Raw genomic sequence first — 114,851 nt, forward strand, 5'->3', positions numbered from 1 at the left:
CAGATCAGGGATGGCAGTATCAACATACTTACTATAGAACTGCTTTAAAGGAGCATGGTATTATCCAATCCATGTCTCGTAAAGGTAACTGCTATGATAATTGTATTATGGAGACATTCTTTGGAAGATTAAAAAATGAGATGTATTATGGCTATGAGAAAGATTATTCTTCTTTTGAAGAATTCTCAAAAGCAGTTGAAGAATATATAGATTACTATAATAACAAAAGAATTCAGGCAAAAACAAAATGGATGCCACCTGTACAATACAGGGTAGCATCCATGTGTTTAGCCTAGTTCATAAATATGTGTCCAGGATTCTGGGTACATATCATTTTGACCAGCCTTGATTTATTTAGTTTTAAGATGGCTTTAGGTCTCTATATATGTAGATGAGCTTACAGTGGAAATGTTTTCCATATATGTGATGGATGTTCCACCGGTTGCACCTGCATTATTTGCTGAGTTAGATCCAGAACTGTAAGAGCCATTCTTCCACTGCTCAAATTTATCTAATACAGCATCGTAAGTCTTTGAAGAAATGTCTGGCAAATCCTTGCCCCAAGTTCCTGTAGCCTGCTCGTAGCCTTTCTTGAATGCATCTAAAAGCATGTCTGCCTTTGAGGTATCGCCGCCAGAAAGTGCGATAGCAAAATCTACAATTCTATCAGATGTCTGGTTAACTCCCCAGTATCCATCTTCGGAAATATCTTCCTTTGCTTTTGCAATTGTTTCCTCGTCTGCAGTGAATTTACCTTCTGCAAGGAATTTCCACATATCATCCTGAGTAGCAATAGCAAATGTGCTTCCCTGACCATTAATTGTCTTCATAACAATATCTAAAAGATTGTTAATCATCTTTTCCTGGTCAGCTTTCAACTGCTGAATAAGAGCAGTTCTATCTGTCTTTTTGTAGTTGTCTGTTGTTAGTGATTGTTCATCAGATTTTTCATAAACAGCAGCTTCATCAGAAAACTTTGATGCGCTGACTTCCTGTTTTGATGCATTGAATTCAAGTGTTTCTGTAACCGAACCATCAGAATTTGTAGTCTTAGAATAGGTACCTGCTATATTAGAAGATACGCTGCTTAATGTGCTTAACTCCATAATAATAACCTCCTTGTTACTGTGGCCATGAATAAAAAACCATATGGAAATCCTTTTCCTATTCTTATTATCGGATGCTAATTGAGAAATATTTATTATTAGATTGTATTTATTTTAATACAAAATTCTTGTAAAAGTGTGGTATCTTTGTTAAAATTTATTAAGATTGAATACAAAGAACAATCAAGTACAAAATACACACAAGTACAAATTTTAATGGAGTAGTAATTTCTTTTCAATGGATAATATAGATCTTAAAGCATTAGCAAAAATAAATATCGGACTTGATGTTACAGGAATCAGGGACGATGGATATCATGAAGTAAGAATGATTATGCAGACAGTCAATCTTTTTGACAAGGTCAGCATTAAGAAGCAGGAGGGGGATGCTGTTACCATGAGCACAAACCTTCGCTTCCTTCCTGTTAACGATGACAATCTTTGCATTAAGGCGGCAAAGCTTCTAATGGAAGAGTTTGATATACACACTGGTGTGCATATCAGCCTGGAAAAGCATATCCCTGTTGCAGCAGGCATGGCAGGCGGTTCTACAGATGCAGCTGCTGTAATGTTTGGAATAAATAAACTTTTTGATTTGAATCTCAGCAGAAAAGATTTGATGGAGCGAGGCGTTAAAATCGGAGCCGATGTACCATACTGTGTAATGCGCGGTACAGCTTTGGCAGAGGGAATTGGCGAGGTGCTCACACCACTTTCACCAATGGTGAAGTGCCCAGTGCTTATTGCAAAGCCAGGTATTTCAGTTTCTACAAAGCAGGTATATGAATCTTTGGATTCATGCTTTGACAATGTTAAGCATCCAGACATCGATCAGCTGATTTCAGATATTAAAAATCAGGATTTACATGCCATTTGCAACCACATGGGAAATGTACTTGAAGAGGTTACAATTCCACTACATCCAGTTATTGCTGATATAAAGAAAATCATGCTGGATAATGGAGCAGTTGGCGCAATGATGAGTGGTAGTGGTCCTACTGTATTTGGCTTTTTTGAAGACAACAAAACAGCAAAGGCAGCCAAGGAAGCACTTACAGAGAGCAAGCTTGTAAAGCAGCTTTATCTCACTACACTTTTTAACAACAAGTATTAATTAGTTTCACACATGAAATAAGGAGATTTAAACAGAATGACTGAAAATCTTACACTTCAAATGGATGATTATTTACCACTTCGCGATGTGGTGTTTAACACCCTGCGCGAAGCTATTCTTAAGGGCGAACTCAAGCCAGGTGAGAGGCTAATGGAAATGCATTTAGCTACAAAGCTTGGAGTTAGCCGTACACCTATCAGAGAAGCAATCAGAATGCTTGAGCACGAGGGACTTGCTGTTACTATTCCTCGTAAGGGCGCCCAGGTTGCTAAAATGACAGAAAAAGATTTACAGGATGTACTTGAAGTAAGAGATGCACTCGATGCTCTTGCGGTGGTATGTGCCTGCGAAAGAATGACTGATGCTCAGTTTGTAGAGCTCAAGGAAGCTATGAAGGCATTTGAGTCAGCTACTAGAACTGACGATGTTCGCAAGATTGTGGAGGCTGATGAGGCATTCCACGATGTGATTTATGCAGCAGCTGCAAATCCTAAGCTTGAAAACATAATCAATTCTGCAAGAGAGCAGATGTATAGATATCGTTACGAGTATGTAAAGAATCCATCTGTTTACACGCAGCTTATAGCAGAACATAAGTCTATCATTGATGGTTTCGACAGAAGAGATGTAGATTTCCTAAAGGATATAATGCATGTTCATTTGTCAAATCAGATAAATGCTGTTCGTGAAGTAATTAGAGAACAAAAATAGATTGGAAATAAATAATGACAGGAACAAAATGTAATATTAAACTTTGCTCCAAGCAAAAGATGGGCCACGAATCAGAAACTACTAATGAGGAGTATGTGGGTTCATTTATTGATAGAGGTAGTAAGCGATACCTTTCCTATAATCGAGTTATGCCGGAGGGACAAAAGGTAGATTGTCTTATAAGCTTTGAGCACAATAAGCTTACATTGACTCAAAAAGGAGATATTCAATCAAAGCTTGAGTTTGCCCCAGGGGCTCGAACCAGAAATGCTTACAATACACCAATGGGCATGATGACTATTGTGGTTCACACAAAGCGTCTTGTAATCGAGCAAAAGGATACCGAAATCAATCTTTTAATTGATTACGATTTGGAAGCCGGTGGAGAACCTATCAATACAGTAATAGAAATTAAAGCAACATTAAAATAAGAAAACGCCAGAGATTGCCTCTGGCGTTTTTATTATTAAAAATTATTCAGTAGCCATATTTTTAAGTCTGTTCATGACATCTCTTACTGGTGGAATGAAAAGAATGATAAGTGTTACAGCAGCCTCAGCAAAGATGTAGATTGCGTTGTAAGCAAGTGAGTAAGCAAGTGGATTCCAACCTTCCCAAGCCCATTCGCCAAAGAAAATCCAACCTGAGATTACCGCAAATACGTAGCGTCCTAAAACAGCTGCAATGTAACCTTTGATAAGACCATATTTAGAATCCTTGAAGAATCCAGATAATCCAAGAGCACCAAAGGCGAGGATGTAATCAACAATAACCTGTGCTGGGAAAAGAATATAAGGATCAACAATGAGATTTAATAATCCATAGGCAACACCTGTGATAATTCCAACAATAGGACCAAACCAAAAACCAGGAAGGCATGCAACGAGCATTGAAAGCAATGTAATTGAGCCACCGGTTGGGAATTTAAATACCTTAATATTAGACAAAACAAAAGCAAGTGCCATAGAAGCTGCACAAAAAGCTAGTTGCTTTGCAGAAAATGTGATTTTAGTTTTTTCGTTAGACATGTGATTAATCATTAAAAAAATCTCCCTTCATACATCAATGCTAGGAGATTCGTCTATCGCTTCCTTACGCTGGTATTATCCAGTTCAAGTATTAAGGGTCGGTGCAAGCACCTCTCAGCATATGCGCCCCTAGCAAAATATTTAATTTCGATATAAAAATATCACTTGTAGGAAATATAGTCAATGAGAAAATAACAATTAAATTGCAGTAAATAAAACAACATTGTAGAATGTAACTATAAGAGATTTTGAAAAGATAGGATATTAAATGGTAAATACAGAAAAGATTATAGAAAGAGTAATACTTGTATCAGTTAATGAAGGGGACGAGGTTGAGGCCAAGGATTCCCTTCATGAGCTTGCAGAGCTTTGTGAAACTGCCGGTGCTAAGGTTGTGGGAGAAATCATGCAAAATCTGGAGCGCAGAAACCCAGGCACATATGTGGGCTCTGGCAAGGTGGAAGAAATCGCAGATTTAATCTGGGAGACAGAGGCTACAGGTATTGTTTGCGATGATGAATTAACACCAGCACAGATGCGCAATCTTGCTGATGCATTAGATACAAAAGTCATGGATAGAACCCTTATTATCCTTGATATTTTTGCTGCCCGTGCTGGCACAGCAGAGGGAAAGATTCAGGTTGAGCTGGCACAGCTTAGATACGAGATGACTCGATTGACTGGCTTTGGTAAAAACATGTCTCGTGTGGGTGGTACTGCAGCAGGTGGCGGAGGAGCTATCGGAACACGTGGCCCTGGTGAGAAAAAGCTGGAGATGGATAAGCGTCTTATTGCAGGTCGTATTACTCAGCTGAAGAAAGAGTTAAATGATGTGGTAAATCATCGTGAGCTTACACGTTCAAAGCGACAGCGAAACGGCGTACCTGTAGCAGCTATTGTTGGTTACACAAATGCAGGCAAATCATCACTTTTAAATAAACTTACAGATGCAAACATCCTTGAGTGGGATGCTCTTTTTGCGACCCTTGATCCAACCACTCGTGAGCTCCTCTTGGATAATGATCAAAAGATTCTGCTCACAGACACAGTAGGATTCATCAGAAAGCTTCCTCATCATTTGGTTGATGCTTTCAAGAGTACATTGGAAGAAGCTAAGTATGCAGATTTTATCATTCATGTGGTGGATGTAAGCAATCCGCAGATGGACCGTCAGATGGAAATCGTATACGAGACTTTGGACAAATTAGGAGTTAGCGACAAACCTGTTCTTACTATTTTTAATAAAGTAGATAAGCTTGAAGATGAGTTGGATTATCACGATTTAAGAGCTGATTATACAGTACACACTTCCATTAAGACAGGAAAAGGCCTGGATAAAGTAAGAGAAATTCTGGCTACTTTGATGCGTGGAAATAAGGAATATATTGAGCGATTAGTTCCTTACACAGAAGCGGGAAGTATTGCAAAGATTAGAGAGACAGGAGAATTGATTTCAGAGGAATATCGTGAAGACGGTATTTTCATCAAGGCTTATATCTGAATTTACACAAATTTTACTTATATCATAGAAAATACTTAGACAATGGCATTCTAACATGTTATGATTATCAAGGACTAAAAAAAGAAGGATTAAGGATTTTACTTTTCGTGAAGGAAAAGTACGGTAGAAGGAGAAAATAATGACTTTAGCAGAGATATTATCACTTCTTGGTGGAGTGGGTCTATTTCTTTTCGGAATGTCGATTATGTCTACAGGCTTAAAAAACAGCTGTGGAGATAATCTTCAGGTTATTCTAGAGAAGGCTACTACAAACAAATTTGTAGCAGTCATCGTTGGTATAGCTATGACAGTATTGGTTCAGAGTTCATCTGCAACCGATGTTATGGTTATTGGTTTTGTAAATTCAGGTATGATGGCGCTTTCACAGGCCATCGGCGTTATCTTAGGTGCCAATATCGGTACAACAATCACAGCACAGATTACAGCTTTTAATATTGCTACATTCACACCATTCATTTTGTTTATCGGTGCAGTAATGTATCTTTTCATGAAGAGAGATATTGTTAAGCATTTAGGTTCTTTCTTTATGGGATTCGGTATGCTTTTCCAGGGAATCACAATCATGAAAGCATCCATTGCACCACTTGCAAATTCAGTAATGTTTAAGAACTTCCTTGCTGGATTAACAAATCCATTTGTAGCTCTTGTATTTGGTGTTGCATTCACAGCATTACTTCAGAGCTCATCATCTGCAACAGTTATCTTCCAGACATTCGTTGTGCAGGGAATCTTGGACTACGATGTAGCAGTTTATTTGATTATCGGTGCAGCCATTGGTTCAGTTACACCAAACCTTTTGGCATCACTTACAGCAAACAGAAACGGCAAGCGTTCAGCTATTTTGAACCTTTTGTTTAATGTAATAAGAGCAATTGTAATCATAATTATTATAAATGTAACACCACTTCTGACATGGATTCAGTCTACATCATCTGATCCAGCCCGTCAGATAGCTAACACACATACAATCTTCGCTATTTTAGCAGTTTGTATTATCTTCCCATTCACTGATTACATTATTAAGCTTACATATATGTTTATTCCAAAGCTTCCAGAGGAAACTCGTGCAGCAGAGGACAGACAGCTTGTATTTATGACTCAGGTCAACAATGTGCCACCAAACATGGCTATTCACCAGGCACAGCTTGAGGCAGCCAGAATGGGTGCTATCGCAGCTGAAAACTTTGAAAAGGCCATCGATTGCTTCTTCGACTACTCACCTGAAAAGGTTGAAGACGTAGAGCAGCGCGAGGAAACAGTTAACATCCTCAACCACGCTATTCAGGATGCAATGGTTAAGCTTCAGACTCTCAACCTTACACCTGCCATGCTTCGTCGTATATCTGCAATCACTATTGCAGTTACAGATATCGAACGTATTTCAGATCACGCTGAAAACATCATCGAGTATGCAACTCGTATGAAGAATAAAAAGACAAAGCTTTCAAAGAAGGCAGCCAAGGAGCTTAAGGAAATGGCTGACAACTCTATGGAAGAGGTTGAGCTTGCCATCGATATTTTCACTTCTGAAAACTACGAGAACCTAGACAAGATTGAAAAGCTTGAAAAGAAAGTAGATAAGCAGGAGAAGCAGCTCATCAACCACCACGTAGAGCGCCTCATGGAGAACAAATGCGAACCTGTTGCCGGTGTAATCTTCTCCGACATGGTCACTGACCTGGAGCGATGCGCCGACCACGCCATCAACATCGCCTACGCCCTGAAGGAACATCCATAAGCGGTAGGGAAATATCTACACTTTCCCCCGTATTGCAACCCTTCAAAGTACTGTACTGTTTCTGGCTGAGGTATAGAGGGGGCTGGGCACCGCCCTACCTGTATCATTGGAGCAGATTTATAGATTATCTTAATGTGTAAAGGCTCCCATATGTAGGTGTACTTACGAGGCTTTTACTATTCGAAGGTAATGTATGGGTGAGACGGACAATGGAGTTTACATAATCATCTAGTCTTAACTAGTCTTTGTATTATTACTTTTGCTACTCCGCTCACTAAGAAAAAATAAAAAAGAGATATTTGTATGAATTGGCACCGTGGCACATTCAACATCGTGTTTCAAGTGACCACTGCTGCCGCCGTCCTAGCGGCAGCTGCCAATTCATATCAAATATCTCTTTTCCTTTTTCTAAGTTCACTCCAAAGCAAATAGTAATAAATACAAAGCTAGTTTAAGACAGATGATTACTTAGAATAGTGTTTGTCCGTCTCACTCATACCTTACCGGCAGAATTGTAAAACTTCGTAAGAACACCTACTAATAAATATGGGAGACTACACATTTAGATAATCATAAATCTGTGACGTACAGGTAGGGCGGTGCCCAGCCCCCTCTATACCTCAGCCAGAAACAATCTTTGGATTTTGGGGTTGCACTGCGGGGGAAAGTGTAGTATATTGTACTCAATTAAATAGGAAATCTTCAGGGCAAGGTGCGAAAACGATGGTTTTCAATTCCTGACCGGCGGTAAAGTCCGCGAGCCTTCGGGCCGAACTGGTGAGATTCCAGTACCGACAGTATAGTCTGGATGAAAGAAGAAGCGATATAGTAATTAGGCCCTGAGAGTAATCTCAGGGCTATTATATTGTGTACAATTAATTTTGGAGACTTCCTAAATTTTAATAATATTTTATTTTTAGGAGGATTGAATTATGGATTCAACACAAATGACAGGACAAGGAGTAGGTAACAAGGTGCAGAGCAGAGTAAATGTAAGGAATATGACAGTGACAGCAATGCTTTCGGCAGCAGCTTTCGTATTGATGTTTTTAGATACTGCTATTCCTCTTATGCCAAACTTTATCAAGCTTGATTTATCAGAGCTTCCAGCGCTTATTGCTTCTTTTGCATTGGGACCAGTGTGGGGCGTTATTGTTTGTCTTATTAAGAATCTACTTCATTTAACAATGACACAGACTGGTGGTGTAGGCGAGCTTTCAAACTTCATTTTAGGAGCAAGCTTTGTACTTCCAGCAGGTTTGATTTATCACAGAAAAAAGACAAAGGGGCGTGCGATTTTAGGAGCTGTTGTTGGTGCTTTGATTATGGGTGCAATTAGCTTCCCATCAAACCTTTTTATTGTTTATCCAGTGTATTACAACTTTATGTCAAAGGAAGCAATCATCGCAGCATACCAGGTAGTTGCTCCATTTGCAAAGATTAGTTCAATTGAGCAGTGCTTGTTATTCTTCAATGTACCATTTACATTTGTAAAGGGCATGATTTCAGCAATTATTACAATTTTAATTTATCAGCCACTTAGACCACTTCTTAAGGGCAATAATTAATAACTGAATATCGAAATAGCAATTTATCCCACATTCATCGCAAATTTTGTGTAGATGATGTGGGATTTTTTTTATACCATAAAATATATTTAATTAAGGTAAGGAGAGTGGGGGAATATGGTTAAAGCACCAACGGATCCAGAAAAGAATAGGGGATTTTTCTTCACCATGAAGGAAAAAGAGTTTTATGGAAAGAGAACGGAGCTTTATCAGGATGCATGTAGATTGCCAAACAGTGCGGAAGTGACAGGAAATGTGCATGATAAAGAGATGCTGAAGCTCCTTGAAACGGTAGATGGTTTTAAAAAGCTTGTGCACAGCATTGGTGTTTCTATTGAAATGGAAGACAAGGACCAATCTATAGATTTTAGATTTCAGTTTTATGGTAAGAAGGATCAGTACGGTGGAGGCGCAAATATTTATGCTACCATTCCAGCTGATGGTTCTGAGCAGAGACTATATCTAAAGGATGTTGAGTGGAAAGAGGATGACAATGTGCCAGGTCAGATTATCCTTACATCTGAGGATGAAAAGGCTAGAGGCTTTATCACACTTCGCTTATATCTAAACGATGGTTTCGAAGCACCGGAGCAGGAAGAGGAATCTCCTGTAGATGTGGATTCAAAAGAGTATAAGGATATGATTTCCAATTCTCTGATGCAGATTGGAAATACGAAGCGAATTGGAAAGCTTATTGAAAAAGCGAAAGCCGGCAAGGATGTGACAATAGCCTATATTGGCGGTTCAATCACACAGGGAGCAGGTGCAACTCCTATAAATACAGAATGTTACGCTTATAAGTCTTTTGTAGGTTTCAAGAGGCTTCTCGGAGATGGGGATAATATTCATTATGTAAAAGCCGGTGTTGGCGGTACTCCATCAGAACTGGGCATGCTGAGATTTGATAGAGATGTAACTAATGATGGAAAGATAAAGCCAGACCTTGTAATTGTGGAATTTGCTGTTAACGATGAGGGCGATGAGACTCAGGGGGATTGCTATGAGAGTCTAGTAAGAAAGATTCTTAAGCTTGATTATGAGCCAGCAGTAATTTTATTGTTCTCTGTATTTGCCGATGATTTCAACCTTCAGGATAGATTAAAGCCAGTGGGAATCAGATATGAATTGCCAATGGTTAGTGTGAAGGATTCTGTAGTACCTCAGTTTTATGATAGATCAAAGCGTATAATTACAAAGAATCAGTTCTTCTATGATATGTTCCATCCAACAAATTTGGGACATACTATTATGGCTGATTGCCTTATTAATCTTTTACAGACCATTATGGAGAAGGCGCCTATAGATAAGGAGTATAATCCTGATTTTGAAGCAAAGCCTGCCATTGGTAATTCATTTGATGATGTGATTTTGGTAGATAAAAAAGACAACACAGATTTGCTTACAATCAATCCAGGTGGATTCGTATATACCGACACAGTGCTTCAGTCTGTTGAGCGTGAGTTGGATTTGGAACTGACACCAGAATTCCCATATAATTGGATGTATGATGGAAGCAAGAATACTGATAACGTATTTACGGTAGATGTGGAATGCAAAGCTCTTGTAGTTATTATGAAGGACACAGGAGAAGTGGATGGAGCCGTAGCAAAAGCCTATGTAGATGGAGAGTTTGTTAGAGACTTAGATCCATATGTAAACAGATGGTGCCACTGCAATCCATTGATACTGGTAAATCAAAAGACCACAGCGGCACATCATGTTGAAATTCGCGTTGAATCAGATGATATTCGAAATAAGTTTACAATCCTTGGTTTTGGATTAGTGAAATAGTGATGATTTATTGAGGGGACCGGCGGTCAAAACCGGTTTCCTCATAATATTGCTTTTTATCTTCGTACATTCTGTCATCAGAAAGCTTTGCAAGTGTATCTATATTTGCATAAGGATCTTCTCGTACAGAGGCATATCCCAAAGAAATCGAAATTCCGTCGATATACTTTCCTCTCCAATGTGAAAGGTAATGCTTTAAATTGAAAAGTCTTCTGTTTAATTCTGTCTCGTTTGCAACTAAAAGAACAGCAAACTCATCGCCGCCCATACGGCCAATTGTGCTGGTAGAAGAGGTGTTAAAAGCTCTTCTAAGACATTCAGCGGTACCAATTAATAATTCATCACCTGCATCGTGACCTAAGTTATCATTTGTGTATTTTAATCTATTCACATCTACTGCTATATAGGTTAAATCCTTTGGCAGTTTGTGTTTTTCATAATCTCCTACTATGGCATAGAAATGACGGCGGTTGCCAAGCTTTGTCATTTCATCTGTATATGCGTATACCTTTGCTTGGGCAAATTCCTTTTCCTCTTTTACATTCAGGCCAATCCTTCGGTAAATCAATCCTACTTGAACCATAATGAATATCATCAAATCAATGATAACAACAAGTAAGTAGTTGTAATCGATATGGTTTACATATTGAACCAATGCAATTCCTGCAAATAGAATAAATATAAAGTTAGCTATGGCAATTCCAGTGCCGGTTTTAGCTTTTTGGTCATCTTTTACTGTAGTGTATGAATAATAACCTACCATTATCATAACCAGTAAATCGATGGCGTGAGCTACATATACAACAGTACCCCATTCAATTGTTCCGATGGTAGCAAGAAAACAGCTTATCACGATAGCAAGGGCGATGATGCCATCTATCATGTTATCCACTTTGCCGATTCGCATGAATAATGCTCGGGATAATTCAAAGAACATCATCGGCATAAGAATAAAGGTTATTACACTTAATATTGAAAATCCCGTCATATGCCCCATAATTACAAATGGAACTCGGGTTTCATTAATGATCCATTGGGCAGATATTATGGAAAAAGCGCCGGCGTAGAATAATGCTTCGAATGTAAGCTTTCTAATCAAAGCGGTGCGTTTAACTATATAGTATCCGGCAACTATCATTTCTAAAACACCGGTTACCGTAAATACAACAAACAAAATGAGTGAAGGAATGTTTTGCTGCATTTGACGGATGCCATATGAAGAACGAGTAGTGATAAAGCCTTCTGTAAGCTGGGAACCATATAGTGAATCCTGTAAATCAATGGTTACAGATATATCGTGCCCGCTATACGAGTATTCCAGTGGTATCCAAATCTCTTTCTGGCCAATATTTGTTTTGTGGCCAAAAAGAAGATTATCTCTGGACTCCAGTATGACATCTCCATCTATAGCTACTTCGAAAGAGTCATAATAAGCTCGCAGAACCAGCATCTGATCCCCATAAACTGTAGGAAGTGTATTGGTTATGGTGAATTCTTCATGATTTCCGTAAGGGAATGTAATCACTCTACCATTTACCTTCCAGTAATCACTGAAATAAACAGTATTCTCACGATATCCATATTTGACTTCGTTAGAATAGCAGAAACCGAAGCCTATGAATAATAGGAGTATTAAAGTATAAATGAATGCTACAAGTCGTCTAACAAATGATAAATCCATAATTTTCGCTCCTTGTGGAGCATTATATCAACAAATATAGAACTTTTAATGAACATGTTGTGAAAAATCCCATAATGCAAAATCTTTATTTTATAATAGCGTTAAATGGTAACTGTGTAATATTCTACAGTTCAAAGCGGAGGTAAAAGATGGAGACTAAAAAAGGATTAAAAAGAAACAAGGCTACAATAGCCGGTCAACTCGGTATCTTTTCTGGATTTACAATCCAAATGTTTTTACTTGTAACTGTTATAATGCTGATATTTTTTGGCTTGGTATTTGCAAATATCTATAGCTTCTACAATGTCCAGTTTGTAACAGAGACATACCAGATGGAAATCAGAAAAGATGTCCAGACAATCAACAAGAGACTTCTTTTTGCACTTGCGTCTAGCGATTCTGATGTTACTGCAGCGCAGAGAGAGGATTTGGAGGGAAGATTTCCAAAGATTGAAGGTTATTTCTCAACAATTTCTGCAAATTTGAATAACGAGGAATTGGGAAATCGTCTTACAACAAACTGGAAAGCATTTGAAGATGCATCATATGAGATGCTTGATTTGGTGGAAGCAGGCGATGCTGCTGGTGCATTGGAATATTACAATTCCACATTGAATGAAGTTTCAGAGACTCTTGCTGATTCACTTGATGAAACAGGAACACTTGCGGAAAATGCTGCAGCAGGAAAGTATAAAGCTATTCTGTTCATTATTGTCGCTGGTGTAGTTGTACTTGTAGGCGGACTTATAGTTGTAAGTTCAATCAGTAAGAAGAAGGCTGATACGCTTATTAAAACAATTGAAAATGATTTGGCTGTACTTGCGAAGGCTACTGAAGAAATTGCTGAAGGTAATGTACATGTAGAAATTGATTATGAAGCTGATAATGAAATTGGCAAGGTTGTAAATGAATTGAGAACAGCTGTAGATTCTTTGTCATTCTATATTGATGAAATCGGAAGTAAGATGTCTACAATGGCAAACGGCAATTTCAATATTAGCTTTGAAAAGAATTTCGATGGTGATTTCAGAGCAATTCAGACAGCAATTGAATCCTTCTCACAGCAGATATCAGATTCTATGACAGAGATTATGGAAGTATCTGATATGGTATCAGAAGGTGCAAATCAGATTGCAGGTGCTGGTCAGAATCTTGCAGATACAGTTACATCACAGGCAAATATCGTAGAAGACTTGTCTGTTACTGTTAATGATATTACAGATCAGATTTCAAGTAATTCAACAGATGCAACACAGATTTCCAAGGAAGTTGAAGTGGTTGCACAGAATATCGTTGAAGGAAACCAGAGAATGCAGGATGTTGTTAATGCTATGGATGCAATTTCAGCATCTTCTCAGGAGATTTCAAAGATTATCGATACAATCAATGCTATTGCTGATCAGACAAACCTTCTTTCTCTTAATGCTTCTATTGAGGCTGCAAGAGCAGGTGAGGCAGGAAAGGGATTCGCAGTTGTTGCTACAGAGGTTTCACAGCTTGCAGGTCAGACTGTAGAAGCTGCTCAAAACACAGCGGGCCTTATTAATGCATCACTTCAGAGTGTTCAGGAAGGTATTGCTATTGCTAATGATACAGCTGAGAAGCTAAATGGCATGGTTTCACAGGTTCAGGGAATTGCAGATAAGGTTAAGACTATTGCTGAGGCTTCAAATTCGCAGGCTGCATCTGTAAAAGAAATGTCTGCTAATATTAGTGAGATTTCATCAGTTGGTCAGAACAATGCAGCTACATCTGAAGAATCGCTTGCTCTTAGCTACGAAATGAATGAACATGCCGATTCATTAAAGGGATTAGTTGAACGCTTTGAACTTAAAAAATAAATAGAAATTTAAAATATCAAGGACGCCTTGTAAAACCAGGGCGTCCTTATTTTTTTGAGAAAAATTATCTAAAAGATTTTATAGAATTATGTTGACTTCTAAAATTTTTTAGCTATCATAGGTGGTGGTTAATGTAAAACATTTTAACTAATTAAATTAAGATAAAAGAAAAGGAGAATATTATGTTCGAGACAGTAAAGGAAGTAATTATTGATACACTTAGCTGTGCAGCAGAGAAAGTTACTATGGAGGCAAATCTTTTTGATGATCTTGGTGCTGACTCCCTTGATGCAGTAGAGCTTTCCCTTGCAGTTGAAGAAAAAACAGGTATCACAATTGATGAGGATGCAATGGCTGAAATCAAGACAGTTGCAGATATCGTAAACTATTTAGAGGCACATAAATAATCATGGAATTAAAAGATGTAAAAGAACTGTTGAAGGCATTTGATGAAAGCAATAGTTCTTATCTGTCAGTAGAAATAGACAACACTAAAATCAAGTTGAAAAAATATTGTGAGCAGGGGCCGGTTGTAGAAAATGCCACACGTGTAGTTGAACAAATGCTACCTGCACATAATAATGATAATGTGGATAACAGCCCAGAAATACAAATCGATGGTGAACAGGTATTGGCACCTTTGGTCGGAGTTTTTTATGCAGCTCCCTCTCCAGATGAGGATGCTTATGTGCAGGTTGGAGACTCAGTCAAAAAAGGACAGGTGCTCTGCTTAATTGAAGCCATGAAAATGATGAGTGAAATCACCGCACCAAAAGATGGAGTAATCAAAAAAATCTTTGTAAAGAATCAGGATGTGGTTGAATTTGAACAGCCACTCTTCTTAATAGGAGATTAGTTATGTTTAAGCGTATTTTGATTGCTAATCGTGGTGAGATTGCAGTTCGAATAATCAGAGCTTGTATGGAAATGAATATTGAGTCAGTTGCAGTTTATTCAACAGCTGACAAAGATTCTCTTCATGTGAAGCTTGCTACTAAAAGTATTTGTATTGGTCCAGCCCGAGCAGCAGACAGTTACTTGAATATGGATGCTATTATAACTGCTGCTCAGGTTATGGAGTGCGATGCGTTACATCCTGGCTTTGGATTCCTCTCGGAGAATTCTACATTTGTAAGAAAGTGCAATGAAGCAGGAATCACATTTATCGGTCCAACAGCTGATGCAATGGATGCGCTGGGAAATAAGGCGGCAGCACGAAAAATGATGATGAAAGCAGGAGTTCCTGTGGTTCCAGGATCAGATGGTCCAGTGGCGGACTACAGCAAACTAGAAAAAATAGCTAAGAAGATTGGCTATCCTGTTTTGATCAAGGCCAGTGCAGGTGGCGGCGGACGTGGAATGCGTCGTGTCTATAAACCAGAGGATTTGAAAAAGCTTTTCGATGAAGCAAAGGCAGAAACAATGGCTTGCTTCAATGACGATGAAATGTATCTAGAAAAGCTTATTGTTAATCCAAGACACATTGAATTCCAAATTTTAGCAGATGAGCACGGTAATGTGATTCATCTAGGGGAGCGCGACTGTTCAATTCAGCGTAAGAATCAGAAGCTGATTGAAGAAAGTCCATGTATGTATATAAATGACGACTTACGAAAGTCTATGGGAAAGGCGGCAGTTGCTGCAGCAAAAGCAGCCAACTACACAAATGCTGGTACTGTAGAATTCGTCTTGGATGAAAAGAATCATTACTATTTCATCGAGATGAACACAAGAATTCAAGTGGAACATGGCGTTACCGAAGCCGTTACCGGAATTGACCTTATCAAACAACAGATTAGGATAGCTTTTCATGAGCCATTAAAAACAAGGCAAAAGGATGTAAACATCAAAGGCCATGCCATGGAGTGCAGAATAAATGCAGAAGATCCGGCAAAGAATTTTATGGCTAACACAGGCAAAATTACTTTTTTGAATGTGCCTGGTGGACCTGGAGTCAGAGTGGATACACTTTTGTACAACGGATATGAAACTAGTCCGTTTTATGATTCCATGATGGCAAAGATAATTGTTCATGCACCTACGCGACTTGAAACAATCAGACGTATGCGAAGAGCTCTTTTGGAGCTTGTTACAGATGGAATCAAAACAAATGGAGATTTTGATTATCTTCTGTTGCATCACCCTGATTTTATAAAGGGAAATTACAATGTTAGCTTTATCGAGGAGCATTTAGATGAAATACTTTCCTGGGATAAAGCTGCATCAGAATATCCAGAGGATAATGAATGATAAGTGCTGTAGATCAAAGAAAAAACAAATTCAATAGATACAAAGACTTGCGTAAAAATCCAACAGAGATGTTGGAGCCGGCCATCAAACCTGTAAAGGAATATGATGTGTGGGATAGACTTAATGACATTGCAGATGAGGGCACCTTTGAAGAGTTCAAGTTCAGCTTTCCTGAGACAAATCCTCTTGAATTTGAGGGGTATATTGAAAAGAAAGAGGTACTTCGATTAGAGATAAATCTTCATGATGCAATCATCTCAGGCACATGTCAGATTGATGGCTACAAGACTGTGATTGCCATAATGAACAAGAAATTTATGATGGCATCCATGGGAATGGAGCTTGGAGAGATAGTTTGTAGATCTGCTGAATTCGCAATGCAAAACAAACTACCACTGATAATATTTACAGCAAGCGGCGGAGCTAGAATGCAGGAAGGAATTCTAAGTCTTATGCAAATGGCCAAAACCAGCGCTGTAATCCAAAAGTTCAAGGAAGCTGGCGGATTATATATTACAGTTCTCACTCATCCAACTACTGGCGGTGTTAGCGCAAGCTTTGCTACTTTAGGAGATATTACTTTAGCTGAGCCGGGTGCTCTCATCGGGTTTGCAGGGCCAAGAGTTATTGAACAGACAATTGGTCAAAAGCTACCTGAAGGCTTCCAGAGAGCGGAGTTTTTGGAAGAGCACGGATTTGTGGATCAGATAGTTAAGCGGGAGGATATGAAAAACACTCTTGGAAAGCTGCTGAAGCTTCACAGTTAAGGAGGAATCAGATGAAGGCTATTGATAGAGTTCTAAACGCACGAGATAAAGACAGACCAAAGATTACAGATTATATCGATAATCTGTTTACGGATTTTTTTGAGCAAAAGGGAGATTTTTTAGGTAAGGAAGATGCCAGTATATATGGTGGAATAGCAATGTTTCATGGCAGACCTGTGACAGTGCTTGGGCACCGAAAGGGCCGCACGGCAGAGGAGAACATGACTTGCAACTTTGGAATGCCAGGGCCGGAAGGCTACAGAAAAGCACTTCGATTGATGAAGCAGGCTGAAAAGTTTGGCAGGCCAATTATTACATTTGTAGATACCCCAGGAGCATATCCGGGACTTGAAGCAGAAATGTATGGACAGGCTCAGGCTATTGCAAACAACCTGGCCCAGATGAGTGATATAAAGGTTCCAATCATCACCATAGTAACAGGTGAGGGAAGCAGCGGTGGAGCTCTGGGAATAGCAGTAGCAAACAAAGTTTATATGTTGGAAAATGCAATTTATTCTGTTCTTTCACCAGAGGGCTTTGCATCCATTCTTTGGCACGATAGTTCAAAGAGGGATGAAGCAGCAGAAGTAATGAAGCTTACATCAAAGGATCTTTTAGAATTTGGTGTAATAGATGGAATCATTTCTGAGAGAGGTACTGGTTTTGAGCTTGTGTCAGAAACGGAAAACGTTGATAGATTCAGCAGACTATATGGAAGAATTGACAAGCAGATTTCTTCAGCATTGAAGGAGCTTGAGAATAAAAGTGCAGAACAGTTGATTACTCACAGATATGAAAAGTTCAGATATTTTGATAAGGATTATTTGAATGAAACAACTTCAGAAAGAATGGAAAATGTGTAAATGACTGGAATAAGGATTTTAGGGACAGGAGCCTATGCTCCAAAGAAGCTAGTTAGCAATGATGATTTAGCACAAATCGTTGAAACAAGCGACGAATGGATAAAGCAAAGAACTGGAATGAGCGTAAGACATTATGTCGATGGTGATGAGAATCATACATACCTTGCTGAAATGGCTGCGAAAGAAGCTATTGAAAATGCAGGAATCAATAAAGATGAAATTGGCGTAGTTGTTGTTTGCACAGTGTCGGCTGATTATTTCTCTCCTTCAGCTGCATGCCTAATACAAGGAAGACTGGGACTTTCAAATGACATTATCGCCATGGATATTGGCGCTGGATGTTCAGGTTTTATATTTGGAATGGAGACAATCAGAGCACTTATGATGGCTAGAAATGCCAAGTATGGTCTTTTGATTGGAGCCGAGGTTCTTTCGAAAAAAATGGACATGACAGACAGAAGCACCTGCGTGTTATTTGGAGATGGGGCAGCAGCAGTTGTTGTTGAACCAGCAGATTCACTGTATTCGTCAGTGATTGGCGTGGACGGTGATGAGGAAATGATTAACATCAAGTCTCCAGATGGATACATTCATATGGATGGTCAGGGAACATACAAATTTGCAGTAGCAACAGTTCCAAAGGTGATAGAGCAGGCAGTTAATAAAGCGAATTTAACCTACGATGAAATTGATTACTTTGTATTGCATCAGGCAAATCTTAGAATCATAGAGTCCATAGCCAAAAAGGTTAAACAGCCTATGGATAAATTCGTAGTAAACATAGATAAATATGGCAACACATCTGCAGCAAGCGTAGGCTTAGCCTTGGATGAAGCTGTCAAAGGCGGAAAGATTAAAAAAGGAGACAAGGTACTGATGTGCGCTTTCGGCGCCGGCCGAACATGGGGCGCCGTGGTACTTGAGTGGTAAGTTAAAAATTTAGATGAGCAAGTAGACAGCAAGCTCTGAGGTTACTCAAGCGAGACGTGTTGTCGAGTGGAGTAACTCTCAGGCTTGTAGGCGTAACTTGCGGATGGAAGGAATTCATGAAACTTAGAGATTTAACAGGTACAAAGTATTCGATTATTCAGGGCGGCATGGCAAATATTGCTACTGGTGAGTTTGCGGCTGCAGTTTCAAATGCAGGCGGACTTGGACTTGTAGCCAGCGGCGGTATGAATGCTGAAGCCTTGAGAGAACAAATAAGAATATGCAAAAGCAAAACAGACAAGCCATTTGGTGTGAATTTGATGTTGATGAATCCAGATGTGGATAATATCGCTCAGATGCTTATCGAGGAAAAGGTCCAGTTCATTACAACTGGAGCAGGAAATCCTGGTAAGTACATGGCTGGTTGGAAAGCAATGGGAGCAAAGGTATTTCCTGTAGTGGCTTCAGTTGCATTGGCAAAAATTATGGTAAGAGCAGGTGCAGATGCCATTATTGCGGAAGGCGGAGAGTCAGGTGGTCACGTAGGTGATATGACAACAATGACTTTGCTTCCTCAGGTAGTTGCAGCAGTGGATGTACCAGTAATTGCAGCAGGAGGAATTGCATCAGGAGAGCAGATGGCGGCAGCAATGTTGCTTGGTGCATGTGGTGTACAGATTGGCACATGTCTTCTTGTTTCAGAGGAATGCCCAATTCACGAAAACTACAAGCAGGCGCTTATAAAGGCAAAGGATAATGCAACAACTGTGACTGGAAGATCACAGGGGGCGCCAGTTCGTATTATCAAAAATGAAATGGCAAGAGAGTATTTAAAGCTTGAGGCAGAGGGCGCAGATAGAGAGCGCCTGGAGCAGATTACACTTGGTGGCCTTCGCAGAGCTGTAGTTGATGGAGATATGCTTCGTGGCTCGGTAATGGCAGGCCAGGTTTGCGGCCAACTCAAAGAAGTTCGTCCTGTAGCGGCTATCTTGGAAGAGCTCAACCGAGGCGCCGTGAACACGCTAAATAATGCGGCTTCAATTGAATTATAACAACCAGATAAGGGGTACAAGAGTATGTTAGGTTTTGTTTATGCTGGCCAAGGTTCACAGCGTGTTGGGATGGGCCAGGATTTTTATGGTAAATACGATAGTTTTAGGGAGACTATAGATAACGCAACTGAGGTTGTAAGTAAAGTAACTGATATGGATGTAGCTGATGTTTCATTTAATGGGCCAATTGAGCAGCTTTCACAGACTGCTTATACTCAGCCTGCCATGGTTGCATTTGCAATTGGCGTGACAAAGCTTCTTAAGGAGGCAGGGATAGAGGCAGACTACACATGTGGTCTTAGCCTTGGTGAGTATTCTGCACTGTATGAGGCTGGTGTTGTAGATGAAGCAACAATTATGGAGCTGATTGCAAAAAGGGGCAAGTACATGACAGAGGCTTCCCAGGGATTGAATGTCAAAATGGCTGCTGTCCTAGGATTGGATAGAGAGACTGTTTTAGAATGCTGCGAAAAAGCATGTGAAATAACAGAAGGTGAACGTGTAGTTCAGGCGGCAAACTTTAATTGCCCAGGTCAGATTGTTATATCCGGCCATTCAAGTGCTGTTGATATGGCTAGTGCATTTCTTAAGGAAGCAGGGGCAAAGCGAATTCTTCCATTAAAGGTTAGTGGACCATTCCATACAAAGCTTATGAAGCCAGCAGGAGATAAGCTTGCTCAGGAATTTAAAGCAGTAGATTTTAAAGACGAGAAAACAAAGGTAGTTTTCAACTGTCTTGGAAGAGAAAAAAATCAGAATGAAAAGGTAGCTAATCTTCTAGAAAAGCAGGTGCAGTCATCAGTTTATCTGGAAGACTCAATTAGATATATGGCAGAAGCTGGTGTGGATACTTTTGTGGAAATCGGACCTGGAAAAGCTATCAGCAAGTTTATAACTAAGACTGTTGATAATGCAAAAGTCTATTCAATTGACACAGTTGATGATTTTGAAAACATTGTAAAGGAGCTTGGAGCATGAGTGTAGCATTAGTTACAGGTGGAAGCAGGGGAATAGGAAGAGTAATTGCCGAAAATTTGGCAAAATCCGGTATTAATATTGCTATTTGCTATTCGGGAAATGAGAACGCAGCCCAGGAGACAATCGAATCCTGCAAAAAGCATGGCGTTCAGGCAATGTACATCAAGGCTGACGTAAGTAATGCTGATGATGTATCAGAAATGTTTAATCAAATAAAAGAATTGATGGGCCCTGTGGAAATCCTTGTTAATAATGCTGGAATCACAAGGGATGGCTTGCTCTTAAGAATGAGTGAGGCTGATTATGATGCAGTTCTCGACACAAACCTTAAGGGAACTTTTCTATGCACAAAAGCTGCTATAAAGGACATGATGAAAGCCAGAAATGGCCGAATCATCAATATCACTTCTATTGTAGGTGTTCAGGGCAATGCTGGACAGGCAAACTATAGTGCAAGTAAGGCCGGTGTTATCGGATTTACGAAGTCGGTAGCAAGAGAATATGGTTCAAAGGGCGTTACCGTAAATGCGGTAGCTCCAGGATTTATTCAGACTGCTATGACAGATCAGTTGCCAGATAATGTAAAGGAAGCTTATTTAAAGCAAATTCCTTTGGCAAGATTTGGAACACCTGAAGATGTAGCAGATGTTGTAGATTTCTTGGCATCAGATAAAGCATCTTATATTACAGGACAGGTAATAGAAGTAACTGGAGGAATGTAAAACATGAAGCGTAGAGTAGTTATTACTGGAATGGGTACTGTAAACCCACTTGGCAATTCAGTGGAAGATACATGGAATGCGGTAAGAGAGGGAAAATGCGGTATTGGCCCTATCACACATTTTGATACATCAGAATTAAAAGTTAAGCTTGCTGGAGAGGTAAAGAATTTTGATGCAGCAGAGATTTTAGGTCCTAAGGAATCTAAGCGTATGGATGTTTACACACAGTATGCTTGTGCTGCAGCCAAGGAAGCATTTGCTGATGCTGGAATCGATGTGGAAAAAGAAAATATGGACAGGTTTGGTTGCATCGTTTCATCAGGTATTGGCGGTCTTTCAACAATAGCTACAGAGCATTCCAAGGGCGAGGAAAAAGGCTACAGCAGAATTTCACCATATTTTATTCCTATGACAATTAGCAATATGGCAGCAGGACAGATTGCCATAATGTTTGGACTTAAGGGAATGTGTACATCAGTTGTTACTGCATGTGCCAGCTCAAATAATGCTATTGGTGATGCGTTCCACAGAATTCGTGATGGATACGAGGATGCTATGGTTTGTGGAGGAGCAGAAGGGGTTATTATGCCACTTGCCATTGGTGGCTTCCAGTCTATGAAAGCTCTTTGTACAAGCGAAAATCCTAATCGTGCTTCTATTCCATTTGATAAGGAGCGTCATGGATTTGTTATGGGCGAAGGTGCAGGTATTCTTGTGCTTGAGGAATTAGAACACGCGCAGGCACGTGGAGCAAAAATATATGCTGAGGTAATCGGCTACGGTTCAAACTGCGATGCTTATCATATCACTGCACCAAATCCAGAAGGAGAGGGTGGTGCAAAATGTATGGCTCTTGCAGTTGCAGATGCAGGTATTGAAATGACAGATGTAGACTACATCAATGCTCACGGAACAAGCACAAGCCTAAATGATGCAGGGGAAACTCTTGCAATTAAAAAGGCTTTCGGAGACCACGCATACAAGCTAATGGTAAGCTCTACAAAGTCTATGACAGGACATTTGCTTGGTGCAGCAGGTGCAGTAGAAGGAATCATTACAGCCCTTTCTTTAAAGGATGGTTTTGTTCCAGCTACTATTAATTATCTTGAAAAGGATGAGGCTTGTGATTTGGATTACGTGCCAAATATCGGTAGAAAAGCAGATATAAATGTGGCATTATCAAATGCTCTTGGCTTTGGTGGCCACAATGCATCAATTGTGTTTAGGAGGTTTTAATGGAACTAAGTTGTTCAGAAATCCAGGAAATATTACCACATAGATATCCATTTTTGATGGTGGACAAAATCACAGAATGCGAACCCGGGGTATATGCCAAGGGAATCAAATGCGTATCTGCAAATGAGATGCATTTCATGGGGCATTTCCCAGGACATCCAGTTATGCCAGGAGTTCTTATAATAGAAGCATTGGCTCAGGTGGGCGCAGTGGCACTTTTAACAGAAGAGAAAAACAAAGGAAAGCTTGCTTTCTTTGGAGGAATTAAAAATGCCAGGTTTAAGCAACAGGTTGAACCAGGTGATGTTTTACAATTGGAATGTAAGCTAACATCAAGAAAAGGCCCTGTTGGATTTGGGGAAGCAGTTGCTTATGTGAATGAAAAAATTGCCGCTAAAGCAGAAATTTCCTTTGCTTTAGGCGATTAAATTGAGTATGATATTTCTAGAAGTTTTAGATTAAAGAAAGATAGGAGCTAGAAATGTTAGAAGAAGCACTTACAGAGGTTTACACCAAGTTTAAAGTTCACTTTTACCAGGAGATGTTCAAGAAGCTTCGTGCAAGAGAAACATCACTTACAATCGTTGAGCTTTTTTGCGTAGAGATTATCTATGTACTTAGAAATCCAACTGTAAAAGAGTTCGCAGAATTTATTGGTATTTCTTCACCAAATGCTGCATATAAGATTGCTTGCTTAATTGATAAGGGGTACATTGAAAAGGTTCAGTCTGAAAAGGATAGAAGAGAATTCCATCTTCATGTTACAGACAAATACCTTGAATATTTAAATCTCTCGGAGGGCTATGTTAAGACAGTAGCTGAAAGAGCAGAAGAGCGTTTCACAGAGGAGCGTATTGAAACATTAAATGATATCCTTAACGATATGTCAGATTTCCTTATGAAGGAAGTAGATATTCCAAAGTATCGTAGAAGCGAAGAAGAATAATAATAAATAACAGGTCCTTGGCGAAAGCCAAGGACTTTTTTTATGCAAAAAAATGTGCACAGTTGCTTGGCTTTCATTTTGTATGATATGTAGAATCGTTTGATTGAGTTTGATTGCGAATTATCAAAAGTAATCATTTTTTAATTAATAAAGGGTGCATAAATATGTATTTTTGTGATTAGGTTACTGATTATTTTGCTGAAAAGCCCGTAAGTATGGGCTTTTGACGTATTTTACGAAAATGAATATTTCAATTTAAGTAAGTTTCACAAAATTGAAAAAGTGGTCCCTAAATCTATTGACCTTATTATGAAACAGCGTTAATGTGTTAACAGTGTTAAGTGATTAACACTTGAAAGCAATTGCGAGGTAATGTTAATGAAAAAAGTCAAAGAAGTTGCAGGCAATAATACAAGCGATTTAACAGAAATGAATCGTTCGGCTATTGTACGAATCCTTCAGCAACGAGAGGTTTGTACCAGAGCAGAGATTGCTAAGATGATGGGCCTGACTCAGGCATCCATTACAAAGCTTGTTGCCTACCTGATAGATATGGGTATTGTATCAGAGGTTGGCATTGTGAAGGGAAATGGAAATCGACGCTCCATTGGCCTTCGCCTAAATGCCGAAAAGAATCTGGTAATCGGAGTAAAGTTTTCAAGACATGTATTTGCCATCGGAGTTTTTGATATCTCTGGAAAGCTTTACACACAAAGCGAGACAGAGTTTAGTCTGGATGAAAATACAGGCAAGGTTCTGACAGCTATGAAAGACCAGATAAGAAAGCTTCTTGATGAATATGAAAATGTAGTTGCTATTGGTCTTGCACTTCCAGGTCCTTATCTTAGAAAAGAAGGACGAATTGCAATGGTCACACGAATGCCAAGCTGGCACAATATCAACTTCATTGATGAGTTCAAAAATGAGTTTGATAAGCCAGTATTCATAGAGCAGGATGCCAATGCGGGAGCGTTAGCAGAGTGGTGGTTCGGTGATCATGGAAGACCACTTAGCTCACTTACTTATTTCTTGGTTGGTGAAGGTGTTGGATCAGGAGTAGTTGATCATGACAGCCTTTTGCTTGGATATCAGGGAATTGCCAGTGAGGTTGGTCATATAAGCATCGATTATAACGGAAGCACTTGTGAGTGTGGAAATAAAGGATGTTTGGAACTTTATTGTTCCACAATGGCACTTTTGAAAAAAGCTGAAAAGGAATTGCCTGAGCTGTTTAAAGAAAAATATGAAAACAGATCAGAGGCTGTTTCAAGAATAGTTGATGCAGCACGAAAGGGCAATGAAAAAGCTATTAGGGTTTTACAGGAAATTGCAACATACATTGGATACGGATGCGTAACACTGATAAATGCATACGATCCAGAAATTATAGTTATTGGTGATAGCGTATCGCAAGGGGACGAATTTCTTTTACCAACAATCAAAAAGATTGTGGAAGAAAGAACTATTCCAGAAGTTAGTAGCAAGGTAAGAATAGAGATTTCTAGATTGAAAGTGGATCCTACTCTTTATGGTGCAGCAGCAATTGCTACAGACAGAGTTTTAAGAAAACCAAGCGAGTATTTGGCTTCAAATTAGGCATCAAAATAGGGAGGTATTTGATATATGGAAAACAATTCTTTTATCCTGCAAATGCAAGGGATTACAAAAGAATTTCCAGGTGTAAAAGCACTTGATGATGTAAACCTCTCAGTGAAAGAAGGCACAATTCATGCAATCTGCGGTGAGAATGGTGCTGGAAAATCTACACTGATGAAGGTTTTATCGGGGGTTTATCCTTATGGCACATATGATGGCGACATCGTTTATATGGGCCAGGTGATGAAATTCAAAAACATCAAGGAATCAGAAAGCGCTGGAATAGCAATTATTCACCAGGAGCTGACAATGATTCCAGAGTTGTCCATTACAGAAAACATCTTTATGGGAAATGAAATCATAAAGAAGGGAATGATTGATTGGGCAGAAGAAAAAAGAAGAACCTACGAAATTCTCAAAAAAGTAGGACTTTCAATTAACCCAGATGTATTGATTAAGCACTTAGGTGTAGGTCAGCAGCAGCTGGTAGAAATTGCAAAAGCACTTTCAAAGAATGTAAAGCTTCTAATTTTGGATGAGCCAACATCAGCATTGAATGAGGCTGATTCAGAAAACTTACTTAACCTTATGATTGACCTTAAGAATAAGGGCATCACATGTATCATGATTTCTCACAAGTTGAACGAAATCGCTGCGGTATCAGATGCTGTTACAGTTATTCGAGATGGTCACACCGTAGAAAGCTACGACGTTGAAGCAGGTAAGGTTGATGAAGATAAAATCATCAAAGCCATGGTTGGTCGTTCGATTGAGAATAGATATCCAGAGCACGAACCAAATATTGGAGAAGTTATCTTCGAAGTAAAGAATTGGTGTGTTGAGGATCCAGATGTTGAAGGCAGAATGGTTTGCAAGAATGCAAGCTTCAATGTAAGAGCCGGTGAAATCGTTGGATTCGCAGGACTTATGGGTGCAGGTAGAACAGAGCTGATGCGCTCACTATTCGGTAGAAATTATGGAATTTACAGAGGCGGTTCAATCAAAATCAAAGGTCGTGAGGTGAAGCTCACATCCGTTGAATCAGCAATAAAGAATGGGCTTGCTTATGTTCCAGAGGATAGAAAAAACTTAGGTTTAAATCTTTTGGATTCAATCAGAAAGACAGTTGTTGCAGCTGATTTGGACAAAATCACAAAGCATGGTCTTCTTGATATAAATGATGAAAAGAAAGCAGCAGAAGAGTATCGTAATTCTCTTAAAATCAAGACATCAAATGTAGATGCTGGAGTAACAACACTTTCAGGTGGTAATCAGCAGAAGGTTGTTTTATCAAAGTGGATGTTTACAGAACCAGATATTTTGATTCTTGATGAACCTACAAGAGGTATTGATGTAGGTGCTAAATATGAAATTTACAAATTGATTCATCAGCTTGCAGATGATGGTAAGGCAGTAATCCTGGTGTCATCTGAATTGCCAGAGCTTCTTGGAATGGCAGATAGAATTTACACAATCTTTGAGGGAACTATCACAGGCGAACTTGAGAGCAGTGAAGCTAACCAGGAAGGCTTAATGAAGAGGATGACAATTACTTCAAACTAGTATATGGGAATTATGAAAGGATGGAATAAATTATGAAATACTTAAAACAGGTATTAGGCCAGGATTTGCGCCAATACACAATGGTTGTTGCGTTAGCTGCTTTGATTATTATTTTCAACATTATTTCTGGTGGAAGAATGCTTACTTCTTCAAACTTCCAGAACTTGATTTCAGGTAATGCATACGTACTTATTTTAGCTCTCGGTATGTTGATGGTTATCGTTATCGGTCAGATTGATTTGTCAGTCGGTTCCGTAGCTGGTTTCGCAGGAATGGTTATGGCACTTGTTGCTAAGAACTATAACGTTCCTTGGTGGGTAGCAGTTCTTATCGCAATTGCGATAGGTATCTTAGCTGGTGCATGGCACGGTTTCTTCCTTGCACAGCTTGGTATTCCAGGATTCATCACAACTCTTGGTGGTATGATGATTTTCCGTGGTGGTGTTATTTGGATTTCTCATTCAATTTCAGTTCCTGCTCCAGAGCAGTTAAAGTGGTTCGGTGCTGGATACTTACCTGAATGGGGACCTGCATTTACAGGCATGAACAACTCAACACTTTTACTTGGAATTATTGGAATTGTTTGCTACGTAGTAGCTCAGCTTAGAAAGTATAAGCACTCAGGTGATGGCAATGGCACAAAGGATCCACTTTGGGCTGTAATCGTAAGAATCGCTCTTATGACATTACTCATTGGTTACTTTACATGGTTATTTGGTTCAGGACGTGTTGGTACATCATTCCCTGTTCCAGGACTTATCTTATTATTACTTACAATCGTTTATCACATCATTACACAGCGTACAAAGTTTGGTCGTCACGTATATGCGGTAGGTGGTAACAAGGCAGCAGCTGCCCTTTCAGGTGTAAATGTTAAAAAGACATATTTCCTTACAATGGTAAACATGTCACTTTTAGCATCAATCGCAGGTATTCTTTTTGTAGGTCGTTCAACAGCAGCTGGTCCTGCTGATGGAACATCATGGGAAATGGATGCAATCGCATCAGTATTCATCGGTGGTGCTGCAGTATCAGGTGGTGTTGGTACAATTCTTGCAACAATCGTCGGTGGTCTTGTAATGGCAGTTCTTAACAACGGTCTTATGCTTATGGGTGTTGGTGCCGACAAGACACAGGTTATCAAGGGCTTCGTTCTTTTAGCTGCTGTAGCATTTGATGTTTACAACAAGAAGAGCGGCAAGAGCTCAATCATTGGCAGAGTATTTGGGGGAAATAAAAAAGCTGCCAACTAATTTAAGAAGGCTTGCCTGCAGTAATAAACTGCTGGGCCTTACATATTAAGTGCACAATATGTGATTATTTAAGGAGGATGGAAAATGAAAAAAAGAACATTATTGTCAATGGCAATGGTGGCAACTATGACAGTTGCAACATTCGCAGGCTGTGGGGGAAGTAGAGAGGGAACTACAGAAGAAACAGCTACAACAGAAACAGAGGCAACAACAGAAGAGGCTTCAGCTGATACAGCTGCAACAGATATGCCTGGTTTCGAAGAGGGAGCAACAATTGGTATCTCACTTCCATGGCTTGGAACTCAGAACTGGAAAGAAGCGGAGGAGATGTTTACAACACAGCTTGAAGAAGCGGGTTACACTCCACTTGTACAGGCTGCAGATAACAAGGTTACTCAGCAGCAACAGCAGATTGAGTCTATGATTGAAAATGGTGCAAAGGTTATCGTTGTAGGTCCTGTAGATGGTTCTCAGCTTGGTTCAGTACTTGAGCAGGCTAAGGAAGCTGGCGTATACGTAATCGGATACGATCGTCTTCTTGAGAACACAACAGGTGTTGATGGTGTAGTTCAGTTCGGTTCTGTAAAGACTGGTGAGCTTCAGGCACAGGCTCTTTTACAGGGTCTTGAGGAGCAGAAGGGTGAGGCTCCTTACAACATCGAGCTTTTCGGTGGTGGTCCTGCTGATCCTAACGCACCAAACTTCTTCAAGGGTGCTATGTCAGTACTTCAGCCAAAGATTGATGATGGAACACTTGTAGTTGTATCTGGTCAGACAGACTTTACACAGTGTGCAACAGTTGATTGGGACAATGCTAAGGCACAGTCAAGAATGGATTCACTTCTTTCAGGATTCTATTCAGACAAGGAAATCGATGGTGTTCTTTGCCCTAACGATGGTATTGCAAGAGCATGTATCACATCATGTGAGAACGCTGGTCAGGATATCCCAGTAGTATCTGGTCTTGATGCTGAGAACGAGTCAGTTGAGTGGGTATGGCAGGGACGTCAGTACTCTACAGTTGCTAAGCCAACAGAAGATCTTGTTGCTAAGACAATCGAAATCATCGATTCACTTCAGGCTGGTAACGGTATGCCTGCTACAGAAGTAACAGCAGACAATGGTGTAATCGAAGTTCCAGTATATGAGCTTCCACCAGTAGTAGTTACAAAGGACAACGAGAAGGAAGTATTCGCAAATGATCCTTCACGTTTAGAGTTATTAAAGTAATTTCTTCTTCATATTCTTTTTTTGATAATTTGTTTAAAGTATAATTAACTCAGAGATTGTATTTTAAACACTTATAGGGCAGTGACAATCCACTGCCCTTATTAAATGATATTTTAGGAGGTAGTGTTGTGGAAAAGAAAATTGACGTTGTGGCATTGGGAGAACTCCTTATTGATATGACTAACAACGGAGTATCAGAGAATAATAATGACTTGTTTGAGGCAAATCCAGGAGGGGCACCATGTAATGTACTTGCTATGCTTAAAAGATTTGGCCACGAAGTTAATTTTATTGGTAAGGTAGGAGATGACATTTTTGGTAGAAAGCTGAAAGCTACACTTGAGGAAGTTGGCATCGGTACAGACAATCTTTTAATGGATAAGGATGTTCGTACTACACTTGCTTTTGTAGAGACTTTCCCAGATGGAGATAGAGATTTCTCATTCTACAGAAATCCTGGAGCAGATATGATGCTCAGAAAGGATGAGGTAGATACAGAGCTTATCAAGAATACAAAGGTTTTCCATTTTGGAACACTTTCTATGACCCACGAATTGCCAAGAGAAGCAACAATTTTTGCTCTTGAAGAGGCTAAGAAAAATGGTGCTATCATCACATTTGATCCAAACCTAAGAGAACCCCTTTGGAACAGCTTGGATGAGGCAAAAGAGCAGATTTTATGTGGCATGAAATACGCTGATTATCTTAAAATATCAGATAATGAAATCCAGTGGCTTACTGGAGAACAGGATTATACAGCAGGTGTGCACAAAATCAGAGAGCAGTTCAATATCCCGCTTATAACTGTTTCTTTGGGCAAGGAAGGAAGCCGTGCATACTATCAGCCAGAAGGCAAGGATGAAATAATCGTGGAGGTTGATTCATTCTTATCACCAGAAACAATCGAAACAACTGGTGCAGGTGATACATTCTGCGGTTGTATAATTCACTATTTATTGGAGTATGGTATATACGAATTAGATGAAAATAAATTAAAGGAAATGCTTACAGTGGCAAATGCTGCAGCATCTCTAATTACAAGAGTTAAAGGCGCACTTAGGGTAATGCCATCATTAGATAAGGTTAATGAATTGGCTAAATCAAGGTGAGATAATGACTTACAAAATTGTGTTCTGTGATGTGGATGGAACATTACTTAATAAAGAACATAGATTATTGGATAGTACCTTAAAGTCCATAAAAGCTTTACAGGAAAAAAATCTGCCATTTGTTATTGTTACTGCTAGAGGACCTTCTGGTATTTATCCAATATTTAAAAGATACAAGTTTGTATGCCCAATGGTTTGTTTTAGTGGAGGCCTTATCATTGATTACAATGGCCAGGTATTATACTCAAACGGATTTACAAAGGGCACAGCAAAAAAGCTTATAAACTTTATAGAAAAAGAGAATCTTGACTGTACATGGAATATCTATTCTATGGACAATTGGATCGTTAAAGACCGTGCTGACGAAAGAGTTGCAAGGGAAGAATCTATAGTTGAGGCACAGGCATCAGAAGGCGATGTTGATAGCTTGCCAGAAGGTGCAGAGATAGGAAAAATCCTATGTATGTGCAACCCCGCTCATACTATAGAAATTGAAAATAGACTAAAAAAAGAATTCCCATGCCTATCTATAGTTCGTTCGTCAGATATTCTTATTGAAATTATGAATAAAAACATTTCTAAGGGAGAAAGTATTGAATTTCTCTGCAAGAAATGGGATATTGATATTAAGGAGACGGTAGCATTCGGAGATCATTTCAATGACATTGAAATGCTTGAAAAGGTGGGGAAACCTTTCTTGATGGAGAATGCTCCACAGGAGCTAAAAGAGCGGATTGGAAATGTTACTTTTAGCAATAATGCTGATGGGATATATCATGGTTTGAAGCAAATAGGACTAGTTGATTAATCGACTAGAAAGGGGGATTTTGCATGGGACGATACGAACTTGATTCAGCTGAAAACAAAGCCTTTGTCAGAGAGATGAGGAATAGTCTGTTGTCATTTGGACACAGATTTCCTTCTCCTGGCGGAGGCTCTTATTATTTAGGGGATGACGGAACTCCTTGGAAGGACCGCCCGAGGGAAACTTGGATCACAAGTAGAATGTGCCATGTCTATAGTCTGGGAGCAATGCTTGGCCATGAAGGAAGCGAAGCACTTGCTGATGCGGCACTAAAGGGACTGACAGGGGAATTGCATGATGATGAGCACAAAGGCTGGTATGCAGGCTTGACTGCAGATGGAGAGGTACTTCCTAACAAGCAGTGCTATGCTCATGGTTTTGTAATACTTGCAGCAAGCAGTGCACTTCTGACAAAGCGTCCTGGTGCAAAGGAGCTCCTTGAAAATGCATTAGCTGTTTACGATGAATTCTTTTGGGATGAAGAACTTGGACTCTCTGTAGACACCTGGAATACAGAGTTTACAGTCTGCGATGATTACAGAGGAATCAATGCAAACATGCACACTGTAGAAGCTTTTCTTGCAGCAGCTGATGCTTTGAAGAATGAAAACTATCGCGTTAGAGCAGGCAGGATTATCAATCATGTTGTGAATTGGGCAAGGGAAAACAACTGGAGAATCCCTGAACATTTTACAAGTGATTGGAAGCCTGATTTGCAGTGCAATAAAGACAAACCAGATGACCAGTTCAAGCCATATGGCGCTACTCCAGGCCACGGAATTGAATGGGCCCGACTTATCACACAGTGGGCAGTTTCTACATATGGTAAATACGATAATGAAAATGCAAAAGATTATATCGTAATTGCGGAGAAACTATATAACAGAGCAGTGGAGGATGGCTGGAATGCAGACGGCGAACCAGGCATCTGCTACACCACCGATTGGGACGGCAAGCCTGTAGTTCACGATAGAATGCACTGGACTCTTGCTGAAGCTATAAATACATCTGCAGTTTTATATCGCGTCACTGGAAATGAAAAATACAAAGAGGATTACGCTGCTTTCATGGAATATTTGGATGAAAAGGTATACGACCACGCCACAGGCTCCTGGTTCCACCAGCTTGATGAGCACAACAACGTGATTGGAACAGTCTGGCCAGGTAAATCCGACATCTACCACGCTTTGCAAGCCACAATGATTCCATACAATGACTTGGTGGGCGTGTCCATTGCCAGTGCTGTAGCCAAGGGCAATAGCTAGAGGTTGTTGGCTGTGGGCTATGGCTAAGATTGGGGATATTTGAATTGGATGATTACTGCCTAGATTCAGAAAATGAATTTAGGCAGTAGTTTTTTTGTAGGGGTAGTGGGCCTACTACTGCTTGAGGGCTGAAAATGAATCTAGGCAGTAGTGATTGTGAGGACTACTACTGCCTGAGAGCAGAAAATGAAATTAGGCAGTAGAGATTGCAGGGACTACTACTGCCTGAGAGCTAAAAATGAAATTAGGCAGTAGTGATTACTGGGCCTACTACTGCCTGAGGGCAGAAAATGAAACTAGGCAGTAGAGATTGCAGGTACTACTACTGCTTGAGAGCTGAAACTGAAACTAGGCAGTAGTGTTGGTTGGAAATTTTACTATCTGGGAGAAAGAAATAAATCTAGATAGTAATGATAGAGCAGATTTTTACTATCTGTAAATAGAATTTGATTCTAGATAGTAAGAAACAGGAGAAATCTTACTATCTAGAAACAGATAATGAATCTAGGTAGTAGTAATTGCAGAAAATCATACTATCTGAGTAATCAAAATAAATATAGGTAGTAGGAGAACATCACAATATTCTAGATAAAACTTCCGATAGAGATTCGGCAAACTTTTTATGCCCATCAATTGAAAAATGAACTCCGTCGTAACCCATCTCTATATTCCATTTTCCAGCATCGATAGCATTTATGTTATGCTCCTGTGCTAGTTTCATATAGCCTGCATTAAGTCGTAAGCTGCAGTCATGGTATAGTCCCATTTCAGAATCTGATGCGCTTATGTATGGTGGGGCAATCAGGATAAATCTAGCCATGCAGTTTTGATTAACATAATCAAGAATGCTATCAAGTCTTTGAAGTGTAGCTTCTACATCTGGATGATTTGTAAGTAGAATATCATTGGTGCCAAGCATCATCACAAAGACATCTTCTTTAGTTAGATTTTGAATGGTTGTTGTGAAATAGCCATAGCCTAATTCAGGCAACATTCGGCCATTCATTCCTTCCCCAATGACTTCATAGTTATCTTTTAGGGCTTCTTTTATATGAGTAGTCCAGCGAACTTCTGTAGGATATCTACCACCCAAGAAGCCTCTTGGATCATAGCCATATGTATTTGAATCTCCAAATAGAATTAGTTTTTTCATAGAGTTAACCTCATTTGATACCAGGTAACATTGCCGTGAACTGATTCACTTATACCTTCATTCACAAATCCAAACTTAGAATAGTAATGTATGAGTTTATCTTTACAAGTAAGGACGAGGCCTTTACGACCTTGGAATTTAGCATCCGAAATGGCTTGTTTAATAAGTTCTCCCGCAAAGCCTTGTTTTCTATAGCCAGGGAGAGTATTTACGCCAAAAATCATTTGCCATGCACCTTCTTCACTATGCATATCAGCTTTAGCATACATTTCATCGGTAAGGTCAGGCTCATCAGTGCAAAAGCCATCTACGAAAGCTATAAGCTTGTCATCATCAAACATAAGCCAGAAGTGATTGGCATAATGCTCGAGTCTTTCTTTAAATTCATCTATAGTAGCTGCTTCTGCAGGTGGGAAGCATTCGGCTTCAACTGCAGAAATATCTGCTAAATCATCTATAGTTGCAGTTCTAATTATCATTTCATAACTCCATAAGAATTGTATTGGATAGATTGAGAATAGCCATTATTTTCAAAGTTTGCAAGACTATTATCTATAGTTTTCATACTTGGTTACATATAACACATACTAGAAAAATTGCATGTAGAGTCATTTTAAAAGTCGTGCTAATATATCAAAGCTAATTTTTAGAAATAGAGGTAAAAGTTTTTGATTATAGAGTACGATTTAGATGTAATAAGAAATGAAGAAGAGGAGAACGAGGAGTACTTCTTTGAAGCAGAAGCTTCCAGTTTAGATGAATTAATATCCTTCAGTAGGACTATCAATATTAATGACCCAGATGAGGCGGGGATTGGGGTTTACAAAGATAATGCTTCAGGAAGATATATTGTTCCATTTGTTGCAGATGGTCCGGGGTCTCCGTTAAACTTCGGAGAATTTCTCGATGTAAAGTCAGTTGATGAGAAGTATTGGAACATACACGAGGGAAGAAGTTATATAACAAATTTAGGAATGCTTGCGATGATGTCGGTTATTGCGTAAACATACATTCAATTCTAATTTCATAATATATTTAAAAGCTAGGAGCAGCAGCTCCTAGTTTTTTTATGTTTGATGTCAATGGGATTTATTGATGCAGGTATTGTTACTTTGGGGTCTGTTTTTGGCCTGGAGGTTGTGGCTTTTATATGGGTGAAGATTTACAATAATTAATAGGATGATGGAAAGGGAGAAGGGGCATGATTAGTAAGCTTTTAGCGGAAAAGTTTATTGAACAGGTAACGGAATACACTTCATATAATGTAAACATTATGGATGAAGACGGTGTAATAATAGCAAGCAGAAACAGTGAGCGAGTGGGGCAGTATCACGAAATTGCTTACAGGATTGTTCATGGGGAAGAGGACATAGTTGATACTACAACCATTGAGCAGTTTCCAAACGTTCTTCCAGGCATAAACATGGTAATAGAGATGGATGGAAGGCGAGAGGGAGTAGTTGGTCTTACTGGAGAGCCAGAGGAAGTCAGACCTGTAGCAATGATTGTAAAGATGGCAATTCAGTCTATGCTTCGCTATGAAAAGCAGCAAGAAAAAGCCAGACTACGTGAAAATCGAAAAGAACGTTTTATCCATATGTTAACTGAGGTTGAGTATGCGGATTCGCAGGAAATACGTGAGTTGGCTGAGGAACTTGGCTATCCTGAAGAAAGAATTAGAATTCCTATCTTAGCCATTATGGATGGGGTCAATGCATCTGACTTTTTAGTACATCTTAAAAAGAGTCCATATCATACTCTAAAAGATGTTTCTTTGGCGCTTGATGAAAAGAGAGTCATCATATTTAAAACTATGCCTGACACAGTTAGCGAACTGTTCTCTGATTACAAATACATAGTTGGAGAGTATTTAAGTCCAGTTCTTAGATGGATGAAAGAAAATGATACTCAGGCAAAGTTTTACATTGGTAGTTTCCAAGATTCTTATGCACGCTATTACTATGCATACAGACATTGTAGATGGTTACAGGAATATATAAAAACAGAGGGAAGCTCCGTTTTCTTCTATGATCATGTAGGAGAGTATTTGCATTTCATTACGCCAATGAGAGATATGGCAAATATGTTTTATATCTTTGAAAGCAAATTTCCAGAGGGAAAGATTGATGATTTCATAGAGACAGTTGGAGCTTTAATTAGAAACAACTTTAACTTTAATAAAGCAGCCCAGGAGTTATTCATACATAAGAATACATTGGTTTATCGATACAATAAATACAAGGAATTAATGGATATCGACCCAGTGGCAAAAGCTTCTGATAGAAGCTTTTTAGAGAGTTTCTACACCTATTTGTATAGGAAGAGGAACAAATACAATATATAATGTGTTGTGTTCTCAACACAAAAAATTGATATTCTTTTTGTAATGATAGTACATTAAATTCTATATTGCCCTCCCTTATCATAAAAGTATCTTATAAATGCTTTAAGAAGGGAGGGCGGTTCCATGACTGGATTTCCGTTAATTATCATCTTTATTTTGGCAATCGTATTAATGATTGTCATGATCTCAAGATTCAAGATTCACCCATTTATTTCAATTATGTGCATCTCTTTAGTATTAGGTCTGTTAGCGGGCATTCCTATTGTTGATGTCACATTAGAGGACGGAACAACAAAGGCTGGTATAGCTACTGTAATTGGTCAGGGCTTCTCTGGCACATTTACATCTATTGGTATTGTTATTATCCTTGGTGCTTTAATAGGAAGTATCTTGGAGAAAACAGGTGCAGCTTTAAAACTTGCTGACATAGTAATTAAGATTGTAGGCAAGAATCATCCTGTACTTGCTATGGAGCTTATGGGTTGGGTTGTTTCAATCCCAGTATTCTGTGATTCGGGATTTGTAATCTTAAACCCTATCCGTAAAGCATTAGTAAAGAGAACAGCTTCATCTTCTGTTGCAATGACAGTTGGTCTTGCAGCTGGTCTATTTACATCTCACGTATTTATACCTCCTACACCAGGTCCAATTGCTGCAGCAAATACTCTTGGAATTGGTGATAATTTACTTCTTGTAATTGGACTTGGTTTAGTATGTTCAATCTGTCCACTTATTGCAGCATATTTCTATGCTACATTTATTGGCAAGAAGGTTAAGGCCGATGATGAATTTGATACAAACGCAGTTAGCAAAACATACGAAGAATTAGTTGCTGAGTATGGTAAGCTTCCAAATGGATTCTCTGCTCTTGCACCTATTATCGTTCCAATCATTCTTATGGCATTATCTTCAATTGTTACAATGGCTAAGGTAACAGGAGCTGGTGCTAGCATCTGCAAGTTCTTAGGAACACCTATTATCGCGCTTGCAGTAGGTACAATCTTTGCTGTTATTCAGCTTTGCGGAGCTAAAAAGATTGATGAGTTCTATGACATCGTAAACGATACTTTAAAGACAGTTGGTCCTATTCTTTTCATTACAGCTGCTGGTGGTGTACTTGGTAAAGTTATTGCTTCTTCTGATATGGTTAACTACATTTCAGAGCATGCGACAGTACTTTCAGCAATGGGCATCTTCTTCCCATTCTTACTTTCAGCTATCTTAAAGAGTGCTCAGGGATCATCTACAGTAGCACTTACAACAACAGCTGGTATTGTAGCTCCACTTCTTCCAGTGCTTGGATTTACTACACCAGCACAGATAACACTTGTATGTATGGCAATCGGAGCAGGTGCTATGACAGTATCACATGCAAACGATTCTTATTACTGGGTTGTTACAAACTTTGGTGAGATGACTCCTGAAAGAGGTTACAAGACCTGGACAGTAGCATCACTCGTTATGGGTATTGCAGCTATAATTGAAATAGCTATACTTAGCCTATTCATACATTAAAAATGTGATTGAGGAAGTTTTATGAATCAGAAATTAAGGAATGATATTGATTATATTGTTGAAAACACAATAAAAGAAGTTCTGCCTGATGAGGCGGTTACTAGAGCTCTTAACAATTTCTCTTATGGAAAAGGTAAAGTGATTCTAGTAGCCGCTGGAAAGGCGGCTTGGCAAATGGCCGCAGCAGCAAAAAAGGTTCTTAAAAGATTAGATGGCGGCATTGTAATAACAAAATATGATCATGTTAAAAGCAATATTGAGGGGATACAATGCTTTGAAGCAGGACATCCAGTACCTGATCAAAATAGCTTTGATGCGACAAAAAAGGCTATTGAATTAGTGGAAGGCCTATCAGAAGATGACACAGTTATCTTTTTGCTTTCCGGTGGTGGAAGTGCCCTGTTTGAATTGCCATTAATTTCTGGTGAAGAACTACAAGACATTACAAAACAGTTACTTGCTAGTGGTGCTGATATAGTAGAGATAAACACTATTCGCAAGCGTCTTAGCAAAGTAAAGGGCGGCAGATTTGCTTTATCCTGTGCTCCAGCCAAAGTATTTAGTATTGTGCTTAGTGATATAGTTGGAGATCCACTTGATATGATAGCAAGTGGTCCAGCATATCCTGATTTTTCTACATGTGATGAAGCAAAAGAAATAGTTCGTAAATACAATATCAAGCTTTCGAAGGAAGCTGAAGAGCTATTGAATAAAGAAACTCCTAAAGAATTAAATAATGTAGAAACTCACATAACGGGATCAGTTAGAGAACTTTGCAGAGCTGCTGCTAGTAACAGTGGAAAGTTAGGTTACAAGTCTATTATTTTGACCGATGAGCTTTGCTGCGAGGCGAGAGATGCAGGAAGTTTTCTTGCTAGCATCGCAAAGACTAAAGCAAAAGAAAATGAAAGGCTTGCCATTATTGCTGGTGGAGAGACAGTGGTTCATCTTACTGGTACCGGTAAAGGTGGAAGAAATCAGGAACTTGCACTCAGCGCTGCTATAGGAATAGCTGGAAATAGGGGCATTGCTGTAGCATCAGTTGGAAGTGATGGAACAGATGGCCCAACAGATGCCGCTGGAGGATATGTTGATAACGAGACTTATCAAGAATTACTATCTAAAGGAATCAACATACATGATGTTCTTAAAGATAACGATGCATACAATGCATTAAAAGCAGTTGATGGCCTGATAATAACTGGTGCAACAGGAACGAACGTGAATGATGTTGCCATAGCACTGATTGATATCTAAGGAATAATATACCCTTCTGTGATATACTAAGCTTAGTTTAGTTCGTATATACGGAGGGGTTATTTTATGCCAAAAGGGTCTTTATGATGACTTTTGTTGCGGTTGATGTGGCTGTTTCTTAGCAGTTCTTTGTGATTATAAGAAACAGATTGAAGAACAGTTAAAGGGGTATTGCGGAGAATAGATATATGTATCCAACTAGAAATGAGGCAATGAGACTTCTTGAAGAAGCAGAAAAAATGAATCCAGGTCCTTGGGGAGATCATAGTAGAACTGTAGCCCACTGCGCTGAATGTATTGCTGCAAAAAGTGGGCTTGATGCAGAAAAAGCATATGTAGTAGGTTTGTTACATGACATTGGCAGACGATTTGGAAAACGTCATCTTGGACATGTTTCTGATGGATATTCTTATATGATGTCACTTGGTTATGATGAACCAGCCAGAGTTTGTCTTACACATTCATTCAATGGAAAAAGCATTGATGGTTATGTTGGCAACTTTGATACAACGGATGAAGAGACCGAATTAATAAAAACAGAATTGGATAAGATAGAACTTGATGAATATGATAAGTTAATTCAACTTTGTGATTCCATTGGTGGTGCTGAGGGCGTTATGGACATCATAGATAGAATGTCTGATGTTAAAAGAAGATATGGTTACTATGATCCTGAAAAATGGGATACTAATTTGGGGCTAAAAGATTATTTTGAGCAGAAGATGGGTGAAGATATCTATATTGTGGTTGATAAAGATAACTACAAACCTAGTAAATAACATGAATAGTAGGGGGATTTTGCTATGGAAAGAGAATTTCTTGAGGAAAGACAATTCACAAAGCTCTTAGCTGGAAAGACATATAAGATTTTCTTTGAAGGAAAAGACTGTGTCATTGCTGAAACAGAGCTTGGGGATGTTGTCATATCTTTTAGTGAATATGAGTATTACTCTTTGTCTAATGATGAGATAGAGCAGAAAATCTATGATGGTATAAAGAGTAGAGAAAAGTAAGTATGATTGAACTAATGTCGTAGGATTGAGAGGTAGAATATGGGATTATTTAATCTTTTCAAGCATGTAGATATTAATGCTGAAGTAGAAGCTATGAAGTCTGTAGAAACCGCAGTGCTCCTTGATGTGCGAACAGAAGAAGAGTATTCGGGTGGACACATTCCTGGAAGTAAAAATGTGCCAGTGGAGAATATAGAAAAGGTAGTGGATGTCATTAATGACAAAGACACGCCTGTTTATGTATATTGTCTTCGTGGATCTAGAAGTGCATCTGCAGTGAAAGCCATGGAGAGGATGGGATATACAAATGCTAAAAGTATAGGTGGAATAGTATCTTACAAAGGAAAAACAGTAATAGGAAGTAACTAATTTTTGGACGTCTATAATATGGAGTCTGGACAGCTGCCTTTATTAATAGAGTTTAAATACAATTGCTAATATACATAGTGTTGTGCCAATAATACTAAACCATAAATCATTAGGACCACTTTTATTGTTCCTGTATTCTTCAGGAATACAGACTTTATGATTAGAAGGGCATACCCAAATATATGCTGTGTCGCCAATTTTGAATTTAGGTTTTTTGTACCAAAAAGGGATTTCAACCTGAGAACGAGCAGTATACCACCAATGCTCAACTTTGTATCGATAGATTGGGTAAAATAGTGGTGGTTTGTAATAGCCAGCATGAGAAGCTTCAATTGCTTCAACTACAGCAGATACTTTAATTGTACATTTTTTTATATAATAAATATGTCTCAATAGAGCAAACACACTTGCTATTACAAGAAAAATTATAATACCACTAAATAGTTTCATTTCTTTTATACCTTCTATTATTAATCTATCCCCATGAACCAAAGATGACCTTCAGGTTGAGTTATATCAAGTGCATATCTAGTACACATGGTGAATCTCCTATGGATATTCTTCTACAGGTACATGTTCTAAGTCAGAGTAATTTGCTTCAAAAGAGAGTTCTGTACTTGCGATTTCTTCATTAAATCCTTTTAGTGCATCGAAGGGGCTGAATATTTTGGCACGTCTAGATAAATCCATAGCCGGATGTTTGACTGAAAAATCATCAAAAGGAGAGTGCTTTGGTTTGCCTCTTTCATACACTTTTTTGTATCTATCAGTAATCATATCATTTCATCCAATTTCATAAAATATAGGTTATTAAACTAAGCTTTATGCCCGCCGATTTGAACATTTCGCTCTCTTGTGGTAGCACCTTCTAGAAGGTTAATTCCTTTTAATATTGCATTTGCTCCATACCTAGTCCTTACCTCTAAAAGTGCAGAATGAATGAGCTGCTCTTTGTTAAGCGCTTCATAGTTGGTGAATAGATCCATTTGAAAATAGCCACCATCGTTTTGAACATTACAAGCACATATGCCAAGTCGGCGGAATAGTATTCTATGGTCAGTTTTCTTTATCACATCATTCATGATTGCTTCAATTACAAGCTTAGAAGTGTTTGTCGCATTACGAAGGTTTACTGTGCCATTAGAATGTGCTGGATGGAGTCTACCATACCAATCTATAGCTAGTGGCCCATCGTAGTGAGGGCAGTATTCAAGGCTTTTGTAGTCGTAGCTTACCCACCAGGTAAACTTTGACGATACTAGATTCTTCTTGTACATGTCACAACAGAGGATATCAATCATCTCTTTTAGAACAATACATGCTTCTTCGTACTTATATGGTCTAGGCAATACTTGTCCGTTGGAAAGAGAGTGGTTATCGGATTTGTAGTTTTTAATATCATGCATTGTAACAGGCTCGATTCCCCAGGCATGATCAATTAGTATCTCTGCATCAATGCCAAAGGTTTTATAAAACCACTCCTCATCTAGTTGAGATCGTTCTGCAACATCGCCCATGGTGTACATCATATTTCGTTCCAAGCGACGGGCTTTACCATTTCCTATTTGCCAAAAGTCTGTGAGGGGTTTATGTGGCCATAGTAAAGTCTTATATGAATCTTCTGTAAGAGCAGCAATACGTACACCATCTTTGTCTGCAGGAGCCTTCTTAGCAACGATATCCATGGCTACCTTTGCAAGATATAGATTTGTTCCAATCCCAACGGTGGCAGTAATGCCAGTTTGCTTGAGTACATCACTAATCATTGTCATAGCCATAATGTGAGCTGGGCTTTGGCCAGATTTTATAGATGCGGGTTCATATAGATGCAAGTATGGTGTGCAATCAATGAAACTCTCATCGATGCTGTAAACATGGATGTCTTCTGGGGCTACATATTTTAGAAAAATACCGTAAATCTTGGCTGATACTTTCTCATATTCGAGCATACGTGGGACTGCAGTAATATAAAGAACCTTAGTATGGTGGAGTCGCTCGTACTTCTCTATGGCTTGTTTTGCCTCAAATAGTCTAGGTCTACTTGGAACGCCTATAGCTTTAAGAGCGGGAGAGACTGCCAAGCAGATGGTTTGGTCGGTTCTACTTCCATCAGCGACTAGAAGGTTAGCTTTAAGTGGATCAAGACCTCTGGCAACGCATTCAACAGATGCATAGAACGACTTCATATCTATAGCTATGTAGCATTTGGGGAGTAGTAAATGCTTAGACATATCCAGTTGCCTTACCTCCTTGATAAATTGCGAACATACTTTCCGAAAATATGTTTGCCTTTTGTAAGTAGATAATACACCCGAACATGTATTCTTGTAAATCGAACAAATTATAAAATACGAAAAAATCTTAAGTAAAATGAATTTTTAAATTCTAGAATGTACAACTTAATTCTACATTGATTGATTTTACTTTTTTTATTTTAAAGCTTGATAATACATTATTGACACAATCACTTGTTTGCCATAAAAATGGGCCTACTTGATAAATAAAGATTTTATCATAGAAGACCCAATAATAATTGTCTTATATTAAATTTACAGAGATTTTTTCAAAGGCTCAGTTTTGGAAAACCAAGTTTCCTGCTAAGTAAGTATATTTAACTTTTATATTTTTGATGGAATTAATATCTGTTCTAAACAAGTCGCCATCAAAAATAACTAAGTCTGCGAATTTACCAACTTCTAGAGATCCTGCTTTTTTTTCAATGGAAAGGTTATATGCGCCTCCATAAGTCCATGCTTTTAATAATTCTGCTCTTGAAATCATATTTGACTGATTGAAAGGAAGATCAGAATCAGGGAAAAGACCTCCGACTGCATGATATATAGATTCTGGAATGTCATCGATAAGTAAAGGCAAATCAGTTCCGCAACTCAAGGTGACCCCTGCATCTAGGGCAGAGCGTCGATTCCAATAGTTTTGTCCTCTATCAAGACCTATTTTCGTATCAATCATTTCTAGCTTATCTTTCCTATGAGCAAGTGACTGAATCTGAGGGTAGATTTCTCCAACAATTCCAATGTTTCCCATCTTTACAAAATCACTTGCATCAGAAAATTCTAAGTCGGTAATAGCATGTCTGTTTTTTAGTTTTCCATCAGGTGTTTTTTGGCAGTTATCTAATACTTCGATTGCATTATGGATGGCAGCATCACCTTGTGCATGTAGAGAATAACGAAAACCATTTTCGTCAGCTAAGAGTACGTCGGCTTTAATTTGATCCCAATTTATGTCTTGCATGCAGCAAGTGTCCATATCAAGATAAGGTTCTTTTATTTCTGCACAGTTATCACTTACAGAACCATCTGTCATCATATTGAACCCAGAGAACTTAACGAAATCAGAGCTGAATTTTTTTCTCATTGAAATTCCATAAGGAATGTTAATAGCAGATTCCATAGGTTGGCTCATAAAATGAAAACGTACAGATAGTTCATTTGACTTTTCTAATTCTTCTAGAATGGTTGTAAAACCATAGTAATCATCAAATCCCATCTCTTTAACAGCGGTAATACCTTTACTATTAAGCATTTTCATATGGTTTTTGAAAAATGGAATAATGTATTCTCTATTATTCAGTATTTCTTTAAGTAGATCTGGAGTTGGTTCAGTTAAAGGTTTGTTATTAAGCTTTTGATACTGTTCTAAAGCATAGCCTGCAAAGAAGCAATGAACGTCAATGGCCCCTGCCATGACTGTCATTCCAGTGGCTTCAATTACAACGGTGTTTTCGTTTTTGTAATTACCTGTGTATTCGCCCTTTATGATATTTGAGATTAGTCCATCTGTTATACAAATAAAACCCTTATAGGGAAACTCAGCAACTGAATCAAAAATACTATCAGAAATGATGATAGTATCAGCATATTTAGACATAAAAAATCCTCCCGTTGTTGAACAGGAGAAAATGAGAAATAAGAATAACTTAAAAGAATTGCACGTTTCTTTAAGGTACATTGAAAGTAGCATTTAAATCAGCCATTTGCAAGGTGTCGGTGTGATTTTTGGAGAATTTGATAAAAATAAAGGGCCTAATTGTAAGCAACGACTAAATTGGTATGTTTTGGTTTTGATAATCCATATAGATTTTGGGAATTGGAATAAAAAATAATTTCATTTTTAGGGTATTAGCAAATTGATTTAGGAGAATGGAATTGATTAAATAGTTATAGAATTCAATGGCCAACGAGTTCAAAAAGGAAACAGAAGAAAATGAGAATAAGAGTTTTCTATTTAATGTTATGGAAAAGTGGTTAGCACAGCCACTAAAAAGGAGATAGGCATAATGTCAGAAAAAAATAATAATGAACTCGGGCGTAAGCTTGGCCTGAGCGCAGTTGTAGCGCTAGGCGTAGGCACAACTGTCGGCTCAGGTATTTTCTCTTCTTTATCAGAGGTAGCCAATGCAGCTGGTAGTAGTTTGTTCTTAGTTTTAGCGTTTGTAATTGGAGGTTTACTTCAGATTCCTGCTAACTTTGTTTATTCAGAGTTGGCATCAGCGTATCCAGAGGATGGAGGCCAGTATGTATACTTTAGAGAAGCAGGTTCTAGACCTCTTGCATTCTTTTGTGGATGGATAAGCTTTTGGGCAACAGATCCACCATCAATTTCAATCATGGCACTTGCGATTGTAAACCACTTAGCATTTTTCTTCCCTGTGCATGGATTGATTCTTAAATTAATTGCTGTTGCATTTGTAATTTTCTTTATGTGTATTCATCTTCGTTCGGTAGAAGGTGGCGGAAAATTCCAGACTATTATTACAGCTTTAAAGATTCTTCCATTTGCTCTTGTAATTGGAATCGGTTTATTTAATATTGATTCTTCATTATTACTTTCATCAACAAGACTTTCAGGATTTTCGAGTGGAACATTTGCTGCTTTGATTGCAGGTATTGCAGCAACAACTTGGTCATATGACGGTATGGGCGCTGCTTGCTATATGTCTGGAGAGATTAAAGATCCTAAGAAGAATATGCCACTTGGTCTTATCCTTACAGCGATAGTAGTTTTAGTTTTATATGCAGGACTTACTTTCGTTGCATCTGGAATGCTTACAATTGATGAGTTAGCTGAGTCAAGTGCACCAATAGCACTTCTTGCATCTAAATTACCTGTAATTGGTTCATATGCAGGAACAATCGTAGCTATTATGGCTATAATAGTTGTAATTGGTTCTCTTTCTTCATGCATCATGTACCAGCCACGTATCGAATATGCAATGGCAAAGGATAACCTTTTCTTCAAGTCTTTTGCAAAAGTACATCCAAAGTATGAGACACCATACTTCTCAATTATTATTCAGTGTGCTGTAGCAATCGTTCTTATTTTTGCAACAGATTTATCTGGATTACTTGGCTACTTTACAATGGTTGCTTTGTTAAAGAATCTTCTTACTTTCTTTACTATTTTTGTATTACGCAAGAAGGGAAGCGAGAAAGGATACAATCCTTCATATATTTGTCCAGGTGGAATCATCATGCCTGTTATTGCAATCGTAATGACTGGAACTTTAATTTGGGGTGAGTTGACATATGCTCCTGTTCAAAGTTTGTTATGTGCACTTATAGCAGTTGTCACTGGTCTTCCTGTATATTATTATTGGGATAGAAAGAATAAAGCTGCAGAAAAATAGTATTTAAGGAGACTGATGGTGGAACAGATTAGGAAAGTTAAACCAAGAGACTTTGCTATGGAGCAAATCAAGTGGTATATAAGCGAACAAAAGTTAGGACCACATGCCAAGCTACCTAGTGAACGTCAATTATGTGAAAAATGGAACATTAATCGTTCCACCTTGCGGTCTGCTATAAAGCGATTGACTGAGGAAAACATCCTTTATAGTGAGGTAGGATCGGGCACGTATGTTGCGCCACCTAAATTTAGAATCAACTTACAGGATGCAAAATCTACAACGGAATCCTTTAAAGGAACAGGAAATTTTCTGTGGACAGATGTTGTGGATTCAGAAATGCTTAAGGCAGATGAGTTTCTTGCTGAAAAACTTGGAATAAGTGAAGGCTCGAAAGTATTTTGCCTAAAGAGAATTCGTAGAAAGAACAATGTTCCATTTAGGCTTGAGGAAAGCTATATCAACTATCAATTGTGTGAGGGCATCGAGAATAATAGTTTTATTGATGTATCACTTTTTAAAGTACTTAAAAACTATGGATTAATCCTATATCAGGGAAATGAAGATATTGGAATAGAATATGCTTCTTCAGAGATAGCAGAGAAATTAGATGTTAAAGAAGGCAGTTTTTTATTTTGTCTTTCTGGAATTACAACTGATGTAGAGGGACGAGTAGTTGAATATTTTAATATTTTATCCCGTCCTGATCAGGCACAGTTCTCAAGTTCACTAAGAATGGACGTTGATTAAAAGAGGTAGAATAATGAAACTTGCGGCAGTAGGTAGTAATTGTATTGATTACTACAATAATGTTGAAGGTGGAAAGGCTTTTGCAGGTGGCGGACCTGTTAATATGGCGGTTTACACAGTTCGTATTGGCGGAGAAGCATCATATATTGGGCCAGTTGGAAATGACAGCTATGGTCAGTTCATGAAAGAATCAATTGAATCTAAGGGAGTTAACGTTTCCCATCTTTATGTAAATGATGGTAAGACGGCAGTTTCCCAGGTTCAATTAGTGGATGGTGAAAGAGTATTTGGCGACTATGATGAAGGCGTACTTGCCGATTTTAAACTCACAAATGAGGATATGAAATATATTGCAAGCCATGATGTTGTTGTGGCTGACTTGTGGGGCAAGGTCGAAGGTCAACTAAAAGATTTAAAGGCTATGGGTATTACCACTGCCTTTGATTGCGCTGATCGTCCAGAAGATAATGAAGCACAGGTGGCTATACCTTTTGCTGACTATGTATTTTTCTCATCAGATTTAGGAGACACTCCTGAATTGAGAGAAAAAATGACTACTATTTATAAGCAAGGGCCAAAGCTTGTTATAGCAATGCTAGGAGAAGAAGGCAGCTTATGCTTTGATGGCGTTAATTTCTATAAATGCGGAATTAAAGAATGTGATCATCTAGTTGATAGCATGGGCGCAGGGGATAGTTATATTGCAGGTTTTTTAAAAGGCATTACAGAGGGTAAGGCTATTGAGGAATCAATGGCACAGGGAGCTGCTACAGCTACAGATACTCTCAAATATTTTGGAGCATGGTAAATAGATAATTGGAATTACATTTATGAGCAATAAGAATTTTGGGAATAATCAAAATAAAATTCAAAGAAATATGGATGACTTAAAGGGATTTACTCAAACTATGATTGAGAAGGACTTAGTGCCATCTATTAGAATTTTGAATAAATATTTAAGAGAAGCCGGAAATCTTTATGCTGAGCTTTTTGGCATAAAACCGGACGATTATCTTTTTTATATTAGAAGACTATGTTTGGCTAATGATGAGCCGGTTTCTTTGGAAGAAATATACATCCCCCATTATCTTGTTCCAAAGATGGGTGGCATCAATCTAAATATGTTTTCTATATATGAAACATATAAGATGTTTGGAATAAATCTTTATCGAGCTGATGAGACGCTTGATTTGGTTATTCCCGATAAATCTGATGCAAAGCTACTTGGTATTAAAGAGGATGTTCCTACACTTTTTTTCCAAAGTACTTCATATGACGATTTAGGTAGAGTAATAGAATTTAATAAAAATTACGTCAGAGGAGATAAATGTAATTTCAATGTACATTTTTTTCAAGCATAGATAAATTGGAGTTTTGACATGAATAATAAAATAAGTATGTGGGCAGAAGTTGAGGGTCCACATTTAAGAAGTTTCGACGAGGATAAAATTAGAGACAGCATTAATGGGGCATTAAAACTTCGAAGTGACATAGAGAAGATTGTTGATACTATCTGGGAAGATGGATTTGATGGTATTTACTTTATGGGCATTGGCGGAACTTATGCTTCAAGTATGCAGGTTGAGGTTTATATGAGAGGTAGATCTAAGCTTCCGGTATATGTTGAGAATGCTGCTGAATTTCTTACTACAGGAAATAAAAGATTTACAGAAAAATCCGTTTTAATATATTCATCTGTTTCAGGTAATACTAAAGAAATGGTAGAACTAGTTAAAAAGGTAAAAGATATTGGTGCGAAAGTCTTTGCTTTCATAGATACACCAAATACAGTTTTAACTCAGCCAGAAAACCAGGATTATCTAATTATGTATCCTGCAAATGAGCAGCTAAAGTTTTATATGGTAGCAAACTATCTTATGTATAAAAATGGTGAGTTTGAAGACTATGATGAGTATAACCGTCAGATGGAAGCTAGTTTGGCAGATGCTTTGATTGATGTAGAAAAATCTGCTGATGAATGGGCTTACAATTATGCGAGTGAAAAGGTTGATTTCTTGAATTCACATAAGGATCTACCTCATTATTTCATTGGATCCGGAAATCAGTACGGCGCAACATATTCATATGCGATGTGCTATTGGGAAGAACAGATGTGGATTAGAACAAAATCCATCAGCTGCCAAGAGTTCTTCCACGGCATGCAGGAAATAATAGTTGCTGATACTCCTGTTACATTATTTATAGGAGAAGATGAGCAGCGACCACTTGCAGAACGTGTTGCAAGATTCCTTCCTAAAGTAAATGCAAATTATACTATTATTGATACAAAGGAATATCCTTTAAAGGGTATCAGTGAGAAGTTTAGAGGAAGCATTTCACATTTAGTTATGAGAGCCGTCAACGCAAGAGTTGACTCTTATATGGAACTCTTCTTAAGACATCCTCTTTCTATTAGAAGATATTATAGACAGTTTGATTACTAATTAAGCATTAAGAGACATCATATGATGTCTCTTTTTTTATAGTAGTTTTTCCAAAAGCTGTTGATGAAGATTCTAAGAATTCATAATATTGTATTGTAGAATATTTGATAGGAATATATTCAATTATTTGAAAAGTAAAACTAACAAATATAACAACTTAGTATTGGTTTGTGGGGGAATAATCTAATAATGGATAACAATATTAAGAGTATTATAATTCCAGCTTTTGGCGGTTTATGTGGAGGTCTTTCGCTGCAAGTTATTTGTGAAATGATGTGGAAGGGATACCGGCAAATCTTCTTGCAAGCCGAAGATTAACTAATCGTCCTCTTAGACCAGGCTGCAGCTCCACATCTGGCGCAGCCATAATATCTATAATTTCTAGTGAATTTACTGTCTCGCTTGCGGTAGATGGTGGCACCACAGTTGCCGCAGGTGAAGACATATTTTATTGCCATTTCCCCATCTTCGTAATTTTCAATACCTTTCTCAGAACCTTGAGTTACACGTTTAATATTGTAGCCATAGACCTGATTAACAACTTCAGCGTAGTATTTCCACTTGCCAGTGTGACGCATACAGCCTTTGCAAGTATGGAGAAGTTCGTGGGTTATGGTTTCCTTGCAAGATTGTTCTGAAATTCTATCATCTTCCAATAGACGGGAAGCAATCTCAATAGAATAACTTCCATCACGGTTCAATTTGCATAATCCCCAGCGGGTCTTAGCTCTTGAATTTGTAGTCCATGATGAGATGGTACCGAGCTTGATGCCGAGATGGGTAACCTCATGGATACATTGTTCTTTTAGTATATCAAAGGCTTTCATTTTATATTTTCCAATAACAGAATAAGGAAATTATAAGTATTGTAATAAGAAAGATCAAAATTTACATGGGTCACAATATAACAATCCGTACTGAACTCGCTGATTATAGGCATCTCGGTGGGGTTGGATAGATTCATCCATATATAGAATGTGCGCTTTTTTGCGCATCACTTTTTTTATGATAAATAAAGGAAACGATTATTACATAGAGGAGTGAACGCTTTATGAAAAAAGGGATATTCTGGTACTGTAATACTAGCCGTTATGGAGTTGAAGAGCATATTATTCCTGTATTTGTTGAATGCAATATTGATGGAACTGCGCTTGAGGATGTTGAGTTTAGCTCCAAATCGGGAACAAATTTTAATCATAAAAAAGAATGGAGCAAGAGGAATAGCGAGTATCCGTATAATTATTATCCTCGCGGGAGGGTTGAAATAAGAAAAGGAAAGATTAAAGTCTTTGCGAATCCTGTCATAATAGAGGATGAAGATGCGAAAAGGATAATTATAGATACATTTGAACTTCTAGAATTTGAGGATCAAATCATATGGATTCCTGATGGCTCGACTCACTATAAATATCTAGCTCAATTTACGAGAGACTAAAGGTATCTTAATAGTCGCGAATTGTCGTTAACGTTAACTCCCTCTCAAATTTAATACATAAGAATAATAAACAGAGAGGACTGGAGGGATTAATAAAATTTGTTTTGATTTACATGTGCCATAAAATGCACATACATTAATGCTATTATCCTCAGTAGATACTTTTACTGGAGGCCATTTTATGTACGGAACGGGAACAAAAAAGATGTTGAATATGCTCATTTTAGATATATTACGAGAATACTCTGATAGTGAGCATAGGTTATTACAGCAGGATATTATCGATTTACTTAAAACCAACTATGGAATGGACTGCGAAAGAAGAGCAGTTAAGAATAACATAGTTAGCCTTCAAGAGATGGGGTATGATATCGTCGCGAAGCAAGGCTATTATTTGAATACGCGTGATTTTACTGATGCAGAACTACGTCTGATGATAGATAGTATCTTTACTTCGGGAGCTATATCAGATAAGGATGCACATTCTTTGGTAAAGAAGTTAGAGCGATATTCTAATAAATTCTTCAAAGCACATGTATCGCATATTCATAGTACTTCCAGTGGAAAGAATGCGGATAACCAAAAGGTGATGAATTCTATAGCGGTTATTGATGAGGCTATTTCAAAGGGACGGCAGATATCCTTTTCGTATTTGCAATATGGAATAGACTTCAAACTTCATCCAAAGCGGGATTTTAAATATGATGTAAGTCCGTATCAGATGGTTAGCAATAGAGGGAAATACTATCTTATAGCCAATAATGCGGAGTATGAAGATTTATCTCATTACAGATTGGATAGAATCACAGATGTAGAGATACTAAAGGAAAAAGCTAAGCCAATTAAAAGTATTAAAGGATATGAAAATGGTCTTAATCTGAAAGAACATTTAGCAGAGCATTTTTATATGTATTCTGGGGATAGTATTCATATTAAGCTAAAAGCTCATGAAAATCTGATGGATAACTTGGTGGATAGCTTTGGAAAAGATTTTAGAGTTATTCCAGAAGGCGACGATGAGATTATTGTCAGTTTAAAATGCAATCCGGATACATTTTTCTATTGGGCTATGCAATATGGCTTGAATATAGAGGTACTTGAACCTGAGAGTATGCGAGAACGTATTAAAAATGCGTGCAAGGAAATAGAAAAGAAGTATCGCTAAAGACAGGAGATAGCATATGAGAACAGATGAAACTGTAAAAGTTAGGATACATAGAGGTGCTAAGCAGATAGGTGGTGTGTGCACTGAAGTATTTACAGATAATACGAGGCTACTGTTTGACATAGGCGCTCCACTAGAAGGAGAAGGTGATCAGGCTCGTCTTGATATTGATGGTGTCACTACCGGAAGTACTAATTGCGATGGTATCTTTCTCACACACTATCATGGCGATCACATTGGTGAAGTGGATTTTGTTGACGCAGCGATTCCAGTTTATATGGAAAAGCATGCCAGGAAGATTCTTGAGCTCCAACAGGATTATAGAAAAGGAGTAGTTGGAGCAGTATGGGCTGATACAGTAAATGAGATTGAAATTGGAAAGCCTTTAAAGATTAAGGATTTTACTATTACTGCATTAGAATCAGATCATTCCGCTGCTAATTCTGTAATGTACTTAATAGAGGCATATGGTAAAAGAATTCTTATTACTGGTGATTATCGTTTGCACGGTTTTTACAAGGATAAGGTTGAGACTTCACTAAAGAATATTGGACATATTGATTTGATGATTACGGAAGGTACAAATATCTCAAAAGATACAGCATCAAATATACCATATTTTACAGAACAAGCTTTAGTACCAGTTTTTACTGAAGCATTTACAAAGTATAAATATGTTTTCTTACTGGCATCTTCATCACAGTTAGATAGAATTGCATCATTTTCAAGATGTGTGCCAGATGGAAAGTATAGGATTACAGATAGATATCAGTATGATTTGATACAAATTTATGATGAGGATAGAGATGAACAGTTTAAGTCTCGCAAGATACTGTATGATAGTGATTATGTGATGGAGAGGGCTGAAAAGGTTGGCTTTGGAATGGTTGTCAGAGCTAATCATCATTTCCCATTAATTGTAAAAGACTATTTTGAAAGACACCCTAAAGACACATGCTTAATTTATTCTATGTGGAGTGGGTATATAAAAAAATTTCCAAATATAAAGCAATTGATAGACTATGCTGGAGACAATTTGATTTGGGCACATGTTTCTGGTCATGTTACAAAGGAAGATTTAGAGCGGGCAATTGATATTGTTAGGCCAGATAAGGTGGTGGTGCATCATACAAAGTCAAACGACGAACAAGAATGCCAGATTAATCTAAGTGATAGAATTCAAAGACTAAATATAGAGGATGGGGAGCATATTTCTATATAAAAAGGAGGGGCAACATTTATGTGCGCATATTATAAAAAAACAATTGTAAAAAAAATGGATACTTACCCATTGGAAAATCTTTATCAATACCGATGTAGTACTACTGCAAAAACGAGTGACAAACATGGGAGCGTATTTTATTCCGAAGTAATGGCTGAATACGTTTTGAAAAGGGCAAATGAATTAAAGAGAATACAACGGGAAAATGTATGGAAAATAGAACCTAGTCCGGGGTTAAGCTATTTTAGTAAATATAGAACTAATATTGATAAAGCAAGAAAAGGTGATGATGGAAAGAATCATTTAAAAGATGATGATGAAAAAATCATTTGCCGACAAATGTATATTAATTCTAAAAATGGATTAGTTTATGACGGAATAGGAAAAATTATTGACTTTGAGACTCCATTAGCACATCTAAGAGAGGCAGACAAAGATCCTTATAGAACGCGCAAAGTAGGAAATGTGGATTTAATTTCTTTTTCATCTGAGAGCAAAGCTACAATATGGCTTTTAGAAGTAAAAAAAGAATTAAGTGATGAATCAATGTATAGATGTGTAATGGAGGGATTTTCGTATTTACAAACGATTGATCGAGCCCGATTCATTGAAGATCTCAAGAAGCATGTTTCATGGTTTGGATCTGTTCCTAAACCTATAGTTTTCAAGACGGCACCACTTATTGCGTATAAAGGTAAACAGTTTGAAGAGATGAATGAAGCAAAAAATGAACCAATGCTTCATCAAAAACTACTTGAATTGATGCGATTTTTGGATATTACAGTTTATTTTTCATACGAGATTAAAGCGGATTCCTTCAAAATAAGAAAACATTATATCTGATGGTAAAAGCAATGTGCGCTAAAAAGTACATTGCTTTTTTTATGATCAAACTGGAATAATATTACTAGGAGAATAGATTTAATGAATGATTTAGAACAAACCAAGCTTATCCTAGAAAACAGATTCTATGTCGAGATTTTTAATGCCATAAGCAAGTACCTTAAGGATAATCCTGACGTATTCGGGTGTGATGGAGATTATTGCTATCAGTATTTGTATGAACTGGGATTACGTGATTACAAGATTGTAGAGCTATATTATGTAGTGGATCAGGAAACGAGAATAATGGAGATAGTAGTAGAAACCAGTATAGAAGTTTTTGACATGTGGGATTATGGCTTGAACCGAAATATGACAGAGAAGCTACGCATCGGAGCTAATGTTGATTCAATGTATGAGAATTTTGAGGTTGTATACGTTGGTCAATACATAAGTAGCTTTTAATGAAGAAAAAGTAATTTTGCAATGTGCCAAAAATGGTGCATTGCTTTTTTTATTATGTGCATATAAAAGCACATTTCACATGATGCAGATGAATGATGGTGATAGCAAAATGGAGGAGATATACTATGCTATGTTATAACTTGAAACTGCAATACAAATCATTAAGAAAACTTGGTACTAAAGAAGATGATAGAGATAAAAAGAACGAATCACTTGAAAATAGGATGGCAATACTGAATGCAGAGATTTATTCTCATACATCGCACGATGATTTTTTTGCTTTTGCTTATAATGCAGATGATGAAAATATAGATTTTGCCATAGGTATATGGCCTGATAAGGTATCAGTTTTAAAGGTAAAAAAAATAATTATAAATGAAGCTGATAAAACGTATGGTGCTGAGGAGATATCTGCTTCTCCCATATCAGAGATAACCACAAAAGAGTATGGCCAGATGCTGGAAGATGCTGATAACAGAGATTATTTAAAACGGTCAGCAAGAAAGAATAAAAGGGATCTTGACTTTGATTTTTATGGTAATAGTTATTTTAAGTTAAACGAAACGGTAGTTACAAATGAGAAATTGAGCAAGAAAGAAGCAGTTTGCCGTGCTAGAGAAATAATGGCAGATGTGACTCTTTTTGATGAATTAGATCGAATTTATGCAAAGGGAAATGCTCGGAAGTTTTATGGGTATCCAGTTCATTACTGTATATCTTCTGGTAATAGAGATTCTGGGATGGAAATAATAAAGCTTTTAGTTCAAATGCTTTATAGTCAGGGTCGATTATTAAGTTCAAGAGTTAACTTGATTAGTCAAATCAAAGAAGGTTGCTATGATGAGAGTGATCTAGAGCATATTTGTAAACACGCTGATGGTGCTGCAATTGTAATTGATATGCGTGGTAGTGACGAAAACCATGGAAATTATGCTCAAAGCTATAAGAGAGTTATTAGGTATTTTTCTGAATTGGTTGAAGGATATTGTGAAAAGACGCTTTTTTTCTTTTTGGAAGAGTGTGAAAATCCAGGGTTTGCTAAAGAGTTATTGATTAAGACTGACGACTTTATGGATAGAATTGAGATACACGAAGGGGCAGGAAATCGGGAAGAGGCACTAGCATATCTTGATTATCTTGCGAAAGAAAGTACATTTTATAAATTCAAAGATGAAAGTTTAGAAAATTATTTACAAGCTGAGAGAAAAGTATATAAATGCTATGACGTGCATGCAGCTTTTAACAAATGGACTAGAGAAGTTCTAAAAAATAAAGTATATAGTTCCTACAAGGAATGTAAATGCATCGTAAAAAAAGAAGAAAAGAAAAAGAAAAAAAGTGCATACAAAGAATTACAGGAAATGGTAGGCCTTTCTGAAGTGAAGGCTTTGGCAGACCAAATCGTAGCATCCTATAAAATGCAGAGTATTCGTGATGGGTACGGGTTGAAGGATGGAGGAATATCTAAACATATGGTATTTACAGGAAATCCAGGAAGCGCCAAAACAACTGTGGCAAGACTTTTGACAGATATATTAACGGAAGAAGGTGTGCTAAAGACTGGAGCTTTAGTTGAGTGTGGAAGGGCAGATTTGGTCGGTCAATACGTTGGATGGACGGCTCGTGAAGTAAGAGATAAATTCAAGGAAGCAAGTGGAGGGGTACTATTTATTGATGAAGCATATTCCTTGGTGGACGATAGAAGAAGCTTTGGTGCGGAAGCAATAAATACTATTGTGCAAGAAATGGAAAACCACAGAGATGACGTAATTGTAATATTTGCAGGTTATCCAGATAAGATGGCTGATTTTTTGGATCAAAATGAAGGCTTGAGAAGTAGAATAGCCTTTCATATAGATTTTCCAGATTATAACGGTGAGGAACTTACCGACATTCTTAAGCTTATGGCAAAAAATAGGGGCTTGAAATTAGATAATAAAGCAATTGAAAAGTGTAAGAACATCTGTGAAAAGGCTTGTATTGAAAAGGAATTTGGAAATGGACGTTTTGTAAGAAATCTTTTGGAGCAAGCAGTGTTGAAGCAATCTCAGAGACTATATTCAACATATAAAGACAAAGAAATACCTAAGTCAAGTGTGGAGAAACTGTTAGTTTCGGATTTTGATGTAAATCTATCCGATGCATGTCTTAAGAAAAAGGCTAATGAAATAGGATTTGCTGTTTGATGTGTCAAAGTAAATTATTTGTGTCGAGACTTCAATTGTATTGGAAAAATTTTAAGAATGACATTACTTGTCATCTTTATTTGGTACCTTTGATAGGTCACTATTGTATAATTTCTCTGAGTTCTTCTAAAATATGTCTTACTTCTGGCGCCAATTTCTGGGCTTATTTACAGCATCTTCCTTATCGCTGGCCCTAGCATAAATGTTAGTAGCTGCGATAGAAGCGTGTCCCATATGGTTTTGAAGAACCAGAATATCGTGTTCAGACTTATAAAACTCCATAGCAAAGCTAGAGCGAAGCTTGTGTACGCTGATATCATTGTGGTGAAGCGACGCTCTAACGTATTAATTGTCTATGAATAAAATCGCCTTATTAGCCAAATCGAAAACTTAATAACCATTCATCCTATAAAATATAGAGATTGCTATTTACCTACTAAAAGAGTATGCTTTTAGAAAATAAGAGAAGGGGGATAGTAACAATGATTTCAAGAGATGAAGCTTTTAAATTACTGAAAAAATACAACAAGGATTCTTTTCATATTCAACACGCATTAACCGTTGAAGCTGTTATGAAATGGTATGCAAATGAACTTGGTTATGCAGATGAAGAGGAATATTGGGGAATTGTTGGACTTTTACATGATATAGATTTTGAATTGTACCCTGATGAGCATTGTTTGAAAGCTCCAGAATTATTAAAAGAGGGTGGTGTGAGTGATGATATTATTCATGCAATATGTTCACACGGATATGGAATTACTGTTGGTTGCGGAGAAACTATAGATGTAGAGCCAATAAGAGAGATGGAAAAAGTACTCTTTGCAGCTGATGAGCTGACAGGACTTATTTGGGCGGCAGCTCTAATGCGACCATCTAAGAGTACTAAAGATATGGAACTAAAATCTCTTAAGAAGAAATATAAAAGCAAAGGGTTTGCTGCAGGATGCTCACGAGAGGTTATAGAACGTGGTGCAAATCAGCTTGGCTGGGAGCTTAACGATTTGTTAGATAAAACATTGCAAGCAATGGCAGCTAGTGAGGATACTATTAACAAGGAAATGTTAGCGGGGTAAAGGCTTATGAAATCCATCCTTATTAAAGATACAACACGAGAAGAACGCGAAGAGATTATAAAAGCATCTCTTGATTGTGGAGGCGGCTGTGAAAACTGTTCGTCTTGTTGGCTTGGTGGCGGTAGTCCTTGGGATATTTACCAGGACTATATAGATGGAAAACGTGAAATTAGTGATATTAATAAGGATTATATGTCTATATACCGTCAGGATAGGCAAATAAAATAGGCAAATAAAATAGGTATATTTATGAAAGAAGCTCCAGATATTATAAATTCAACCGAACAAGAACGGCGCGATTATATAAAGCAAATATTTCCATGTATTGCAGATTGCGATATGTGTGGGCTTTGCAAAGTTTTTCACGGAAAAGATGCAGAAACAGCTTATGATGATTATATCTCAGGGATTCGGTCATTTTTAGATGTCTCAGCGGATTACAAAAGATGACTTAGACACATCCATTTAACAAACTTGTTAATGTCGTTTGGAGTGATGGCATTTAGGTTTTCTATAGTAAGATATAAAGTTAAGCCTGATGCATTTGAAATTGTAGAGGGATTGAAAAATGAGCACTTACTTAGGTAAGTGCTTTTAGGATAATCATTCTGGGCCTCATTTTACTGAGGCTCATTTTTTTATAGGATGTGTTCATTTTTTTTGAAACAGTGGTTGCTATTATTACTTCATCAAGTGATTTCAATGGAGGAAAAAAAGATGAATAATAATATAAATGGAAATACATTAAAAGAGCAAATTAGAAAATGGCTTTCAAACGTTAAGCTTGAAGAATTCTGTGCTGAAATAGAAAGTAAGGTAATAGGACAAAAAACAATAAACAGAATCTTAGCAAATATTCATAGTTACTTATATTGTGTAGCTTATAATAAGCCAATTAATCATAATATGCTTTTAGCGGCACCTTCTGGGACAGGTAAAACGGAAACCTATAGAGTAATAAAAGCATATTTCAAGAATCATATACCACTACTACCGGTTAATATATTTGACGTATCTCAAGTTACACCAACTGGATATAAGGGGGAAGATGTCAAGAATATTCTTGCACCATATTTTTGACAAAAAGTTATATTGTAAAATTTGATTTTCCATGACCTTTTCCCCTCTGACGGAGCTATAACAGGTATCCAAAGGAGATGAAAGAAGCTATAGTAGCTAGACTTTATTCTTGTATTAAAGGATGAATTTGGCCCATCGGCTATTGAGCTTTTAGAGCTTGTTAAGACTGTAAATGCTACAGAGGTTGCAATTAGACTGGCTTTTTGTGTTATGAAAAAGTTTTACTGACATTTTAAAAAATTAGCCCGTATAATGAATTATGATTCAAATGAAGGAGGAAACCATTTATGAAATTTGCTATGTTATGTTGGACCTTTGGGTTCTTTGGGGAATTTCTACATCTGTTATAGGAGTTGTATTAACAAAGCAAAAAAGGAGATTTATAGATGGAATTTAAGACAGTTATAGAATCAAGAGAGTCTGTTCGTAAGTACAGTAATCAGAAACCAAATGAAGAACAGGTTAAATATATTTTAGAAGCGGGACGTATGGCGCCAACTGCTTTCAATAAACAGCCACAACGCATATATATATTAAAAAGTGAAGAAGCACTTCAAAAAATGGATAGTGTTCATCCTTGCCGTTATGGAGCACCTATGGTTATATTGGTATGTGCTGACAAGGATGCTGCTAGTAATTTTAAAAAAAAAAACTGTTTTTTGGATTTAGGATATCGCTCTGATGATTTTAAAAGTCTTTTAGGCAATAAGAAAAGAAATTCCTTAGATTCAATGATTAATACTTTATAGGCACGGAATAATACGTAATCAATTCAATCATATACCTTTGTCCAATAACTTACCCTTCTGTGATATATTTAAGTTCAAGTCATTTTATTTGAGTTCAATTTATGCTATAATTGAACTCAAATAATAGTGAATGAATAAATCGTAGGAGATTTCATTATGAGGAATTTTGATTATAAAAAACTGAGCCAGCAAACGTGGGATAATGACATCTTGCTTTTGTGCTCAAAAATTCATGAATGTAAGGGAAGACAGGACTTATTTGTTCGTCAGAAGCCTGCTCAATTAAATCGTCTAATTGAAATTGCCAGGATTCAAAGTACAGAAGCATCTAATAGCATTGAAGGAATTGTTACAACTAGTACAAGAATTAAACAGCTAGTAAACGATAAAACAACACCCAAGAACAGGGATGAGAAAGAAATTCTTGGTTATAGAGATGTTTTGAACACCATACACGAAAGTTATGAATATATAGATATATCTCCTAATCACATTTTACAGCTGCACAGAGATTTGCTAAAATATGCAGGTTTTACATATGGGGGCAGTTTCAAAAATACTCAGAACTATATCAAAGAAACACGACCAGATGGAAGCGAAGTAATCAGATTTACACCAGTTCCACCATATGAGACGCCTAAAGCAATAGAAGATATTTGTAGGAGTTATGCAGAAACTGCTGCTCTAGAGATTGTAGATCCGTTGATATTAGTACCTGCCTTTATCTGCGATTTTCTGTGTATACATCCATTTAACGATGGTAATGGTAGAATGAGTAGATTATTAACATTGCTGTTGCTTTATAAAAATGGATATGCTGTTGGAAAATATATCAGTATAGAAAAGCAAATTGAAAAGACAAAAGATGTGTATTATGACGTTCTTCAGGAAATTGATTACGGCTGGCATGAAGAGAAAAATGATCCAACACCATTTATAAAATATATGTTACAGGTAGTACTTGCATCATATTTAGAATTTGAGGAGCGTGTTGGTGTGATGGATGATACAGGTGTAAAAAGTTCCTCATATGATGTTGTTAAGGCGTATGTAGAAACTAAAATTGGAAAATTTACTCCAGCGGATGTTTTAGCCAATTGTCCTGGCGTAGGTCGTACATCGGTGTTTAATGCGTTAAAAAAGCTAAATGAAGAAGGCTTTATAGATAAACACGGTGAAGGAAAAGGGTCATTCTATGTACAAAAGAGTGAATCTATTTGGTAAGTTCAAACTCAAACAAAAGAGTTCAAATGTAATGGCATTTGAACTCTTTTGTTTGATAATCTAGTTTAGTCAATTTTATTTTCGCGCCAATTCCTTGGCATCAATCCTGGCTTCCTTATCTGAAATATAGTGATTGGAAGTATCAATATTACTATATGGACTACATGTTACATACTGCATAAAGTGGAATATTTACCATCCAATCTTGTTTTTCATCAATCCATAAAGGATATTTCCAAGTATTATTCCGCTTAATGTCTGAAGGCTAAGGGTTAGAAGAGTAGATAGTGCATAAGCAAGGCCAAACATTGGTATTTTTATAAGTGTATATAAGGCTATGTGTACAAGTCCTCCAATTATAGCTCCAATCCAAAGGTTGTATTTAAAGTTCTTAAATAACTTAAATGCAATAAATCCCATCACAAGGACCCAGGCTGCTTTAAAAGCCATTGTAGGCAATACCCAAGCTGTGTATCCGCCGATAAAATCGGCAAGGCCAGCGCCTAATGCTCCCGCTATAGCACCTTTTTTGGTACCGAGCAGGCATGTTGCAAGAATAATCATGCAATCCCCTAAATGAGTGTATCCAAAGGCTGTTGGAATCTTAAAATAAAAGGTCCCAATAAATACTAAAGCAATCATAAGCCCAACTACAGCAATATCTTTTTGATTATATCTAGTCTTTTCCATGAATGTATCCCCCTAATCTAAAAGTGATCCTAAAAAGTTCTTTGCATTGTTATAGAATATGTTCTCATAATCCTTTTCTTTTAATGGGCAAGAAAGAATCTTTTGGATTTCCACCTCTGGTGCATGAAATGGCGTATCTAGTCCAAACATAACTCTGTCATTTCCCACGTTTTTATAAGCATTGAAAATCTGAGCAGTCATTGAAGTGCCTGAAGTTTCAAGCCATATATTTTTATATCTTTTAGCAATAGTCTGAGCTGCCTCAACATATATTCCATGGCCATGCCCCATATGAAGCATTACAAATTTACATTTTGGATGTCGCTCTGCTAAAAGCCCTATCTGCCAAGGCAATGAGAAAGGTTCATGTCCTGAATGCACAAAGAAAGGCACATTATAGGATTCACAGATTTCAGCTACTGGATCTACTATTGGAGAATCAGCAGCATAGCCATCGAATAAAGATTGTATCTTTGCCCCCTTGCAGCCTTTATCACGAATTAAATATTCTAGTTCGTCATAGGCAGCTTGTTCTTTTGTGCAATCAACCCAAGGCACTGGAATAATCTTGTCTTTAGCTTTTTCATAAGCTTCTAGAATATCCGCGTTTTTAGAAGAATCAGAAGGGCATAAGACTGTCTTTTCTATATTAAATTTATCCATCAAATCAATAACTAAATTAATATCCCCACTAAAGTTAAATGGATTACCCCAAGTTCCAATATGCGAGTGCATATCAATCTTTTTAAAATCAGTAAATTCATACATAACAAGTTCTCCTCCTTTTGTTGGAGAAAATATTATATGATTCCTGTGCACTTTGAAATATCTAGTTTTGATTATTTTTTAGGGGTCAGTTTCAAAGGACTTCGTTATAAATATAATTTATAAATCATTCTCATTTTTTCCTGAGATATAAACAGTTGACCAGATAGTAGAATAGATTTATATTTACTACAAGATTATAAGAAGGGGGAATTAATAATGAAGAATAATTTTTCTACAAAAACAATTGTTGCTACTGGATTAGGTGCGGCCTTATTCCTAGTATTATTTATGTTTGTAAAGGTGCCTTCTCCAGTGCCAGAGACTAATCTGCAGATTGCTTATGGCGTATCTAGTTTTTTTGCAGCCTTGTTTGGTCCAGTTGCAGGACTTTTGGTAGCATTTGTAGGACATGCACTTTCTGATTTTATTCAGTATGGCTCACCATGGTGGAGCTGGGTTGTGGCATCAGGTGTTAGCGGATTTATTTCAGGATTTGCGGCAAAGAAAGTATCATCTGCAGTAGAAGAAGGAAGATTTGGAAAAACAGAAATCATTTTCTTTACAGTATGGGTTGTAATAGCCAATGCAATTGCTTGGATTCTGGTTGCGCCTGTCCTTGATATTGTTTTATATAGCGAGCCAGCAAATAAAGTATTCATTCAGGGAGCAACAGCTTTTGTTGTGGATGCCATTGTTTCTGTAATCGTAGGCATTATACTTTTGAAGGCTTATTCTGCTACAAAAACAAAAAAAGGAAGCCTGGCAAAAGAAGATTAAGCTAAGAAATAAAGGGGGAGGCTGAGAGGCCTTCCCTATTTTTTATTGAGGTTAGTATTGATGAATGATGTTTTAGTAGAATTTAGAGATTATAGCTTTCAGTATTTTGAACAGAGTCAGCCCACCCTTAAAAACATAAATTTGAAAATTAAAAAAGGGGAAAAGGTACTGATACTTGGACCTTCTGGCTCAGGAAAAAGTACTCTTGGCAACTGCATAAATGGACTGATTCCGTTTGCCCACAAGGGAAAGATAGATGGAAAGCTATTTGTGGATGGAATAGAAAATAAAAATTCCAGCTTATTTGAACTGTCCAATCATGTGGGAACGGTTCTTCAGGATAGCGATGGACAGTTTATTGGACTAAGTGTTGGCGAAGATATTGCCTTTGCCCTAGAGAACGATATGGTTGAGCAATCACTGATGCATGAACGTGTGCAGAAAATTGCCAACATTGTTGATATGGGGCAGCTGTTAAACCAAAATCCCCACGATTTAAGTGGAGGTCAAAAACAGAGGGTATCATTAGCAGGAGTTATGGTTGATGATGTAGACATTCTTCTTTTTGATGAACCTCTTGCGAACCTTGATCCTAAGACTGGAAAAATAGCAATTGAGCTTATTGATTCCATTTCCCAAAATGATAAAACTGTCATCATAATAGAACATCGCTTGGAGGATGTGTTACACAAAAAGGTTGACAGGATTGTAGTGATGAATGATGGCTCCATTGTTATGGACGACACTCCAGATAATGTGCTTTCCAGCGATATTTTGCAAAAATACGGTATACGAGAGCCTTTGTATTTGACTGCAGCAAAATATGCCAAGATTGATATTGTGCCTGAACTGAAGCCTGCATATTTGGAAACCTTTAATGTAGAACTATGCAAGGACAAAATTAGAAGCTGGTATGAATCAAATCATGTCCGGGAACAAAAGGAAAATAATTCACCACTTTTGGAAATTAAAAACATATCCTTTTCTTATGACGGTAAAAGACCAATTCTTCAAAACGTAAATGCGATAATTAATGAAGGAGAAATGGTAAGTATAGTTGGCAAAAATGGAGCCGGAAAAACAACGCTTTCTTCTATTCTTTGTGGGTTCATAAAGCCTGACGAGGGCACTGTACTCATGGAAGGCAAAGACTTATCACAATACTCTATTTCTGAGCGAGCCGAGTATATTGGAATAGTAATGCAAAATCCTAATCAGATGATTTCGAAGACAATGATTTTTGATGAGGTTGCATTTGGTCTTAGAATAAGGAATGTTGATGAGGACGAAATAAAAGAAAAGGTTCATGCAGTTCTAAAAATCTGTGGATTATATGAATTTAGAAATTGGCCAATAAGTGCTTTAAGCTTTGGACAAAAAAAGAGGGTTACGATTGCTTCGATTTTGGTATTAAATCCTAAAATACTTATTTTGGATGAGCCAACTGCAGGGCAGGATTTCTTCCATTATTCAGAAATTATGGAATTCCTTAGAAAGCTAAATGAGAATGGGCAGACTATTCTGCTAATAACCCATGACATGCATTTAATGCTTGAATACACAAATAGAGCAATAGTTATATGTGATGGAAAGAAGCTTGCAGACAAAAAATCCTATGAGGTATTGTGTGACCTAGATTTAACAGAAAAGGCAAATCTAAAGGAAACCTCATTATTTGATTTAGCGTTGAAGGCTGGAATTGATGATCCATTAAGCTTTGTGGAGTGTTTTATTCATTATGACAGGAGGGTTAGAAGAAATGAAAATTAAGGTCTTTTCTTACAGCAGTCTTGATACCCTTATTCATAAAATGTCTGGACTTTCAAAGCTTATATGTTTTTTGCTGCTTACAACAGCAATTATGGCTACGTATGATATTAGAATAATTATTGGCATCATGATATTTTCCTATGCAATGATGAAAATATCTCAAATACGGTTTTCTCAAATCAAAATGATGCTAATTTATGTAGGGATTTTTCTTGTATTTAATTTTATTCTGACCTTTTTATTTGCTCCAAAGTTTGGAGTTGAGATATATGGTACAGAGCACGTTTTAGTTAATGGCCTTGGAAATTATGACATTACAGTAGAACAGCTTTTTTACCAGATTACCAAGACGGCGAAATATCTGTCTGTAATACCGCTTGGTATTATTTTCATATTAACCACCAATCCAAGTGAATTCGCATCTTCACTAAATAAAATAGGTGTAAGCTATAAAATATGTACCTCATTGTCTTTGACCCTTAGATATTTTCCTGATGTGGCAAGTGATTATAACACAATATCACTAGCTCAGCAGGCTAGAGGTCTGGATATGAGTAAAAAAGCAAAAACCTCCGAGCGAATAAAAAATGTAGCTGCCATTTTAGTACCTCTTATTATGACAACCATGGATAGAATTGACATAATATCTAATGCAATGGATTTGCGTGGTTTTGGAAAGCATAAAAAGCGAACCTGGTATGCAGCCAAGCCTTTGAGAAAGGTTGATTATATAGGAATATTGATTTGTTTATTAATATTTTTACTTACATTATGGGTGAGATTTTTTATTAATAAAAGTATCTATTACAACCCATTCATATAATTAGGAGGAAAAGTGATGCAGGAAGTTTTACCAATTATGGTTTTTCAAACAGATTTTACATATAAGGAGGGGGCAGTAGCTGCAATGTACGGGGCAGTGCGCAGTGTTTCAAGGGATGTTGAAATAGTGACTGCTACCCACGAAATCCCACAATATGATATATGGTCCGCTTCCTATAGATTGCAGCAATATGTGCAATTTTGGCCTAAGGGAACAGTTTTTGTCAGTGTTGTTGATCCTGGAGTTGGAACCAGTAGAAAGGCATGTGTGGCACTGACTAATGACGGATATTATATTGTTACACCAGATAATGGAGCACTCACCCATATAAAAGCAAAGCACGGAATAAAAGAGGTCAGGGAAATTGATGAAAGTATAAATCGCTTAAAACAAACAGAAGGAACATCAGTATTTCACGGAAGAGATTTGTTCGGCTATTGTGGTGCCAGATTGGCTTCTGGAATAATTTCTTATGAGCAGGTTGGCAATGAATATAGTGTAGACGATATTGTAACACTTGATATTTCAACACCTGAAGGCAGCGAGGGATATCTCAAGGGGATAATAGAAATAGATGACCCCAATTTTGGAAATTGCTGGTCGAATATTCCTGTGGCAGAAATGTTTGAGAATGGTTTTTCCTATGGAGATGATGTGGCAATAACTGTTACTAAGGATGGAAAAAAGCTTTATGACCAAATTACCAGATTTGGTAAAACCTTTGGAGATGTAAAAAAGGGTGATGCTATTCTTTACAACAATGAATTGATGAATGTGTCACTTGCTCTTTCACAGGGAAGCTTTATGGAAAAATATAAGGTTTACTTTGGACCAGAATATATTATAGAAATCAGGAAGGTAAAATGATATGAGTAAGTTATTAGTTTTTCAAAGCGATTTTGGATTATCAGACGGTGCCGTTGCTGCCATGTACGGAGTAGCACTATCAGTTGAGCCTACTCTTAAAATCTACAATCTTACTCACGATATACCACCCTTTGACACTTTTGAAGCATCCTACAGATTGTTTCAGGCTGTTCCATTTTGGCCAAAGGGAACTGTCTTTGTTACAGTAGTAGACCCTGGTGTTGGAAGTGAAAGACGAAGTATTGTTGTCAAAACAAAAAGAGGGCAGTATATTGTTACTCCTGATAATGGCTCCATATCACATGTTAGCCGTGTAATTGGTATTGAGTCGGTAAGAGAAATCAGTGAGGAAGTTGGAAGGAGAAAGAATAGTGAGAATTCATATACGTTCCATGGAAGGGATGTGTATGGCTACACGGGAGCCCTTCTTGCTTCAGGTCAAATTTCTTATGAAGATATTGGATCAGAGATACCTGTAGAAGAAATCGTCATAATGCAAGGCATGTATCCAGAAATTGGTGAAGATTTCATTGAAGGAAATATTGAAACCTTAGATGTACGATTTGGCTCATTGTGGACAAATATTGGACGAGAAGCCTTTGAAAAGATGCCATTTAAGGCTGGTGATTTGGTGGACGTGACAATTACCAGGGGGGAAACAACCATATACCATTCTTTCGTGCAGTATGTTAATACCTTTGCTGATGTTAAAATTGGAGAAGCATTAATATATGCTAATTCAATGGATTATATGGCTCTTGCAATAAACCAGGGAAGCTTTGCCAAGGCCTATAATATCGGAACAAGAGACCCTTGGAAAATCAGATTTTCAAAAATCTCATAAGATAAATTTCAATCAAACATAAACATCAAAGCTGCTGCTTTTCCATACAGTAGACACCTTGTTCATGCTACTGTTGTCTACATTGACCTTTTCAATTGTGGAACATTTTGGATTTGAAGCAGCCTTTTGATATGCCGACATAAATGAGGTGCCTGTGGTTATTTTTGAGCCATAGGCATCTTTTAACAAATAGATATTTGAAACATCCATAATCTAAATCCTTTTTCAGCTATTACTAAATACCGTGAGATATTATGGATTCTTTGTCTGAAAGGCATATGCGAGCAAAGTGAAGATGAGCTGAAAATTGGATGATTACTAGCTGAGAATAATTGTGATAATCCCCGCCGAAAAATCTCACTTCAATTAAAATAAAACACTTTAAAAACTTAATACTTAAGTCTAATATGAGAAGGTAAATATAGTTATTAATGGGAGGTTATATTATGCAAAAATGGTCCAGATTACTATATCAGCCTTCTCTTCCTTTATATGGAGATAGAAGAGTTACAGGCTGTGATGAGCATATTGCATTGTCAAGAAAAGCTGCGGAAGAGGGAATGGTTCTTTTGGAAAACGATGGAATTCTTCCTCTGAAAAAGGAGCAGCCATTGGCATTGTTCGGTAAGGCCAGTGTTGATTATGTAAAAGGTGGCGGTGGCTCAGGTGATGTATATTGTAAATACGTACATAGTCTTTATGATGGCTTGAAGGCTAATGGCGTATCAGTGTACGAGCCATTAATAGATTTCTATAGAGATGATTTGAAAAAGCAGTATGAAAATGGCAGAGTGCCAGGTATGACTGCTGAGCCAAAGGTTTCGGCTGATTTGGTAAAGGGTGCTACCGCATTTACGGATACAGCTGTTATTTTGATTAATCGTTTTTCTGGCGAAGGCTGGGACAGAAGCGATGTAGAATGCAACAATGAGTACAATCCTTGGGAGACAGAAACAAGCATGCCAAAGATTGCAGGAGAGATTTTCCCTGATGGTGATTTCTATCTCACGAAGGAGGAAAAAGAGCTTGTTGCTACAGTAAAGAAGAATTTCAAGAAGGTAATTGCAGTACTGAATATTGGCGGAGTAATTGACCTTCGCTGGCTTAAAGAGGGTGGAATAAATGCCGCTCTTTACATGGGCCAGGGTGGTATGGAAGGCGGCGATGCAGCAGCCAAAGTTCTCCTTGGTTTGGTAAATCCATCTGGTCGTCTTGTAGATACATTTGCTGGTGAACTTGAGGATTATCCTTCTACAGCAGGCTTCCATGAGTCATTTGATTACGTTAATTACAACGAAGATATTTACGTAGGATATAGATATTTCCTTACAATTCCAGAAGCAGATAAAAAGATTATTTATCCTTTTGGATACGGATTGAGCTACACCAGCTTTGAAAGCAACATTGTTTCAATGTCACTTTGTGATGATACATTCTATTTCACAGTAAAGGTTACAAACACAGGAGATAAGCCTGGCAAAAATGTGGTGCAGCTTTACTACAGTGCGCCACAGGGCAAGCTTTTCAAGCCGGCTAGAGAGCTTGGAGATTTTGCAAAGACAAAGTGCTTAGAGCCAGGAGAGAGCCAGATTATTTCTCTATCTGTAAGTAAATATCAGATGTCTTCATTTGATGATTTAGGCAAGGTTAGGGATGCAAGCTATGTACTTGAAAAAGGTGAGTACAGATTCTGCCTTGGCAATAATTCAATGGATGTGGCAAAGGTAGATTTGGTTTGGAACAACGAGGAAGATGAGGTTATACAGGAGCTTTCTCACAAGCTTGCACCAGTTGAGTTAAAAGAAAGAATGCTTTCTGATGGTTCTTATGAGGCGCTTCCTCAGGGCCAGCATAAGGATATCAACGAAAGCGTTATTACAAAGATGGAGCCTGGTACAGAGGAAGGCCTTACACCAGTTGTACGTAGCAGAGATAGCTACTGCCTGACTACTCCATTTAAAAAGGATGCACACATTTTTGCTGAAGTTGCTGAGGGCAAAATTACTTTAGATGAATTCGTTGACCAGCTTTCGCTAGAAGATTTAATGAACCTAGTGGGTGGTCAGCCTAACACAGGTGTTGCAAATACTTTTGGATTTGGAAATCTTCCAGAATATGGTGTGCCTAGCGCAATGACAGCAGATGGTCCAGCCGGTGTTAGAATCGCACCAGAGACAGGAATCCTCACTACAGCATTTCCATGTTCAACACTTTTGGCATGCACTTGGAACGAGCATCTTCTTGCAAAGGTAGGAAAAGCAGGAGGCGAGGAGCTTAAAGAAAACAACCTGGCTGTATGGCTAACTCCTGCAATAAACATTCACCGCAGTCCACTTTGTGGTAGAAATTTCGAGTATTATTCTGAAGACCCAATTGTTGCAGGACGTCTTGCAGCAGCTTTGGTAAATGGTATTCAAAGCAACAATGTTGGTGCATCGGTTAAGCATTTTGCATGCAACAATAAGGAGACAAACAGAAAACACAGTGATTCACGAGTTTCAGAGAGAGCTCTTAGAGAGATTTATCTCAAAGCCTTTGAAATCGTTGTAAAGACTGCAAAGCCATACACAATCATGAGTGCTTACAACGCAATCAATGGTGAGCGTGCTTCTGAGAGTCACGATTTGCTTACAGGAATCCTTCGTGATGAGTGGGGATTTGAAGGCATGGTTACATCTGACTGGTGGACAAGAGGCGAGCATTACAAAGAGTCAAATGCAGGCAACGACCTTAAAATGGGAAATGGCTACACAGACCGCTTGAAGGCCGCTGATGAAAAGGGCGCTCTTGACCATGAACAGTTAAAGCTCAATGCAAAGAGAATATTAAATACAATTTTGAAGTTCGACTAATTTCGGGCAAGAAAAAAGGACACCTAGTTAAAAAGGTGTCCTTTTGCTTTAATTCTTGAGGCTGTCATATTCGATGGATACGAGGCTGTCGCCGTCGAATACGAAGACGAGAGTCATTGTGTCGGTTGCGTATTTCATGGAGCCGGTAGCTTCTTCGGTTGGGTCACCGTAGGCTGCGATGATGTCGTCTCGAGAGCTTGAGAGGTCGATGCCTTCGGCTGTGGCTACATTGTCTGTACGAAGGAGTACGTAGAGGATTAAGTCTGTGTCTCCATCTGGGTATGTCTGGATTTCGAAGTCGTTGTATGTGTAGAGCTTTCCGATGCCTTCGGCGGCGCAGCTTGGTGATTCGAAGTATGAGTTTGGCTCGCCAAGTGCTTCAACGATAGGTGCTGCATCGGCATCTACAGGGATTGTTGTGCCGTTGTATGAGAATACGTAGCCGCTGTTTGATGCTTCTGTAGTGGATGTAGTGTTGCTTGATTCGATGACTTTTGTGTCGCTAGAACCTCCGCATGCAACAAGTGAAAGTGCAGTAGTTGCGATTAACGCAAATGCGATAATTTTGTTTCTCATTTTGTTAGTTCTCCTTTATGTAAATTCATTATTTGCTACTGAATAGTTGGATACTTGCTAGGGTCATAATTGTGCGTGTTGTTGTGGGCGTTTGAGTATTCCCATAGGTCGGCGTCATGCCAATAGAATATTTTTGTGCCATCCAGTTGTAAGTTTGGATCGAAGTGATACCATCCTTCACCAATGTCAATTAATAACCAGTAGTGTCCGCGAAAATCACGTATTTTTTCGATTTCCATATTCTTAATGCCGAGCCTGTTGAGCATGACTTCGGCGGTTTTCTGCTTAACAGTGCAATCACCGATACGGTTATGAAGACCTTTGTAGGCCGCAGAATAGAGGTCATCTATTCCGGCTGACTCGGAATATTGAATATTGTCAACTACCCAATCAAAAACAGCTTTTGCTTGCTCTTTTTTTGTCATTTCATCAGTAATAATTTCGGCTAGAACTTCATCAGCCATTGCATTAACGTTTTCTTCTGTGGCTTCGGCAATTTTAGCGGAGACTATTTTTACAGTTGTAGTTTCTGTGGTTGTGTTGCCAGCAGAATCTGTGGCGATATATGTCAAATTATATGTGCCACGTTTGTCTACGTTTACTTCTGAACTATCTACCTCAAGAGTAGGGTTCTCGTCCAAATCATCGGTTACTTCTACATTCTTTTTATAAGAAACTGTATCGCCCTGGGTGATTTCAATTGGTTCTACACCTGTAATAACAGGTGGTGTGGAATCCTTCCTAACGGTACAAGGGATAGTTGCAGTGGTTTGATTGCCAGATGCATCTGTGACAACTATAGTGGCATCGAATGAGCCTTCTGTTGTAAAGTCGTATGATTCGGCAAAATCAATGGTGCAGTTGCTCACATCGTTTACAGATTCAACTAAATCAGCGGCGGTTGGAACATCAGCTGTGGTGTACATATCGATAGAGTCTGCTGAAAGAGTAACAGTAGGCGCTGTGGTATCCTGCACATGCAAGGTGGAGGTAAAGGAGCGTTCCCTTCCTCTTGAATTCGTACATATGATAGTAAGCTCATAATCACCTGGTACATTTGGATCAAAAACAGAATCATCTGAAAACCTTGCGGAAGTGGTTGGATCCTTTAGAAATTCTGTTACATCGCAATCTGAGGTACCGGCTTCAACAAAAACTTCGGAATATACAAGGTCCGAGTGGTTTGTAACGTATATTCCAAGGATGATAGCGGTAGTAACAAATAGAATTGCAGGTGTTAGAATAAAAATAATAAATATTTTCTTTTTCATAATCATTCTACCTATAAATATATATTTAATTAAAAAAAATTATAGTTCATTTTCCCTTAAAAACAAAGCATTCGTAAAAGAAAATGCTAGTTATAAATAAAATTGATAGCTAGCTATTAAATCTAGGTATAATGAACCGTATTGAAGTGAAGTTTATGGTGTGTTAAAGTCTCATTCATAAACAAATACGAAACAAAACCCCAATATAAATAATGGGCTTGAAGGAGGAGACAAATATGAAAAACAACTTATTAAAGAAGATTACTAGCGTATCATTAGCAGGTGTTGTATTGGCTGGGGCACTTGTAGGTTGCGGAAGCTCAGATGCAGCTGCAGACACATCATCAGAGGAGACAACAGAAAGCACAGAGGCTGCTGAGTCAACAGCTGATCTTGAGACAATCACAGTTGCAGCATCGGCTACACCACATGCAGAGATTCTTGAAGCTGCAAAGCCATTACTTGCAGAGCAGGGATACGATTTACAGGTTACAGTATTCGAAGATTATGTACAGCCAAACGAGGTTGTAGAGTCAGGGGATTTTGATGCAAACTACTTCCAGCATGTACCTTATCTTGATAGCTTCAACGAGGAGCACGGAACACATCTTGTAGATGCTGGTGATATTCACTATGAGCCATTCGGAATTTACCCTGGCACAAAGTCATCACTTGATGATGTAGAAGATGGTGATGTTATTGCAATTCCAAACGACACAACAAACGAAGCTAGAGCACTTTTACTTCTTCAGGACAATGGTCTTCTTACATTAAAGGATGGCGTTGGTCTTGAGGCAACAGTTAACGATATCACAGAGAACCCATACAACCTTGAATTCCAGGAGCTTGAAGCAGCTCAGGTAGCACGTGTAGTTGGTGAGGTTTCTTATGTAGTTCTTAATGGTAACTATGCACTTGAGGCAGGCTACTCAGTTGCTAAGGATTCAATCGCATATGAGGCTTCAGATTCAGTTGCAGCTGAGACATATGTAAACATCATCGCTGTATACGAAGGACATGAGAACGACGAAAAGATTCAGGCTCTTGTATCAGTACTTAAGTCTGATGAAATCAAGAAATTCATCGAGGATACATATGATGGAGCAGTAGTATTCTACGAAAAATAAGTCGTATACTTGACCAATATAAAGACAAAGGTTAATCTAAACAAGTGTAGTATTACTACACTTGTTTTTACTTTTGATTACTAAAAATAAAGGAAAAAATATGAACGAAATTGTTGTAAAAAACTTATCGAAAACCTTCGATCAGTCAGAGACAAAGGTCGATGCGTTAAAAGACATTAATCTTACAATTGAAACAGGTGATATTTATGGAATCATCGGTATGTCAGGTGCTGGTAAAAGTACCCTTGTAAGATGCTTTAACTTTTTAGAGAGACCAACAAGCGGAGAGGTTTGGATTGGAGACAAGAATCTTGGTGCGCTTTCAGAGGCTGAGCTTAGAGCTGAGCGTAGCCAGATTGCTATGATTTTCCAAAGCTTCAATCTTCTTATGCAGAAAAATGTTTTGGATAACATCTGTTTTCCACTTCGTCTTCAGAAGGTTTCAAAAGCAGATGCCAGAAAAAGAGCAAAGGAATTACTTGAAGTAGTAGGCCTTGCCGACAAAGCAAAGGCATATCCAGCTCAGCTTTCAGGTGGTCAGCGTCAGCGTGTGGCTATTGCTAGAGCTCTTGCAAACAACCCTAGAATTCTTCTCTGTGATGAGGCAACATCAGCCCTCGATCCACAGACAACAGCTTCTATTTTAGAGTTGCTTAGAGATATCAATAAAAAGTATGGTATTACAATCGTTGTAATCACTCACCAGATGTCAGTTGTATCTGAAATCTGTAACAAGGTTGCAATCATTGAAAAGGGCCAGGTTGTTGAAAATGGATTTGTAGAGGATGTATTTAATCATCCAAAGTCAAGTGCGGCTAGAGAGCTTATCCTTCGTGGTGATAGCGAAAAGTCTGGTGGCACAGTAGAGACTCTCAATGGCGAAAGAAAGATCAGAATCGTATTTACGGAGAACTCTTCTTTCGAGCCTGTTATTGCAAACATGGTATTAAAATTCCAGACTGCAGTTAACATTCTTCGTGCAGACACAAAGAATGTTGGCGGTTTTGCAAAGGGTGAAATGATTCTTGGACTTCCAGAGGATGAACAGCTTCAGGAGGATATCATTATTTATCTTAAGGAAAGAGGCCTTGAAATTGAGGAGGTGACTGGAGATGTTTGATTCACAGGTTATTAATATGATTTTAGAGGGTATTCGCGATACTCTTTACATGACAATTGTTTCTACTCTAATTGCATATGTTTTAGGATTACCACTTGGAATTCTTCTTAAGGTCACAAGCAAGGATGGCCTTAAACCTAACGGAGTAGTTTATAGAATTTTGGATGTTATATGTAACGTAGTTCGTTCAATACCATTCCTTATTCTTCTTATTTTATTAATTCCATTTACAAGATTTGTTGTTGGAAAGAGCTACGGCTCAACAGCCACAATTGTTCCTCTTGTAGTTTGTGCTGCACCTTATATTGCACGTATGGTTGAATCTTCTCTTAATGAAGTGGACCCAGGTGTTATTGAGGCTGCTAAGTCAATGGGCGCTAGCAACTGGGATATCGTGTTTAAGGTAATGCTTGTTGAGGCACGTACTTCTCTTATTGTTGGTGCTACAATCACAACTGGAAATATCCTTGGATATTCTGCAATGTCTGGTACAGTCGGTGGTGGCGGACTTGGCGATATCGCCGTTCGTTACGGATATTACAGATGGCAGACAGATATTATGATTGTTACGGTTATTCTTTTGATTATCTTATTCCAGATTATTCAAAATGTTGGAATGAAAGTTGCTAGTAATTTAGATAAGAGAAAGTAGTTTGAATATGATCAAATTAATCGCCACAGATGTAGATGGTACATTAGTTAAAGATGGATCATCTGAAATTTATCCTGAGTTTATTGAAAAGATAAAAGAGCTTAGAGAACAGGACATCATTGTTTGCATTGCTAGTGGACGACAATCTACCAGCGTTGAAAGAATGTTTGATGAAATCAAAGATGATTTGATTTTCATAGCAAGTAATGGCGCGCACGTTAAATGTAGAGGTGTGGATATTCACGTTGCAGAAATGAACTGGGAATACGTGAAGGGACTTACACATGAACTCAGAGAAACACCAGGCTGCAACATTATTTGGGAAGGCCCTGGCGTTACTTATATTGAGCCAGGAAATGATGAAAGCTTTATCAAGCTTCTCACCGAAGGATATCGTAATCACGTAGAGGAAGTAGAAGATATCCTTACAGCCGGCAAAAAGATTATCAAAATATCAGCATTTAATAGACCATCTATTCGTGACCTTGGTGAGGGCAAAATCATTCCAGAATGGAAAGACAAAGTAAAGGCTACAATGGCTGGAGAAGACTGGATTGACTGTATGGATAAGTCAGTTGATAAAGGCGCAGCCCTTGGCTTTATACAAAGAATCTTTGATATTTCACCAGAGGAAACAATGGTGTTTGGCGACAACAATAACGACATTGGTATGCTTGATGTTGCAAAGCATAGCTATGCAGTAGCATCTGCCCCAGATGTTGTTAAAGAGCATGCAAATAACATATGTCCATCATGGGCTGAAAAGGGCGTATATCAGGTTTTGAAAGATTTTGATTTTCAATAATTATGAATAAATAGAAGGAGCACTCCGAATGATTGGAGTGCTCTTTTTTACAGGTTTTCCTCTCCCCATTTTTTTAGCTGCAGAAGAATAGGTATCATAGATTTAGCTTTGTCAGTGAGAGTGTACTCTACCCTTACTGGCATTTCATCGTACTGAGTGCGATGAACCAATCCATCGTTTTCTAATTCTTTTAGAGATTGAGCCAGCATAGTGTTTGTAATCCCAAATACTGAGCGGCGCAAATCTCCATATCTTACAATTTCGTTATTGTCGATGACACATAAAATCATGATTTTCCATTTGCCACCTACAATATTAAGTACTTTCTTTAATCCGCAGCCTTCTCCGGCGATTTCATCACATAATGGTTCTTTTTTCATAGTCAGTTTTTCCTTACTAGGTTAATAAAAATTGCGTACTTGATAAGTTTTTTGTACCATCTATAATAGGCATATCGGTTAAAAAATACAAGTAAAAAGTAAAAGGAAGTTTAAATGGCAAAGAAAAAAGCAAGTGTAAATGTAGCAAGCTGTGTTGCCTGCGGTGTTTGTAGGCTGCAGTGTCCGAGGCAAGCTATATCCATCTACAAAGGATGTTATGCCACTGTAGATGAAAATCTATGTGTGGGCTGCGGATTGTGCGCTAAAGCATGTCCCGCAAGTGTTATCGAAGTGAAAGAGAGGGATGTGATAAATGGCTAAAAAGAAAAAGCATTGGTACAATTACCTTTGGATTTGGAGCATCATCTATTTCGCGCTAGGATTTTTTAATATTTTATTTGCATGGCTAGGATTAATTGATTTTATCCTGCCGCTGATATTTGCAATAGTAGGTGGCAACAAATGGTTCTGCAATAATATGTGCGGTAGAGGCCAGCTGTTTTGGGTATTAGGAAGAAATGTAGGATGTTCGAGAAAGAAGCCTGCGCCAAAGTGGCTTTCTTCAAAATGGTTTAGATATGGATTCTTAACATTTTTCATGACTATGTTTGGAACCATGATATTCCAAACATATCAAGTTTTTGCAGGTGCTGGCACACTTAGAAAAGCTATAAAGCTATTTTGGACTTTCAAAGTACCTTGGAAATGGGCATATTCAGGAAGTGTATTCCCTGATTGGGTAGCTCAGTTTGGATACGGATTTTACAGTCTGATGCTTACATCTACTTTGATTGGACTTATAGTAATGGTACTATATAAAGAAAGAACCTGGTGTACATTTTGCCCTATGGGAACCATGACTCAGGGCATTTGTCAGTTAAAAGAAAAAGGAGCAAAGTAATGACAATAGAGGAAAGAGCTGATATAGCTGCTAATTTAAAGGCAACAGGACAGTGCAATTGCACACAGTCTGTACTTAAGGTATTTGAAGATAAAATGGATATTTCTCCAGAGGAGCTTACAAAGCTGGCTGCTGGTTTTGCAGCAGGTATGGGCTGTATGGAGAGCACATGTGGTGCTCTTATTGGAGCTGTCATGGTAGCGGGCATGGCTACTGACGGAAAGGGCACACCTAGATACTCTAAGGAAATCGTAAGCAAGTTTAATGAAAAGTGTGGCGCTACAATCTGCAAGGATTTAAAGGGAATCACAACAGGGCAGGTGCTCTGCGATTGTCCTGATTGTGTCAGAAACGCAGTGCTTTCTCTGGGAGAGACTGTGGAGATATAAAAAATAATATAAAACATGTGTTTGCCTCTAGCTTATAATGGTGTAATATAAAGCTAGAGGTTTTTTATATGAGTGATAGATTAATATTTCATATTGATGTTAATAGTGCTTTTGTTTCTTGGTCTGCGGTGGAAATGCTAAAAAATGGTGGGCCTGATTTGCGTGAAGTTCCATCCATAGTTGGTGGTGATCCAGATTCTAGAAGAAGCATTGTAGCGGCAAAATCAATTCCTGCAAAGAAATATGGGATTGTTACTGGGGAGCCTGTTTCCAGTGCTCTTAGAAAATGTCCTAATCTTGTAATTGCAGGCTCTAATTTTGATTGGTATGTAAAATGTTCCAGAGCTTTCAAAGCAATATGCCAGGAATATACCCCTACGATGCAATCTTTTTCAATCGATGAAGTATTTTTGGATATGTCTGGCATGAATCTTATTTATCCAGATCCAATTGCAACAGCTTATGAAATAAAGGATCGAGTCTATAAAGAACTTGGATTTACTGTTAATGTGGGGGTGGCTTCTAATAAATTATGTGCAAAAATGGCTAGCGATTTTGAAAAGCCAAATAAGGTGCACACTCTATTTTCAAATGAAATAGAAAGCAAAATGTGGCCTTTACCAGTGGAGGATTTATTTACATGCGGCAAATCTACATCAGCAAGGCTTAGGAGCCTAGGAATATATACAATTGGTGAATTGGCGAAATATCCAGTAGAGCAATTAGTAATGCTTCTTGGAGAACGCGGGGCCATACATTTTCATAATTATGCTAATGGAATAGACGATTCTCCAGTGCTTCAGGAGACTGAGGATGCAAAGGGATATTCTGCAGAAACAACGGTTGAAGAAGACTTAGTAGATATAGAAAGTATCAACCGTCTGCTTTTGGCTCAGACGGATGTAGTCGCAGCACGTATGAGAGCCGATGAGGGAAAATGTAGATGCATAGGTGTAACATTTAGAAACCTCGATTTTGTAAACAAATCACATCAGAAAAAGCTTCCGGAAGCTACAGATGTAACAGATATTATTTTTGAAACTGCTAAGCAGCTAATAAGAGAAAGCTGGCATGGAGAGCCTCTCAGGTTGCTGGGACTGTCGCTATCAGATATAGAAAGAGATGGATTTGAGCAGATGTCGTTATTTCAGGATGAGAATAAAGAGAAGAGAAAGGCATTGGACTCTACGCTGGATTCTATAAGAGGAAAATTTGGCAATGGTGCAGTGCAGCGCGCAAGCACCATTGATACTAGCAAAAATATCAACAGACGGAATCAATAACCACTATATTTGAGCAATACTTGCTTATGATTGAATTGCCTACATATGCAAGATATTCATCATAATCTATATAGAAGATTTGTCCCCAGGATGAAACTTTTATCATTGTATTGTGGATTTGGGTATCATTATGAATAATAGCTATCGCATTTACGTAGTGACTATTAGTAGATGCGGTAGCTTTATATGTATCATTTATAGAATCATAGGAATAGAGTGTTATTCTGCGATTATATCGATACAATCCCCAGATGACAGGGATGTTGTTGCTAAGCATTTCTTCCATGGTGGAAAGCATATTTTTATGGCCATGAATACCATTCCATTTTGCTTTCATTTGAATGGATTTCATGGAATTAATATATCTGCATATTTGAAATGGTAGAATGCCAATGGAAATTGTGCCGAAGAATTCCCTTGTAAATAACTTCGTAAATACGATAGCAGTGGAAAACTGATGACACAGCTGGAGATAATCGTGCATAGAAATAGAAGTGTTATTTGCAAGATAAAGGCCACAATCGATTGCTGAAATCATACCGCAACCTTGATTGCTAAGGCCTTTAAGGTCAGTATTACTAAGCCATGATTGATTAAAACCACAGCCGATTACTTTGCCATTATCATCTTTGATTTGAATGTATTCTCTGGCCAATTCTTGTGCTTTCATATCTATGATTTTAGCATTATAAAAAAATATAAACAATTGTGTAAAAAGTGCTTGACTTATCCTTGGAATTCCTATAGAATAACCATTGTTGTTGAGGCAATCAACAGATTTGCGCGAGTGGCTCAGTTGGTGGAGCACCACCTTGCCAAGGTGGGGGTCGCGGGTTCGAGTCCCGTCTCGCGCTCTTTTAATATAAAAATGAGGTCATCCAAATGGGTGACCTCATTTTTTGTATTAAAGAGCACTTTACATCGAGACGGGACGACCTATCACGATTTATCGAGCTTGCGATGAGAAATCGTGATGCTTCCTTAATCCCGTCGAGCGCGTAGGCCCATACGGGCCTCGAAGGTTCGAGGTCTCGCCTGCCGGCTCGGTCGGTGCTTCTGCTTCGCAGAGGTGTCCACCGGACACCCGCACCCCGTCTCGCGCAATTTGACGAGATGTTTCCCTACTTGATTCTATGGCTTAGTTTCTAACATTGTTGCATATGCAAGAATCCTTTTTATTATATTACGCTCTTTATCTTTGCATTGACTAATTAGCTCGAATAATTCAGGATCAGATGCCTTATATATTGTATAAGATACTGGACTTGGGTCGTCGGTTTGATTGGTCAAATATTCAACCGATGTATGTAGAACATTTGCAATTACATTAATCGTTTGAATTGAAGGAGTTCTTTCTCCTGACTCGTATCTTAAATATGCTGGTTGCGAAAGCTGCATCCTTTTTGCAGCTTCCATTTTTGTAATTCCATTTTTTTCCCTACATTCAATTAATCTTTTTATATTTAGCTCGGCCATCAATAATCCTCCTGAATTTAACATTGATTATACCAATGGAATAATATACAATCAATATACCAATGGTATACAAGGAGGGACGATGAGCAAAACAAATAATAGTTATCATGGTGTCTTTTTAGAAAGTGATTGGCGGCATAGAGTATTGAGTGATGAGAAAATCAAGTTTTTTAGACTGATTACTGATAATTCAATACATGATAAAACATGTAAACTTATACAAAAATATCCTGATAGAGATATTATATGTTTGAATGAATACGATGAAAAGTTATCACAGTGTAAGGCTTGCGCCACCAAAGCATATCTTAGGATTGGAGCTACAGATCCTAAAAACTATAAAAGATATTGTACATTTTTTGATAATACATTTTTAAGCACTAAAGTTCTTAGAGATATATACGTTACTAATAGGATGACTACTTCTATATTTGAAAATACATTGACAATCAAATATAAAGAAGATACTTGGAGAATTATATCTCTTGATAATGATGGAAACGTTCAGCTTAGACATAACAATTATAAAAGACTTACAGATGGTACAAGACAATTTGTAGGGGGATACCATATACAAAATAATTATTGTAAACGAATTAAAATAAGACCGGCATTATCAGTTATAAAAACTTATGATTATAGGGTACACTCTACCAATGACAATATTCTACAAGCTGTTGACAAGAATAATAAAATCGCACCAAAACATAGTCCAATAAGTAGAATCTTTACTTGGATTAAGAGTGTTAATAACCGGGTTAAAAGAGCATTGTTCTGATTTACATTCGACAATGAAATAGTCAATATCGTATTTGCGGTACTGTTTTTTTATGGTTACAATAGGAGGGAGCATATAATCATGTCAAAAAACTTATCGGAAGGATTTTTGATTCTCTTTCAGAATATTTAACAAATAACTATGGTCGTGGTTTTTCGAGAAGCAATGTGGCGAGTATGCGACAGTTCTACTTGGTATATAAAGAACGTGATTCTCAAATTGTCCAATCGCCGATTGGACAATTGACAATAAAGGGGAATTGGTCTTTTTTAGTGAGTTGGACTCACAACACGAGCCTTTGGTAATGTATAATATTGAGGAAATAGACTTGAGTTTAAAATAAAAAATTAAGAGGCTTATTTAAATGTACTATAAAAAGGCTAAAGAACTATTACTAATATGCATGGCTAGCGCAGTATTAACTAGCTGTGGAAATGCAGTTTTGGTAAAGGAAGATAGTAAAAGCGAAACTAATACTATTGTAGAAGGAATTGATGATTCAGAGGATAATAATCTACAGAATGTCTATAATGCCTATGCGGATTATCTTGAGAATAATCCTTTATATGAAGGTTTTGAAGTTGGTGAGTACGAGACATACGAAACTAAGTTAGCATTTTCTCTAGTATATATAGACGAGGATTATATTCCAGAACTTATTATTGGTTGGACTAAGTTATTGGCTAATACCTCTGATATTTGTATATTAAAATATGTGGATGGAAATATTATAAGTAGTGGTCCGATTGGTCACTATAATAGTATTAGTTATATACCAAGAAAAAATGTATTAAATGAGAGTAATTATAATTTAGGCATTTGTTCTAATTGGTATGGATATCTTAATGATGAAGGTGAATTATCAACCCATTGCGAATCGTATGAAGAATGTCCGGAAGGAGAGTCTTTAGGTTTTTCTTATTATGTAAAGGGTGAAGAAGTTAATGAAGATGAGTATAACAATTATTATGACTCTGTTATTGAAGGAGAGTTTACTGGCTGGTCGGGAAATAATAGTTCAAACACTACATACATACTAAATGAAGAGTCATTAGAACTCTTACGTTCAGGCGAGGTTGAAATTGATGATCCATCGAAGGAATCAAATCATCCTGAAGTAGAAGCATACAGCGAATTGCTCAAGGGAATGCTTCAGGATGTAGATGAACCTCTTCGTGTAGCATTAATAACGATTGATAATGATAACACTTATGAACTTGCAGTTTTTCAGGGAAATGCACATAATGACGGGGCGTTGCTTTACTCTTATCGAGATAATGAAGTGGTTTCATTGGCTATAGATGGTTTTCCGCAATATGGTTCGTATGGTTCTTTTGAATTATTACAAAATTTGGGAATGATTTCATATAACTATTATAGAAATGGTGGGGCTGGTGAATATCGATTTTACCTATCTCTAGCTAATGGAAAAATGACATTAGACAAAGGAATGCAGGCAGATATAACGTTTACAGAAGACGGAGAATTAAAAGAAAACAAGTATTATTTGGATGGACAAGAGATAACTGGAGAAGAATATGAATCGATTATAGAAAGCTATGAAGCATCTTTATCAGAAATTGTAGATTATGATTCATGTTATGAAATTTTGAAAGAAGAAGATATCCCGGAGGCGTTATCACAAGAGTACTATTCTATAGATTAGGATTTTAATCAGGCAATAAAAAAAGAGATATCCACAGCGGATATCTCTTTTTAAAACTATATGAACTTCGCAATATCTTCAATATTCTTGCGAGGTGGCTTCCTAGTAACAGATTCAGATCTGTAACCAACAGCAATGATGCTCATGACCTGCTCATCCTCTGGAATGCCACAGAAATCAGCAACAACCTTAGCATCTCTTAAGCCCATGATAAGTGTGTCTACACCAAGTTCAACAGCTTTTGCGCAGAGCAACATATCGTGTAAACCAAGATCATAAGCACCCCAGCCGTTTCCAACTTCGTTGTCGGCCTCTCCTGTAGCTTTGTTAAATCCAGAAACATTCTTTTGGAATGTAGTAACAACGTATGCTGTTGCTTCTTTTGTGCTGTTCTGATTAAAATCAGGTAAAACAGTCTCTCTGAATTTGCTTACCTGCTCTGGAGTAGAAATGCAGTAGTATCGAGATGTCTGAGTGTTCTTCCAAGAAGGTGCAGCTGATGCAGCTGATACCATCTCGCGTAGGATTTCCTCAGAAACCTGCTTACCGTTGAATGATCTAACGCTCTGTCTAGCGTCAATAACCTGCTGGAATTCCATAATAACCCTCCTAGTGAAAGTGTCTATAATTAATATCTGGTTGCAATCAATTGAATTGTATCACAACCGCTCTGAAAATCAATGTATTGGTGCTAATGAAGAGAAATACTAGCAGTATTTCCGTTAATATCTTCTAATTCAATTGATTTTACAGTGCTAGGTTCTATTATGTTATTGAATTCCAAAGAAAAAATAGCGGTGTTATTATCTCCATCAATGCTATTTAGATTATCGCATTCCCTGCAATCAATTACTGTACCGTCATCTAAGGTTAAACTTGTAATATAAGGTACGCGAGGTTTATCCATTGGAGTACCAAACCAGCTATCTTTTACATCGTCAGTAATAGTGTAGCGAATCTCCGCAGAAATAGGACTGATTTTAAATGAAGTAGCCTCACAATTAAACTCAGGGATAAAGTTGTTTAAATCAATTACAAGAGCATTACTTACTTCTGGAATAGGCAAATCAAATACCCAGGTACCACCTAAACTATTTTCTGAGAAATCACTATTCACAATAGAAAAATCGCTTAATTCTAAGTGTATGGTTTTGCCGGTTAGGGACATTTCAGAATCAATTGAATCTGTTCCATCGATATTAAAGATAAACTCATCATCTCTGATTCCCATGCCGTATCCAAAGCTGTCCCCTTCGTAGCCTTGTATATAAATATCATCAACGTTGATGTTTGGCTCACAGCCTTCGTTTATCTCAACACCTGAGTATTTCAATGTAAGATTAATCTTATTATCATCGGCAACAATTGCTACTGGAGTAAGAGTGATTCCATTGTCCGTGATGGCATATTTTGAATAATCGTCTTCTTCAGAAAATACTATTGCCTGTCCCTGTTCTGTAAGAGTTTGTTGCTGTTCGTCGGTAGCATTAAAATAGCTGCTGAGTCCATGACCCCAGAAATGACGTATTGCTGCCGTAGCAGTGATGGTAGTTATGAGTATTAAGCATATGCAAGCTGCCACTGACAGCCGTTTATTAAATTTTACAATCTTTTTACCGGACTGATATCTTGCACACTGAGTAATTAAAATGTCATCTACACCGTTAAATGCTAAAAATAAATTTTCTTTTTTCATGATGCCAAATATCCCTCCTTTACCAAACGTGTTCTGAGCTTTGCTCTCAATCTGCTAAGCATTACTGATACATTGTTCTTTGATATACCATATTTTTTGGATATGGTAGTAATATCATCGGCATAAAAGTATCTACTAAGGAAGATAAACGCTTCCCTTTCAGGAAGGGATCTGACATAATCTGCTATTATATTTTCAAGTTCCTGTCCTAAAATGGATTGCTCTACGCCATTTGAAGCTGGAATACATTCTTCCAGTTCATCAAGAATCTCGTGCATGGTACCATTTCCACGCTTTTTGCTTCGACTTGCTCTGTATTTATCAAAAGCAAGTTCTCTTGCAATTTTAGCTAAAAAAGCTTTGAAGACTTTGGGCCTTGTAGGTGGGATTTTATCCCAAGTTTTTAAATAGGTATCATTTAAACATTCTTCAACATCTAAATCATCATTAAGAATATTGTTTGCAATTGATTCAAGGTAATTGCCATATTTGATGTCTGTCTCTTCAATGGCTCGTTCGTTACGTTTGAAATAAAGCTCGATTATTTCCTCGTCTTTCATGTGTGTCCCCCTTTTTATTCATTTGTAAGCGCCTTACACTTATATAGCCGTAAAAAAGATGAGATTATTACAGTTTAATAAAAAAGAAAGACTAAAGCGAAATAAAAGCAGCCAGGCTACCTCTATTTGCACCCATGATTCTATGGGAATAAAAAAGCTTAGGATTGCAGCGCGTGCAGTAATTTGTGGTTTCGATGTGGTCTTCAGGAATGCCTGCCTCAAGGAAAACGAGGCGGCATGCAGCCCATAAATCTAGCATGTATTTATCTTTATCATCTGGATTAAAAGTAGATGGACGGAGTAATTCGGATTTATGTTTTTCACCAAAAGCTTTTATAAATTCATTGGCTACATCTGCGCTTACTTCATAGCAATCTTTGCAAATGCTTGGTGCGATTCCGCATAGGATATCGTTTTTATCACAGCCAAATTCTTCACACATTTTTTCGATGGTGACCTTGCCAATTTTACCGACTGTTCCGCGCCATCCTGAGTGAGAAAGTGCGACCACTTCTTTTACAGGATCGTAGAAAAATAAAGGAACGCAGTCAGCATAGAATGTCACAAGTGGCATATCTTTTACATTTGTAATGAGTCCGTCTACATCATCGTAAGGGAGTGGTTTGATAAGTCCATTTCCTGCATCCTTTTCATCAACCACAATTACATTAGTTGTATGAGTCTGTTTTGACAGGCACATACGGTCATAATTCATATCTAACGCATTTGCGATACGATGATAGTTTTCACGTACGTTTTCATCGGAATCGCCTCGATTAAAACCTAAATTCAATGAATCAAATACACCTTCACTTACACCGCCTATTCGAGTGGAAAAACCGTGCTTAACACCGGCTTTTTTGAAAGAATCAAATGTAAGAAAGGAAACACCATTTTTATTTTCTAAGTTCATATTTAAACCGCCTTTTTATCTAGATACTTTACAATTGAGTATAGCATATAGAGATTTGAAAAGCAGAATAATAGATATTTGAATTTTCTGAAAATCAACCGATAAAAAGTAAGCTTTGCAACTTTAAAAAACTGTATTGACTTATAGGGGGTTATCCTATAGAATACATTTTGTTGTTGAGGAAACAACAGATATGCGCGAGTGGCTCAGTTGGTGGAGCACCACCTTGCCAAGGTGGGGGTCGCGGGTTCGAGTCCCGTCTCGCGCTCTTTTAATATAAAAAATGAGGTCATCCAAATGGGTGACCTCATTTTTTTATTATTTAGTATGTATCTAACTTGGAAAGCAGTTCCAGATTATATTTTTCGTATTCATTAAAAACGCTATCATCAAAGTCTGATGCTCGTACTTCTGGAAGGTACCAGAGTTGTGTGAGGTAAAAATTGTTTAAATCTTCATCTGTAAAAATATAACCATGTCTGGCATAGATTTCATTTTTTGCTAAATGAATGATTACAGGTGGAACATTTTCAAAATCAGTTGCTTGATAATACTGGGTATCTGTATTAAACAGTGGATAGCAATCTACAGAGATATCAGTGCATTCGCGAACTACTTCCTTATATCTTAAGAAATCAGGATAGTATGAAGTTTCATCTTTATATTGACTTCGTTTATCAAGCTCAGCTAGAATCTGTTCCTCGGTCCAATCGTCATTATATTTATTTAAAGTAGTATCGCTGGTGGTAGTTTGAGAGTCATCGTCCTGCACTTTAATAAGATCATAATGCCCATTAATTCCATAACCTATCACGTTGTCTTCTGACAAGACAAAATCTTCCACATCAATAGTAATGGTATTGTCTTTTAATTGAATTAAAAGTGTTCCGCTATTATCCCAACCATCATCTGTAAATTCATACGTACAAGTTCCATCTATAATGGTTCCAGTGATATTGTCGACTTCGGCAAATCTATCAAACGAGCTTGTTTGTGTATAGAGAGATGCATTTGTTATTTCATTACCTTGTATTTCAATATTTAACTCAGTTCCACTATCTGTTATGCGAGAACCATCAGTTGACCATAAGCCTACATAATCAGAGTAGTCTTCAGTGCTAGAGTTTGAACTGGATGACTCATCATTGGTTGGCGAGCTAGTAGCATTATCGACCGTGTTTTCTTGTAGTTCCTGTGTGTTGGTTTCTTCACTAGATTGATTGCATGCTGAAAGCAACAAAGAGGTAGAGATTATTAATAGAATAATCTTTTTCTTCATAAATTAAGTCCTCCGATGATGTGATGTTTTTAAAAGTATAAACTTTATACTAGCACTGGGATTAAATTATAGTCAATATGTCTAGTTCTGTGGTTTTTTATGCTGAATAAGTTTTTGTTCCCAAGCAGATACTCTCAATGATAAATCAACTAATTTGACACATACTACACACTATGCTAGAATCCATTCCGTTGTACTTTGATAATTGAATAGAGGTCAAGAAATCCATGTATTTATTCCTCGTTTTAGCGCCATGCACCAGGACGACTGGTTAACGAGGAGGAGGGATTATCGAAAATTCGGCGGGTGCCCTCCCGTGTTGCCTAACGCGAACGCATTAGCAAATATGCAGGTGACTGCAAAACAAAGATGATGCGATAGGTAGTTTTGAACTTTCACAGCATTGCTGTAATACATAGAAAGAATGAGGAATAAAATATGTGTGGAATTATAGGTTTTTTAGGAAATGATGCTTTAGCTAATATATTAGATGGATTAGAGCTTCTTGAGTATAGAGGATATGACAGTGCAGGAATCGCTATCAGACGTGAAAATGAAGGCGACTCACAGGTGTACAAGTGCCAGGGCAGAGTTAGCGACCTTAGAGGAATTGTTCCAGCTGAAGGTGCTGATTTTAGCTGCGGTATTGGTCATACCAGATGGGCTACTCATGGTGGAGTTTGCGATAAGAATGCTCATCCACATCGTTCGGGAAAGGTTACATTAGTTCATAACGGCATCATTGAAAATTATGCTGATTTACGTGAAGAATACGAGCTTGAGGATAAGCTTGTTACTGAGACAGATACTGAGGTTGTTGCAGCTCTTATTGATAAGCTCTACGATGGTGATCCAAAGAAGACAATCAAGAGAGTAATCAAAAAGATTAAGGGTACATTTGCGTTTGTAATCATGTTTGATGATAAGCCAGATACTATCTACGCAGTTAGAAATGTTAGCCCTATCGTAGCTACAACTACTGACAATGTGACTGTATTGTCTTCTGACCCAGCAGCACTTTTCAAGTATTCAAAGGAGTACTTTGTACTTGATGAGAGAATTATTCTTACAGCAAATCGTGATGGAATTTCTTTGGAAGATTTCGATGGTAATCCAGTTGAGCCAAAATACACAAAGGTTGATTGGGATGTTTCTGCTCCAGGAAAGCAGGGCTATCCATATTTCATGGCAAAGGAAATTGATGAGCAGCCAACTTGCATTCGCAGAATCTTAAGCAATTATCTTGTTAATAACGATATTGAGTTTGGTTTCGGTGGTACATTAGACGATGCTTTAAAGAACTTCAATCGTATTTGCATTGTTGCCTGTGGTACAGCTTTGCATGCAGGTATTATGGGGGCTCAGTTGTTCAAGAAGTGGACAGGAATAAATGTTGATACTGAGATGGCTTCAGAGTTTATTTATTCTGATACTACAGTTGGCCCTGATACACTTTTCATTGCAGTTTCTCAGTCAGGTGAGACAATCGATACTTTAGAGGCCCTTAGAAAGGCAAAAGAAGCAGGTGCACTATGTCTTGCAATCTTAAATGTAAGAGGTTCATCAATCTCACGAGTTGCAGATTATACTCTTTACACAGATGCAGGCCCAGAAATCGCAGTTGCCAGCACAAAGGCGTATACAACTCAGATGTTGATGTTCTACATGCTTGCCCTTAAGTCAGGTCTTGTAAGAGGAACAATCACTGAGGAGTATTTTGAGGAAGCTACTAGCAATCTTAGAAAAATCCCTGATGCTATGGCAGAGGTTATCGGACAGAAGGATGCAATTCACAAATTGGCAAAAGAAGTAATCACAGCTTCTGATCTTTTCATGATTGGTAGAGGTTTGGATTACACAGTACTTATGGAAGGCGCCTTAAAGCTTAAGGAGATTTCTTACATTCATTCAGAGGCATATGCAGCTGGCGAATTAAAGCATGGTCCAATCGCTCTTATTTCAGAGGGCACACCAGTTATTGCAGCAGTTACTCAGACTCACTTGATTTCAAAGGCATTGTCAAATGTTAAGGAAATCAGAGCTCGTGGAGCAAACGTTGTGCTTATTGCAAAGAATGAATTAAAGGCTGATTTCTCTGATGAGTATCATGTAATTGGTCTTCCAGATTTAGATGACGAGTATATGTCATTCCCAGAAATCGTTGCTCTTCAGATTTATTCATACTACGTTTCAGCAGATAAGGGACTTGATGTTGATAAGCCAAGAAACCTTGCAAAGGTAGTAACAGTTGAGTAATAGATATTTATATGGAATAAATATGTGGATTTGACCAGAAGTACAACAAAGGTCCATGTCAAAATGACATGGACCTTAAATATTGCATATGAAATTAATTTAAAGTACCAAGATAATCCTGAATAGCTTCAGTAGTGATATCGTAATACTCGTATGTAGCATTTTCTTCAGCTGCTGTTGTAGCCTTTGTATAAATTGAAAAACCAATCCAAACAACAATAGCCAATCCAATAACGGCTACACAAAGGATGCTAAGAGCTTCCTCTAATTTTTTCTTTCTGATAATTGATCTACGATGCTCGCGCTCGTATCTTTTCTTATCTACCTTTTCTTGACTCATTTCTTCTCCTAGAACAGACCGTGATATTTCCAATAGGAACGGTCTGATATTAACAACTACAAGATATAGTAACGCAATTAACTTGGATTTTCAAGGAAATTTAGGCAGAAAGAGGTTACAACTAAATATTAACTAAAAACAGGAAAAGAACTATTCAAACCGCAAGATATTGTGGTAGAATTTATACTGAATATATTATAGACGTAGTCTAGGTAGTTTTACGAAGGAGATATAAGTTATGAGTAAAGCTGATGTGATTTTTAAAGAGATGTGCCGTGATATCCTAGAAAATGGCACAGATACAAAAGACGAAATTGTGCGCCCTATCTGGGAGGATACTGGCGAAAAGGCATATACAATCAAGCAGTTTGGTGTAGTCAACAAATACGATTTAAGAGAGGAGTTCCCAGCTCTTACTCTTAGAAAGACAGCACTTAAAACAGCTATGGACGAAATCCTTTGGATTTACCAGCGTAAATCAAACAACATTAAGGATTTAAAAGGCCATATTTGGGACCAATGGGCAGACGAAGAAGGCTCAATCGGTACAGCATATGGCTATGTTGTAGGCGAAAAGTTTGAGTTCAAGGGTGAGATGATTGATCAGATGGATTATGTTCTCAAGCAGCTTAAGGAGACACCATATTCCCGTAGAATCATGACAAACCTATATCAGTTCCATGATTTAGCGACAGGTCATTTGGATCCATGCTGCTACTCAGCTACATACAATGTTACAAAGGATAAGGATTCAGACAAGCTAGTTCTTAATATGGTTCTTAATCAGCGTTCACAGGATGTACTTGCTGCAAACAACTGGAATGTTTGCCAGTATGCAATCCTACTTATGATGGTTGCACAGGTAAACGACATGATTCCAGGCCAGCTTATACATGTCATCGCTGATGCACATATTTACGATAGACACGTGGATGCTATAAAGGAATTACTTAGCCGTCCAGAGCTTCCAGCTCCAAAGGTTCACTTGAACCCTGATGTTAAGAACTTCTACGATTTCACAACTGATGACCTCATCGTGGAAGGCTACGAGGCTGGCGAACAAATCCGTAATATTCCTATTGCGGTTTAGGAGGTGTGTATGAATTTAATTGTTGCAGTAGATAAGAATTGGGCAATCGGCAAGGATAACAAGCTTCTTGTGAGTATTCCTGACGATATGAAGTTTTTTAGGGAGACTACTACAGGCAAGGTTGTTGTTATGGGCCGAAAGACTCTAGAGAGCTTTCCAAATGGTAAGCCTCTCAAAAATAGAGTTAATATCGTTCTTACAAGAGACCTTAATTACGAAGTGAAGGATGCACTCATCGTTCATTCAAAGGAAGAGCTTGATGAAGAGCTTAAAAAATATAATCAGGATGATATTTTTGTCATCGGTGGCGAAAGTATCTATCGCATGATGTTAGATGACTGCAAGCGAGCGTTTGTTACATATGTTGATTATGCTTACGATGCAGATACATATTTTCCAAATTTGGACGAGCTTTCAGATTGGAAGCTTGCGGATGAATCAGAGGAGCAAACTTATTACGATATAGAATTTTATTTTAGAACTTATACACGTTAATTGGCACAACTTAAGAGGGTACTGACATGGCATTAAATATTACTGGAAGGAAGTTATTTGTTAAGGCACTTAAAGAAGAAGGCGTAGATACCATTTTCGCTTATCCAGGAGGCATGATTACTGACATCGTGGATGAGCTATACAAAACCGAAGGAATTCGTGTTATTTTAGGCCGTCATGAGCAAGCACTTGTTCATGAGGCGGAAGGCTATGCCCGCGCTACTGGGAAAACTGCGGTTGTCCTAGTCACTTCAGGTCCTGGTGCAACAAATACAATCACCGGTATTGCAGATGCTTATTATGACAGTATCCCTATGGTGATTTTTACAGGACAGGTTCCTCTTCACCTTATAGGAAACGATGCATTCCAAGAAGTAGATATTGTTGGAATGACTCGTTCAATCACCAAGTACGGCGTGACAATCAGAGATAGAGAAGACATGGGCCGTCTCATTAAAATGGGATTCCAGGTTGCTTCGACTGGCAAGCCAGGCCCTGTGCTTATAGATATTCCAAAGGATATTCAGGTTCAGACAGGCGACCCTGAGTACCCAGAGCATGTTGATATTAGGGGCTATCATCCTAATGAAACGGTTCATATTGGCCAGTTAAAAAAGGCTTATCGTTTACTTAAATCAGCCAAAAAGCCTTTAATCCTTGCTGGTGGCGGCGTTAGAATTTCTGGTGCTGAGAAGGAGCTTCTTGAGTTCGCTGCTAAAATGAATGTTCCAGTTACTACTACAGTAATGGGTAAGGGTGTTATGCCTGAGGACCATGAGCTTTTTATTGGCAATTGTGGTATGCATGGTCGCTTTGCTGCCAACAAAGCGGTTACAGAGTGTGATGTATTGTTCTCAATTGGCACACGTTTTAATGATAGAATAACAGGTGAGCTTGATGAGTTCGCGCCAAAGGCTAAAATCGTTCACGTAGATATTGCTTCTGCATCTATTTCAAGAAATGTAGTGGTAGATGTACCGGTTACCGCAGATGCTAAAATCGCACTTGAGCGATTAGTAGAATATGCCGAGCCAATGAACACATCAAAATGGCTTGCTAAGATAAACGAATGGGAGAGTGAACATCCTCTTTCAATGCCTGACACAAAAGTAGGCATTAATCCACAGATTATCTGTGAAACAATCAATCAGGTATTCTTTGATGCCAATATCGTAACAGATGTTGGTCAGCATCAGATGTGGGCAACACAGTTTATCAAATTAAGTGAAGGCCAGGAGTTCATTACTTCAGGTGGCCTTGGCACTATGGGATTTGGTTTCCCAGCAGCAATTGGTGCTTCGATAGGCAATCCTAAAAAGCCAGTTGTATTAATTACTGGCGATGGTGGCTTCCAGATGAACATGCAGGAGATGGCCACTGCAATGACTGAGAAAATTCCAGTTATTATATGCATATTTAACAATTCTAACTTAGGAATGGTTCGTCAGATGCAACAGTTATTCTATGGAAAGAGATACGAGATTACAGATCTTTCTGCATCAGACGGAAGCTATTATCCAGACTTTATAAAGTGGGCTGAAGGATACAGCTGCAAAGCTATCCGTGTTACTAATCAGGACGATGTATTGTCAGCGCTTGAGACAGCAAGGGCAAATACAGATGGCCCAACAGTTTTGGAATTTATTGTCTCTCCAGACGATTTAGTATTACCAATGGTTAAAAGTGGTACACCACTTAGTGAAATGATTTTGAAGTAGATGTAGAGGGGCTAACAATATGAAGAACAGATGGATTGCATTATATGTAGAAAATCAGGTTGGTGTTTTGGCAAAGGTTTCAGGATTGTTTTCAGCAAAGTCCTACAACCTTCAAACTCTCACTGTTGGTACGACAGAAAGAGACGATGTTTCTAGAATGACTATTTCGGTTAAAGCTGACGATGCCACATTTGAGCAGATTAAAAAACAGCTCAATGCTATGGTTGAGGTTATAAAAGTAATAGATTTGACCACTATGTCAATTCACATGAAAGAGATTCTTTATGCCAGGGTAAATGGGCTCAACAGTGAGTCTAAGACCGAAGCATTTCAAATAGCCAACGTATTTAATCAAGGAGGAAGCGTTAAAATTGTTGATATCGGCGCTGATTCAGTACTCTTTGAGTGTATGTTGACAGAGCGCAAGAACAATGAGATTATAGAACTACTCAAATCACGATTTAAGAAAATTGAAGTTACTCGTGGTGGAGCAGTAGCAGTAGAATCAATCAGCAGTTCTTGCAGATAATATATATTGTAGGAGAAATTAATGAAAAAGCTAAAAGGGAGTTTAGCACTGCTTTTAGTGGTTAGTTTGTGCCTTTGTAGTACATCTGCCAGAGCTTCACAATCAGAGGTAGATCGACTAAAACAAGAGTCGGAAAATGCCTCACAGGCTGTTGACGATATCAACAATGCCAAGCAGCAGGTAGAGGAAGCGAAGGGACAGCTTAAAGACCAGGCGGACTCACTCAGTGGGCAAATAAGCGATTTAAATACGCAGATTACCACGGTATCAAGTGAAATTTCCGAAACGGAAGACAGCATAGCACTTGTAGAAGCAGATATCGAATCTTTGAATGAAAAGCTTGAAACAACACAGGCTTCTTTAGACACACAAAAGGAAGCTATGAAGGCTCGCATTCAATATATGTACGAAAATAAATCTACAAATACGCTGGTTAACTTCTTGGAAAGCGGTTCTATTTCGGAGTTTTTACAACGTCTCGAATACATGGCACAGATTACAGCTTATGATCAGGATGCCATAGAGAAATACGAAGAAACACAGCAGGAATTGGAAGATACAAAATCTGCTATCGAGACTAAAAATGATGAGCTTACAGCATATCAGGACACTCTTCAAAGCAAGAGGTCAGAGCTTGGTACACTTGTAAGCAGTACCACTTCAGCATTAAACACTACCAATTCTCAGATAGAGCTTACAGAGGCTGCTATTGCAGAGTTGGAAAAACAGTTAGAAGAAGCAAAAGCATACGAGCAAAAGATTCAGCAGCAATATGAGGCAGCTCAGGTTGCATTAGCTGAGAAGCTTGCAGGTGAGCATGGCGGATACACTGGTGGATACACCACTACAGACGAGGAGACACTTATTCTTGCAGCTCTTATTCAGGCAGAAGCAGCAAATCAGGGAGACGCAGGCCGTTTGGCAGTTGGTTCAGTTGTCATGAACCGTGTAGCCAGCTCAAAGTTCCCTAACACTGTCTCTGGTGTAGTTTATGCATCTGGCCAGTTTGCACCAGTTACATCAGGCCGTGTGGCAATGATTCTTGCAGAAGGGCCAAACAGTGCATGCCAATACGCGGCAGCTCAGGCAATTGCAGGAAACACAAATACAGATGCTTTATTCTTCTGTACTTATTCATATGCTCAGAGCTTGCACGAATCGCAGGTAGCTGCTGGGCAGTCAGGATTTTTAGATAGAACTTCGGGTACAGTTATAAATGCCCATTATTTCTATAATTATAATTAATAAAGGAGGTTTGTTTTATGGCAACACCACATAATGAAGCGAAAAAAGGGGATTTCGCCAAGACAGTACTTATGCCAGGCGATCCATTACGAGCAAAGTTTGTAGCAGAAAATTTCTTAGAGGATGTAAAATGTGTTAATACAGTTCGTAACTGCCTTGGTTTTACAGGAACATACAAGGGAGTACCAGTATCTGTAATGGCTAGTGGTATGGGTATGCCTTCAATCGGTATCTATTCATACGAGCTTTATGCTTTCTACGATGTAGAAAACATCATCCGTATCGGTTCTGCAGGAAGCTACACAGATAAGCTTAACGTTCTTGATGTAGTTATCTCTGAGAGCGCATATTCAGACAGCACATTTGCTAAGTACACAAATGGCGTAGAGGAGAAGACTCTTTACCCAAGCAAGAAGATCAACGATATCGCTATTGCAAAGGCTAAGGAGCTTGGTATTGATGCAAAGGTTGCAAAGGTACACTCTGCAGATCAGTTCTATACAGCACCAGAAATGGGTGGATGGCAGGCAGTTAAAGAGCGCTGCCAGTGCGATTGCGTAGAAATGGAAAGCTTTGCTCTTTTCAACAACGCAAACATGCTTGGAAAGAACGCTACATGTATGCTTACAATCTCTGATTCTTTCGTTACATCTGAGGAAATCCCAGCTGAGGATCGTCAGAAGTCATTCACAGAGATGATGAAGCTTGCGCTTGAGACAGCTATTGCGCTTTAATTTAATATGAGTATTATGAAGTCACTTTTAATAGTGACTTCATTTTTTTAGGGGGAATTACGATGGGACAGATTAGTATTACATCAAAGTTTTGGGGAAGATATCGCGGACTTGTAAGAACAGAAATGATTCCTTTTCAGTGGAGCGTTTTAAACGACCAGGCGGATATCGTTATTGAGAAGGAAAGAAACGACGATTCAATCCCAAACGAGAAAAGCCATGCAATTGCTAATTTTAAAATTGCAGCAGGACGAGAAAAAGGAACACATTATGGTTGGACTTTTCAGGACAGTGATGTGTATAAATGGTTGGAGGCCGTAGCATACTCCCTTAGGGAAAAAATGAATCCTGAGCTTGAGGCTAAAGCACTGGAAGTTATTGATTTAATAGCTGACGCCCAAGAGGATGACGGATACTTAGATACTTACTTTTCAATCTTGGGATTGGATAGTAGATACAAAAGATTAGCAGGCAGCCATGAGCTATATTGTATGGGGCATTTTATTGAGGCTGCAGTGGCTTATCATGATGCTACAGGAAATGAAAAAGTACTTAATGTAGCAAAGAAATGTGCTGATAATATTGATGCGAACTTTGGGCCAGAGGACGGAAAAATTCATGGCTATGATGGTCATGAGGAAATCGAAATAGGCTTGCTGAGATTATACAGAGCAACAGAAGAAAAACGCTATTTGAATTTGGCAAAGTACTTCTTGCTTGAAAGAGGAAAGAATCCTCAGTTTTTCAAAGACCAGGCAAAGGAATATGATGGCCCTAATGCGTTAAATGGAATTGAAAACCTGCCTGACACATATTTCCAAAATCATAAACCAATTCTTGAACAGGAAACTGCTGAAGGTCATGCAGTAAGACTGGTATATATGTGTACAGCTCTTGCTGATTTAGCGGCAGAAACAGGTGACAAAGAAATATTCAAGGCATGCAAGCGTCTGTGGAAAGACGTAGTTGAAAAGCGCATGTTTATTACAGGTGGAATAGGCTCAACAGTAATAGGCGAGTCTTTTACACTGGATTATGATTTGCCAAATGACACTATGTACTGCGAGACTTGCGCGGCTATCGGTCTTATTTTCTTTGCAAGACAAATGCTTAGAATAGAGCCAAATAGTGAATATGCAGAAGTTATGGAACGAGCTCTTTACAATTGTGCTTTGGCAGGTATGGCTTTGGATGGTAAACACTTCTTCTATGTAAACCCTCTGGAAGTAAATCCTAAAAAGTCAAAGCTAGATCCTACCAAAAGCCATGTAAAACCTGTACGTCCAGCATGGCTTGGATGTGCTTGTTGTCCACCAAACCTTGCAAGAATGATTACATCTTTGGATGACTATATATACACGGTGCAAGCAGGTGGAGTTTTGCTTAATCAGTACATTGATTCAGACTCTCATATTAAAGTTGGAAACAACTATGTGGAAATAATTCAAGAGACAGAGTTCCCTTGGGACGAGGCTGTAAAGGTATCTGTAAAGAATTCAGGTGTAGATGCCATAAGATTTGGTATAAGAATTCCAAGCTGGGCAGATGAAAAGTGTCTTATAGTTGATGGAAAAGAAGTACCTATAAATGCTGAACAGGGCTATCATTATCTGGATATGGAAGCTAATGGAAAAGCCAGCATAGTTCTAAAGTTTAAGATGTCTGTAAGACGTTATTACTGTAATCCACTTGTATCTGAGAATAATGGCAAGGTTGCAATTGGACGTGGCCCTTTCATCTATTGCATCGAAGGAGTCGATAATGGTGACAATCTAAATAATATCAGTTTACCTGCTGACAATAAGCTTGAATATCATTTCGACGAGAAACTTTTGAATGGTGTAGGGGTTATTGAAAGCGAAGCTGAAAGACTTGTAGTTGATAACGGTAATTCACTCTACTTCACAGAAACAATAAAGAAGGAAAACGCAAAGATTAAGTTTATTCCATATTATGCATGGGCAAATAGAGGCGAAAACGAGATGCAGGTATGGATTAGAGAATAATAGCATGTTCGAATTTATAATAAATTTTCACATGCATAGACACAATTTGGAAACCGCAATTTAAAATTGCGGTTTCCTTTTTAACGAAAATAAGCCATTTCTTGATAATTATTTAACGAGCGGAGTGTGAGAATTGAGTAACTTGATGATGAATATTCTGAAAGTTACCATTTACATGGTAAAGTATGACAAAAATTCTCATTGAAATGAAATTGGAGTTGTGTTAATATTTTCACAACGACGGCGAGAGGTGAGCGCTTTTTTTTTGAAGAGGTTCGTTAAAAAATTAACAGTTTTAAAAGCTGATAATTGTGGAATTTTAACAAAAGAAGGTACTTATCTATACCGAAAACAAATTATTTCTACAAAGGAGAAAGAAAAAGATGGGAAAAAAAGTAGTTATTGCTAGCGCATGTAGAACAGCCATTGGTACAATGGGCGGATCACTTAGCAACACTCCAGCAGTAGACTTAGGTGCTATCGTAATTAAGGAAGCAGTTAAGAGAGCTGGAATCAAGCCAGAGGACGTAGAGCACGTATACATGGGATGCGTTATCCAGGCAGGTTTAGGACAGAACGTTGCTCGTCAGGCAGCTATCAAGGCTGGTCTTCCAAACGAGACAACAGCTGTTACTACAAACGTTGTTTGTGGTTCAGGTCTTAACTGTGTAAACCAGGCAGCTCAGATGATCATCGCTGGTGACGCTGATGTTGTTGTAGCTGGTGGTATGGAGAACATGTCACTTGCTCCATTCGCACTTCCAAATGGTCGTTTTGGTTACAGAATGACATGGCCATCAAACAGCCAGGGTGCTTTAGTAGATACAATGGTAAAGGATGCTCTTTGGGATGCATACAATGATTACCACATGATCAAGACAGCTGATAACGTAGCTGAGCAGTGGAAGCTCACAAGAGAAGAGCTTGATGAGTTCGCAGTAAACTCTCAGAACAAGGCTGTTGCAGCTCAGGAATCTGGTGCATTCAAGGATGAGATCGTTCCTGTAGAAATTAAGAAGAAGAAGGAGACAATCCTTTTCGATACAGATGAAGGCCCAAGACCTGGAACAACAATGGAAGGTCTTGCTAAGCTTAAGGCTCTTTATCCAAACGGAGTTGTTACAGCTGGTAATGCTTCAGGTATCAACGATGGTGCAGCAGCACTTGTTGTTATGTCTGAGGAGAAGGCTAAGGAACTTGGTGTTAAGCCACTTGCTACATGGGTAGCTGGTGCACTTGGCGGATGCGCTCCAGAAATCATGGGTGTTGGTCCAGTTCCAGCAACAAAGAAGGCTCTTGCTAAGGCAGGTCTTACAATTGATGATCTTGATGTATACGAAGCAAACGAAGCATTTGCTGCTCAGTCAGTAGCAGTTGGTAAGGAGCTTGGCTTCGATCTTAACAAGCTCAATCCAAACGGTGGTGCTATCGCTCTTGGACATCCAGTAGGAGCTTCAGGTGCTCGTATTCTTGTAACATTACTTTACGATATGATTCACAACCCAGAGTACAAGAAGGGTCTTGCTACTCTTTGCATCGGTGGCGGAATGGGTTGCGCTACTATCGTAGAGAAGTACGAGGGTTAATTTAGTAAAGTAAAGAAGTCAGTAGCAGACAAGCTCTTGGTGTTACTCAAGGAGCCAATCTCGCGACGGAGTAATACCAAGGCTTGTAGGCGTAACTGACAGCATAAACTAGGAGGATTAAACAAATGAAAGTAGGCGTAATTGGCGCAGGTACAATGGGCCAGGGCATTGCTAAGGCATTTGCTATGGTTGATGGTTATGAAGTAGCTCTTTGTGATATTAAGCAGGAGTGGGCAGAAGGCGGAAAGGACAAGATTGCTAAAGGTTATGCAAGACTTGTTGAAAAAGGCAAAATGGAGCAGGCAGCTGTAGATGCTATCTTAGCTAAGATTACTCCAGGTCTTAAGGAAGACCTTTGCAAGGATTGCGACCTCATCGTAGAGGCTGCTTTCGAGAATATGGAAGTTAAGAAGACAACATTCAAGGAGCTTGACGAAATCGCTAAGCCTGAGTGCATCTTCGCTTCAAACACATCTTCACTTTCTATCACAGAAATCGGAAATGGTCTTAACCGTCCAATGATCGGTATGCACTTCTTCAATCCTGCAGATAGAATGAAGCTCGTAGAAGTTATCGCTGGTGTTAACACACCTGCTGAGACAGTTGATGCTATCAAGAAGATTTCTGAGGAAATCGGAAAGACTCCTGTACAGGTTAACGAGGCTGCTGGTTTCGTAGTAAACCGTATCCTTATCCCAATGATCAACGAAGCTGCTTTCATCAAGATGGAAGGTGTTTCTGATATCGCTGGTATCGATGCAGCTATGAAGCTTGGTGCTAACCATCCAATGGGACCACTTGAGCTTGGTGATTTCATCGGTCTTGATATTTGCCTTGCAATCATGGACGTTCTTTACAACGAAACAGGTGACAGCAAGTATCGTGCTTGCCCACTTCTTCGTAAGATGGTTCGTGGTGGTAACCTTGGCTGCAAGTCTGGTAAGGGATTCTACGTATACAACGCAGACCGTACAAAGACTGCTGTAGATGCTCAGTAAGAGCAATATTTTTGCGAAGCAAAGGTATTGCCACGACGCACTCCCTTTTGCGAAGCAAATCATAAATGAGTGCGTCTTCCCGTTAGGGATTAATATATTATAAGGAGAAAAATCATGGATTTTACATTAGATAAAAAGCATGAGATGGCTAGACAGTTATTCAGAGATTTCGCTCAGAATGAAGTTAAGCCAGTTGCTCAGGAAATTGATGAGACAGAGTGCTTCCCACGTGAGAACGTTGAGAAGATGATGAAGTATGGCTTCATGGGTATTCCAGTACCAAAGGAGTACGGCGGACAGGGATGTGATGTTCTTACATACATCATGTGCGTAGAGGAGCTTTCAAAGGTTTGCGGTACAACAGGTGTTATCGTTTCAGCACATACATCACTTTGCTGCGATCCTATTCTTACATATGGTACAGAAGAGCAGAAGCAGAAGTACTTAGTTCCACTTGCAAGTGGTAAGAAGCTTGGTGCATTCGCACTTACAGAGCCAGGCGCTGGTACAGATGCTCAGGGTGCTCAGACAAAGGCTGTTGAAGATGGAGATTCTTGGGTACTTAACGGTTCTAAGTGCTTCATCACAAACGGTAAGGAAGCTGACATCTACATCGTTATCGCAGTTACAGATATCGTTGAAGATGCTAAGGGACGTAAGTCTAAGAAGTTCTCTGCATTCATCGTAGAGAAGGACACACCAGGATTTACATTCGGTACAAAGGAGAAGAAGATGGGTATCCGTGCTTCTTCTACATACGAGCTTATTTTCCAGGATTGCCGTATTCCAAAGGAGAACCTCCTTGGACAGAGAGGTAAGGGATTTGGTATCGCTATGCACACACTTGATGGTGGACGTATTGGTATCGCTGCTCAGGCTCTTGGTATTGGTGAAGGCTCAATCGACGCGACAATTGATTTCGTAAAGGAGAGAAAGCAGTTTGGTCGTCCAATCGCTGCATTCCAGAATACATCATTCCAGCTTGCTGATATGAAGGCTCGTATGGATGCTGCTAAGTATCTTGTTTACAAGGCTGCTTGCACAAAGGATCAGTATTTTGTTGATCACAAGACAAGCTACTCTGTAGAAGCTGCTGAGGCTAAGCTTTTTGCTGCTGAGGCTGCTATGGCTGTTACTACAAAGGCTGTTCAGCTCCACGGTGGTTACGGTTATACAAGAGAGTACGATGTTGAGCGCATGATGCGTGATGCAAAGATTACAGAAATTTATGAGGGAACATCTGAGGTTCAGAGAATGGTTATCTCTGGCTCAATGCTCAAATAATTTTGATTAGTAGCATTTAAGTTAAAGGAGATTAAATACATGAATATCGTAGTATGTATTAAACAGGTTCCTGATACAAAGGGCGGCGTTAAGTTTAACCCAGATGGAACTCTTGATAGAGCAGCTATGCTCGCAATTATGAATCCTGATGACAAGGCAGGCCTTGAGGCTGCTCTTCGTATCAAGGATGAGACAGGTGCAAAGGTTACAGTTCTTACAATGGGACTTCCTAAGGCAGATGATATGCTTCGTGAAGCTCTTGCTATGGGCGCTGATGAAGCAGTACTTGTTACAGATAGACGCCTCGGTGGCGCAGATACATGGGCTACATCTTCAACAGTTGCAGCTGCAGTAAAGAAACTTGATTATGATCTTATCATCACAGGTCGTCAGGCTATCGATGGTGATACAGCTCAGGTTGGTCCACAGATCGCTGAGCACCTTGGCCTTCCAGTTATCTCTTATGCAGAGGACATCAAGGTTGAAGGAAACAGCGTAATCGTTAAGCGTCAGTATGAAGACAGATATCATGAGATTAAGGCTCAGATGCCATGTCTTATTACAGCTCTTTCAGAGCTCAACGAGCCACGTTATATGACTCCAGGCGGAATCTTTGATGCTTATGATAAGGAAGTAACAGTATGGGGCCGTGATGATCTTACAGATCTTGATGATGCAAACATCGGTCTTGCTGGTTCTCCAACAAAGATTGCAAAGGCTTCTGATAAGGTACGTAAGGGTGCAGGCGAGAAGGTTGCACTTGATCCTAAGGAGTCAGTAGAATATATCGTTGGCAAGCTTAAAGAAAAGCATGTAATTTAATAAGAGGAGGCAAATATAATGTCATTAGAAGAATACAAGGGCGTAGCTATATTCGCTCAGCAGGTTGATAATAAACTTAGCTCAATTGCCTTCGAACTTATCGGTAAGGCACATGAGCTTGCAGCAGATTTAGGAACAGATGTAACAGCAGTAGTACTTGGTTCAGGCATTGCTAACCTTGCAGATGAGCTCGCTGAGTACGGTGCAGACAAGGTTGTTGTTATTGATGATCCAGCACTTGAAACATATCGTACAGAGCCATATGCACAGGCTCTTACAGCTTATATTAATGAGTACAAGCCAGAAATCATGCTCGTTGGTGCAACAGCTATCGGTCGTGATCTTGGTCCTACAGTTTCAGCTAGAGTTAAGACAGGTCTTACAGCTGACTGTACATCACTTGAGATTGGTGATTTCCCACTTCAGGCTAGAGAAGGTCAGGAGCAGAAGCACAATCAGCTTCTTATGACTCGTCCAGCATTCGGTGGAAACACAATCGCTACAATCGCATGCCCAGACAACCGTCCACAGATGGCTACAGTTCGTCCAGGTGTTATGCAGAAGCTTGAAAAGCAGGCAGGTCGCAAGGCAGAAGTTATTAACTTCAAGCCAGAGCTTAAGGAAAACAATAGATTTGTTGAGATTCTTAACATTGTAAAGAACGTTGCAACAACAGTAGATATCATGGATGCAAAGATCCTTGTATCTGGTGGTCGTGGAGTTGGTTCTCCAGAGAACTTCAAGCTCCTTGATGATCTTGCAGAGGTTCTTGGTGGTACAGTATCTTGCTCACGTGCAGTAGTAGATGCTGGTTGGAAGCCAAAGGATCTTCAGGTAGGTCAGACAGGTAAGACAGTTCGTCCTAACGTTTATTTCGCAATCGGTATCTCTGGTGCTATTCAGCATACAGCAGGTATGGAAGAGTCAGATATCATCATCGCTATCAATAAAGATGAGACAGCTCCTATCTTTGACGTAGCTGATTACGGTATCGTTGGAGATCTTAACAAGATTCTTCCAGCTCTTACAGAGGCACTCAAGGCTGAGGTTGCTTCAAAATAATTCCTTTAAGGGCAATATCTATTCTTTTAGAAGTATAGATTTTTCCTATAATTTCTTTCTTTAATTTTATGAGGGCAAGTCCATGTGGGCTTGCCCTCAAGCTTTTATTTTATACGGTAAAGTGCTACAATCATCCTATGAATAATTCAAAAAAAATCGATATGATCCATGGCCCGCTCTTGGGCAAATTAATTATCTTTACAATACCTATTATTTTGTCAGGTGTTTTGCAACTTCTTTTTAATGCAGCTGATGTAATAGTAGTGGGTCGTTTTGCCGGCGAAGCGAGTCTAGCAGCCGTAGGTTCCACAGGTTCTCTTATAAATTTAATGACTAATTTGTTTATTGGTATGTCCGTTGGTGCAAATGTATGCGCAGCTCAGTTTTATGGCGCAAATCACCATGACGACGTTAAAAAGACAGTTCATACAAGCACTGCTTTTTCATTGATTTGTGGCGTATTTCTTGTATTTGTTGGATTGTTTTTGGCCAGACCTATACTTGAGATAATGGGGTCACCTGAAGATGTTATTGGTTTGGCTGCATTGTATGTTCGTATATATTTTATTGCAATGCCAGCTATCATGCTGTACAACTTCCTGGCAGCAATTCTTAGGGCAGCAGGAGATACAACTCATCCTCTTGTTTTCCTTACTATTGCCGGAGTTGTAAATGTTATTTTAAATCTTATATTAGTTATTTGTTTCAATATGGGTGTCGCAGGAGTTGCTATTGCCACTGCCACATCTAGCTATATCTCTTGTTTCCTATTAGTTGGGTTCTTTATGAAGCAAGAAGATGCATTACGACTTGAGTTTTCTAAGATTAAAATAGATAAGAGAATATTAAATCGTATTATAAGAATTGGATTACCTGCCGGAATTCAGGGAACAGTCTTCTCTCTGTCTAATGTTGTTATTCAGTCGGCAATCAATTCATTTGGTACTGCGGTAATAGCTGGATCGTCAGCTGCTGCCAGCATCGAAGGCTTTGTATATGTATCAATGAACTCAGTATCTCAAACTACTGTTACCTTTGTTGGTCAGAACTATGGAGCCGGAGATGAGCATCGTGTTAAGAAAGTAATATTTGAGACACTTGGAATTGTAATGGTTGTTGGTCTTGCTATGGGCAATTTAGCCTACCATTTTGCAACTCCACTGCTTGGTATATACACAGACAGTGCAGATGCAATAGCAGCCGGAACACTGCGTCTTTTCTGGGTTTGCTGTCCATATTTCCTTTGTGGAGTCATGGATACACTAACAGGTGGGCTGAGAGGATTGGGACGTTCTACAGTTCCAATGATAGTGTCGTTGTTGGGAGCATGTGTAACCAGATTAATCTGGATTGCCACATATTTCCATGTTCATCATACACAATCAGTATTGTTTTTCTCATACCCTGGAAGCTGGCTGTTGACACTTAGTGTCCACAGCATCTGCCTCGTAGTGGTATATCGCGGTTGGGTAAAGCGTAAAGCGTCCGAGGTACGAATTTAAATCATGGATTAATAAACGTTAAGCGACAAAAACTTTACACTAAATGAGCCTGTAGCTAACAAGCTATGATAATTCTAAAGCGAGAAATGCTCGAGCGTAGAATTATCATGCTTGTGAGCGTGACAGGCGGACTAGGGGGTTAGTTATGTATTGGAAAGAAATGCTTGGAGCTATTGCTAAGCCTAGTAAGGATGGAAAGACATATGAGTTGAGCACGGATTACAAGTTTGAAGGCTTGTTAGAGTATCCACGTCCTCAGCTCCAGCGCAAATCTTATATTAATTTAAATGGCCAGTGGGACTATCGAATTATAAATGGTAAGGGACAAGTATGCAGTTCGGGCAGTATACTTGTCCCTTTTTCACCAGAAACTAAGCTTTCTGGTACGGATATGCACATCCTTCTTCCGGAGGAAACCTTGGAATACACAAAGGTGTTTGAGATAGATAAGGTGAAAAAATCTAAGCATTTGTTACTTCATTTTGGAGCGGTAGATCAGGTGGCTCATGTGTCTTTAAATGGCATTAATTTAGGCTCCCATGAAGGTGGATTTACTACATTTACCTTTGATATCACAGATTACGTTGTAGAGGGAAATAACGAGCTAAAAGTTAAGGTTAGGGACTATACAGACAGAATTGGATATGCTAGAGGAAAACAAAGCATTGAGCCATCAGGCATGTGGTATACAGCACAAAGCGGCATATGGCAGACAGTATGGATGGAATGGGTGCCAGATGCTTTTGTGACGGATTTAAAGATTAATCCAGACATTGATGGAAATAAGCTAAATATGATAATAAAGGTGTCTGAAATAAAGGGACATCTGGATATATCATCCTCAAATCAAGATTTAATAAAAGAGTACAAGGTTGATAATATCAAGGATGATAAGCTTTATGTGACTATAGAACTTAATCAGTATCAGCTGTGGTCACCAGAAGACCCGGTACTTTACTTTTTAAATATAAGCTATGGCAAGGATAGCTTTTCTACATACTTTGCCATGAGGCATTTTGGTGTGGCTAGGGACGAAAAGGGAATTCCTCGCCTTACCTTGAATCATAAGCCTTATTTTATGAATGGTATATTGGATCAGGGGTACTATCCTGAGAGCCTTATGACACCGCCATCTGATGCAGCCATGATAAACGATATTGAAACCATCAAATCATTGGGCTTCAATATGATTCGTAAACATTGCAAGATTGAACCAATGCGCTGGTACTTCCATTGTGACAGGCTAGGAATGATTGTATGGCAGGATATTGTCAATGGCGGCACAAAATACGATATGAACATGATTTGCAATATTCCTACAGTGGTGCGTCCATTTGGTAATGCAAAGGATAAAAACAGACTTTTCCTTAGATTTACCGGTAGAAATACTGAAAAATCTAAGGAAGTATGGTTTAAAGAATGCAGGGAAATGATGCATCAGCTTTATAATGTACCTTCATTAGGCCAGTGGTGTTTGTTTAATGAGGGATGGGGCCAATTTGATGCTGCAGGTTGCCTTGATTTTGCCAAAGAAATCGATGATACAAGGCCTATTGATGCAGCTTCAGGCTGGTTCCATGAAGGTTGTGGAGATGTGTTCTCTGAGCATGTTTATTTTGAAGAATTAAAGGTAAAGCGAAACAGAAGACCTTATGTTATCTCTGAATATGGCGGATATTCTCTTAAAGTGGGGACTCACGTGAAGAGAGACGCTGTTTATGGATACAAAAAATATCAACAGCAACATGAGTTGCAGAATGCTTACGATGAACTTATGGCAAAAATAAAGTCCCTCCAGGAAGAGGGACTAAGTGCTGCTGTATTTACTCAAGCTACTGACATCGAAGATGAGGTTAATGGCTTGATGACTTATGACAGGAAGGTGCAAAAACTGTATTAAACCAGCTTTGAGGGAAAGCCATACCAAAGATGATTCCCATTACGATTGCACCTGCTGTTTTGATGGTGGATAACCCGTAAGAACCGAAGGTTTCCATGTTGTTCATAATTAAATAGTAAGAAGTATAGTAAATTCCGGCACCAGGTACCAGTGGGAATATTCCCGCTATAAGGTACACGGTGACGGGATTTTTTCTTTTTACAGCCAGTGAACGTGAAAACAGTGTAAGGAACAAAGAACCTATCATGTTTCCAAGTGTTGGTGCTCCAAGGACTGTGGATATTATAGAGTAGGATATCCAGCCAATCGCTCCGGAGAGTCCACAAAATAGAAGCTCTGACTTTGGTGCGGAAAAAATCATTGCAAATGCTAAGGTGGCTACCATAGCTATTATAAATTGAATAATGTAATCAGCTATCATTAGATGTAAGCACCTCCTCCTATGAAATGAGCAAAGGTGATTACAACACCAACTCCTACAGCAATACAGAAGGCTGTAAGAAGGGCGTCTATGAGTCGAATAGAGCCAGACAAATAGTCGCTGTTGATAAAATCACGAATGCTGTTAGTAAGAGGAATACCGGGCACTAATGGCATAATTGCACCGATGATTATTTTGTCGTAGTGAACAGGAAGCCCTACTGCATAAAAGAGAATAGCAGTGAGGGATATAACCATACTTGCTAGTACGTTGGTAATTGTTTTGGAATTACCCATGCGTGCTTCAAAATGAAGGAATAATCTAAGGACTGCACCAACTATGCAGGCGATTAAGGCATCTAAAACTGTTCCTCCATATAGATAAGAAAATCCACCACATCCAATGGCAGTAGCAATTATCAACATTGGAAAATTGTAGGATGGAATTCGTTTACATTCTTCCAGCTTTGCCCATGCTTCATCTAGTGTGATCTCTTTTGAACAGACTTCACGGCATAAAGCATTCAGCCCAGCGATACGTCCTAAGTGGGTTGGATACATCGGTACATGTCTGATCATTGAGCTGGCGTGCTCGGTAACCTCATCTGCACTTGCAAATATTCCGTTACTCAATACATACACATCACAGTCTGTAATATCATATGAATTTAAAATGGCGAGGACACTGTCCTCGACCCTGTAAACCTCTGCTCCATTTCTAAGAAGAATGTCTCCTAGTTCCACAGCAAAGGACAATACTTTTTTTGTATCTGACATTGTTGCTCCCTAAAATAAAAATTCTACATTGATTATCCATTATTAATAGAAGTTTTTCAACCAAATGTGTAGTTATTTACAATTGTGGATAACTTTTGGGGAAAACTTTGTTCGTTGAAATGTGTATCACTAAAACGTTATCGCCCATAAAATCAACGTTTGTTGGCATTTTGGTTGAGTGCAATTTGTGGATAAATATGTTAATAACATGGAAAATAGAAGTTATCCTCAACTGAAAAAAATCCATTGTGGAAATTGTGGATAAGTCAAGTTGCTGGTTGAGACTAATATCAACAACGTATTATTTATTAATGTTTTCTTAAATAAACCTATGAATTGTAGGGCATTTAAGGTAATTGTGATATAATGTTTGACGGATTACAGAAATTAGGAGGTCTAATAATGGCAGAGAAAGAAACATGTGCTTCAGCTAGTTCTTGTAGCAGAGGCTCTTGTGAAGGCTGTCCATCTGCAGAGGCAGCAAAAAAAGGTGTTAGAAATACAGCATTTTTAGAAGAACAGAATAAGAATTCTAATATAAAACATGTTATCGGAGTTGTATCTGGTAAGGGTGGAGTTGGTAAATCATTAGTTACATCTTCACTTGCTGGTGTTATGGCTAGAGCAGGCTATAGCGTTGGTATTCTTGATGCAGATATCACCGGTCCATCTATTCCAAAGATGTTTGGTGTACACGGCCCAGCTATGGCTAACGATGATGGTACATTCCCAGAGGTTGCTGAGGATGGTACAAAAATCATGTCTATCAACCTCATGCTTGAGGATGAGGAAGCTCCAGTTATCTGGAGAGGTCCAGTTATCGCAGGTGTTGTAAAGCAGTTCTGGACTGACACACAGTGGGGTGATATAGATTACTTATTCGTAGATATGCCACCAGGAACAGGTGATGTTCCTCTTACATGCTTCCAGTCACTTCCTGTAGATGGAATTGTTATTGTAACAAGCCCACAGGAATTAGTACAGATGATTGTTAAGAAGGCATACAACATGGCAGATATGATGCACATTCCAGTGCTTGGCCTTGTTGAAAACTACTCATATATTTCATGCCCAGATTGTGGAAAGAAAATCGAAATCTTTGGTGAAAGCCACATTGATGAGGTTGCAGCAAGCCTTAATATTCCAGTACTTGGCAAGATGCCAATGGATAGAGCTTTCGCAACAGCTGCAGATGCAGGACGCATCTTCGATATGCCTAATAACTACCTTGTTAAGGCACAAGATGTATTAGAGAAGCTTTAGATTTTAGATGAGCTAGTATGTGTAACTAGCGGAATAAAATATTAAAAGGAGAATTAATTATGGTACAGAATCCAGTAGTTACAATTGAAATGGAAAATGGCGATATCATGAAAGCTGAGCTTTATCCTGAAATCGCTCCAAACACAGTTAATAACTTTATTAGCTTGATTAACCACAACTTCTATGATGGAGTTATCTTCCATAGAGTTATCAAGGGCTTTATGCTTCAGGGTGGAGATCCAGACGGAACAGGTATGGGCGGCCCAGGATACTCTATCAAGGGTGAGTTTACAAGCAACGGCTTTAAGAATGATTTAAAGCATGAGCCAGGTGTACTTTCAATGGCTCGTACAATGATGCCAAACTCAGCAGGTAGCCAGTTCTTCATTATGCACAAGAATAGTCCACATCTTGATGGCGACTATGCTGCATTTGGTAAGGTTATCGAGGGTATGGATGTTGTTAACAAAATCGCTGAGACAGATACAGACTGGTCAGATAGACCTCTTAACGAGCAGAAGATGAAGAAGGTTACTGTTGAGACTTTCGGAGTTGAGTATCCAGAGCCTGAGAAGTACTAATTATTAGCTTTGTTAAAACAACTATTGCCACAATCATAATGTTGTGATATCATAGCGGCACGCGTTTTGCGTGTCGCTTTTTCATTTATTTCATTCATATCCCAATAATACTATGGAACTTAATAATTTAAGGCTTTGTTTTGCTTTATGGATAGGTGTAGAGGCTATTTCTATACTTGCTGCCATTTGCCATAAACACAGAAGTAATAAGGCTTTTCGCATGAAACAGCTATATTTCAATAGAATGCTTTATTTAATGGAAAGAAAGGTGCAAAGGGAGAGCCTGCTTCAGGAATGCTACTTGAATACTACATCCTGTAAGCCATTACAAAGACTGCTATTTAAGGCTTTGAACCTACAGAATCCCAATAGCGGATTTAGATATATGACGAAAGCTTTATATTGTAAGCCTATTAAACTATTAAATGGGTATCTTATAAATAGCAAGGATAGAAAATTGACCAAAGACACAGTGGAGTACTTTCAAGATCAATTGGAATTGTGGATAACTTCTAGAAAAAAACTGCAAGAACATTTAAATACTAACAGGCTTATCTACATAATTGAAAAGACAATTTTTATGATTGCAAATTTGGCGTTATATTTTAGAAGTAGACTAAATATTACCCTGTTTATATTTATTGTTGTCAATACAATTGGCGTAGTTCTCTTCATTGTTCTGGATTATGAATGTGTTGTTGTAGATGAGGAATTCCGTGACAGAAAACTTGCAAGAAATAATACTATAGAAAAAAAGACCCTAAAACCAGCCCGCAGAATGAAAGAAATCTTTCAAACTGTAGCTAGTTTGGGTCTGATAATCAATGTAACTATGCTTGTGGAGCAGTATCTTGATAAGGTAATTTAATTCTAAGCTTTGTGATACGCTTCTTATCAACTGCAAGCACGCGAACTATGGTGCCATTTTCTGATACGTAGGTTTCACCGGCATTTGGAAAGTGATCAAAGGCTCCAACGATGTATCCGCCGATGGTATCATAGTCCTCGCTTGTAAATCCCAGAGGAATTATATTGCATAAATCTTCTAGATTCATTGAACCGAGAACCTGGTATTCTCTATCGTTTAGACGTACGATTGGGTCTTCCTCATCTTCATCGTACTCATCACGAATCTCGCCAACAATTTCTTCCAACAAGTCTTCCATAGTAATCATTCCGGATAAATCACCGTATTCATCCAACACTATGGAAACTGTTGTAGATTCTTCTCGCATCTCATCAAAAAGATCAGATACGTTTTTCATTTCATAAGTAAAGTAAACATCGCGAAGGTAGTTTCTAACAGAGAAGTCATCACCTGGAACAAGTCCAAGGAAATCCTTCATATTCACCATGCCGATAATTTTTTCACTGTCTGGCTCACAAACAGGAAGTCGTGTAAACATGTCTTCTTTAAAGACTGATATTAAATCATTATAAGAGATATCAGCGTCAACCATGGTCATATCGATACGAGGAATCATAACTTCTTTTGCACAAGCATCAGAGAAGTCGAACACTTTGTGTATCATGGTGCGCTCATCGCCTTCAATTTCACCACTTTGATGGCTGGCATCTACCATTATTCTAAGCTCATCCTCAGTTATAGTGTCATCCTTGAAATCAGGATCGATTCCAAAAAGCTTTATACAAAGTCCTGCCAGGAAATTAATTATTATAATAACTGGAGTAAGCAACCACATCAGTCCACTGATTATAGGTGCGAATAGAAGACTGAGGGATGTGGAATTAATAGTTGCTATAGACTTAGGAGTGATTTCGCCGAATATCAATATTAATAATGTAAGAATACCTGTAGCGATTCCTGCTCCGACACTGCCAAATATGTCTATTGCAAGGGTTGTTGCAAGGGAAGATGCTGACAGGTTAACAATATTATTTCCTATTAATATTGCCGATAGCATTTTTTTAGGACGGGTGACAACATTTAAAACTCTAGCAGCCTTTTTGTTGCCATCATCTGCCATAGTTTTCAGTTTGATTTTATTTACTGTTGTTAGTGCTGTTTCAGCTGATGAAAAGAAAGCGGAAAGGACTAACAATAATATGAGAATTATCAGTCTAATTAACAGGTGTGTATCCAATAATGTATGCTCCTTTTACCAAAAATATTATTTCGTCAGTTAATAACTAGAATTATACATATGGTAAAAAGTTGTTGCAAGGATAACCTACCCAAAGGACTTCATCTTTGCTAAAATGGATGCTATGAGAAAAAGAATTTTATGTGTATTACTAACTTTAATAATGACAGCATCCCTTGCAGGATGTGGTAAATATAGCCAGTCTGAAATCGACCTTAGAGATCAGGGAATTGAGCAGATGGATGCAGGAAACTACGAAGAAGCCATCACTCTTTTCGACCAGGCACTTGCCAAATCCATTGGTAAGGTTACTGATTTAGAGATAGACATTAACTATTACAAAGCAGCAGCTCAGTTCTCCGCAGGTTCATTTGACGATGCAGTAAAGACCTACACTTACCTTATCAAATATGATGGCGATAATTACGAGGCCTACTTCCTTAGAGGAAGCATTTATGCGACAGAAGGGGAAATCGGCGAGGCCATCACAGATTATGATGCTGCTGTAGCCATTGATGAAAAGAACTACCTATTATACATACAGATTTATGAAAACCTTAATTCTTTAGGTTACACGGATCAGGGATTGGTTTATTTAAACAATGCTTTGGATGTATCTGATAAATCAGCTAATGCAAAATACTACAAAGGCCGAATATACTACATGCTTGGTCAAAACGCTGACGCGCAGGAATACCTTCAGGCAGCAGTTGATAAAGATATAATAGAAGCAAAGCTTTATCTGGCAAAGCTATATCAGGATTCTGGGGACTATGATTCAGCACAGACTCTGCTAGAAGAGTATGCTGCATCAGATGAAGTTACCAGCAGCGCTCTTGCAGCACTAGGCGATATTGAGATGACAAATGGCAACTATGAAAACGCCTTAGGATACTATCAGGCAGGGTTGAGTCTGGATTCAATAGACAATATGTCTGAACTTATGAAGGGACAGGTTGCAGCACTTGAAAAGCTGGAAAGATACTCAGAAGCTAAGGATGTGTTGACACAATATCTTGAGAGTTATCCAAATGACGAAGAGGCATCAAAAGAGTTAATATTCTTGGAGACAAGATAAAATACGTAAAATGGGCACACTATATATGGTGTGTCCATTTTGTGTTAAAATACCAAATATTGTGTGTGTTGAAACGTGATTCTACTTAGAAAATAATCAAATTATTGGAAGCAATTTAGGTAATTATGACGAAAAGCACAATATCTAGTCTTTTTAAATTGAATATCACCCTATATTTTGATAACATATAAACAAGTCGAAAGTGCCTTGAAAGAAGGTGAAGGGGGAGTCCTTTTTTTGACATTATAAGGATACTAGAGAAAGGAATATTTGGTGAGTAGAATTGTTTGATGTTGTAAAAAGAGATGGACAAGTCGCAGAATTCAATTTAGGCAAAATTAACGATGCGATAGCAAAGGCTTTTGAAGCTACTGGAAAGGAATACAACGACGATATTATCGGATTATTGTCGCTTAGAGTATCGGCTGATTTCCAGAACAAAATTAAAGAAAGCAAGATCTCGGTGGAGGATATTCAGGACTCAGTAGAAAACGTACTTGAGCAGACTGGATATACAGATGTTGCTAAGGCATATATTCTTTACAGAAAACAGCGTGAAAAGATGCGCAACATGAAATCTACAGTTCTCGATTACAAGAATGTTGTAGATAGCTATGTTAAGGTTGAGGACTGGAGAGTTAAGGAGAATTCCACAGTTACATATTCTGTAGGCGGTCTTATTCTTTCAAACTCTGGTGCAATCACAGCTAATTACTGGCTTTCAGAGATTTATGATGAGGAAATTGCACAGGCACACCGCAATGCAGATATCCACATTCATGATCTTTCTATGCTTACAGGTTATTGTGCAGGTTGGTCACTTAAGCAGCTTATTCAGGAGGGCTTAGGTGGAATCACAGGAAAGATTACATCTGCTCCAGCAAAGCACCTTTCAGTACTTTGCAATCAGATGGTAAACTTCCTTGGTATCATGCAGAATGAGTGGGCTGGTGCTCAGGCATTCTCATCATTTGATACATATCTTGCACCATTTGTTAAGACAGACAACCTTTCATATCAGGAAGTTAAAAAGTGCCTTGAGGCATTTATATATGGTGTAAACACTCCATCTCGTTGGGGTACACAGGCACCATTCTCAAACATCACTCTTGATTGGACAGTACCTAATGACTTGGCAGAGCTCCCAGCTATCGTAGGTGGCAAGGAGCAGGATTTCAAGTACAAGGATTGCAAGAAGGAAATGGATATGGTTAACAAGGCATTCCTTGAAATCATGATCGAAGGTGATGCTAACGGACGTGGTTTCCAGTATCCAATTCCTACATACTCTATCACTAGTGATTTTGATTGGTCTGATACAGAAAACAACAGACTATTATTCGAAATGACAGCAAAGTATGGTACACCATACTTCAGCAACTACATCAATTCCGATATGGAGCCAAGTGATGTTCGTTCTATGTGCTGCCGTCTTCGTCTTGATCTTCGTGAGCTTCGTAAGAAGTCAGGTGGATTCTTTGGTTCAGGCGAGAGCACAGGTTCTGTTGGTGTAGTTACAATCAATCTTCCTCGTATTGCATACCAGGCAAAGGATGAGGCAGATTTCTATGCTAGATTGGACAAGCTTATGGATATCAGCGCACGTTCTCTTAAGATTAAGCGTGGCGTTATCACAAAGCTTCTTGATGAGGGATTATACCCATACACAAAGCGATACCTTGGAACATTCAACAACCACTTCTCTACAATCGGTCTTATCGGTATGAATGAAGTAGGTCTCAATGCCAACTGGCTTCGTGCAGATATGACTAGCAAGAAGACACAGGAGTTTGCAAAGGATGTCCTTAATCACATGCGTGAGCGTCTTTCTGATTATCAGGAGATGTACGGAGATCTTTACAACCTTGAGGCTACACCAGCTGAGTCAACAACATACCGTTTTGCAAAGCATGATAGAGAGCAGTTCCCAGATATCATCACAGCAGGTAAAGAAGGTGACACACCATTCTATACAAACAGCTCACACATGCCAGTAGAGTACACATCAGACATCTTTGATGCTCTTGATGTTCAGGATGAGCTCCAGACACTTTACACATCTGGAACAGTATTCCATGCATTTATTGGTGAGAAGCTTCCTACATGGGAATCAGCAGCAAATCTTGTACGTAAGATCGCTGAAAACTACAAGCTTCCATACTACACATTATCTCCAACATACTCAGTATGTAAGGACCATGGCTACATCGCTGGCG

118 protein-coding genes, 2 tRNA genes and 2 riboswitches (1 of these 122 running past the window's edge) are annotated in these 114,851 nt (G+C 38.4%); of the genes, 92 read left to right on the forward strand and 28 right to left on the reverse strand.

Annotation, left to right across the window (positions count from 1 at the left end):
• On the forward strand, positions 1 to 296 hold a 296-nt coding region (locus tag CRN97_RS08750), incomplete at its 5' end, for an IS3 family transposase (protein ID WP_143483257.1).
• A gap of 75 nt (positions 297 to 371) precedes the next feature.
• On the opposite strand, the gene CRN97_RS08755 is transcribed toward CRN97_RS08750, so the two are convergent.
• Positions 372 to 1,106, reverse strand: coding sequence for a hypothetical protein (locus CRN97_RS08755; RefSeq protein WP_179670723.1), 735 nt, complete (start codon positions 1,104 to 1,106; stop codon positions 372 to 374).
• Positions 1,107 to 1,344: 238 nt separating this feature from the next.
• Here CRN97_RS08755 and ispE point away from each other — a divergent pair, with 238 nt between their 5' ends.
• From ispE to CRN97_RS08770, 3 genes are read left to right on the forward strand one after another with little or no spacing between them, the layout of a single operon-like run.
• Entirely contained in the window at positions 1,345 to 2,220 is an 876-nt protein-coding gene (ispE, locus tag CRN97_RS08760; RefSeq protein ID WP_097076601.1) for a 4-(cytidine 5'-diphospho)-2-C-methyl-D-erythritol kinase, read from the forward strand.
• A gap of 36 nt (positions 2,221 to 2,256) precedes the next feature.
• On the forward strand, positions 2,257 to 2,931 hold the full coding sequence (locus tag CRN97_RS08765) for a GntR family transcriptional regulator (protein WP_097076602.1): 675 nt from the start codon (positions 2,257 to 2,259) through the stop codon (positions 2,929 to 2,931).
• A gap of 14 nt (positions 2,932 to 2,945) precedes the next feature.
• Positions 2,946 to 3,362, forward strand: a complete 417-nt coding sequence (locus CRN97_RS08770; RefSeq protein WP_097076603.1) for a DUF1934 domain-containing protein — start codon at positions 2,946 to 2,948, stop codon at positions 3,360 to 3,362.
• A 42-nt stretch (positions 3,363 to 3,404) separates the two neighbouring features.
• On the opposite strand, the gene thiT is transcribed toward CRN97_RS08770, so the two are convergent.
• Positions 3,405 to 3,971 carry an energy-coupled thiamine transporter ThiT gene (gene thiT, locus CRN97_RS08775; protein ID WP_033151688.1) on the reverse strand — a complete coding sequence of 189 codons (567 nt, stop codon included), beginning with the start codon at positions 3,969 to 3,971 and terminating at the stop codon, positions 3,405 to 3,407.
• Between the two features lie 32 nt (positions 3,972 to 4,003).
• A riboswitch (TPP riboswitch) is annotated at positions 4,004 to 4,100 on the reverse strand.
• Positions 4,101 to 4,227: 127 nt separating this feature from the next.
• Between thiT and hflX the strand changes: the two genes are divergently transcribed.
• The 4 genes from hflX to CRN97_RS08795 all read left to right on the forward strand — a co-directional run bounded on the left by hflX (position 4,228) and on the right by CRN97_RS08795 (position 10,578).
• On the forward strand, positions 4,228 to 5,460 hold the full coding sequence (hflX, locus tag CRN97_RS08780) for a GTPase HflX (protein WP_097076604.1): 1,233 nt from the start codon (positions 4,228 to 4,230) through the stop codon (positions 5,458 to 5,460).
• A 139-nt stretch (positions 5,461 to 5,599) separates the two neighbouring features.
• Positions 5,600 to 7,219, forward strand: coding sequence for a Na/Pi cotransporter family protein (locus CRN97_RS08785; RefSeq protein WP_097076605.1), 1,620 nt, complete (start codon positions 5,600 to 5,602; stop codon positions 7,217 to 7,219).
• A 694-nt stretch (positions 7,220 to 7,913) separates the two neighbouring features.
• Positions 7,914 to 8,043, forward strand: a riboswitch (FMN riboswitch).
• 108 nt (positions 8,044 to 8,151) lie between these two features.
• Entirely contained in the window at positions 8,152 to 8,787 is a 636-nt protein-coding gene (locus CRN97_RS08790; protein WP_242839266.1) for an ECF transporter S component, read from the forward strand.
• Between the two features lie 117 nt (positions 8,788 to 8,904).
• Positions 8,905 to 10,578: an SGNH/GDSL hydrolase family protein gene (locus tag CRN97_RS08795; protein ID WP_097076606.1), complete on the forward strand. Its 1,674-nt coding sequence runs from the start codon at positions 8,905 to 8,907 to the stop codon at positions 10,576 to 10,578.
• Between the two features lie 7 nt (positions 10,579 to 10,585).
• Here CRN97_RS08795 and CRN97_RS08800 read toward each other — a convergent pair whose 3' ends face one another.
• Positions 10,586 to 12,259, reverse strand: a complete 1,674-nt coding sequence (locus tag CRN97_RS08800; RefSeq protein WP_097076607.1) for a GGDEF domain-containing protein — start codon at positions 12,257 to 12,259, stop codon at positions 10,586 to 10,588.
• 149 nt (positions 12,260 to 12,408) lie between these two features.
• Here CRN97_RS08800 and CRN97_RS08805 point away from each other — a divergent pair, with 149 nt between their 5' ends.
• The 20 genes from CRN97_RS08805 (at position 12,409) to CRN97_RS08900 (ending at position 32,665) form a co-directional block, all read left to right on the forward strand.
• Positions 12,409 to 14,100 carry a methyl-accepting chemotaxis protein gene (locus tag CRN97_RS08805; RefSeq protein ID WP_097076608.1) on the forward strand — a complete coding sequence of 564 codons (1,692 nt, stop codon included), beginning with the start codon at positions 12,409 to 12,411 and terminating at the stop codon, positions 14,098 to 14,100.
• Between the two features lie 182 nt (positions 14,101 to 14,282).
• A complete protein-coding gene (locus CRN97_RS08810) occupies positions 14,283 to 14,507 on the forward strand; it encodes an acyl carrier protein (RefSeq protein WP_330371737.1) in 225 nt (74 codons plus the stop codon).
• Positions 14,508 to 14,509: 2 nt separating this feature from the next.
• Entirely contained in the window at positions 14,510 to 14,956 is a 447-nt protein-coding gene (gene accB, locus CRN97_RS08815; RefSeq protein WP_097076609.1) for an acetyl-CoA carboxylase biotin carboxyl carrier protein, read from the forward strand.
• A 2-nt stretch (positions 14,957 to 14,958) separates the two neighbouring features.
• On the forward strand, positions 14,959 to 16,350 hold the full coding sequence (accC, locus tag CRN97_RS08820; protein WP_097076610.1) for an acetyl-CoA carboxylase biotin carboxylase subunit: 1,392 nt from the start codon (positions 14,959 to 14,961) through the stop codon (positions 16,348 to 16,350).
• On the forward strand, positions 16,347 to 17,117 hold the full coding sequence (locus tag CRN97_RS08825; protein ID WP_242962048.1) for an acetyl-CoA carboxylase carboxyltransferase subunit beta: 771 nt from the start codon (positions 16,347 to 16,349) through the stop codon (positions 17,115 to 17,117). Before accC ends, CRN97_RS08825 begins: the two co-directional genes overlap by 4 nt.
• A gap of 11 nt (positions 17,118 to 17,128) precedes the next feature.
• The gene (accA, locus tag CRN97_RS08830; RefSeq protein WP_097076611.1) at positions 17,129 to 17,980 is read left to right on the forward strand and encodes an acetyl-CoA carboxylase carboxyl transferase subunit alpha; all 852 of its coding nucleotides are present in this window, start codon (positions 17,129 to 17,131) and stop codon (positions 17,978 to 17,980) included.
• The gene (locus tag CRN97_RS08835) at positions 17,981 to 18,910 is read left to right on the forward strand and encodes a beta-ketoacyl-ACP synthase III (RefSeq protein WP_097076612.1); all 930 of its coding nucleotides are present in this window, start codon (positions 17,981 to 17,983) and stop codon (positions 18,908 to 18,910) included.
• Between the two features lie 116 nt (positions 18,911 to 19,026).
• A complete protein-coding gene (locus tag CRN97_RS08840) occupies positions 19,027 to 19,962 on the forward strand; it encodes a nitronate monooxygenase (RefSeq protein ID WP_097076613.1) in 936 nt (311 codons plus the stop codon).
• A 24-nt stretch (positions 19,963 to 19,986) separates the two neighbouring features.
• Positions 19,987 to 20,940, forward strand: coding sequence for an ACP S-malonyltransferase (fabD, locus tag CRN97_RS08845; protein WP_097076614.1), 954 nt, complete (start codon positions 19,987 to 19,989; stop codon positions 20,938 to 20,940).
• On the forward strand, positions 20,937 to 21,662 hold the full coding sequence (fabG, locus tag CRN97_RS08850) for a 3-oxoacyl-[acyl-carrier-protein] reductase (protein WP_097076615.1): 726 nt from the start codon (positions 20,937 to 20,939) through the stop codon (positions 21,660 to 21,662). Before fabD ends, fabG begins: the two co-directional genes overlap by 4 nt.
• A gap of 3 nt (positions 21,663 to 21,665) precedes the next feature.
• The gene (fabF, locus tag CRN97_RS08855) at positions 21,666 to 22,898 is read left to right on the forward strand and encodes a beta-ketoacyl-ACP synthase II (protein WP_097076616.1); all 1,233 of its coding nucleotides are present in this window, start codon (positions 21,666 to 21,668) and stop codon (positions 22,896 to 22,898) included.
• Positions 22,898 to 23,326 (forward strand): 3-hydroxyacyl-ACP dehydratase FabZ, encoded by a 429-nt coding sequence (fabZ, locus tag CRN97_RS08860; RefSeq protein ID WP_097076617.1) that lies wholly within the window; start codon positions 22,898 to 22,900, stop codon positions 23,324 to 23,326. The genes fabF and fabZ overlap by 1 nt, the downstream gene beginning before the upstream one ends.
• A gap of 53 nt (positions 23,327 to 23,379) precedes the next feature.
• Positions 23,380 to 23,844 (forward strand): MarR family winged helix-turn-helix transcriptional regulator, encoded by a 465-nt coding sequence (locus tag CRN97_RS08865; protein ID WP_090395008.1) that lies wholly within the window; start codon positions 23,380 to 23,382, stop codon positions 23,842 to 23,844.
• A gap of 378 nt (positions 23,845 to 24,222) precedes the next feature.
• On the forward strand, positions 24,223 to 25,440 hold the full coding sequence (locus tag CRN97_RS08870) for an ROK family transcriptional regulator (RefSeq protein ID WP_097076618.1): 1,218 nt from the start codon (positions 24,223 to 24,225) through the stop codon (positions 25,438 to 25,440).
• 27 nt (positions 25,441 to 25,467) lie between these two features.
• Positions 25,468 to 27,003 carry a multiple monosaccharide ABC transporter ATP-binding protein gene (gene mmsA / locus CRN97_RS08875; RefSeq protein ID WP_097076619.1) on the forward strand — a complete coding sequence of 512 codons (1,536 nt, stop codon included), beginning with the start codon at positions 25,468 to 25,470 and terminating at the stop codon, positions 27,001 to 27,003.
• 32 nt (positions 27,004 to 27,035) lie between these two features.
• Positions 27,036 to 28,256: a sugar ABC transporter permease gene (locus CRN97_RS08880; protein WP_097076620.1), complete on the forward strand. Its 1,221-nt coding sequence runs from the start codon at positions 27,036 to 27,038 to the stop codon at positions 28,254 to 28,256.
• A gap of 84 nt (positions 28,257 to 28,340) precedes the next feature.
• The gene (locus tag CRN97_RS08885) at positions 28,341 to 29,486 is read left to right on the forward strand and encodes a substrate-binding domain-containing protein (protein WP_179670724.1); all 1,146 of its coding nucleotides are present in this window, start codon (positions 28,341 to 28,343) and stop codon (positions 29,484 to 29,486) included.
• Positions 29,487 to 29,614: 128 nt separating this feature from the next.
• Positions 29,615 to 30,595 (forward strand): carbohydrate kinase family protein, encoded by a 981-nt coding sequence (locus CRN97_RS08890; protein ID WP_097076621.1) that lies wholly within the window; start codon positions 29,615 to 29,617, stop codon positions 30,593 to 30,595.
• Positions 30,596 to 30,599: 4 nt separating this feature from the next.
• Positions 30,600 to 31,403 (forward strand): Cof-type HAD-IIB family hydrolase, encoded by an 804-nt coding sequence (locus tag CRN97_RS08895; protein ID WP_179670725.1) that lies wholly within the window; start codon positions 30,600 to 30,602, stop codon positions 31,401 to 31,403.
• Between the two features lie 23 nt (positions 31,404 to 31,426).
• Positions 31,427 to 32,665, forward strand: a complete 1,239-nt coding sequence (locus CRN97_RS08900) for an AGE family epimerase/isomerase (protein ID WP_097076623.1) — start codon at positions 31,427 to 31,429, stop codon at positions 32,663 to 32,665.
• A gap of 574 nt (positions 32,666 to 33,239) precedes the next feature.
• On the opposite strand, the gene CRN97_RS08905 is transcribed toward CRN97_RS08900, so the two are convergent.
• A complete protein-coding gene (locus tag CRN97_RS08905; RefSeq protein WP_097076624.1) occupies positions 33,240 to 33,818 on the reverse strand; it encodes a GDSL-type esterase/lipase family protein in 579 nt (192 codons plus the stop codon).
• Entirely contained in the window at positions 33,815 to 34,297 is a 483-nt protein-coding gene (locus tag CRN97_RS08910; RefSeq protein WP_097076625.1) for a GNAT family N-acetyltransferase, read from the reverse strand. Before CRN97_RS08910 ends, CRN97_RS08905 begins: the two co-directional genes overlap by 4 nt.
• Positions 34,298 to 34,486: 189 nt before the next feature.
• Here CRN97_RS08910 and CRN97_RS08915 point away from each other — a divergent pair, with 189 nt between their 5' ends.
• The 7 genes from CRN97_RS08915 (at position 34,487) to CRN97_RS08945 (ending at position 40,316) form a co-directional block, all read left to right on the forward strand.
• On the forward strand, positions 34,487 to 34,822 hold the full coding sequence (locus CRN97_RS08915; protein WP_033151663.1) for a hypothetical protein: 336 nt from the start codon (positions 34,487 to 34,489) through the stop codon (positions 34,820 to 34,822).
• A gap of 197 nt (positions 34,823 to 35,019) precedes the next feature.
• The gene (locus tag CRN97_RS08920) at positions 35,020 to 36,162 is read left to right on the forward strand and encodes a CdaR family transcriptional regulator (protein WP_033154319.1); all 1,143 of its coding nucleotides are present in this window, start codon (positions 35,020 to 35,022) and stop codon (positions 36,160 to 36,162) included.
• 123 nt (positions 36,163 to 36,285) lie between these two features.
• A complete protein-coding gene (locus tag CRN97_RS08925; RefSeq protein WP_044937213.1) occupies positions 36,286 to 37,677 on the forward strand; it encodes a GntP family permease in 1,392 nt (463 codons plus the stop codon).
• 21 nt (positions 37,678 to 37,698) lie between these two features.
• Positions 37,699 to 38,934, forward strand: coding sequence for a glycerate kinase type-2 family protein (locus CRN97_RS08930; RefSeq protein ID WP_097076626.1), 1,236 nt, complete (start codon positions 37,699 to 37,701; stop codon positions 38,932 to 38,934).
• A gap of 188 nt (positions 38,935 to 39,122) precedes the next feature.
• On the forward strand, positions 39,123 to 39,713 hold the full coding sequence (locus tag CRN97_RS08935; RefSeq protein WP_097076627.1) for an HD domain-containing protein: 591 nt from the start codon (positions 39,123 to 39,125) through the stop codon (positions 39,711 to 39,713).
• A 24-nt stretch (positions 39,714 to 39,737) separates the two neighbouring features.
• Positions 39,738 to 39,947 (forward strand): hypothetical protein, encoded by a 210-nt coding sequence (locus CRN97_RS08940; RefSeq protein WP_097076628.1) that lies wholly within the window; start codon positions 39,738 to 39,740, stop codon positions 39,945 to 39,947.
• A 39-nt stretch (positions 39,948 to 39,986) separates the two neighbouring features.
• Positions 39,987 to 40,316: a rhodanese-like domain-containing protein gene (locus tag CRN97_RS08945; RefSeq protein WP_097076629.1), complete on the forward strand. Its 330-nt coding sequence runs from the start codon at positions 39,987 to 39,989 to the stop codon at positions 40,314 to 40,316.
• A 42-nt stretch (positions 40,317 to 40,358) separates the two neighbouring features.
• On the opposite strand, the gene CRN97_RS08950 is transcribed toward CRN97_RS08945, so the two are convergent.
• The 4 genes from CRN97_RS08950 to CRN97_RS08965 form a co-directional block, all read right to left on the reverse strand.
• Complete coding sequence (locus CRN97_RS08950; RefSeq protein WP_143483258.1) at positions 40,359 to 40,766, reverse strand: hypothetical protein; 408 nt, start codon at positions 40,764 to 40,766, stop codon at positions 40,359 to 40,361.
• Positions 40,767 to 40,865: 99 nt separating this feature from the next.
• Positions 40,866 to 41,093, reverse strand: a complete 228-nt coding sequence (locus tag CRN97_RS08955) for a hypothetical protein (RefSeq protein ID WP_097076631.1) — start codon at positions 41,091 to 41,093, stop codon at positions 40,866 to 40,868.
• Positions 41,094 to 41,131: 38 nt separating this feature from the next.
• Positions 41,132 to 42,502, reverse strand: a complete 1,371-nt coding sequence (locus CRN97_RS08960) for a Y-family DNA polymerase (RefSeq protein WP_242962049.1) — start codon at positions 42,500 to 42,502, stop codon at positions 41,132 to 41,134.
• Positions 42,503 to 42,887: 385 nt separating this feature from the next.
• Positions 42,888 to 44,207 (reverse strand): amidohydrolase family protein, encoded by a 1,320-nt coding sequence (locus tag CRN97_RS08965; RefSeq protein ID WP_102048063.1) that lies wholly within the window; start codon positions 44,205 to 44,207, stop codon positions 42,888 to 42,890.
• 409 nt (positions 44,208 to 44,616) lie between these two features.
• Here CRN97_RS08965 and CRN97_RS08970 point away from each other — a divergent pair, with 409 nt between their 5' ends.
• The 5 genes from CRN97_RS08970 to CRN97_RS08990 are packed head-to-tail and all read left to right on the forward strand — an operon-like array spanning position 44,617 to position 49,157.
• Positions 44,617 to 45,966: an amino acid permease gene (locus CRN97_RS08970; protein ID WP_097076634.1), complete on the forward strand. Its 1,350-nt coding sequence runs from the start codon at positions 44,617 to 44,619 to the stop codon at positions 45,964 to 45,966.
• Between the two features lie 15 nt (positions 45,967 to 45,981).
• The gene (locus CRN97_RS08975; RefSeq protein WP_097076635.1) at positions 45,982 to 46,713 is read left to right on the forward strand and encodes a GntR family transcriptional regulator; all 732 of its coding nucleotides are present in this window, start codon (positions 45,982 to 45,984) and stop codon (positions 46,711 to 46,713) included.
• A gap of 13 nt (positions 46,714 to 46,726) precedes the next feature.
• Positions 46,727 to 47,521 carry a fructoselysine 6-kinase gene (gene frlD / locus CRN97_RS08980; protein ID WP_097076636.1) on the forward strand — a complete coding sequence of 265 codons (795 nt, stop codon included), beginning with the start codon at positions 46,727 to 46,729 and terminating at the stop codon, positions 47,519 to 47,521.
• Positions 47,522 to 47,543: 22 nt separating this feature from the next.
• Entirely contained in the window at positions 47,544 to 48,074 is a 531-nt protein-coding gene (locus tag CRN97_RS08985; protein ID WP_097076637.1) for a GntR family transcriptional regulator, read from the forward strand.
• Positions 48,075 to 48,092: 18 nt separating this feature from the next.
• Positions 48,093 to 49,157 carry an SIS domain-containing protein gene (locus CRN97_RS08990; protein WP_242962051.1) on the forward strand — a complete coding sequence of 355 codons (1,065 nt, stop codon included), beginning with the start codon at positions 48,093 to 48,095 and terminating at the stop codon, positions 49,155 to 49,157.
• 314 nt (positions 49,158 to 49,471) lie between these two features.
• Here the strand turns inward: CRN97_RS08990 and CRN97_RS08995 are convergent, their stop codons facing one another.
• On the reverse strand, positions 49,472 to 49,984 hold the full coding sequence (locus CRN97_RS08995) for a SprT-like domain-containing protein (RefSeq protein ID WP_097076638.1): 513 nt from the start codon (positions 49,982 to 49,984) through the stop codon (positions 49,472 to 49,474).
• Between the two features lie 224 nt (positions 49,985 to 50,208).
• Here CRN97_RS08995 and CRN97_RS09000 point away from each other — a divergent pair, with 224 nt between their 5' ends.
• The 6 genes from CRN97_RS09000 (at position 50,209) to CRN97_RS09025 (ending at position 56,452) form a co-directional block, all read left to right on the forward strand.
• Entirely contained in the window at positions 50,209 to 50,592 is a 384-nt protein-coding gene (locus CRN97_RS09000; protein WP_097076639.1) for a hypothetical protein, read from the forward strand.
• 181 nt (positions 50,593 to 50,773) lie between these two features.
• Entirely contained in the window at positions 50,774 to 51,757 is a 984-nt protein-coding gene (locus CRN97_RS09005; protein WP_097076640.1) for a helix-turn-helix transcriptional regulator, read from the forward strand.
• A gap of 16 nt (positions 51,758 to 51,773) precedes the next feature.
• On the forward strand, positions 51,774 to 52,979 hold the full coding sequence (locus CRN97_RS09010) for an MBL fold metallo-hydrolase (protein WP_097076641.1): 1,206 nt from the start codon (positions 51,774 to 51,776) through the stop codon (positions 52,977 to 52,979).
• A gap of 18 nt (positions 52,980 to 52,997) precedes the next feature.
• Positions 52,998 to 53,822, forward strand: coding sequence for a hypothetical protein (locus tag CRN97_RS09015; RefSeq protein WP_097076642.1), 825 nt, complete (start codon positions 52,998 to 53,000; stop codon positions 53,820 to 53,822).
• An 81-nt stretch (positions 53,823 to 53,903) separates the two neighbouring features.
• Entirely contained in the window at positions 53,904 to 54,266 is a 363-nt protein-coding gene (locus CRN97_RS09020) for a hypothetical protein (RefSeq protein WP_097076643.1), read from the forward strand.
• Positions 54,267 to 54,358: 92 nt separating this feature from the next.
• Complete coding sequence (locus CRN97_RS09025; protein WP_097076644.1) at positions 54,359 to 56,452, forward strand: AAA family ATPase; 2,094 nt, start codon at positions 54,359 to 54,361, stop codon at positions 56,450 to 56,452.
• 138 nt (positions 56,453 to 56,590) lie between these two features.
• Here the strand turns inward: CRN97_RS09025 and CRN97_RS09030 are convergent, their stop codons facing one another.
• Positions 56,591 to 56,767, reverse strand: a complete 177-nt coding sequence (locus CRN97_RS09030) for a tyrosine-type recombinase/integrase (protein ID WP_272867641.1) — start codon at positions 56,765 to 56,767, stop codon at positions 56,591 to 56,593.
• A gap of 167 nt (positions 56,768 to 56,934) precedes the next feature.
• Here CRN97_RS09030 and CRN97_RS09035 point away from each other — a divergent pair, with 167 nt between their 5' ends.
• The 7 genes from CRN97_RS09035 (at position 56,935) to CRN97_RS09060 (ending at position 60,581) form a co-directional block, all read left to right on the forward strand.
• Entirely contained in the window at positions 56,935 to 57,528 is a 594-nt protein-coding gene (locus CRN97_RS09035; RefSeq protein WP_097076646.1) for an HD domain-containing protein, read from the forward strand.
• Between the two features lie 6 nt (positions 57,529 to 57,534).
• Positions 57,535 to 57,756 carry a hypothetical protein gene (locus CRN97_RS09040; protein ID WP_072912303.1) on the forward strand — a complete coding sequence of 74 codons (222 nt, stop codon included), beginning with the start codon at positions 57,535 to 57,537 and terminating at the stop codon, positions 57,754 to 57,756.
• A gap of 21 nt (positions 57,757 to 57,777) precedes the next feature.
• Complete coding sequence (locus tag CRN97_RS09045; RefSeq protein WP_097076647.1) at positions 57,778 to 57,978, forward strand: hypothetical protein; 201 nt, start codon at positions 57,778 to 57,780, stop codon at positions 57,976 to 57,978.
• A gap of 267 nt (positions 57,979 to 58,245) precedes the next feature.
• Positions 58,246 to 58,608 carry a P-loop NTPase family protein gene (locus CRN97_RS09050; protein ID WP_097076648.1) on the forward strand — a complete coding sequence of 121 codons (363 nt, stop codon included), beginning with the start codon at positions 58,246 to 58,248 and terminating at the stop codon, positions 58,606 to 58,608.
• A gap of 259 nt (positions 58,609 to 58,867) precedes the next feature.
• A complete protein-coding gene (locus CRN97_RS14155; protein WP_179670726.1) occupies positions 58,868 to 59,005 on the forward strand; it encodes a hypothetical protein in 138 nt (45 codons plus the stop codon).
• On the forward strand, positions 58,995 to 59,357 hold the full coding sequence (locus CRN97_RS09055) for a nitroreductase family protein (RefSeq protein ID WP_097076649.1): 363 nt from the start codon (positions 58,995 to 58,997) through the stop codon (positions 59,355 to 59,357). Before CRN97_RS14155 ends, CRN97_RS09055 begins: the two co-directional genes overlap by 11 nt.
• 156 nt (positions 59,358 to 59,513) lie before the next feature.
• Entirely contained in the window at positions 59,514 to 60,581 is a 1,068-nt protein-coding gene (locus tag CRN97_RS09060) for a Fic family protein (protein WP_090477963.1), read from the forward strand.
• Between the two features lie 192 nt (positions 60,582 to 60,773).
• On the opposite strand, the gene CRN97_RS09065 is transcribed toward CRN97_RS09060, so the two are convergent.
• Both CRN97_RS09065 and CRN97_RS09070 read right to left on the reverse strand, forming a co-directional pair.
• Entirely contained in the window at positions 60,774 to 61,271 is a 498-nt protein-coding gene (locus tag CRN97_RS09065; RefSeq protein ID WP_097076650.1) for an ECF transporter S component, read from the reverse strand.
• Positions 61,272 to 61,283: 12 nt separating this feature from the next.
• The gene (locus CRN97_RS09070) at positions 61,284 to 62,039 is read right to left on the reverse strand and encodes an amidohydrolase family protein (protein ID WP_028235459.1); all 756 of its coding nucleotides are present in this window, start codon (positions 62,037 to 62,039) and stop codon (positions 61,284 to 61,286) included.
• Positions 62,040 to 62,255: 216 nt separating this feature from the next.
• Here CRN97_RS09070 and CRN97_RS09075 point away from each other — a divergent pair, with 216 nt between their 5' ends.
• From CRN97_RS09075 to CRN97_RS09095, 5 genes are read left to right on the forward strand one after another with little or no spacing between them, the layout of a single operon-like run.
• A complete protein-coding gene (locus CRN97_RS09075; RefSeq protein ID WP_097076651.1) occupies positions 62,256 to 62,816 on the forward strand; it encodes an ECF-type riboflavin transporter substrate-binding protein in 561 nt (186 codons plus the stop codon).
• Positions 62,817 to 62,876: 60 nt separating this feature from the next.
• A complete protein-coding gene (locus tag CRN97_RS09080) occupies positions 62,877 to 64,586 on the forward strand; it encodes an ABC transporter ATP-binding protein (protein WP_097076652.1) in 1,710 nt (569 codons plus the stop codon).
• Positions 64,576 to 65,409 (forward strand): energy-coupling factor transporter transmembrane component T family protein, encoded by an 834-nt coding sequence (locus CRN97_RS09085; protein WP_097076653.1) that lies wholly within the window; start codon positions 64,576 to 64,578, stop codon positions 65,407 to 65,409. Before CRN97_RS09080 ends, CRN97_RS09085 begins: the two co-directional genes overlap by 11 nt.
• 15 nt (positions 65,410 to 65,424) lie before the next feature.
• Complete coding sequence (locus CRN97_RS09090; protein WP_090479403.1) at positions 65,425 to 66,276, forward strand: SAM hydrolase/SAM-dependent halogenase family protein; 852 nt, start codon at positions 65,425 to 65,427, stop codon at positions 66,274 to 66,276.
• 1 nt (position 66,277) lies between these two features.
• Positions 66,278 to 67,120, forward strand: a complete 843-nt coding sequence (locus tag CRN97_RS09095; RefSeq protein ID WP_097076654.1) for an SAM hydrolase/SAM-dependent halogenase family protein — start codon at positions 66,278 to 66,280, stop codon at positions 67,118 to 67,120.
• Between the two features lie 12 nt (positions 67,121 to 67,132).
• On the opposite strand, the gene CRN97_RS09100 is transcribed toward CRN97_RS09095, so the two are convergent.
• The gene (locus CRN97_RS09100; protein ID WP_097076655.1) at positions 67,133 to 67,330 is read right to left on the reverse strand and encodes a hypothetical protein; all 198 of its coding nucleotides are present in this window, start codon (positions 67,328 to 67,330) and stop codon (positions 67,133 to 67,135) included.
• Between the two features lie 236 nt (positions 67,331 to 67,566).
• Here CRN97_RS09100 and CRN97_RS09105 point away from each other — a divergent pair, with 236 nt between their 5' ends.
• Entirely contained in the window at positions 67,567 to 69,972 is a 2,406-nt protein-coding gene (locus tag CRN97_RS09105) for a glycoside hydrolase family 3 protein (RefSeq protein WP_097076656.1), read from the forward strand.
• Positions 69,973 to 70,020: 48 nt separating this feature from the next.
• Here CRN97_RS09105 and CRN97_RS09110 read toward each other — a convergent pair whose 3' ends face one another.
• Both CRN97_RS09110 and CRN97_RS09115 read right to left on the reverse strand, forming a co-directional pair.
• Complete coding sequence (locus tag CRN97_RS09110; RefSeq protein WP_097076657.1) at positions 70,021 to 70,548, reverse strand: hypothetical protein; 528 nt, start codon at positions 70,546 to 70,548, stop codon at positions 70,021 to 70,023.
• Positions 70,549 to 70,583: 35 nt separating this feature from the next.
• On the reverse strand, positions 70,584 to 71,819 hold the full coding sequence (locus CRN97_RS09115; RefSeq protein ID WP_179670727.1) for an immunoglobulin-like domain-containing protein: 1,236 nt from the start codon (positions 71,817 to 71,819) through the stop codon (positions 70,584 to 70,586).
• 236 nt (positions 71,820 to 72,055) lie between these two features.
• Here CRN97_RS09115 and CRN97_RS09120 point away from each other — a divergent pair, with 236 nt between their 5' ends.
• The 4 genes from CRN97_RS09120 to CRN97_RS09135 all read left to right on the forward strand — a co-directional run bounded on the left by CRN97_RS09120 (position 72,056) and on the right by CRN97_RS09135 (position 75,523).
• Positions 72,056 to 72,946, forward strand: a complete 891-nt coding sequence (locus CRN97_RS09120) for a MetQ/NlpA family ABC transporter substrate-binding protein (RefSeq protein WP_097076659.1) — start codon at positions 72,056 to 72,058, stop codon at positions 72,944 to 72,946.
• Between the two features lie 100 nt (positions 72,947 to 73,046).
• Complete coding sequence (locus CRN97_RS09125) at positions 73,047 to 74,066, forward strand: methionine ABC transporter ATP-binding protein (RefSeq protein ID WP_097076660.1); 1,020 nt, start codon at positions 73,047 to 73,049, stop codon at positions 74,064 to 74,066.
• Positions 74,059 to 74,718 carry a methionine ABC transporter permease gene (locus CRN97_RS09130; RefSeq protein ID WP_074790022.1) on the forward strand — a complete coding sequence of 220 codons (660 nt, stop codon included), beginning with the start codon at positions 74,059 to 74,061 and terminating at the stop codon, positions 74,716 to 74,718. Before CRN97_RS09125 ends, CRN97_RS09130 begins: the two co-directional genes overlap by 8 nt.
• A gap of 7 nt (positions 74,719 to 74,725) precedes the next feature.
• Complete coding sequence (locus CRN97_RS09135; protein WP_097076770.1) at positions 74,726 to 75,523, forward strand: Cof-type HAD-IIB family hydrolase; 798 nt, start codon at positions 74,726 to 74,728, stop codon at positions 75,521 to 75,523.
• 47 nt (positions 75,524 to 75,570) lie between these two features.
• On the opposite strand, the gene CRN97_RS09140 is transcribed toward CRN97_RS09135, so the two are convergent.
• On the reverse strand, positions 75,571 to 75,903 hold the full coding sequence (locus tag CRN97_RS09140) for a winged helix-turn-helix transcriptional regulator (protein ID WP_033151655.1): 333 nt from the start codon (positions 75,901 to 75,903) through the stop codon (positions 75,571 to 75,573).
• 114 nt (positions 75,904 to 76,017) lie between these two features.
• On the opposite strand from CRN97_RS09140, the gene CRN97_RS09145 reads away from it, so the two are divergent.
• From CRN97_RS09145 to CRN97_RS09160, 4 genes are all read left to right on the forward strand, one after another.
• Positions 76,018 to 76,224: a 4Fe-4S binding protein gene (locus CRN97_RS09145; protein ID WP_074790026.1), complete on the forward strand. Its 207-nt coding sequence runs from the start codon at positions 76,018 to 76,020 to the stop codon at positions 76,222 to 76,224.
• The gene (locus tag CRN97_RS09150) at positions 76,217 to 76,804 is read left to right on the forward strand and encodes a 4Fe-4S binding protein (RefSeq protein ID WP_097076661.1); all 588 of its coding nucleotides are present in this window, start codon (positions 76,217 to 76,219) and stop codon (positions 76,802 to 76,804) included. The genes CRN97_RS09145 and CRN97_RS09150 overlap by 8 nt, the downstream gene beginning before the upstream one ends.
• Entirely contained in the window at positions 76,804 to 77,193 is a 390-nt protein-coding gene (locus tag CRN97_RS09155) for a C-GCAxxG-C-C family protein (protein WP_097076662.1), read from the forward strand. The genes CRN97_RS09150 and CRN97_RS09155 overlap by 1 nt, the downstream gene beginning before the upstream one ends.
• A 68-nt stretch (positions 77,194 to 77,261) precedes the next feature.
• On the forward strand, positions 77,262 to 78,476 hold the full coding sequence (locus tag CRN97_RS09160; RefSeq protein WP_097076663.1) for a DNA polymerase Y family protein: 1,215 nt from the start codon (positions 77,262 to 77,264) through the stop codon (positions 78,474 to 78,476).
• Here the strand turns inward: CRN97_RS09160 and CRN97_RS09165 are convergent.
• A complete protein-coding gene (locus CRN97_RS09165) occupies positions 78,457 to 79,146 on the reverse strand; it encodes a hypothetical protein (RefSeq protein WP_143483259.1) in 690 nt (229 codons plus the stop codon). The genes CRN97_RS09160 and CRN97_RS09165 overlap by 20 nt on opposite strands.
• Positions 79,147 to 79,257: 111 nt before the next feature.
• Here CRN97_RS09165 and CRN97_RS09170 point away from each other — a divergent pair.
• A tRNA-Gly gene (locus CRN97_RS09170) sits at positions 79,258 to 79,330 on the forward strand.
• 277 nt (positions 79,331 to 79,607) lie between these two features.
• Here CRN97_RS09170 and CRN97_RS09175 read toward each other — a convergent pair.
• Entirely contained in the window at positions 79,608 to 79,976 is a 369-nt protein-coding gene (locus CRN97_RS09175; protein ID WP_242962052.1) for a helix-turn-helix domain-containing protein, read from the reverse strand.
• Positions 79,977 to 80,034: 58 nt separating this feature from the next.
• Between CRN97_RS09175 and CRN97_RS09180 the strand changes: the two genes are divergently transcribed.
• From CRN97_RS09180 to CRN97_RS09190, 3 genes are all read left to right on the forward strand, one after another.
• Positions 80,035 to 80,730, forward strand: coding sequence for a hypothetical protein (locus tag CRN97_RS09180; protein ID WP_097076666.1), 696 nt, complete (start codon positions 80,035 to 80,037; stop codon positions 80,728 to 80,730).
• 104 nt (positions 80,731 to 80,834) lie between these two features.
• Positions 80,835 to 81,035: a DUF1016 N-terminal domain-containing protein gene (locus CRN97_RS14330; RefSeq protein WP_242962059.1), complete on the forward strand. Its 201-nt coding sequence runs from the start codon at positions 80,835 to 80,837 to the stop codon at positions 81,033 to 81,035.
• A gap of 98 nt (positions 81,036 to 81,133) precedes the next feature.
• A complete protein-coding gene (locus tag CRN97_RS09190) occupies positions 81,134 to 82,396 on the forward strand; it encodes a hypothetical protein (protein ID WP_179670728.1) in 1,263 nt (420 codons plus the stop codon).
• A gap of 56 nt (positions 82,397 to 82,452) precedes the next feature.
• On the opposite strand, the gene CRN97_RS09195 is transcribed toward CRN97_RS09190, so the two are convergent.
• The 4 genes from CRN97_RS09195 to pgeF all read right to left on the reverse strand — a co-directional run bounded on the left by CRN97_RS09195 (position 82,453) and on the right by pgeF (position 85,565).
• A complete protein-coding gene (locus CRN97_RS09195; RefSeq protein ID WP_097076669.1) occupies positions 82,453 to 82,995 on the reverse strand; it encodes a nitroreductase family protein in 543 nt (180 codons plus the stop codon).
• 92 nt (positions 82,996 to 83,087) lie between these two features.
• On the reverse strand, positions 83,088 to 84,092 hold the full coding sequence (locus CRN97_RS09200; RefSeq protein ID WP_097076670.1) for a DUF4179 domain-containing protein: 1,005 nt from the start codon (positions 84,090 to 84,092) through the stop codon (positions 83,088 to 83,090).
• Complete coding sequence (locus CRN97_RS09205; protein WP_097076671.1) at positions 84,089 to 84,652, reverse strand: RNA polymerase sigma factor; 564 nt, start codon at positions 84,650 to 84,652, stop codon at positions 84,089 to 84,091. The genes CRN97_RS09200 and CRN97_RS09205 overlap by 4 nt, the downstream gene beginning before the upstream one ends.
• 91 nt (positions 84,653 to 84,743) lie before the next feature.
• Positions 84,744 to 85,565: a peptidoglycan editing factor PgeF gene (gene pgeF / locus CRN97_RS09210; RefSeq protein ID WP_097076672.1), complete on the reverse strand. Its 822-nt coding sequence runs from the start codon at positions 85,563 to 85,565 to the stop codon at positions 84,744 to 84,746.
• Positions 85,566 to 85,760: 195 nt separating this feature from the next.
• Here pgeF and CRN97_RS09215 point away from each other — a divergent pair.
• Positions 85,761 to 85,833, forward strand: a tRNA-Gly gene (locus tag CRN97_RS09215).
• Positions 85,834 to 85,887: 54 nt separating this feature from the next.
• On the opposite strand, the gene CRN97_RS09220 is transcribed toward CRN97_RS09215, so the two are convergent.
• Complete coding sequence (locus CRN97_RS09220) at positions 85,888 to 86,844, reverse strand: YARHG domain-containing protein (RefSeq protein WP_097076673.1); 957 nt, start codon at positions 86,842 to 86,844, stop codon at positions 85,888 to 85,890.
• A gap of 438 nt (positions 86,845 to 87,282) precedes the next feature.
• Here CRN97_RS09220 and glmS point away from each other — a divergent pair, with 438 nt between their 5' ends.
• Entirely contained in the window at positions 87,283 to 89,100 is a 1,818-nt protein-coding gene (glmS, locus tag CRN97_RS09225) for a glutamine--fructose-6-phosphate transaminase (isomerizing) (RefSeq protein WP_097076674.1), read from the forward strand.
• A 94-nt stretch (positions 89,101 to 89,194) separates the two neighbouring features.
• On the opposite strand, the gene CRN97_RS09230 is transcribed toward glmS, so the two are convergent.
• Complete coding sequence (locus tag CRN97_RS09230; protein ID WP_097076675.1) at positions 89,195 to 89,440, reverse strand: hypothetical protein; 246 nt, start codon at positions 89,438 to 89,440, stop codon at positions 89,195 to 89,197.
• Between the two features lie 238 nt (positions 89,441 to 89,678).
• Here CRN97_RS09230 and thyA point away from each other — a divergent pair, with 238 nt between their 5' ends.
• The 14 genes from thyA to CRN97_RS09300 all read left to right on the forward strand — a co-directional run bounded on the left by thyA (position 89,679) and on the right by CRN97_RS09300 (position 106,411).
• Positions 89,679 to 90,530 (forward strand): thymidylate synthase, encoded by an 852-nt coding sequence (thyA, locus tag CRN97_RS09235; protein WP_033151617.1) that lies wholly within the window; start codon positions 89,679 to 89,681, stop codon positions 90,528 to 90,530.
• Positions 90,531 to 90,539: 9 nt separating this feature from the next.
• Positions 90,540 to 91,025, forward strand: a complete 486-nt coding sequence (locus tag CRN97_RS09240; protein WP_097076676.1) for a dihydrofolate reductase — start codon at positions 90,540 to 90,542, stop codon at positions 91,023 to 91,025.
• A 26-nt stretch (positions 91,026 to 91,051) separates the two neighbouring features.
• Positions 91,052 to 92,743 carry a biosynthetic-type acetolactate synthase large subunit gene (gene ilvB, locus CRN97_RS09245; protein WP_097076677.1) on the forward strand — a complete coding sequence of 564 codons (1,692 nt, stop codon included), beginning with the start codon at positions 91,052 to 91,054 and terminating at the stop codon, positions 92,741 to 92,743.
• Between the two features lie 19 nt (positions 92,744 to 92,762).
• Positions 92,763 to 93,272: an acetolactate synthase small subunit gene (gene ilvN, locus CRN97_RS09250; RefSeq protein ID WP_033151614.1), complete on the forward strand. Its 510-nt coding sequence runs from the start codon at positions 92,763 to 92,765 to the stop codon at positions 93,270 to 93,272.
• A gap of 21 nt (positions 93,273 to 93,293) precedes the next feature.
• Positions 93,294 to 94,517: a cell wall hydrolase gene (locus tag CRN97_RS09255; protein ID WP_097076678.1), complete on the forward strand. Its 1,224-nt coding sequence runs from the start codon at positions 93,294 to 93,296 to the stop codon at positions 94,515 to 94,517.
• Between the two features lie 17 nt (positions 94,518 to 94,534).
• Positions 94,535 to 95,251, forward strand: coding sequence for a purine-nucleoside phosphorylase (deoD, locus tag CRN97_RS09260; protein ID WP_033151613.1), 717 nt, complete (start codon positions 94,535 to 94,537; stop codon positions 95,249 to 95,251).
• 62 nt (positions 95,252 to 95,313) lie between these two features.
• Entirely contained in the window at positions 95,314 to 97,257 is a 1,944-nt protein-coding gene (locus tag CRN97_RS09265; RefSeq protein ID WP_097076679.1) for a glycoside hydrolase family 127 protein, read from the forward strand.
• Between the two features lie 383 nt (positions 97,258 to 97,640).
• The gene (locus CRN97_RS09270) at positions 97,641 to 98,843 is read left to right on the forward strand and encodes an acetyl-CoA C-acetyltransferase (RefSeq protein WP_074790077.1); all 1,203 of its coding nucleotides are present in this window, start codon (positions 97,641 to 97,643) and stop codon (positions 98,841 to 98,843) included.
• A gap of 125 nt (positions 98,844 to 98,968) precedes the next feature.
• Positions 98,969 to 99,841: a 3-hydroxyacyl-CoA dehydrogenase NAD-binding domain-containing protein gene (locus CRN97_RS09275; protein ID WP_074790079.1), complete on the forward strand. Its 873-nt coding sequence runs from the start codon at positions 98,969 to 98,971 to the stop codon at positions 99,839 to 99,841.
• A gap of 114 nt (positions 99,842 to 99,955) precedes the next feature.
• A complete protein-coding gene (locus tag CRN97_RS09280; RefSeq protein WP_044935874.1) occupies positions 99,956 to 101,125 on the forward strand; it encodes an acyl-CoA dehydrogenase in 1,170 nt (389 codons plus the stop codon).
• A gap of 39 nt (positions 101,126 to 101,164) precedes the next feature.
• Complete coding sequence (locus CRN97_RS09285) at positions 101,165 to 101,947, forward strand: electron transfer flavoprotein subunit beta/FixA family protein (protein ID WP_044935876.1); 783 nt, start codon at positions 101,165 to 101,167, stop codon at positions 101,945 to 101,947.
• Positions 101,948 to 101,965: 18 nt separating this feature from the next.
• The gene (locus CRN97_RS09290) at positions 101,966 to 103,009 is read left to right on the forward strand and encodes an electron transfer flavoprotein subunit alpha/FixB family protein (RefSeq protein WP_090395280.1); all 1,044 of its coding nucleotides are present in this window, start codon (positions 101,966 to 101,968) and stop codon (positions 103,007 to 103,009) included.
• A gap of 68 nt (positions 103,010 to 103,077) precedes the next feature.
• On the forward strand, positions 103,078 to 104,511 hold the full coding sequence (locus CRN97_RS09295; protein ID WP_097076680.1) for an MATE family efflux transporter: 1,434 nt from the start codon (positions 103,078 to 103,080) through the stop codon (positions 104,509 to 104,511).
• 145 nt (positions 104,512 to 104,656) lie between these two features.
• Positions 104,657 to 106,411: a glycoside hydrolase family 2 protein gene (locus CRN97_RS09300; protein ID WP_097076681.1), complete on the forward strand. Its 1,755-nt coding sequence runs from the start codon at positions 104,657 to 104,659 to the stop codon at positions 106,409 to 106,411.
• Here the strand turns inward: CRN97_RS09300 and CRN97_RS09305 are convergent.
• Both CRN97_RS09305 and CRN97_RS09310 read right to left on the reverse strand, forming a co-directional pair.
• Positions 106,365 to 106,832: a threonine/serine exporter family protein gene (locus CRN97_RS09305; protein WP_097076682.1), complete on the reverse strand. Its 468-nt coding sequence runs from the start codon at positions 106,830 to 106,832 to the stop codon at positions 106,365 to 106,367. The genes CRN97_RS09300 and CRN97_RS09305 overlap by 47 nt on opposite strands.
• Positions 106,832 to 107,608, reverse strand: coding sequence for a threonine/serine exporter family protein (locus CRN97_RS09310; RefSeq protein ID WP_044935885.1), 777 nt, complete (start codon positions 107,606 to 107,608; stop codon positions 106,832 to 106,834). The genes CRN97_RS09305 and CRN97_RS09310 overlap by 1 nt, the downstream gene beginning before the upstream one ends.
• 402 nt (positions 107,609 to 108,010) lie before the next feature.
• On the opposite strand from CRN97_RS09310, the gene CRN97_RS09315 reads away from it, so the two are divergent.
• The 3 genes from CRN97_RS09315 to CRN97_RS09325 all read left to right on the forward strand — a co-directional run bounded on the left by CRN97_RS09315 (position 108,011) and on the right by CRN97_RS09325 (position 110,320).
• Positions 108,011 to 108,871, forward strand: a complete 861-nt coding sequence (locus CRN97_RS09315) for an Mrp/NBP35 family ATP-binding protein (RefSeq protein WP_097076683.1) — start codon at positions 108,011 to 108,013, stop codon at positions 108,869 to 108,871.
• A gap of 59 nt (positions 108,872 to 108,930) precedes the next feature.
• Positions 108,931 to 109,452 (forward strand): peptidylprolyl isomerase, encoded by a 522-nt coding sequence (locus tag CRN97_RS09320; protein WP_097076684.1) that lies wholly within the window; start codon positions 108,931 to 108,933, stop codon positions 109,450 to 109,452.
• 112 nt (positions 109,453 to 109,564) lie between these two features.
• A complete protein-coding gene (locus CRN97_RS09325) occupies positions 109,565 to 110,320 on the forward strand; it encodes a hypothetical protein (protein WP_143483260.1) in 756 nt (251 codons plus the stop codon).
• Here CRN97_RS09325 and CRN97_RS09330 read toward each other — a convergent pair.
• Positions 110,283 to 111,557: an HlyC/CorC family transporter gene (locus CRN97_RS09330; protein WP_090478177.1), complete on the reverse strand. Its 1,275-nt coding sequence runs from the start codon at positions 111,555 to 111,557 to the stop codon at positions 110,283 to 110,285. The genes CRN97_RS09325 and CRN97_RS09330 overlap by 38 nt on opposite strands.
• A 124-nt stretch (positions 111,558 to 111,681) precedes the next feature.
• Here CRN97_RS09330 and CRN97_RS09335 point away from each other — a divergent pair, with 124 nt between their 5' ends.
• Together CRN97_RS09335 and CRN97_RS09340 are read left to right on the forward strand one after the other, a co-directional pair.
• Entirely contained in the window at positions 111,682 to 112,635 is a 954-nt protein-coding gene (locus CRN97_RS09335) for a tetratricopeptide repeat protein (protein ID WP_179670729.1), read from the forward strand.
• A 283-nt stretch (positions 112,636 to 112,918) separates the two neighbouring features.
• Positions 112,919 to 114,851, forward strand: partial view of a ribonucleoside triphosphate reductase gene (locus CRN97_RS09340; RefSeq protein ID WP_090478182.1) — the 5' portion only. It continues 449 nt past the right edge of the window; 1,933 of the gene's 2,382 nt are visible here — the first part of the coding sequence; the start codon lies at positions 112,919 to 112,921; its stop codon lies off the right edge, out of view.

This window comes from Pseudobutyrivibrio ruminis DSM 9787, from assembly GCF_900218035.1.
In the GTDB taxonomy this organism is placed as follows: Bacteria; Bacillota; Clostridia; order Lachnospirales; family Lachnospiraceae; genus Pseudobutyrivibrio; species Pseudobutyrivibrio ruminis.

What these genes read in the sequence shown, in the direction of transcription:
- CRN97_RS08755 (WP_179670723.1), bottom strand. Translation starts at nt 1,106, where the DNA reads ATGGAGTTAAGCACATTAAGCAGCGTATCTTCTAATATAGCAGGTACC.
- ispE (WP_097076601.1), top strand. Translation starts at nt 1,345, where the DNA reads ATGGATAATATAGATCTTAAAGCATTAGCAAAAATAAATATCGGACTT.
- CRN97_RS08765 (WP_097076602.1), top strand. Translation starts at nt 2,257, where the DNA reads ATGACTGAAAATCTTACACTTCAAATGGATGATTATTTACCACTTCGC.
- CRN97_RS08770 (WP_097076603.1), top strand. Translation starts at nt 2,946, where the DNA reads ATGACAGGAACAAAATGTAATATTAAACTTTGCTCCAAGCAAAAGATG.
- thiT (WP_033151688.1), bottom strand. Translation starts at nt 3,971, where the DNA reads ATGATTAATCACATGTCTAACGAAAAAACTAAAATCACATTTTCTGCA.
- hflX (WP_097076604.1), top strand. Translation starts at nt 4,228, where the DNA reads ATGGTAAATACAGAAAAGATTATAGAAAGAGTAATACTTGTATCAGTT.
- CRN97_RS08785 (WP_097076605.1), top strand. Translation starts at nt 5,600, where the DNA reads ATGACTTTAGCAGAGATATTATCACTTCTTGGTGGAGTGGGTCTATTT.
- CRN97_RS08790 (WP_242839266.1), top strand. Translation starts at nt 8,152, where the DNA reads ATGGATTCAACACAAATGACAGGACAAGGAGTAGGTAACAAGGTGCAG.
- CRN97_RS08795 (WP_097076606.1), top strand. Translation starts at nt 8,905, where the DNA reads ATGGTTAAAGCACCAACGGATCCAGAAAAGAATAGGGGATTTTTCTTC.
- CRN97_RS08800 (WP_097076607.1), bottom strand. Translation starts at nt 12,259, where the DNA reads ATGGATTTATCATTTGTTAGACGACTTGTAGCATTCATTTATACTTTA.
- CRN97_RS08805 (WP_097076608.1), top strand. Translation starts at nt 12,409, where the DNA reads ATGGAGACTAAAAAAGGATTAAAAAGAAACAAGGCTACAATAGCCGGT.
- CRN97_RS08810 (WP_330371737.1), top strand. Translation starts at nt 14,283, where the DNA reads ATGTTCGAGACAGTAAAGGAAGTAATTATTGATACACTTAGCTGTGCA.
- accB (WP_097076609.1), top strand. Translation starts at nt 14,510, where the DNA reads ATGGAATTAAAAGATGTAAAAGAACTGTTGAAGGCATTTGATGAAAGC.
- accC (WP_097076610.1), top strand. Translation starts at nt 14,959, where the DNA reads ATGTTTAAGCGTATTTTGATTGCTAATCGTGGTGAGATTGCAGTTCGA.
- CRN97_RS08825 (WP_242962048.1), top strand. Translation starts at nt 16,347, where the DNA reads ATGATAAGTGCTGTAGATCAAAGAAAAAACAAATTCAATAGATACAAA.
- accA (WP_097076611.1), top strand. Translation starts at nt 17,129, where the DNA reads ATGAAGGCTATTGATAGAGTTCTAAACGCACGAGATAAAGACAGACCA.
- CRN97_RS08835 (WP_097076612.1), top strand. Translation starts at nt 17,981, where the DNA reads ATGACTGGAATAAGGATTTTAGGGACAGGAGCCTATGCTCCAAAGAAG.
- CRN97_RS08840 (WP_097076613.1), top strand. Translation starts at nt 19,027, where the DNA reads ATGAAACTTAGAGATTTAACAGGTACAAAGTATTCGATTATTCAGGGC.
- fabD (WP_097076614.1), top strand. Translation starts at nt 19,987, where the DNA reads ATGTTAGGTTTTGTTTATGCTGGCCAAGGTTCACAGCGTGTTGGGATG.
- fabG (WP_097076615.1), top strand. Translation starts at nt 20,937, where the DNA reads ATGAGTGTAGCATTAGTTACAGGTGGAAGCAGGGGAATAGGAAGAGTA.
- fabF (WP_097076616.1), top strand. Translation starts at nt 21,666, where the DNA reads ATGAAGCGTAGAGTAGTTATTACTGGAATGGGTACTGTAAACCCACTT.
- fabZ (WP_097076617.1), top strand. Translation starts at nt 22,898, where the DNA reads ATGGAACTAAGTTGTTCAGAAATCCAGGAAATATTACCACATAGATAT.
- CRN97_RS08865 (WP_090395008.1), top strand. Translation starts at nt 23,380, where the DNA reads ATGTTAGAAGAAGCACTTACAGAGGTTTACACCAAGTTTAAAGTTCAC.
- CRN97_RS08870 (WP_097076618.1), top strand. Translation starts at nt 24,223, where the DNA reads ATGAAAAAAGTCAAAGAAGTTGCAGGCAATAATACAAGCGATTTAACA.
- mmsA (WP_097076619.1), top strand. Translation starts at nt 25,468, where the DNA reads ATGGAAAACAATTCTTTTATCCTGCAAATGCAAGGGATTACAAAAGAA.
- CRN97_RS08880 (WP_097076620.1), top strand. Translation starts at nt 27,036, where the DNA reads ATGAAATACTTAAAACAGGTATTAGGCCAGGATTTGCGCCAATACACA.
- CRN97_RS08885 (WP_179670724.1), top strand. Translation starts at nt 28,341, where the DNA reads ATGAAAAAAAGAACATTATTGTCAATGGCAATGGTGGCAACTATGACA.
- CRN97_RS08895 (WP_179670725.1), top strand. Translation starts at nt 30,600, where the DNA reads ATGACTTACAAAATTGTGTTCTGTGATGTGGATGGAACATTACTTAAT.
- CRN97_RS08900 (WP_097076623.1), top strand. Translation starts at nt 31,427, where the DNA reads ATGGGACGATACGAACTTGATTCAGCTGAAAACAAAGCCTTTGTCAGA.
- CRN97_RS08905 (WP_097076624.1), bottom strand. Translation starts at nt 33,818, where the DNA reads ATGAAAAAACTAATTCTATTTGGAGATTCAAATACATATGGCTATGAT.
- CRN97_RS08910 (WP_097076625.1), bottom strand. Translation starts at nt 34,297, where the DNA reads ATGATAATTAGAACTGCAACTATAGATGATTTAGCAGATATTTCTGCA.
- CRN97_RS08920 (WP_033154319.1), top strand. Translation starts at nt 35,020, where the DNA reads ATGATTAGTAAGCTTTTAGCGGAAAAGTTTATTGAACAGGTAACGGAA.
- CRN97_RS08925 (WP_044937213.1), top strand. Translation starts at nt 36,286, where the DNA reads ATGACTGGATTTCCGTTAATTATCATCTTTATTTTGGCAATCGTATTA.
- CRN97_RS08930 (WP_097076626.1), top strand. Translation starts at nt 37,699, where the DNA reads ATGAATCAGAAATTAAGGAATGATATTGATTATATTGTTGAAAACACA.
- CRN97_RS08935 (WP_097076627.1), top strand. Translation starts at nt 39,123, where the DNA reads ATGTATCCAACTAGAAATGAGGCAATGAGACTTCTTGAAGAAGCAGAA.
- CRN97_RS08940 (WP_097076628.1), top strand. Translation starts at nt 39,738, where the DNA reads ATGGAAAGAGAATTTCTTGAGGAAAGACAATTCACAAAGCTCTTAGCT.
- CRN97_RS08945 (WP_097076629.1), top strand. Translation starts at nt 39,987, where the DNA reads ATGGGATTATTTAATCTTTTCAAGCATGTAGATATTAATGCTGAAGTA.
- CRN97_RS08950 (WP_143483258.1), bottom strand. Translation starts at nt 40,766, where the DNA reads ATGAAACTATTTAGTGGTATTATAATTTTTCTTGTAATAGCAAGTGTG.
- CRN97_RS08955 (WP_097076631.1), bottom strand. Translation starts at nt 41,093, where the DNA reads ATGATTACTGATAGATACAAAAAAGTGTATGAAAGAGGCAAACCAAAG.
- CRN97_RS08960 (WP_242962049.1), bottom strand. Translation starts at nt 42,502, where the DNA reads ATGAAGTCGTTCTATGCATCTGTTGAATGCGTTGCCAGAGGTCTTGAT.
- CRN97_RS08965 (WP_102048063.1), bottom strand. Translation starts at nt 44,207, where the DNA reads ATGTCTAAATATGCTGATACTATCATCATTTCTGATAGTATTTTTGAT.
- CRN97_RS08970 (WP_097076634.1), top strand. Translation starts at nt 44,617, where the DNA reads ATGTCAGAAAAAAATAATAATGAACTCGGGCGTAAGCTTGGCCTGAGC.
- CRN97_RS08975 (WP_097076635.1), top strand. Translation starts at nt 45,982, where the DNA reads ATGGTGGAACAGATTAGGAAAGTTAAACCAAGAGACTTTGCTATGGAG.
- frlD (WP_097076636.1), top strand. Translation starts at nt 46,727, where the DNA reads ATGAAACTTGCGGCAGTAGGTAGTAATTGTATTGATTACTACAATAAT.
- CRN97_RS08985 (WP_097076637.1), top strand. Translation starts at nt 47,544, where the DNA reads ATGAGCAATAAGAATTTTGGGAATAATCAAAATAAAATTCAAAGAAAT.
- CRN97_RS08990 (WP_242962051.1), top strand. Translation starts at nt 48,093, where the DNA reads ATGAATAATAAAATAAGTATGTGGGCAGAAGTTGAGGGTCCACATTTA.
- CRN97_RS08995 (WP_097076638.1), bottom strand. Translation starts at nt 49,984, where the DNA reads ATGAAAGCCTTTGATATACTAAAAGAACAATGTATCCATGAGGTTACC.
- CRN97_RS09000 (WP_097076639.1), top strand. Translation starts at nt 50,209, where the DNA reads ATGAAAAAAGGGATATTCTGGTACTGTAATACTAGCCGTTATGGAGTT.
- CRN97_RS09005 (WP_097076640.1), top strand. Translation starts at nt 50,774, where the DNA reads ATGTACGGAACGGGAACAAAAAAGATGTTGAATATGCTCATTTTAGAT.
- CRN97_RS09010 (WP_097076641.1), top strand. Translation starts at nt 51,774, where the DNA reads ATGAGAACAGATGAAACTGTAAAAGTTAGGATACATAGAGGTGCTAAG.
- CRN97_RS09015 (WP_097076642.1), top strand. Translation starts at nt 52,998, where the DNA reads ATGTGCGCATATTATAAAAAAACAATTGTAAAAAAAATGGATACTTAC.
- CRN97_RS09020 (WP_097076643.1), top strand. Translation starts at nt 53,904, where the DNA reads ATGAATGATTTAGAACAAACCAAGCTTATCCTAGAAAACAGATTCTAT.
- CRN97_RS09025 (WP_097076644.1), top strand. Translation starts at nt 54,359, where the DNA reads ATGATGGTGATAGCAAAATGGAGGAGATATACTATGCTATGTTATAAC.
- CRN97_RS09035 (WP_097076646.1), top strand. Translation starts at nt 56,935, where the DNA reads ATGATTTCAAGAGATGAAGCTTTTAAATTACTGAAAAAATACAACAAG.
- CRN97_RS09040 (WP_072912303.1), top strand. Translation starts at nt 57,535, where the DNA reads ATGAAATCCATCCTTATTAAAGATACAACACGAGAAGAACGCGAAGAG.
- CRN97_RS09045 (WP_097076647.1), top strand. Translation starts at nt 57,778, where the DNA reads ATGAAAGAAGCTCCAGATATTATAAATTCAACCGAACAAGAACGGCGC.
- CRN97_RS09050 (WP_097076648.1), top strand. Translation starts at nt 58,246, where the DNA reads ATGAATAATAATATAAATGGAAATACATTAAAAGAGCAAATTAGAAAA.
- CRN97_RS14155 (WP_179670726.1), top strand. Translation starts at nt 58,868, where the DNA reads ATGATTCAAATGAAGGAGGAAACCATTTATGAAATTTGCTATGTTATG.
- CRN97_RS09055 (WP_097076649.1), top strand. Translation starts at nt 58,995, where the DNA reads ATGGAATTTAAGACAGTTATAGAATCAAGAGAGTCTGTTCGTAAGTAC.
- CRN97_RS09060 (WP_090477963.1), top strand. Translation starts at nt 59,514, where the DNA reads ATGAGGAATTTTGATTATAAAAAACTGAGCCAGCAAACGTGGGATAAT.
- CRN97_RS09065 (WP_097076650.1), bottom strand. Translation starts at nt 61,271, where the DNA reads ATGGAAAAGACTAGATATAATCAAAAAGATATTGCTGTAGTTGGGCTT.
- CRN97_RS09070 (WP_028235459.1), bottom strand. Translation starts at nt 62,039, where the DNA reads ATGTATGAATTTACTGATTTTAAAAAGATTGATATGCACTCGCATATT.
- CRN97_RS09075 (WP_097076651.1), top strand. Translation starts at nt 62,256, where the DNA reads ATGAAGAATAATTTTTCTACAAAAACAATTGTTGCTACTGGATTAGGT.
- CRN97_RS09080 (WP_097076652.1), top strand. Translation starts at nt 62,877, where the DNA reads ATGAATGATGTTTTAGTAGAATTTAGAGATTATAGCTTTCAGTATTTT.
- CRN97_RS09085 (WP_097076653.1), top strand. Translation starts at nt 64,576, where the DNA reads ATGAAAATTAAGGTCTTTTCTTACAGCAGTCTTGATACCCTTATTCAT.
- CRN97_RS09090 (WP_090479403.1), top strand. Translation starts at nt 65,425, where the DNA reads ATGCAGGAAGTTTTACCAATTATGGTTTTTCAAACAGATTTTACATAT.
- CRN97_RS09095 (WP_097076654.1), top strand. Translation starts at nt 66,278, where the DNA reads ATGAGTAAGTTATTAGTTTTTCAAAGCGATTTTGGATTATCAGACGGT.
- CRN97_RS09100 (WP_097076655.1), bottom strand. Translation starts at nt 67,330, where the DNA reads ATGGATGTTTCAAATATCTATTTGTTAAAAGATGCCTATGGCTCAAAA.
- CRN97_RS09105 (WP_097076656.1), top strand. Translation starts at nt 67,567, where the DNA reads ATGCAAAAATGGTCCAGATTACTATATCAGCCTTCTCTTCCTTTATAT.
- CRN97_RS09110 (WP_097076657.1), bottom strand. Translation starts at nt 70,548, where the DNA reads ATGAGAAACAAAATTATCGCATTTGCGTTAATCGCAACTACTGCACTT.
- CRN97_RS09115 (WP_179670727.1), bottom strand. Translation starts at nt 71,819, where the DNA reads ATGAAAAAGAAAATATTTATTATTTTTATTCTAACACCTGCAATTCTA.
- CRN97_RS09120 (WP_097076659.1), top strand. Translation starts at nt 72,056, where the DNA reads ATGAAAAACAACTTATTAAAGAAGATTACTAGCGTATCATTAGCAGGT.
- CRN97_RS09125 (WP_097076660.1), top strand. Translation starts at nt 73,047, where the DNA reads ATGAACGAAATTGTTGTAAAAAACTTATCGAAAACCTTCGATCAGTCA.
- CRN97_RS09130 (WP_074790022.1), top strand. Translation starts at nt 74,059, where the DNA reads ATGTTTGATTCACAGGTTATTAATATGATTTTAGAGGGTATTCGCGAT.
- CRN97_RS09135 (WP_097076770.1), top strand. Translation starts at nt 74,726, where the DNA reads ATGATCAAATTAATCGCCACAGATGTAGATGGTACATTAGTTAAAGAT.
- CRN97_RS09140 (WP_033151655.1), bottom strand. Translation starts at nt 75,903, where the DNA reads ATGAAAAAAGAACCATTATGTGATGAAATCGCCGGAGAAGGCTGCGGA.
- CRN97_RS09145 (WP_074790026.1), top strand. Translation starts at nt 76,018, where the DNA reads ATGGCAAAGAAAAAAGCAAGTGTAAATGTAGCAAGCTGTGTTGCCTGC.
- CRN97_RS09150 (WP_097076661.1), top strand. Translation starts at nt 76,217, where the DNA reads ATGGCTAAAAAGAAAAAGCATTGGTACAATTACCTTTGGATTTGGAGC.
- CRN97_RS09155 (WP_097076662.1), top strand. Translation starts at nt 76,804, where the DNA reads ATGACAATAGAGGAAAGAGCTGATATAGCTGCTAATTTAAAGGCAACA.
- CRN97_RS09160 (WP_097076663.1), top strand. Translation starts at nt 77,262, where the DNA reads ATGAGTGATAGATTAATATTTCATATTGATGTTAATAGTGCTTTTGTT.
- CRN97_RS09165 (WP_143483259.1), bottom strand. Translation starts at nt 79,146, where the DNA reads ATGAAAGCACAAGAATTGGCCAGAGAATACATTCAAATCAAAGATGAT.
- CRN97_RS09175 (WP_242962052.1), bottom strand. Translation starts at nt 79,976, where the DNA reads ATGTTAAATTCAGGAGGATTATTGATGGCCGAGCTAAATATAAAAAGA.
- CRN97_RS09180 (WP_097076666.1), top strand. Translation starts at nt 80,035, where the DNA reads ATGAGCAAAACAAATAATAGTTATCATGGTGTCTTTTTAGAAAGTGAT.
- CRN97_RS09190 (WP_179670728.1), top strand. Translation starts at nt 81,134, where the DNA reads ATGGCTAGCGCAGTATTAACTAGCTGTGGAAATGCAGTTTTGGTAAAG.
- CRN97_RS09195 (WP_097076669.1), bottom strand. Translation starts at nt 82,995, where the DNA reads ATGGAATTCCAGCAGGTTATTGACGCTAGACAGAGCGTTAGATCATTC.
- CRN97_RS09200 (WP_097076670.1), bottom strand. Translation starts at nt 84,092, where the DNA reads ATGAAAAAAGAAAATTTATTTTTAGCATTTAACGGTGTAGATGACATT.
- CRN97_RS09205 (WP_097076671.1), bottom strand. Translation starts at nt 84,652, where the DNA reads ATGAAAGACGAGGAAATAATCGAGCTTTATTTCAAACGTAACGAACGA.
- pgeF (WP_097076672.1), bottom strand. Translation starts at nt 85,565, where the DNA reads ATGAACTTAGAAAATAAAAATGGTGTTTCCTTTCTTACATTTGATTCT.
- CRN97_RS09220 (WP_097076673.1), bottom strand. Translation starts at nt 86,844, where the DNA reads ATGAAGAAAAAGATTATTCTATTAATAATCTCTACCTCTTTGTTGCTT.
- glmS (WP_097076674.1), top strand. Translation starts at nt 87,283, where the DNA reads ATGTGTGGAATTATAGGTTTTTTAGGAAATGATGCTTTAGCTAATATA.
- CRN97_RS09230 (WP_097076675.1), bottom strand. Translation starts at nt 89,440, where the DNA reads ATGAGTCAAGAAAAGGTAGATAAGAAAAGATACGAGCGCGAGCATCGT.
- thyA (WP_033151617.1), top strand. Translation starts at nt 89,679, where the DNA reads ATGAGTAAAGCTGATGTGATTTTTAAAGAGATGTGCCGTGATATCCTA.
- CRN97_RS09240 (WP_097076676.1), top strand. Translation starts at nt 90,540, where the DNA reads ATGAATTTAATTGTTGCAGTAGATAAGAATTGGGCAATCGGCAAGGAT.
- ilvB (WP_097076677.1), top strand. Translation starts at nt 91,052, where the DNA reads ATGGCATTAAATATTACTGGAAGGAAGTTATTTGTTAAGGCACTTAAA.
- ilvN (WP_033151614.1), top strand. Translation starts at nt 92,763, where the DNA reads ATGAAGAACAGATGGATTGCATTATATGTAGAAAATCAGGTTGGTGTT.
- CRN97_RS09255 (WP_097076678.1), top strand. Translation starts at nt 93,294, where the DNA reads ATGAAAAAGCTAAAAGGGAGTTTAGCACTGCTTTTAGTGGTTAGTTTG.
- deoD (WP_033151613.1), top strand. Translation starts at nt 94,535, where the DNA reads ATGGCAACACCACATAATGAAGCGAAAAAAGGGGATTTCGCCAAGACA.
- CRN97_RS09265 (WP_097076679.1), top strand. Translation starts at nt 95,314, where the DNA reads ATGGGACAGATTAGTATTACATCAAAGTTTTGGGGAAGATATCGCGGA.
- CRN97_RS09270 (WP_074790077.1), top strand. Translation starts at nt 97,641, where the DNA reads ATGGGAAAAAAAGTAGTTATTGCTAGCGCATGTAGAACAGCCATTGGT.
- CRN97_RS09275 (WP_074790079.1), top strand. Translation starts at nt 98,969, where the DNA reads ATGAAAGTAGGCGTAATTGGCGCAGGTACAATGGGCCAGGGCATTGCT.
- CRN97_RS09280 (WP_044935874.1), top strand. Translation starts at nt 99,956, where the DNA reads ATGGATTTTACATTAGATAAAAAGCATGAGATGGCTAGACAGTTATTC.
- CRN97_RS09285 (WP_044935876.1), top strand. Translation starts at nt 101,165, where the DNA reads ATGAATATCGTAGTATGTATTAAACAGGTTCCTGATACAAAGGGCGGC.
- CRN97_RS09290 (WP_090395280.1), top strand. Translation starts at nt 101,966, where the DNA reads ATGTCATTAGAAGAATACAAGGGCGTAGCTATATTCGCTCAGCAGGTT.
- CRN97_RS09295 (WP_097076680.1), top strand. Translation starts at nt 103,078, where the DNA reads ATGAGGGCAAGTCCATGTGGGCTTGCCCTCAAGCTTTTATTTTATACG.
- CRN97_RS09300 (WP_097076681.1), top strand. Translation starts at nt 104,657, where the DNA reads ATGTATTGGAAAGAAATGCTTGGAGCTATTGCTAAGCCTAGTAAGGAT.
- CRN97_RS09305 (WP_097076682.1), bottom strand. Translation starts at nt 106,832, where the DNA reads ATGATAGCTGATTACATTATTCAATTTATAATAGCTATGGTAGCCACC.
- CRN97_RS09310 (WP_044935885.1), bottom strand. Translation starts at nt 107,608, where the DNA reads ATGTCAGATACAAAAAAAGTATTGTCCTTTGCTGTGGAACTAGGAGAC.
- CRN97_RS09315 (WP_097076683.1), top strand. Translation starts at nt 108,011, where the DNA reads ATGGCAGAGAAAGAAACATGTGCTTCAGCTAGTTCTTGTAGCAGAGGC.
- CRN97_RS09320 (WP_097076684.1), top strand. Translation starts at nt 108,931, where the DNA reads ATGGTACAGAATCCAGTAGTTACAATTGAAATGGAAAATGGCGATATC.
- CRN97_RS09325 (WP_143483260.1), top strand. Translation starts at nt 109,565, where the DNA reads ATGGAACTTAATAATTTAAGGCTTTGTTTTGCTTTATGGATAGGTGTA.
- CRN97_RS09335 (WP_179670729.1), top strand. Translation starts at nt 111,682, where the DNA reads ATGAGAAAAAGAATTTTATGTGTATTACTAACTTTAATAATGACAGCA.